Consider the following 84,284-nt stretch of genomic DNA (forward strand, 5'->3'; position numbering starts at 1 on the left):
GAAAGCAAATGGTGTTATCAATTTTATGGGAGGACTTGGCGGAATTTTAGCTTTCAGTGTAGGCTCTATTCTTTTTGGAGTGGAGGAATCCCTCCCATTTTTAGCGGTCTCAGCAATCTTCCTATTAGCGCTAGTAGTTGTCTTTAATAATATTAATGAAAATAGAGATGCTATTCCTTTTACCATTACAACTAATTCAAAGATAGATTATAAAGCAGAGTTAAATAAACCTACCATCTTTCTTCTAACCGCAATATTCTTTTGGTTTGTAGCAATTCAAGGGATGGAAGCGTTATTTACTTTATATGGTGTAAACGAGCTTAATTTATCCAAGAGCTCATCTGCCTTTTCACTTGCATTTTTTTCATTAAGTTTTGTACTGGCTGCTATACCAAGCGGTATTCTAGGTGCTAGGTTTGGTAAGAAAAAAGTAATCTTAACGGGAGTTATCGGTTTATTTTTTGTCTTCTTTTTATTAAATTGGGTGGAATCCCTTTTTACCCTGCGCTTACTACTATTAATTGGTGGAATGTTTTGGGCATGCATAAATATAAATTCATACCCTTTCATTGTCTCTCTCGGAAGTGAACATAACTTTGGTACTCGAACCGGATTATATTATTTAGTATCTTCATTAGCAGCTATAATTTCACCACCTTCTTTAGGCTTATTAATAGATATATTTGGATATGATGTACTATTTAATGCTACGGCAGTAAGTATGCTTTTTGCATTAGCTTGTATGTGGAAGGTTAAAACCCCTAGAACTAGTCCCGTGCGATTGTAAACTACCAATTGGACAGTCGGTTCTATTTATATATAATCTAATGTATATACTTACCATAAGAGAGTGGAGAAATGATAGTTGAAAAAGATAACGATCTTGCAAACTAGTGATATACATGGAAGCATTTTTCCGATTAATTATGTAAATAACGAACAAGCTAATATTGGCTTAGGGAAATTAGCTACGATAATAAAACAGGAGCGACAATTAAACGAGCAATTAATTTTGATCGATAATGGTGATTTAATTCAAGGAACTCCGCTAACATATTACTATATTCAATTTTTAAAGGATGAAAAAAATCCCATGATCAGCATTTTAAATGAACTGTCCTATGATGCTGCCGTTATTGGAAATCATGAGTTTAATTATGGGTTGGATATATTAAATCAGGCGGTTGAAGAATCCCAGTTTCCTTGGCTATCTGCTAATATCTTAGACACAAATACGGGGAAGCCTTATTTTGGCTGTCCTTATATCATCAAAGAAATTGAATCTGTAAAAATAGCTATTCTAGGTGTTACAACTCATTACATCCCAAATTGGGAAAACGAGCATAATATAACTGGTTTGGATTTTAAGGATTGTCTCCAAGAAACAAAAAAATGGGTTACATATATTAGTGAAAAAGAGCATCCTGACGTATTAATTGTTTCTTACCATGGAGGATTTGAACGAGATCTGGAGACTGGAGAACCAACAGAAAACTTAACGGGAGAAAATCAGGGATATGCCATATGTAAGGAAATTAGTGAAATAGACGTCCTCCTAACAGGGCATCAGCATCGCTCTTTAACTGGCAATTTAAATGGTGTAGTAACTGTTCAGCCGTCTAATAACGGGCAAATGATAAGTAAAGTTACTCTAACGCTAAATAATCAGAACGAGATTATAAATAAATCCTCTGAATTATTAGTAGTAGATAATGTTGAAGCAGATGAAGAGGTTTTAAAAAAGGCTTCTCGTTTTGAAGAAGAAACTCAACATTGGCTGGATCAACCAATCGGCAAAGTAGAAGGCGATATGTTAATCAAGGATCCATTTCTTATTAGAACAAGTGACAATCCTCTAATAGAATTTATTAATAAAGTACAAATGGAAACAGCTGGAGTAGAAATCTCTAATACTTCTCTTTTTAGCAATTCGTCTCCTGGCTTTGAACCAGATGTGACGATGCGCGACATCATTTCTAATTACAAGTATCCAAATACATTAAAGGTGCTTCGATTGTCCGGGCAAGATATAAAAGATGCATTAGAACAAAGCGCACGTTATTTTGTTTTGAATCGAGAAGGAATGCTTGAAGTAAATTCTAATTACATACAACCAAAACCACAGCATTATAATTATGATATGTGGGAAGGCATAGAGTATATTTTAGATATTCGTAACCCAGTTGGAAACAGAGTAACTACATTGAACTACAAAGGTGCTCCTTTAAACCTTCAGCATGAATATGATGTCGTGATGAATAATTATCGTGCTGGTGGCGGTGGAGACTATTTGATGTTTAAGGGCAAAGACATTGTGAAAGATATCCCGATAGACATGTCGGAAATCCTTGCTAACTATATACTGGAGCGAAAAACGATAAAGGCAACAGTTAACCGTAATTGGAAAGTTATCTGGTAGTAATACTAAAAAGCTGGTTCATCCATCAATTGCTTATCTGCTAGAAGGCTGTAAAAATAAGAGGCTGTTCGAATGCCTGCTACTTTCAATATGATGAGTAGGGATTAGATCTTGCAAGTTGAAAATCACCATACTTTGATGATTGTTATATGGTTTGAACATGGGTAGGAATTGTCATTTTACAATTTATAGTAGTAATCATTGGATTGCACATAAAAAATCGCCGTTTCTTTTTGTTGGTTTGGTCACTTACATTATAAGAAATTTGGCGGTTTTTTTGTATACTATCCCGTTTTATTATATTGTTGATTGAATGAAGTAATGGATTTTCGTTTCAGGCGGTGACTCCTGCGGGAAGATAGACAGTCCGAGACCCCGCACGTAGCGTTAGAGAGGAAGGAAGGCTAAGGCCGCCTCTTCAAATGGAAGGCAATCTAAGTTCGCCGCGTTCTGCGACAACGATTGCATGACCCACATCCCTGTGGGCCTCAACGCCTTCATGACCAACATCATGTTGGCCTGAGAAGGCTCGGCGCTCGCCCGCGGAAAGCATCCGTCTGGAACCGAAATCTATCGCACTTTTTAATAAAAGCTATGAAGAAAGAGGCTACCCTTAAAAGTCATTTTTTATGACTTTAAGGACAGCCCCTCTTATTTTTATTATGCTAGTTCTTCCAAAGAAGCATAGTATTTTTCTTCTTTTTCTTTATCGAAACGACCTTCCCATTTAGCCATAACGACTGTAGCCAATGCATTACCTACTACATTTACTACTGTGCGAGCCATATCTAGAAGACGGTCAATACCAGCGATAAACGCAAGTCCTTCTAGTGGGATTCCTACAGTTCCTAGAGTAGCCAATAGTACGACGAAGGAAACTCCTGGTACTCCAGCGATTCCTTTAGATGTTACCATTAATACTAAAACGAGTGTAATTTGTTGCATAATACTCAAATCAATTCCATACATCTGTGCAATAAAAATTGCCGCAATCGCTTGGTATAACGTGGAGCCGTCTAAGTTGAAAGAATATCCTGTTGGTATTACAAAGGAAACAATATCCTTTGGTGATCCAAACTTCTCCATTTTCTCCATTACTTTCGGCAAAACAGTTTCGGAGCTAGATGTAGAATAAGCTAAAAGCAATTCGTCTTTTAATACTTTAATTAGATGGAAGATATTGATACCAACTAACTTTGCAATACCACCTAGTACAACAACAATGAAGAATAGCATAGAAGCGTAAACTAGTATCATTAACTTTCCGAGTGGCAATAAAGATTCCAATCCAAATTTAGAAACAGTAACACCTATTAACGCAAATACACCAAATGGTGCAAATTTCATAATCAAATTAGTTACCCAGAACATAGCATCTGCAGTTCCTTGGAAAAAGGCAAGGACTGGTTTCCCTCTTTCCCCAATAGCAGCTACTCCTAAACCGAATAAGACTGAAAAGAATATAATGGCAAGCATATTACCATCTGCCATAGATTGAACGATATTACTTGGCACAGCATTTACAATTACATCAGCAAATCCATGACTTTGCACTTCTTCACTCGTTTGTACATATTGATCGATATTACCTTTTGATAGTGTGGACATATCAACACCAACACCAGGTTTAAAGATATTAGCTGCTAATAAACCTACAACTATTGCAATAGTCGTAACTATTTCAAAATATATTAATGTTTTTCCGCCAAGCTTCCCTAGTTGCTTAATATCACCTGTTCCAGCAACGCCTAGGATCAACGTAGAAACAATAATCGGTACAACAATCATTTTGATCATATTAATAAAAATAGTACCAATTGGTTGTAAATATTTTTCTACAGCAGGATTACCAAAAAAGATGGCTCCAACAACTATACCTAAAATTAATCCGACTAAAATTTGATATGCCAGAGTAAATTTAAACTTTTTCTTCATGAATCCGTCACCCCTTTTATATTGAAAACGCTTTCTCTCATTCGGAGTAGCTTTTAGAATATATTAAAGGTAACTTACAAAATCCGACGTAATCCGACAAAACATAATATATATTTATTGATTGTATTTATCCTTTGTTTCTAAATACAATACTTGAAGAAACTTTTTAATATTAACTTTTACTCTTGTTGCTACATCAGTTTCTTCATTCATATGTCTCATTTGATTTCTAATTTCTTGAAACTCAAAAAACCGAGGAGCATAATATTCAAAGTTGGGGTTCGTATAATCGATTAAACCCATAGAAGCTAAATTATTCATAGCAGATAGGATCGTTCTACGAATACGCTGCTCGATTGCTCTACTCTCCTTTTTTATATCTGCCGGATGTGTTTTGGAAGCAACAATTTCGTATAGGTCCTTCAATGGTGGTAATTGAACAGATAGTTCCTCTCGCTCCATTAAATATTCTATTATCGAAACAATATCATCACTTCCTGTTTCTCCAATTACCCCTATATCATTTAACATAGACAATACAATTTCTTTTACATTTTGCTGTCTCTTTATCGGTTTGCCTGGAGCAATATTTTCTAATGATTGTCGAATTGCTAGAAGTGAATCTTTTAGTTTAAATTGTTCTGCTGTCTTTTTTAAAATACTTTGTACTTCCACACGATTAATAGGCTTATGTATAAAAAATTCTACTCCTTTTTCATACGCTTCCCCTACCATTTCTTTGTTTACTATTTGGGAAATCATAATAAATTGACCCTGAAATCCTTCCTTTCTCAACTGTTCGATTGTTTCAATACCGTCCAACTCTGGCATTAATAAGTCTATTAGCACAACATCTGGATGCATGGATAGAATAGTTGAGAGGCTACTCGCTCCACTAACTGCCTCACCTATAACAATGCCAAGTTCATGATCAATTATTATATTTTTAAGCATAGTTCTACTAGCTTTATCATCATCTACAATAAAATAACGCAGTTTTATTCCACTCGCTTTCGTATGTTTTCCGTAGGGATATGAATTCGAAAAATGGTTCCAATTGGAGGTGATTCTATTTGAATGGTTCCATTCAACTGTTGAATAATTTCCCTTACATGAGACAGGCCAATACCTGTTGCAGCAACTCCCTGCTCATTATATTTTGTCGTATATCCAGGTTCGAAAATAATGGACTCGTCCTCTTTCAGAATACCCTTACCTGTATCTTTCATAACAAAACAAGTGAATTCAGATTCTTCAAACAGAGTAACCGTAATGTCACCCGAACCAACAATTGCTTCAACAGCATTGGCAGTCAGATTATTTAACACGGCCAATAGAGGAATTTGCTTATCTGTTTCAAAATCGACGGACATGGATAGTTGAAAAGAAATCTTTTTCTTTAATAGTTCACTGTATTTTTCATTTGCACTAATAACAAAGCCCATTACATCTGAAAGAAAGAGAGGTGTTTCTTTTTGTTGCTTCGTTATTTTAGTCAGCCCAGATAAAATCCTCTGAGAATCTTTTTTTACCTCATGAATTTCTTGTGCGATATGTAATGCCTGAATACTAAGTTCATGTAATTCTTTCTTTTTTAAACGCCTATATAAGTCATGGCTAGAGGCAGTTATTTGCTCTATATGATTTAAGGATTTTTGTAAATAAAGGGTTTCTGCATATAGTTCGGAACCTACACCAAGCATTTCTTGCATTTGTTTTTTTTGCTCCGAAACTGTAATAGAACTATATAATCCAACAACAAAATAACTACGAAATAAAGCTACTCCACATATTAAAGCAAAATCCTTGAAACTTAATAAGTCTTGGTGCAATAATCCATGTCTCAAAACATGCTCCGATACGTTTCCAATCACTTCTAACAAGGTTGCCCATGCTCCTAAAATAAGAGGAGAAGATTTATACTTTTCTATTTTGATCAAGTCTAATACCATCGCAAATACAAAGTAAAAGAAAAATGCAGGAAAGTTATTTTTCAAACTTACTACAACTTGAACGCCATCAAGCATCGATTCTTCCAACACACGAAAACACACTACTGTTATACCGGTAACCAAACCGGTTCGTAAATAGGACACTGGTGTCCAAATTAAAATAAGGAGAAAAAATGCAACACTCCCCAGTCCAAAACGAAATGCTTCTTCTTCAAAAGGCACTACCTTGACTTCACTTGCAAGGGTCGTCAGTATGGCCGTAAAAATTAATATAATTTTTTCGCTTCTATTAAGTTTACTTAAAAAGAGGTTGCTTTTAGAAAACATTTCATTCACCTATAACCTATATATTTTATCTTCTATTAAAGATACATCATTTTTCTCTCACAATAAAATCCAACGTAGCAAGCTTAATCTAATTGGTGAAGATTTGCCTTAAAAAAATACCTATAGCTTGTTTCATATCTACTTTGTAGAAACTTTCCTATACATCAACAGTTCACTAATATATATTAAAACAAGGTGATTATATGAAAACATATTTAAACAATTCAAAATTTGTTGCGGGAATAACCCTTAAGGATGAAAACAAACTTGAAAACAACAACATGGCACTTCATGTATGTGAAAATCCTAATAATATATTGGAAAATCGTAAGCTATTAGCCGCTTCCTTACATTGTGAGTTGGATGATTTTGTGTGTGCCAATCAAACACATAGCTCAAATTTCCATCGGGTTACACTTGATGATAAAGGACTTGGTTCTTATCAATCAGATACTGCCATTGCAGATACAGATGCATTATATACTTACGAGCCAAATTTGTTACTATGTAGCTTTACGGCCGATTGTGTGCCAGTGATTTTTTATAATGAAGTAAATGAACTTGTTGGAGTTGTCCATTCCGGTTGGCAAGGTACAGTCAAAGAAATTACTTTGAAACTTTTTAAGCATTTAAAACAAGCGGAACATTGTACAATGAGTGATTTCCAAGTCCAAATTGGTGCAGCATTGAGCCAGGATAAATTTGAAGTCGATAAAGATGTATATGTAAAATTTAAAGACCTTGGCTACGCGGATGATTTTATCTATTACAATAATCAAACGAACAAGTATCATATCGACAACCAGCTAACGGTGAAAAAGCAGTGTGAGCTCGCGGGTATTCCATCTGAGAACATTACTATTGATCCTACCTGTACATTTGTAAGCCCAGAAGGATTCTCCTATCGACAAGACAAAAAAAGTGGCAGACATTTGAGCTTTATAATGAGAAAAAAATAAGCACTTCACTTCGTAGTGATGTGCTTATTTTAATTATTTACGTAAAATATTCAAATTTAGCATTTGGGAAAAATTTCTCCATATAGCCATATAGATGTTCTTTTATATCTTCTTCTTCCTCTTTTTGATAGATGTATTTGCCTATTCCGTATTTCCCCCACTTGTATCTTCTCGAAGTTTCATCCAATTCCAGTTTAGTCATTGGATAGTTTTTTTCAATTACTTTTTTAGCTGGCATTGTAAATCGGTGTTGAATGAATTCAAACGTTATATCATCTCGTGCATCCATAGGTAATTCTGCATTTAGGCGTTCAAACATATGATAGTAGCCTTCCTCCCACCCTTCATGAAGGTAAATAGGAGCTACGATAAAGCCCAAAGGATAACCTGCTCTCTCTACTTTTCCAGCGGCTTCTATACGTTTCTCTAAAGGTGACGTACCTGGTTCAAAGTTTTTAATGACATAATCGGCATTTACACTAAATCGAAACCTTGTTTTTCCATTATGCTTGGCATCTAGCAAATGATCGACATGGTGAAATTTAGTCACAAATCTCAATCTACCTAATTCTGATTGACCAAAATGTTCAATGGCTCTTTTCAAAGAGTGTGTTAAGTGATCGATTCCTACAATATCGGAGGTACAGGATGCTTCAAATCTTGTGATTTCAGGCGCACGCTCATCTATATAACGATCCGCTGCTTCTAGAATCTCATCCACATTCACATATGTACGAATATATGGCTTACTTCCCATAGTAGTTTGCAAATAACAATAATGGCAATGCCCCATGCACCCTGTAGCAAAAGGTATAGCATATTCAGCAGAAGGCTTGGACGTATCAAACTTAAGTGTTTTTCGAATACCAACGACTAGGGTCGACTTTGCAATACGGTATCTTTGAAAATCATTGTCCCCAGGTAAATTTCGTACCTGGTTATGGGAAGTCGTATAACGAATTTCTGTCCCCAGCTTTTCAAATTTTTCTTTTAGTTCTTGGCCAAGTGGATATTCCAATGCATTCGGTTCAAAATATACTAGCTGTGGTGTAAATGGTTTTCTCATTTGTTATCTCCCTTTTAATGAAAATACTGACGATACGCTTGTTCAGCATCTGTTTCATTTGCATAAATGGCCATTTCAGTAGTTAAAGGGTAATATGTTTCATAAAGAAAAAGCGCTAATTCTTCCGGGTTTTCCGGGTTGTTTACAACAGCCGCTTCTTGTATATTCGCTACGTCCTGTATATGTGGATTTCGGTAAAATATATAGACAATATCACCAGCATTATAATCGTAATGCATATGTCATCACCTTCCTCGTATCTTTTTAATAGCTTGGCTAAAGAAGAGGAGATTATTTACTAATTGTTAATAAAAAAACATTAAGCTCGTCGAAAAAAAATGCCATCCTCATTCGGCGTGCCGCATATTGTAAAAAATATTGGTAGCAGCAAAGCCGTCGTTTTAATATCCGTCTATTCAGATACCGAGCTTAACGACATGTTCTAAATTTATCTATAAAAGCAATCTTGACTCATTCACAGTCATTATTGCTTTTTTTACTTCCTTTCTTTCTAATTCCCGTAAAGAATTAAAATCATAATACGCTCTTCCATTTCATATTCTTATATAATGTGAAATTTTAATGAAGGGAAGATACGAAATGGACGTATATGTTAGAGGCGGGGATTCAATTTGGTATTTTAGCCAATTATTTAAGATTCCCCTACAGCTTATTAACGATTCTAATAGAAACATTAACCCCCAAATACTTTCGATAGGTCAACTTATACAAATTCCGGGATACGTTGTTACCAACTATCAAATCAGGCCTGGAGACTCCATCTGGTCCATTGCCCAAAACCGAAACCTTCCACTCGATGCAATTCTGCTTGTTAATCCTGGACTTAGTACAAATCGTCTCCAAATCGGGCAGACCATAAGCGTTCCTCTTAGAGTTACTTGGAGACTTGTAAACGGTAAGCAAAATTATGACTACGATACAATGAGAAACGATATAAGACGATTACAGACTGTATACCCATTCCTGCAAGTTTCTTCTATTGGAAAGACTGTATTAGATCGGGAAATACCGGAGGTTCTAATAGGAAATGGGGATAAAAGAGTTCACTTCAACGGTTCATTTCATGCTAATGAATGGATTACTACTCCCATCACTATGACATTTTTAAATGATTATTTGCTATCCTTAACAAACCAAAAGACGATTCGAGGTATTGAAACATCCCCTTTATATACACAAACCACATTTTCCATCGTGCCGATGGTGAACCCGGATGGTGTAAACTTGGTCATAAATGGACCTCCTGCAAATGAGCCATGGAGTAGTAGAGTGATTGAATGGAATAATGGCAGTTCGGACTTTTCTGGATGGAAAGCAAATATACGTGGAGTAGATCTGAACGATCAATTTCCTGCTAAGTGGGATTTGGAAAGAGCACGCAATCCAAAAACTCCGGGACCACGCGATTATGGTGGGGAAAGTCCATTGTCCGAACCAGAGGCTATTGCAATGGCAGACCTAACAAGAAGAAGGGATTTTGCAAGAGTACTTGCTTTCCATACACAAGGGGAAGTTATTTATTGGGGATTTGAAGACCTCGAGCCTCCTGAAACGGAAGTTCTTGCTATGGAATTTAGTAGAGTCAGTGGTTATGAGCCTATACAAACAATTGAAAGCTATGCAGGTTATAAAGACTGGTTTATTCAGGATTGGCGAAGACCTGGTTTTACTATTGAGCTTGGAACAGGAACAAATCCGCTACCCCTTACTCAGTTTGACGAAATCTATGAAGAGTCATTGGGGATTTTTCTGTCAGCTTTATATTTATAATTACACACTCTAGTTTCATTAAACGGCTTTGTAAAAATACACTTTTTATTAATCATTACATATGATGCATTAATGAAATCGTTTAGGGGGAGTCTTTATAATTATTCATGTGGTAATCGCAGGCGAAACGCTTTGGCAAATTGCAAATCGTTATGCTGTAAATATGAATTCGATTGTTCGTGTAAATGGTTTACCAAATCCAAATCAATTAATCATTGGACAGTCGTTAGTTATTCCTGTTTCTGGTACAACTCATATCATTAAATATGGGGAAACATTATGGTCTATCGCACAACAATATGGAGTTACTATTCAATCGATTATTCAAGCAAACAATCTAACAAATCCAAACGCTCTATATCCAGGTGGAAAGCTAATTATTCCACCTATTATACACATAGTGCAGCCGGGAGAGACGTTAGGGCCAATTGCGAACCGTTACGGTACTACAATTCAAGCTATTATTATTGAAAACACAATAGAAAACCCGAATTTGATATATGCCGGAATGCGCTTAGTTATTCCCAGACCAAAGCCGACTATAGAAGTAAATGCCTATTCGTACCAATCAAACGAAGATGCTATCAATTCACTGAATGAAGTTGGTCCTCTCCTCACTTATTTTAGTCCCTTTGCTTATATGATTAAGGAAGATGGAACATTACAAATGATGAATGATCAGGCTATGGTCGATGCAGCAATTTCTAAAAATATAGTTCCCATGATGTCGATTACGAATTTCTCCTCAACAGAGGCTGGTTCCAATTTATCACATGTCATTTTGTCTAGTGCGGATTTACGAGAAAAGCTAATTACCAACGTACTACAAGTGATGGATGCTAAGGGCTATAAAGTATTGAATATCGATTTTGAAAATGTATTACCTGAAGATCGTGAGAATTATAACACTTTCCTACAATTGGCTGTTGATCGTCTCCATCCGAAAGGCTATTTAGTATCCACCGCTCTTGCACCAAAAACTAGTGCAACACAAGGTGGTTTATTATACGAAGCACACGATTATGAGGCACATGGGAGGATTGCAGATTTTGTGGTCTTGATGACATATGAATGGGGATATCGATTAGGACCTCCACAAGCCATCTCTCCTATTAACCAAATGAGAAGAGTTGTAGAATATGCCCTATCTGTCATGCCTGCTGAAAAAATATTTTTAGGCTTTCAAATTTATGCTCGGGATTGGCTTCTCCCCCACGTTCAAGGTCAAGAAGCAGAAACATTTAGTCCTCAAGAGGCTATAAGAAGAGCTATAAAATATGGCACAGTCATTCAATATGATACAACCGCACAGTCTCCGTTTTTCCGCTATGTAGATGAGCAAGGCCGTCGTCATGAAGTATGGTTTGAAGATGCACGAAGCGCTCAAGCCAAGTTTGACTTGGCCAAACAACATAATCTTCGCGGTATCAGTTACTGGGCTTTAGGTTATCCATATCCACAAAACTGGACATTATTATATGATAATTTTACGATTAAAAAGGGATTATCCTAAAAACGTCCATTAGCGATATAATTCGAAAAATAATATAGTGAAAATAGATGCCGAATTAAAAAGGAGCATCTATTTTTTTGCTTAAATAGTTTAAGTAATCCTAATTTATTTTTCTGAAATACGAATAAATTTTCTCTAATTTTTTCGCATGATTGCCCTTTGGACTTTCCATATTACCAAATTCGAAAAATTTCACTTTTTTGATTCCTACAAAATTAAATAATGCTCTTTTCATCAAAATCTTATGACTATTGTTTAAGAGAAATAACGGATAATTCGTAGGACCTTTCATAGTGGAAATACAAACTACAGACTTTCCTTTCAATAGCCCTTCTGGTAAAAGCCCTCCATTCTCCTTATAAGCAAAATTCGAAGCAAATAATTGATCTATATATCCCATAAGCATTGCTGGTGGCCTTCCCCACCAAATTGGATAGATAAAAACAATCTTATCCGCCCACAGCAATTGTTTCCTATATTTTTCAAAGTTTGGATCGCTATGCATATCGCGTCTTCGTTTTGACTCATTGAATTCGAGGATTGGATTAAATCCTTCCTCATATAAATCTAATATTTGTATTTCACTTATAACAGGACTTTCACTACTTCCTTTTAATACTTTTTGCAAAAATGAATAGCTTAAACTTCGATGATTTGGATGTGTGTAAATAATTAACATTTTCATTAAGCTCACCTCTTACTTATCATTTGATAAGTAAATAATAAACTCAATTAATTTAGTTGTCAAATGATAATTGTATTATGATAACATTTTTGCTATCTTTTTAATTAGAGGTGATAAATATGAACAAAAATAATCTTTTTCATAAATTTGTGGCGTTTACAACTTCAGTTCATCGCGTTACACACGAGTTAACAAAAAATGCAAAGTTAGATACAATCACACCCGTGCAATATAATATTCTCGAATATGTATATGTCAGTCAGCCTGTTACCCCAAGCGAAATTAGTGATTGTCAGTATATGTCAATGCCCAATACAAGTCGAGAGCTCAAAAAATTGAGTGAAAAAAATTTAATAAATAAATTTGGGGATATAGAGGATCGAAGAAAACAGTATATCCGACTCTCTAAAGAGGGCGAAACCATGATGAATTCAGCGTTTCAATTGATAGAGTCTGATTTTTTAAAAAGAATTAAAGATGCTTCTAAGGAAGATTTAGAGGAAATTGAAAAAGCCTTAGACATTCTTCACAAAAAAGTTTTTTATTAATATTTATATAAAAATAGTGCCAGGACATATTCTTATGTACCTGGCACGTAAACTAAATTCTACACGTTTTTTTATCACCAAACTTCTTTCAATGTATCTCTAAACAAATTATCTAATTTTAATGTAGGGTCCTCCACTTCAACTTTAATAGTTTTAATGTATGCTTCAAGACGTATCATTTCGCTGTCTAAAAATTCGTTAATTACTTTGATTTGTGGTTCTATATCTAATTCATCACCTATTATCTTTCTTTGTAAAAGATGTTCAATTTCATTTTTTAATTCACCAGCTGGAATCATACTTTGCAATAATTCATGAAAATCAATTGGGGGAACATTTTTGTATTCTTCAATCCACTTACAAGCTAATACAGGTCGAAGTACATAAAAATATTTTTTAATCTTTACTTCTGTTCCTTGTAAGTAATCTCGATAATTATTTTTTGCCATGTTTAAGTAGTGATGCAAACTAGCATTCGGATAGAACACTTCAGATTCTAACTTTCGCAACTTATCAATAAAGGAGTACTTTTGATAATAAATTATATTACTTCTCATCCATTCCAATAATGGGGGGTTACTTTTTCTAAAAAGACGCAATGCTTTTGTTATTTCCCAACCACTTATATCTAGTAAATCGTTAATTGGGACCTCTATTACGTCTCTCTTAGCACCAATTCCTTGTGGATCGATAGACAAATACCACTGTGGTTGATGAATATAAATAAAACGAACATCATAATCACTATCTTTGGAAGGAAAGCCCCAAGCTCTGCTACCGGATTCGACAGCATATAGAACCTTTACTTGAAACTTCTCTTCGATTTCTCTTAATTTATTTTGAATTATTTTATCCATTTATTCTCCACTCTCATATTTAGTATTAAGGTTAATGAACCCTTGTGTTGAACCAAGTACCGTTGCTAAATGAGTGACGATTTCCCAAATGGAATTTACCGTTTCATTTCTTTTCCATGATGTATGTTCAGCAGAAAGTCCATTTATTGAACTGTTTAGCGATACAAACTATTATTTTGATTATAACAGGCACTTAATTGACTTAATATAATATTTTTAGGATCCATTTTTCTGCTCTAATAAATACAAAATACCCTCCTAGGATTTATCAATAAACTTACTAATACCTTATAAATCAGCAGACCAATAAAAGCACATCAACTTTATAAAGTTGATGTGCTTTTATCTTTTTCTTTATAGACTTATTCTAGCATTTCTCTATATTCCTCAGAAGTTCTCACTTCTATTGTAAGGAAGTCACTTCCAAAGATTGCTTTTATTAAAAAAGGTGCTCCACTTGTATTTTGAAATCTGAAATCTAATGTACCATATGAAACAGTTGCATCTCTTCCTTTTGGGACGTATCCCACATCTAAAGAATGATGGTTTCTTTCCACATATGTTACCGACAATTGATCAACTACATTAAAAAGAGTGGAGGACGTCTGGCAAACTCCTCCCCCTATTCCCATTACAAGTTTCTTATTAATAATTTCAGGTGCTGGTTGGTATCCATTTGCTTTGTCTCTCGGTCCTGTCAACTCATTAAACGAGAAATAATCTCCACTTCCAACAATCACATCATTAATGGCTCTTGCTGAAATTTCAATATTTTTGTTCCTGTTTACATCCGAGGCATCAAAATAAGTTGTATAAGAAGCAATTAATACATCCTCTAAATGAGGAATATCTTTCACATCATAACTACTTTCTGTCACATACAAGGGGATATCGACATCCTCGCCTGTACTAGATGCTTCTATAATCCTATCTACCAATTCATCTTCTTTTAAAATAATTCTTGGGCTTCCTTTAATGACCTGACCGTTTTCATCAATTTTATCAAGAACCATTCTCTTGTCATAACCAGCTTCCGTTTCTGTACCTCTTGCCAACTCATAAGCTAATTTTTCAATTTCCTTTTTATAAGTTTCAAGATCATCTTCATAACCTAAATCTTTCGGTGAAACAGTTCTAATTATTCTTGAAGTATTCGGATCCATGATATTTACAACTAATGGCTTTGTTTCCTGTTCCTCTACTTCGTTATTATTGTTAGGCTCTTTTTGTTCTTCTTCCAGTTGTTGTTTCTGTTCAAGGTTATTTGTTTCTACTTCTTCGTTTACTGATTTATCTAGACAACCTGCCAGTCCTATTGAACATAAAATTATAAGCAACGCAATCCATCTATTCACATTATCGTACTCCTAGCTATAAGGTATTTCCCTTAGACATCTTATTCAAATAGGAACGATAATGTGTATAATCTGACCCCTATGTTTTTCACTAAATTGATACTTTTAAAAATATCAATCCTTTGCTAATGTTATCAGTAAATTAAAAACTGATTTTTATCAGTAAGGAAATAAAGGAAAAAGGAAACCTTGCGTAACTTTTTCCTGATACCTATAAAGAAAAGATAAGGAAGGTTTATTACTATGCAAAAAACAACAAGTTATTCAAACGCACGCACTTTCGATTTAATCGTAACATCCATGTTAATAGCACTCGTTTTCGTTGCAACCCTCTTGTTAAATATTAAACTACCGATCGCGGCAAATGGCGGGCTAGTGCATCTTGGAACAGCTATGCTCTTTATAGCATCTATCTTATTTGGCCCTAAAAAAGCAGCACTTGCCGGAGCTATTGGCATGGGGTTATTTGACTGGGTATCTGGTTGGACGTTGTGGGCACCATTCACGATTGTAGCACGTGGCTTGCAAGGTTATATAGTTGGAAAAATAGCGTGGTCGTTCGGTCGCGATGGAAACAGTATTGCTTTCAATCTACTAGCTACTATCGTTTCAATTCCAGTTATGCTAGGTGTTTATTACATCTGTGAAGCCGTTCTTTATGGTAGTTGGGTTATACCAGTGGCTTCAATTCCTGGAAACATCGTTCAAAATGTAGTGGGGATTATCATCGCCATTCCAGTTTGTGTTGTATTGAAAAGAATTCCACTTTTTAAATAGGTATTAAAAAGATTACAACAACTATGTAGTTTTTTTAACATCATTTTATATGCATGAAAAAGGGAGGATGCTTCGTAAAACAAGCATTCTCCCTCTTTTTTTTATTAATCTATTTTCATTCGATACCTTTGTTATTACATCCTAGAATTAACTATTGACTAGCTCCGTGTCACTAAGACGAAGCGTCTCAGCTGTTGAAGTATGAATTTCTTGAAGAAGCTCTGGGTTTTCCGCTAGTGACATACCGTATGAAGGAATCATTTCTTTTATTTTTTGTTCCCATTCTTTGATGTGTTGTGGGAAGCATTTATTAATGATTTCAAGCATTACGTGTACAGCAGTAGACGCACCCGGAGAAGCACCTAGCAACGCAGCTACCGAGCCATCAGCAGCAGTAACAACTTCCGTACCAAATTGAAGTGTTCCTTTACCACCAGCCTCCGTATCTTTGATCACTTGCACACGTTGACCCGCTACTACTACATCCCAATCTTCGCTCTTTGCGTTCGGAATAAACTCTCGTAATTCTTCCATGCGCTGTTCATTTGATAACATAACTTGCTGAATTAGGTATTTCGTCAACGACATCTCTTTTGCACCTGCTGCCAACATAGTAAAGACATTATTTGGTTTTACAGAACCGATTAAATCAAAATTTGACCCTGTTTTTAAGAACTTTGGTGAGAAGCCCGCAAACGGTCCAAACAGCAATGATTTTTTGTTGTCGATATATCTTGTATCAAGATGCGGAACAGACATTGGCGGAGCACCAACTTTAGCTTTTCCGTATACTTTTGCATGATGTTGTGCCACAACTTCTGGATTGTTACATACTAAGAATAGTCCGCTTACTGGGAATCCACCAATATGTTTTGATTCTGGAATACCAGTTTTTTGTAGTAAAGGCAGGCTTCCGCCTCCACCACCGATAAATACGAATTTCGCCGTATGATATTCAATCTTATTGCTATCTAAATCATGCACTTTTACTTCCCACAAGCCGTCACTAGTGCGTTTAATATCCTTGACTGTATGTTTGTAGTTTAACTCTACGTTATGGTTTGTTAAATGGTCAAACAACATATGTGTTAGTGCGCCAAAATTAACATCCGTTCCTGAGTCGATTTTTGTTGCCGCAATCTGCTCATTTGATGTACGACCTTCCATAATAAGGGGAATCCATTCTTTCAGCTTCTCTGGGTTATCGGAAAATTCCATTCCTTGAAACAGGGGATTGTTTGTTAGCGCTTCAAAACGTTTTTTCAAAAACGATACATTTTTCTCCCCTTCTACTAAACTCATATGAGGTATTGGCATGATAAAGTCCTGCGGATTACTGATTAATTTGCTTTTTACAAGAAAAGACCAGAACTGTCTTGAAAGCTGAAACTGTTCATTAATAGTAATAGCTTTGCTAATATCTACAGATCCGTCCGCTCTTTCGGCTGTATAGTTAAGCTCGCACAGTGCAGAATGCCCAGTTCCCGCATTATTCCATTCGTTAGAACTTTCTTCTCCAGCGTTTGCAAGTTTCTCAAACACTTTAATTTTCCATTCTGGTGCTAACTCCTTCAGTATTGATCCCAAAGTTGCACTCATGATTCCGGCACCAATTAAAATAACGTCTGTATTAGTTTGTTTGTTAGTCATTTTTACCATCCTTATACTATTAGATTTGCAGAAAGAATGTAAGCGTTCCCTACAACAAGCAAATGCGAGACTTCGGAACACACCATTTCTGTATCCATTTTAAACTTAACGTATTCTATTTAATCGTTCGACGAAAATTAAAATATTTACCACTATATAATATAAAATTAATTAAAAGCTAGTTAAACCTCTGATAGTATTTTATTAGTTATTGAATGAACTTTAAAATACTACGTATTCATTATATAACATTATGTCGTAAAATAGGTGTACATTTTGTCAGTTAATGCTTAAACAGAAAGCATTGAGAACATTTTAGTACTTGCGGCTCATAAAATATTTACAGGTTTTTGAAACATATTCCAAGTTCTTTCAAACTAATATTGTTCTTATCGGTCTCGCTTACAGTTTTATAAAAAAAAGTCCACTCTCAGTTGCATAAACAACTTGAATAGACCCTTTCTTTATAACTGTATTAGAATGCTGGAATTGCAGTTTCATCATAGTTTTCTTTTAAAAATTCGCGTACTTCTTCACTCGTCATTGCTTCTGCTAACTTTTTGATCGCCTCTGAATCAGCATTATCTTTGCGTGCTACTAGAGTAATCGCAAAGTCATTTTCTACACCTTCCGTTAGTAGTGCATCACTTTTTGGTGTCAAATTAAGTGGTGCAGCATAAGCAGGTGTCATGATTACTGCATCTGCGTCATCGTACATTCTCGCTAACATTAACAAATCGACTTCCTCAAACTTTATGTTTTTAGGGTTGTCCACAATATCAGCTTTCGTGTAGTATGGTCCTGTTTTATCTTGCAAAGTGATTACACCATGTTGAGCTAACAAAGCCAAAGAACGATCTATATTCGAAACGTCATTTGCAATGGCAATGACGGAATCTTCCGGAAGTTCGTCGATTGTTTTATATTCTTTAGAATATACGCCATAATTCGCAAAGTATATAGGTACAACTGGAACTAGTTCTGCATCATTGTTTCGATTGAATTCCTCCATATAAGGAACGTGTTGGAAGAAGTTCACATCCACTTCACCTGCCGCTAAAGCACTGTTAGGTTGAACATTATCACTTAGTACTACAATTTCAAGATTAATGGATTCCTCCGCTAGTTTTGGTTTAACAAGTTCGAGGATTTCCGTCATAGGTGGAATTAACGAAGCTACTTTCAATGTTACTTCTTCTTGAACCTTGTCTACATTTTCTTTATCTTTCGCCTCATTCTCTTGCCCACAACCAGCTAAAATTAACATTAGCATTGTAATTAGAAAAATTATTTTCTTCATTTTCTTCCTCCTGGTATTTATCTTTTATCAATCATTCTTGATACAGTTGTTCCGATAAATTGGATGAGCTGTACCAGTATGACCATAATGATAATCATATAAATCATTAACTCTGTTTTGAATTGTTGATATCCGTACCGAATAGCAAAATCTCCTATACCACCACCTCCGACAACCCCCATAATTGTCGAATATGAAATAAAACTAATAATCGATGTTGTTAAACCGAGAACAAGTCCCGAACGAGCTTCCACATAAAGAAATTTAAATATAATTTCCTTAACAGAAGCACCCATTGAAATAGCTGCTTCCATTACGCCTCTTGGTACGTCCAACAAAGATTGCTCTACTAACCGTGAATAATGTGCGATAGCTATTATTGACAACGGAACTGTTGCGGCCGCTGTGCCAATTGCTGTCCCAATAATTAGTCTTGTAAATGGGATTAAAAAAACTACTAACAACAAAAAAGGAAAAGAACGAGTAATGTTTACTAATAAATTTAAAGTCGAAAAAACAAACCGATTCTCAAGAACTTGTCCCTTCTTGCAAAGGTAAAGTAACGTCCCAACTGGGAGGCCAAATAAAACTGCAGCTAAAAGAGACATACCAACCATTACAAAGGTTTCTCCAATAGACACCCATATTTCAGCTTCATATTGAACTAATATATCAGGCATTGTCCATCTCACCATCCTTTGTTAATTGTTCTACAAAGTATCTTGGACTATTGTCTATAAGTTGAATCCTTTTTGGTTCGATTATTACTGTGTCGTATATTTCCCCTGCAGCCATTACAGTTACGCGATTACATATACTTTTAATCACTTCCATCTCATGACTGACAATGACAATTGTAACTCCGAGGTTTTTATTTATATTTTCTAATACCTCTAATATTTCAGCAGTTGTATTTGGATCAAGCGAAGAAGTCGGTTCATCACACAACAAAACTTGGGGTTTATTCGCTAATGCTCTTGCAATGGCAACGCGCTGCTTTTGTCCACCACTTAATTGTGCAGGATATTTGTCTATCAAATTCTCCAGACCAACAAATCGTAGACACTCCACTACTCGACTTTTGCGTTCGTTTCTTGGAAAGCTTGCCAACTCTAGAGGTACAGCTACATTCTCGTAAACCGTTTTATTCGCCACTAGATTAAAATGTTGAAAGATCATCCCGATTGATTTTCGTGCTTGTCGAAGTTCTTTGCTGCTCAAATTTGTTAACTTTTGACCATTCACTTCTACTTCACCTTCATCTGGGAGTTCCAACAAATTCATTAGCCGCATCAAGGTGGATTTACCAGCTCCACTAGCTCCAATAATTCCATGAATCTCCCCTTTATCTATCGTTAAGGACACAGATTTAATAGCCTGAAACCGTGAAAAGCTTTTACCGACGTTATGTAATTTAATCATAAAAAAACCCCTTTCTAGTAGGTGAAGGGTGGTCACAACGTTTTCAATTATAGCTTAAAATGTTTGGACTGTCATTTGGCACATACTTTCGTAAGCAAAGGCTGAAACCAAGTATACGATAGCTTCTGAGTGAAAATTTTGTAACCATGTACCAACCTTATTACTACAAATCATTATTCATCGAAATTTCTTTCGTCTCAAATTCCTCACTGTTTTTTCTGATAATTAGAACTTTACTTTATTATTTAAAATAAAGTATTATATATCTAAAAGATACATATCATTTAGATAGGATGGAATGGATGAAAAAATATAATCACACAACATATGCGATTCTTGGAATTTTAACAACAGAATGTAGGTCTGGATATGCAATTAAACAACTAATAGATCAAAGCTTAAATCATTTTTGGAAAATTAGTTACGGTCAGATTTATCCTACCTTAAAGTTAATTGTTGACGAAGGTTTGGCAACGGTCGATATTTCTGCTCAAGATGGGAAGCCGGACCGCAAAGAATACTCCCTCACTTCTAAAGGTATTGAAACGTTAAAAGTTTGGCTGGAACAACCAATTGAACAAATACCAATAGAGAGAAATGAAGTTTTACTTAAATTATTCTTTGGAAGAAATCAAAGTATAGAGCATTCAATATTACTTCTTAACGACTATAAGGAGAAATTAGAAATACGTTACCAAACATATGAAAACATTGAACAAGTTATTTCCACTCATAATACTGGAGATGATTTAAAGTATTGGTTATTTACATTGGATTATGGTAAACGAATAACAAAAGCTGCAATTGAATGGTGTATCGATACTCTCAAACAATTAGAAAACAAGGGGGAATTGAAATGAAGAAACAGATTTATACAGGGCGTTATACAACCGAAAACAGTGATCCGGTTGTCGTTTTTCTAATAGGAATGAGGATTAACAAACCATTTGCTCTGAACAAATGGCTACCTGTATTTAATGCAATGCCTGGGATGATTAGAGAGCTCTATACACACAAAGAAGACTTAGGTTTTTTATCTATGGAAAGCTATTTTGGACTAAAAACGACTGTTATGATTCAATATTGGCGTTCAACAGAGGACTTATTGAAATATGCTAAAAATGAAAAGCATTTGACTGCTTGGAAAAACTTTAATAAAAAAATCGGAAATAATGATGCTGTTGGAATCTATCACGAAACCTACGAAGTAAAACCAGGAAATTATGAATCCGTTTATGGAAATATGCCTATATACGGTTTAGCAAAGGCCATGGAGCATATCCAAATTAATGTAGATAGCAACTCCGCTCGGAAACGTTTGAAAAATCCCGAAAGTAGGGTAACTTCTTGAATTAATTAAAAGATTACAAGAGCAATTTAGAAATAAAATAAGATAAAGTAATAACTATCGATCTTTTAATCTTTCACCACTCTGATAACATCGCATCCAAATTTTGAGTTGTGTACTATTTCGTATATTTAGTTGTTTCATCACTTCATTCACTGGTACTCTGCTATTCGTATTTCCACTGCTCTTAATTTATTTTTGCTGGATAACTAGCTTTTGGATCCATAGAAAAACACCTCCAAGTTGGTTTTAGGTATTAATTACCCGTTTTTCAACTCAAGGTGTTTCTCAATCTATGGGGTCAGTTCATTTTAGTCAGCATATAAACATCTCGAAATACTTCAGCAATATAAGTGGAAATAAAATACTCCATTTTTTCTACTTTTTTGTTCCTCAATCAATTAAGGTCCCTTTAGTCGAAGAATAATAGTAAGGATACTTGTGCTTTAATTATAATTAGCTGCGCCTCACTTTTTGTCTTTGTTTCAAAATTCCCAAAATACTAATGACAATGACAACCCAAAGAACTGGATTTTGTAAATTAAGTCCTATTTGCGAAGTTCCACCTAAAATAGTAAATAATACAATTAAACCAACCAAATAAATAAATAATAATGTTTGGAAACGTAATATAGTTTTAGAATCTTTTTTTTGATTTTTGTTTCTTGTAAAGATACTAATTATCACTATTACTATTATTAAACTAATCAATAATCTTTTTGGAATATCGACTAAGTTAGTGTACATTGGAAAAAAATCATAAGTCAATAATACTGTTACAGAAAGAAGAAAAATTAGCATAAGTAATAAATTTAATTTTTTCAACTTATTCCCCCCTATGCTTATTTATACGTATTACACAAAAAATAGTTTCAATTTATTTTCCATATAAATTTAAACTAATTATAACCATACTACCTTAAATAACTTAATAAGTTAGTCTATGGAATATAGCAATTGCCCAAAAAAGAAGAAAGTAAAACGGTAGAATAAAAAACCACCTACAGCATTTCCTGTTGGTGGTATCTAATTTTTTCTAACATTATTATTTCATTAAATATGCATCTAATTGCGTTTGCACCTATATGCATATATCCGAGTAAAATTTATACTTCTTAAAATTAACTATTTGCTCTATAAACCACATAGTATGTTACTGTTCTAGGAGTCCTAAACTGAGAGTCTTCATAATGTACTATTGTATTATGATATTCATATAAACCTAGACTAGGATTCCAAGACTTTGATTGCCAAGAACCTACGTAAGTATCCTTAATTGCGCTAGACCATCCTAAAAACTTACTTGTAACATAATTCGTAAATGTAGATTTACTAAGAAATGCAGGAACCTTTGTTGTAACCCATGCAACTAATAGGTCTGCAGCTTCACGATATATTGCATTGTCATAACTGTCATAGTAAGGTCCCGCAGTAATTGTTCCAGGATACATGTCAACTGGTAATTGTACATATGGAGTAATTTCAGTTAAATCATTGCTTTTAGAAAGATTTTTTGATTTCTTAGATGATAGCTCTTTCACTTGGTCCAGTTTTTGAGTTACTTGACTATCTGTTAATTGAACGTTACTCGAAATTTCTATACCATTATGTAAATATGTATAGATTGTTTCTTCTTCAAATACTTCGGTTGTTTGCAGGTAACTACTAATAAAATCTTGTTGAATTGGTTGTTGTCCCACTGCACTTGCACTAGTTAAAGGGACGGACAAAATTAGAGCAGACGATAATAGTACGGTTAAACCTTTTTTCATTTTCATTTCAATTCCTCCTCAGCATTTATTAAACTCGGCTTGCACTAATAACTTTATTACAACATTTGTTCTGTGTTTTTTTATTTTAATATAGTGGAAATTTGTTCTTTTCTCATAAAATGGAAATAAAGGGCTATTGTTTTCAATACTGGACTAACACAAGTTAGTGCATGAAAGAGAGAAGGATAAATAATATAGAAAACCATAGTAAGATAACATTGGTCAGCCAGACATACTAAATGTAAACACAAAATTACAACTTTCATTGGATATCTAACTCTTACTCCATCAAAAAACAGTTTCATGCTAATACTATGGTACCTAACTTCAACGCAAGGTAGTTTAGCCCTATCTAAATGGAGAGAATTTTATTATCTAAGGTAACTTTTTAAATATTCTTTAAAATTTACAGCGAAATTTTTAGCATCTACTTCTTCCAGAATATGTATATTCTTTTGAGCTATTATTAAACCTGTTTCATAATCTGTTTTCATCTTTAGTATTCCCTCATAAAAATTCAACATTATTTTTTCTAAAATAAAATTTTCTTTTATTTCCGAATTTTTTAATACATTAATGTACAATTCTGCCTCTTTATACTTATTATTTTCTAAACATACTCTAATTGTGTTTAAGTAAATTCCGTACATATCTCTTCTATAACTTGTAATTTTTTTAAAGTAGATACTTTTGTTTACCAGTTCAGAAGAAAGTAAAATAACACTATCTATATCAAGGGTATGTAACGTATTTCCATATAATATTATTTCATATTCCCCCCAAATTTCTACTCCCCATAAATAATCTACTAATACATCGACATCTCTTTTTTTTAATTTATTTTGATTTAGATCAAAACAAATTGACTGAATCATTATACTGTTTAACTTATACGTTAATAATCCTGTTTTCTCAAACTTTAAATCTTCATTCTCACTTAGTTGGTTTAATAGTTTAATATTCCCTTGCAGATAAGCTGTATTTAAATGTTCCATAAGGATTGCTACTTCATTTTTTTTAAATCCATTATGGATAAATAAGAATTCATTAAAATTTACATTAATTCTATTAAGCAATTCTAATATTTTTGGTAAAGAAATTTCTGATTCATTTCGTTCAAACTTTGATAAAAATGAGACTGAGATTATCCCTTTTGATACAAATTCTAAGTTATACCCTTTGTGTAGCCTTAATTTTCTAAATGTACTCCCAAAGTTCATTATACCCCATCCTTTTTCTCATATATTACAAAAAAAACTAACACATTATATTTATATTATATAATTAATAATTGAGTTTATATACCATGGGAGGTAAATATATGAAAAAGAGAATATGCTTATACTTATGTGTAATTTATATTATCGGAACTGAAGCCTCATATTTAATCTTTGAATCTATGTCTATAGTAATTCAAAGTTGAAATGAGCAGATATTTAAAAAAGGCATGGAATAAATCATTTCCTTATGCCTTTTTTGTTTTAATTATTTTTTCCAATTATTTCAAAACTTTTTTTGATAATCTCTTGGATTTAAAACAAAGATGTACAATATTAAATCTGTTTAGTTTAATGGAGATAACATAATGTCGGCACAAAAGGACTTTTATATTTTAGCTTTACTTTAATTGATATACGTAGTAATAAAAAACTTTTCAATTCTTTTACTAACTGGTCAGGTTAGTTGAAGAAGGGATAATATCCATACAACTTGGAAAATACATTGAAACCATTCATATGGTGTTACGTATATAAACCTAAGATAAGGGGGAAGAAAATGAGGAAATTAAACTTATATTTAATACTACTTTGGCTTTTTACTTTGACTGTATTATTAGTTTATGACTTTTTTTCGACATTTAGTGATATAGTGAACATACCAAAATTTTTGCTGATAGTTTTACTACTTGTAATAGTAATAGTTAGCATCTTTACAAGTAACAAAAATAAAGAAGATGATAAGGTAACACTATATTACCAAACCTTTTTATTGATCTATTTGTTTGGTTTGATTATATTATTTACTATTTTAGGTGGAACTTCGCAAATAGGACTTAATTTAAATAATCCAATTCTCTGGATTTTAATAGCAATAAGTATTTTTGAGATATTTCAACAAAAGAAAAAAGTAAAAGGTAATGGGTAGCGAACTAAAATATAAGTAACAATTAATTTTTAAACGAATGAAAAGTCTACCTTATGAATCCATGATCTTCTGCCAATTTATCAGTAAGAACAAATCAACAATTCTCCCTCTTTCACTTTTTCCTATCTATATTTTTTACGAATAGCACAAAGTATTAGGTATGCATAGCATATATAGGTATACGTATAAAAGTGATGGAGGTTTGTGTATGGTAAATTTTCAAGCTTTTCGTGGTACCGTTACCATGATTAGTGATTTTATGATAGGGCTTAATGGAGAAGGGGAAGGTTGTTATACATTAATGGCAGTAGATAACGGAAATGGGTCTTTAGTAAATTTCGTGGTGTCACCGACTACTTATTTTGTCGACCAAGTAATGGTAGCTGTAGGAGATACCGTAACTGGATACTATGATGGAAATGCCCCTGTTCCTCTTATTTACCCACCGCAATATCGGGCCCTTATTGTAGTAAAAGATAATCCTAATCAAAATGTAAAAGTAGATTACTTTAATGAGCAATTCGAGAGTAGTGATGGGCAATTAAAATTAAATATTTCACCATATACTCAAATATTATTAACAAATGGGCAAGCTTTTACAAGAAGCCCTGCAAACCGAAATTTAATAGTTATCTATGGTCCTACCACAAGGAGTATTCCCGCACAAACTACCCCTTATAAAATAATCGTTTGGTGTTAGTTGTTATTTAAAGAACATCGTTAGTATCCTTAAACGCATAAACAAGGCAGTGCACACAAATGTTAGTGCACTGCCTTGTACATTCAAGAGCTTTATATTATAGAAGAATTCAACTAAAAATAATTCTCAGAAATTATCTTAGAGGAATTTTCACAATCGCAATAGTCTCTAAATCATCTGAATCAATTGAGATTTTTCCATTATATTTTTTCACTATTTCTTTCACTATAAATAAACCTTGCCCTCTGACTTTTCCCTTCTCTCCTTTTTTTGTTGAATACCCCCGTTTAAAAATATGTTCATTTTCGATAATCTTTGTTCCTGTATTTGTAATCATAAATACATAATGCGTCTCATCTGCTTCACCGAAAATCGTAATTTTACGTTCACTCTCAGGTAATTCTATCGTTGCCTCCATAGCATTATCTATTAAATTCGATAATATTTTGATTAAATCTGTTGTTTTAATTTTATTGAATGCATCATCCGAAATCGTAAAATCCATATCAATATTATAATTTTGTGCAGCCAGTTTCTTTGTTTGCAATAATATAGATAAACCAGGGTGATCAATATTATATTTTAGAGATTCGATAGCTTGAACTTCTTTAGAAAGTGATAATAGATATTGTTGCGCTTGGCCGTATTGACCTAATTGAAGAAGTCCGTGTAATACTTGAATATGATTGGTGAAATCGTGTTTTAAAGACGATACAGAGGTGATTAATGTTTTAATTTCTGCTTGGTATGTATCTTCTGTATCCCCTATCTCCTTCGTCACTTCTTTTTGATACCATCTTTGTAAAAATAAAAAAGATCCTACTACAATCAAAATAAATACACCATTAAAAATGAATAGAAAGAGATTATTTTCCAATACTTCTCTTTTTATGTCATTGATTGTATCGGCACTTAGATCGATACCTAAGTAGCCTATCACCTTTCCTGCTTCATCCTTTATCGGTACTCCAACAGAAAGATAAGAACCATAAATGGGGTCCTCAATTACACCGGTTACATATGTCTTTCCTTCATAGGCTCTTTTTACCTGCTTTTCGGGTACTGTGCAAGCTTCTCCAATTATAAAGCCCTCTTCTAATTCCTGAGGTACTCCAGCTATCATTGCTTTCGATACCTTTGGATTATCAATTTTCAATGTATACACATATAAAGCACCCAGTTTTTCTCTTGCATCATTTAAGTAGCTTCTCAATTCCCAATAATATTCGTTTCTTACGGGGTCCTTCAAAAATTGCTCATATGTTTCTATATCTAACGTTGACGCAATAGACTTTGCTGCTTCCAGACTTTGGCTTCCAATTGATTCTTCAACTGTCCTTTTCATCTTCACATAAGAGGTAAAGACATTTAAGCTTGTAAACAATAATAATAAGACCGTTGATAATATTAAAATTAGTTTTATTTTACGATTTTTCATGCAAACTGGTACTTCCTCATTTTTTTATTGATCTATATATAATCACGTAGATTATCATGAAATAAAATCAAAATCTATCTAACTTAGTAAATTTCAAAAATTAATCTTTTGTTATTTATTACCTTAACATAAAAAATTAATAAGAAGAGAGTTTTCCTATTAATAAATAGATTTCTTTATTTAAATTAAATTGTATTAAATGTAGTTTCTCATGTTGGACGTCTATATCATACATGAATTGATGTCCAATCCATTTCAGCACCTTATTTCCATAGAAAAGTTATAAAGCCGCGTTCCTTTTAAGAACTCGGCTTTATTAATGAAAACTTATCTATGACTATGGTGCGGTTCTACGTGACTAAAAAAAATGAGATTCTTTGGTTATTCAATTTAATGAGCGTTCCTATCTAATTCCAGACTTACTTTTCGAGTTATTTTTTCATACTGAAGAGTTGTCTGAAGCTACTCTCACCTGAGCGTATGAAAAGTAAAAAATAGTAAAGAGTTAGTCTAATGCTCATAAATGATTTTGGATAGTCACAGCCAATATTCTTCCTTATTTATGATGGCCTTTTCATTTCCGATAGAAATAGCTATATCCTTATAAGATACCGTATTAGCGTAAGATATTTTTGTTAAACCGTTCCATACTGTTTTTTGAAAGTCAGTCCCTTCAAATTGATATGGGAATGTAAATTCTTGGCGAATTCCCCTAAAATATTCGTCAAGTTGGTTGTAGCATTCTGTTAAAAGCGGAGGGGTTTCAGCTTGTAATGAATTCTCTTTTTTATCCTCTTCGGAAAACAGTATAGAATTGATAACTTCACGAGTACCAATTATTTCTATTTTTCCAATCGGTGATTCATAGTGTAATCTATATTTTTTCGTCATATAATGACCTCCAAAGATAAAAGGTAGCATATGCCTGCCATCCTTCCCTAGCGTCTTTAATTTTTATTAGTTTATATACAGCTCCGTCTTTTATTTGATGAAGCACTTCCTGATTAGATCTCCCAAAAAAATTAAACACTCATCAAAAATAAATTCATTTGGAGGAACAATTTTTATATAAGATTCGTGATCAGTCCAATTCATTTTGGAATCACCTTTCTATATTCGCTAGGTGAACAGTTGTTCAAACTTCGGAACACTTTATAAAAATTGGAAGGGCTTTGGAAGCCGACCTCATAGCAAATCTCAAGGTTCGACATTTTTGTACTTTTAAGAAGATAGGCTGCTTTATCGATGCGTATTTTTTCCAGATAAGTACGCGGAGTTTCGGAGGTTTCTTGTTTAAATAAGCGTTCTAGATAATAAGGGCTTAAACCGACTTGATCCGCTATATCTTTTAATACTATTTTTTGCTTATAATGATTGACTAGAAGCGTAATGATATTTTTAACAATCTCAATATGTGGTGATTGTTCAATTTCAGGCTGACATCTTTTGCAAGGGCGAAAACCTGCTTCTGCAACTGCATTGATCTCATAGTAAAATTCCACATTTACCTTTTTGGGCTTCCTAGATCTGCAAGAAGGACGGCAGTAAATTTTCGTTGTTTTTACCGCCGTAAAAAATAGACCATCATATTTACGATCACAAGCGATAATTTTCTCCCACATCTCTTCAAATGAAAGGTTGATTTTTATCACCATTTATTCCACTATCCTTTCTGCACTTATACTAGTTCTCATACAAATGTGAAGTATCCATATACGCTAGTAATTCATCCGCATTCTTTTCTAAATAAGCGTTTACTTTATCAGATAGGGCATTCCCAAAACTAAATCTCCTCACGCCTAATTCTTTAAGCTTATTACAATTTGTTAGTCCAGGTAAAGATAATACATTTAGTGGAGCATTTACATTCAAGGTGATTTCTTTGATCTCGTCATGCTCTTTCAAGCCAGGAATAAAAATCCCACTAACGCCACTCTCAACATATGCCTTCCCTCGTTCGATTGTTTCTATTAAAGGATTTTGCATTTGAAAATAAGTATCTGTTCTGGCGTTAATATAAAAATCTTTATAACCATTCTGGTCCAATGCTATCCTTATTTTCTCCAGAAGGTGACCGTGCGCTGAAACCTCTCTTAAGCCAATTGATTTTTTCAATGAATCTTCAATATTGATACCCACTACCCCCACATCTGCCGTCCTTAAAACATTATCAATAATCATGTTAGTGTCTTCGCTATACCCAGCCTCAACATCGGCAGAAACAGGAATTTTCACATTCTCTACTATGGTTTTGAGGATTCCTAAATGTCTATCAAAATCAATCAATTCTCCATCTGAAAATCCTAGTGAGTTTGCAATACCCCAACTGGTTGTACCTATGGCTTTGAATCCTGCTTTTTCAAGTGTTAAGGCTGAAAGTAAATCCCAAGTGTTGCCTAGAAATAATATATCATTTGAAAAATGCATCTCTTTGAATTCCTGAATCTTGTTCATTTTATTTCCTCCTAATGTTCGTTGAATTCATTTTAACAAGTAATCAATCTTCATTTCGTCCTCATTCTTGCTCTTATGGTCTGTCTTTTAAAACAAAAAAAGTGAAGCTATCTGCTTCACTTTTCTAAAGTCTATGCTCTCTATAAACTCATAATTAAATAAATTTATGTAACTATCTTATTTGTACCCTGTTGGTTTAATGGAAATTTATTATTAAGAAAAACCGCACATACTTATGGTAGGGTTAACTATTCTAAATGCGGTTTTATAAAATTAATCCAGTTATCAAGTAAATATTCTCATTAAAACTCCATAAAAAAAGCAGGGAATTCATTTGTGATTTCCCTACTTATTTGATGTTATTTCAACTGTTATTTATAATTTTGAATTTCTAAAGTAAACGCGCCAGCATTTTATATTGTAAATCCTTACATTAGGTCGCCGCTGCTGAGGAAGCAGCTGCTTGATCAGCCTTCACACAATCAATTGCGACAACGAACGCAATAATGATAGCCTCCATCTCCTCATTTAATATTTGAACCTTGTAGCTATCACCCCAAGTGAACCACTCCTTGTTCACTTTACCTATGACTACACCATGCTGTAAAACCTGAAAATTCATATCCCACCAGTTACCGTGTACCTCAATGTCTGCAGCATCAATCGTATAGCGTGCTTTAAAGAAAGAAAACTCCTTCTTAATCGTTAACACCTCTCGACCATTTACCTCAACAAAAAACTTCGGTAAAAAGCTGAACACCTTTTTCGTAATAAGGGCGACTTCATCTTTTGTTGTATTCATAATGGAGAAAGTCTTTGGGATCTGCATAAAACTGCCCTCCACGTAATAGACATCCTTCTCCTGCTGATCTTTTACCGTAAATTTGCCACTTAGACTGAATACCTTCTGCTTTATATAAAGTTGCTTCATACTACGCCTCCTTCGATATAGCATATTATTAAAGCACCGATCTCACCATAGTTATTAATAGTGATAAGAATGTTTTTTTGAATTTTGTTTAATAAAATTTGCTAAAGAGAAAAAAATATTAATTATATGTATTCAACGTATTATATCAAAATACCTTCTTAACGAAAAAGAATGCAAAATAAATAATTTTGCATACTTTGCTTATCTATTCATCATAAAAAAAACGCCTTTATTTACGATACGGTTCCCCGTGGATTTCCTAAGTGCGCTTTTTTAAAATGGTCTTTTGCTAACGCTGCATCCTTGTCGATTCTGGAAATCAATTATCCTCTACTTGACTAAGATAGGGTTTTTCAGGCAAACATATTCTTGGTATGATGTTAAGGTTGTGTATTTACTATGTCACATATTTACATTCATCTAAGAAAGAGGTATTTATGCACTCCACAAAATTATCCAAGCAACATTGGTTGCTTATCTTAACACTTTCTTTATTAACATTTGTTCTCGGGACAAGTGAATTTGTTATTGTCGGAATCTTAACAGATATTTCTTCCAGTCTTAATATGACTAATGTAAAAGCAGGCACACTCGTTTCTGCGTTTGCAATTACGTTTGCCATCGCTACACCACTAGTGATGTCAGCAACAAGTCATTTTCCAAAGCGAAGATGGATGTTGTTTTTGATAGGATCTTTCATCTTCCTAAATGCTTTGTGCGTAATTTCGACGAGCTATATAATGCTCCTTGCACTTCGGATTATGACAGCGATTGTAACAGGAGTTTTAATCTCTCTAGCCATGATTGTAGCAAGTGAAACCATGCCGATTAAAAAACGCGGACTTGCTATTTCATTCGTTTTCGGTGGTTTCACACTTGCAAATGTCATTGGAGTGCCAATTGGTATTGTGATCGCCGAAGAGTACGGCTGGAATGCCACTTTCATGTTAACCACTTTCCTAGGAGGATTGGCGTTTTTGGCATCCTTTTTTGTCTTACCTCATAGACTCAGCCAAGTACGCAGTTCGATACGTGATCAGTTTTCTTTATTGACCAAGCCACGTATATTGATGGCTTTTTTCATTCCTGCACTCGGATTTGGCGCAACTTATGCAGTCTTTACGTACCTTGTACCAATCTTGAAAGAAATGGGAGCACCAAATAATTCAATTAGTATAATCTTATTTTGTTATGGGTTTATTTCGATTTTCAGCAACATCCTCGCTGGTAAAATTGCTAGCAACAATGCAATCGGTCGCCTTCGGTTTGTTTTTCTCGTCCAAGCAGTTGTTCTGACAAGTTTATTTTGGACTACAAATCATTTTGTTTTAGGATTAATAAATATTGGATTAATGTCGTTAATGGCTATCCTCTTAACAACATCTACTCAGCTATATTTAATTGACCTCGCAGGAATTTATCAGCCAAAAGCAACAGGCCTCGCCGCCTCACTAATGCCAGTGGCAAGCAACGTAGGTATCGCTTTTGGTTCTGCATTAGGCGGAATTGTGTACCATCAAGGAAATTTAATGAATGTAACTTGGGTCGGTGGGATAGTTGCAGTCTGTGCAAGTCTGCTAACATTCTTTAGTCATCATTTAGACCAAAAACAAAAGACATCAGAATAGAAATGAGTAATTATACAAAAGTTAAATTTATTCTACATCGATCATTGCTACCGGTTTATATATTTCGGCAGATGGAGATGAATTTTCAGAAACAGTTGCCAGTTAAAGTGCTTACTTAGTTGCAACATATACTTTAGTAGAAAAACAGGCACATTCCATGAAGCGAATGTGCCTGTTTTAAAAACCTCACTTATTTATGGTACGGTTCTCCGTAACATGTATACTTGCGGTTTTTAATATATCCAAATTTTTTGAAAAAACCTCATTTACTTATGGTAAGGTGCTCCATATCACAAGTAAATGAGGGATTTTGGAAATTGAAAAATATAAACTTTTATTTAATTACTTTAACAGTTTTTTGTCCAACAACTAGTACTCCATTTACGTAACCTCTAAACACAAGCGTTACTTGCGATTGATTCCACGTGAAATGAGATCGTTCGAACTTAAACTGTCCAAGTTCTGCTTGATTATAATATCCATTATTGCTATTCAAGGCTTTTACACCATTAACAGTTGCAGTATTCAAGTCGAAGCCTTTTGTACTGAACCCTTCTGGCAGAATGACACGTACTGTGAATACCCCTTTATTTCCTTTAATTACTTCTGGCATTACCTCAAGCGTAGCTGAAATGTAAACGGTAAATTGTTTTGTAATAGTTACGCTATTTCCAGCAGCATCCGTAACTGTAACAGTTACGTTATACTTACCTGGCTCATCAAATTTTACAGATTCCCCATTTGCTACAACTGTTGTTTTTAAACTTGGTGAAGTAACAATCATCTCTTCCGAAACAACACCTGAAAGACTATCGTTCGCTGAATATGTTAATTGTAATGAATCACCCAGCTTGTACTCTTTGTTTACATCCATTGAAACGGCTGGTACTGTTTTATCGATTTTCACTTTAATAGTATTCGATTCCTCCACATTACCTGCTAAGTCAACAGAATAAAATTGAATTGTATGAATTCCTTCCTGTTGGACTTTGAAAGTATCTCCTTCCACATAGGCAAATCCATTAATTGAATAAAACGTTTTTTCTACGCCACTTTCAGCATCTTGTGCTTGCAATTTTACAACTACATCTTCGTTTGTCCACTCTGTCGGAGCTGTCGCAGTTGTAGTAGGTGCCGTTAAATCTGCTTTTATTTCAATCGTTTGTACTTCCTCTTTGTTTCCAGCAACATCCTCTGAATAATAACTAACTTTATAAGAAGATTTGCTTCCGTCTACTTTAATTGTTGTACCTTCCACATATGCTGCTCCATCAATTGAATAGAACGTTTTAGATACTCCACTTAATGCATCTGTTGCAAATAAGTTAATAGATGTATTTGCAGTAAACCACTCTGGAATTTCACTAGTTTTTGTAGTTGGCGCTTCTGTATCGATTTTCACAAATACAGTTTTTTCTGCTTCTTTGTTACCTACTTTATCTACAGAGTAGAAAGTAATTTTATTAATTCCTTGCTCTGACACCGTAAACGATGTTCCAGATTTAAACTCATCATCATTTACTGAATAATACGTATTTGCTACTCCTGTCTCGTCATCAGATGCAGATAATGTTACATCTACAGGACTTGCATTTGTCCAATTACTTGGTAAATCCGCTGTTGTAACAGGCGCTGTCGTATCCACAATCAATTTCGCTAACACGACGTTTGATGGTGTTGATTCACCAAATGAGTTACTGTATGCCGTTACATAATATTCATGATCTGCATACGTTAAATCTGAAACCGTGTAAGATAAATTATTAATTTTTTCGGCAATTAACACTGGTTCCCCATTCACAATTTCATATAAATTGTAACCATTTGCATACGTTACAAAGTCCCATAAAATTCGAGCACTTGTCGGACTTAGTAATTTAATGCTTGCTACTGGGGGCTCCATTACTGGATATACAATGTCCACTTCCAATTGGCTAGAAGGAGCTGATTCACCGAAACGATTACTAAATGCAACAATTTCATAATAATGCGTTGCTTCTGAAAGATTAAATAGTTGTGTAGTTAAGGCTGATCCTTTGTATACTAGCTGACGATTTGATCCCGTTACTTCATATACAAGATATTCGTTTGCCCAATTAACAGCTTTCCATGACAAAGTAACGTTGTTGCCGTTAAAAATCGTGTTAGTCATGACTGGAGCTTGTACTTCCGGCCAAATAATCTCGAAATCAATGTTAGTTCCTTCTGCCGATTCACCAAAACGCGGACTAACAGCATGAACTACAAACTCATATTGACCTTCTGCCATTTTAGGAAATGATGCAGAAGTAGTTGTTACTGTATTCTTTAATACTTTTTGTCCATCAACGATTTGATACACTTTATAGCTCGTTGCATACGTTGCAGCGTTCCATTTTAAAACGATATCATTCACATTCGTAGCTGTTTTCGTTAAATTACTAGGCGCTTGCATTTCTGGGAAAACTAAATTAATTGATACTTTGCTTCCTTCTGCTGATTCACCGTAACGAGAATTATACGAATGAATTTCAAACACATACTCGCCCTCTGGCTGATTCGCATACGTTACTGTTGTAGTATTTACTGTACTTTTTAATACTTTTTGTCCATCAATAATTTGATATACTTTATAGTTTGTCCCGAAAGGAACTGCTTCCCAAGTTAATTTAATGTCATTTCCATTTACGAAACTGTACGTAGCATTACTTGGCTTAGCCATTTGTACTTCACTCATATTAACAGATACTTCTTTACCTTCTGCTGACTCTCCAAAGCGAGGGCTTACAGAATGAACAACATAGACATGCTCCCCGTATGATACATTAGACAACGTAGTTGATAAATTTGTTACTGTATTTTTCAGTACTTTTTGTCCATCAATAATTTTATACACTTTATAGCTTGTTGCATATTGAACTGCTCCCCAAGTTAAAGAAACGTCATTTCCATTAACAATTTTAAATGTTAAAGAACTTGGTGCATCCATATTCGGGAACTGTAAAGGAACTGTAATTTCTGATGCAGTTGATGACTCACCAAACAATGACGAGAAAGATGTCACAACATATTTGTGATCGCCTTCTGATTGGTTCGTATAAGTCACAGCCGTTCCTGTTAACGTGCTCTTTAAAATTCTTTGACCATCGACAATTTCGTAAATTTTATAGCTCGATGCACCTGTAACAGCTGTCCACGTCAACTTAATGTCATTTCCATTAAGAATTGTATACGCTAAACTTGTTGGTGCAGGTAAATCTACGCCATTTAATGTTAAAGAAACTGTACTACCTTCTACTGATTCTCCAAAACGGTTACTTACAGAATGTACTTCATACGTGTATTCACCTGGTGCCATCTTTGTATAGCTAATAGTTGTTCCTGTAACAGTGTTTTTCAACACTTTTTGTCCATCAATAATTTGATACACGTTATAGCTTGTCGCGTTTTCTGCAGCATCCCAACTTAAAGTGAAATCAGTAGTATTTTTAATAACATACGTTAAGTTTGCCGGTGGACTCATTTGTGGGAACTTAATCTCGAAAGAAACTTTCGCATTTTCCGCTGATTCTCCGAAACGGCTAGAGAAAGCATGAATTTCATATTTGTAATCACCTACTGGTAAATACGTAAACGTTGCTTTTGTATTATTTACTGTACTTTTTAATACTTTTTGTCCATCAATAACTTGATACACTTTATAGCTTGTGGCATACGGTACAGCATCCCAGTTTAATGTAACATCATTAATGTTAGCTGCTGTATATGTCGGATTCGTTGGAGCTGCCATTACAACAGGCTCTACCTTTACAGAAATTAAACTTCCTTCTGCCGACTCACCAAAACGACTACTTACAGAGTAAATTTCATAAGCATAGTCTCCTGCTGAAGAGTTTGCATACGTAACAGCTGTTGTCGATACTGTGCTCTTTAATACTTTTTTTCCATCGATAATTTGATATATTTTATAGCTTGTCGCATTCGTAGCAGCGTCCCATTTTAAAACAATGTCGTTTCCATTCGCAATTGAATACGTAACATTGCTTGGCGGCATCATCGCAACTTCTCCGATGTTCACCTTTACTTGGCTTCCATCTGCCGATTCACCAAAACGGCTACTTACAGAATGCACTACATACTCATAATCTCCAGCAGGTAATTTTGTGTATGTAACACTCGTTCCTGTTACTGTACTTTTTAATACTTTTTGCCCATCAATAATTTGATAAATTTTATAGCTTGTCGCATTTGCAGCAGCGTTCCATTTTAACGTAACATCATTAAGATTTGCAATTGTGTACGTTAAGTTTGTTGGAGGAAGCATCGTTACCAATCCTACATTCACTGTTACTTGACTTCCTTCTGCCGATTCACCAAAACGACTATTTAGAGAATGAACTTCATATACGTATTCCCCACCAGGAGTATTCGTATATGTAACACTCGTTCCTGTTACAGTACTTTTTAATATTTTTTGCCCATCAACAATTTGATATACGTTATAACCTGTTGCGTGTAAAGAAGCAGTCCATTTCAGTGTTACGTCATTAACGTTTGCAATTGTATACGTCAAATTCGTTGGAGCTGCCATTTCTGGATGATGAATTGTTACGTCCACAGTATTAGAAATTGGCGACTCTCCATATTTAGAGTTAAATGAAGAAACTGCGTACGTGAAATTCCCTTCAGGAGCATTTGAAATCGTATACGTTTTACCTGTTACTGTAGTAACTAATGTTTGCTCTCCATTTGGTCCAATTTGGTACACTTTATATCCTTCTACATACTGAGAAGTCGTCCAGCTCAAGTTAATGTCGTTTGCATTTTGTAAAGTGTAAGAAAGTGTTGGAGCTGTCATCGTTGGATAAGCAACGTTCACCGTAATCGGTGCACAAGGACCAGATTCTCCGTTCGCACTTAACGTTGAAACGACATATGTATACGATCCTTCTGGTAGGTCATTAATCGTATAACTGTTCGTAGTAACTGTACCACGTGGTGTTAATTGACCTTCTGTAATTTCATATATTTTATAGCCTGTAGCATTAACTATCGCACTCCAAGTAAGCTTCACATCATCTGGTGTGATATGTTGGTACGCAAGGTTACTTGGCGGCAGAAGGTTGTTATCTGTTGCTCCCAAAACATTTTTCATTGGAAACAGGAAAACTTGCAAAACTAACACCAATGCTAGTAATGCTGAAATTTTACTTGATAAACTTTTACCCATGTTCTTTACCCTACCTTTCAGTAGTGAATAAGGAATAACGCGCATAAAAATAAGCCTCTTAACAAGGCTCATAATAAAAGGACTCTGAATCCTTGCGGTAACCGGCTGCCATCCACATAGCACTTAGTGTGGTCCAGGCCCTTGGCTTTGCGTCACACGATTTCTCGTGGTTTGCCTTTTTCACTTGATTATTTTATATGTTACAAGGCTATCATAATACCTTAGCTACATACGTGAAACTGCTTTTATACCTATCTATACTTAACTCTAGTATTAAATAGTCACACTTGCATATGTCTAAATTCCTATAAAGGTGGATCTGCGTTTTTTACAATTAAGTAGCATGTATAGGACTAAAGAATCATACCTTTAATTTCACTCATAGTTCCGGAGCATAAATGAACCATTTTCCCGACGTCAAAAGCTCATACAAAGAAAACGTCGGTAAGATTGCGACAAATATTTTAAAACGTGATTTCGTTGTGCCAAAACCAAACGAAAGATCGGTAACGGATGTGACGGAATTCCATTTATTTGGTGAGAAACTTTATCTATCACCTGTACTTGATTTGTTTACCGTAGAAATTATTGCGTATAACGTTGAAAAACGCCCTATTTATCCATTTGTTTCAAAGATGTTAGAACAATCCTTCACTCACTTATCCGAAGAAGGTGCCCCAGTACTTCACTCTGATCAAGGGTGGCACTATCAAATGAATAAAGACGCTCACGCATTAAAAGAACATGGCATTATACAAAGTACGTCTCGTAAAGGAAACTGCCTCGATAGCGCAGTAATTGAAAACTTCTTCGGTCTCTTAAAATCAGAATTGCTTTACTTACAAGAGTTTGAAAACATGGAACACTTAAAGCGAGAACTTGAACAATATATTGAATACTACAGTCATAAACAAATTAAGGAAAAATTAAAAGGATTAAGTCCGGTACAATACCGAACTCAATCCTTACAAATAAAGTGTCTAACTTTTTGGGTTCATTTCACCTATACTTTTTTAGGGTTTGTCTTTATTCTAATATCTAATTAACTTGGATATGGTTCACCCCACTAGTTCGGGGCTAAAACATCCTCTATTTATGATAAGGTTCACCGTAACGCATCTAAATGAGGTTTTTACCTTTTTTGTTAAAATGATTTTACTAGAAATTCAATAAAGAACAGTACTGATAAAAATGCTATTAACCTCTCAAAGTATTTACACTAATCAGAAGTATATATCTCCCCAATGTGTGCAAAATTGAGAGGCACTGCAATTGGCCAAGCTCAAAATTATTTGGCTTTTAACTGCATTGCTTAAGGGCAGAATAAACATACTCTCTCATGTAAACCTTCTAAGACTTCTTCTGGCAATTCCCTGACCTTGATATCCTCACCTAGGAAAAGCAGCCAATTTGTTATTTCGGTCAATTCTCCTGAATTATTAACATTGATAAAAGTCTTTAGAATGGCTGTGGTTTGGTAAGGATTTGTATAGGAAATTGAAACTTTTAAAGGATGGTATTTTTTGAACTGGGCAATTGCCTTTGGACCAAGTTCAAGGACAAGGTTGATTACTTCTTCCTGCTTACTTAGTTTTTCTAAAATATTTTTCTTACTTAATCTTTTTTTCGTAGGGTATGGTTCGACATTGGTGAGATTGTCGACGGGAAAAATCTCCCTATTCTCCTCCTTTAAGTCAAATCCTTCAATCAGCCAAAGGCTTTTTTCACGATAAAGGTGCAAGAGATAAATTGGATAAGTCTTTACTATCTTCTCTTCTTCGATAGTAATCAATAAATAGCGATCCAAAAGAAGGATTTGGATAAGTTTTTCTAAAATAGGATGGGGGAGGTCTGACAGATCAAGTAGGTCGGGATTATTAGGGTTAGTTCCTTCAAAAAGCAAGATTTGATTTAAAAGAACGAGGTCATCTTGCTGGTTTTCTGAAATGAGCCCTAGTAATTTTTCAGCTAAAGACTGACGGCTCTTTAGATAAGGGAGTTGTTGATTTCTTGTGGCCATAAAGGCAATAAAGAGAGCTTTAATCTCATTATCGGTGAAGCGGACAGTGGGCAGGACAGAATTGTTCATGACAAAATAGCCCCCATCCCTTCCAACTTCAGCAACAAGGGGCATCCCCATGGCTTCAATTTCTCTGATATCTCTAATAGCGGTTGAACGAGATATGTTAAATTCTTGCATGATCTCAGAAATTGTAAAGTGGGATCGGTTGTTGATATACCGCATGATGATATTAATCCGTTCAACTTTTTTCATCTGGACCTCCTAAACAGTATCATTTTTTGACACTATTAAAGACTATTATAAACTCATCAAGTGAAAAGACAAATCATTTGATAAATTTTAAAAAAGAGGAAGGTTTTAAAAATGGCAAATTATACTTTAGAAGAAAAAGACAGCTTTATCGTTTTGGGTTTGGGAACTGAGCTTACGAGCGATTACACAGACTATGCTGGCATAAACAAGGAAAAGTCAGACTTTTGGCAGTCAGTCAAACAAGATGGACGGCTTGACACGTTAAAAGCCCTAGCCACAAATGAATACATTTTCGTCGTTAACGAAGCCGTGAATAACAAGATGATGCATTATGCTGGTGTCATGACAGAGGGAACATTACCAGAAGCAACTAGAGTTATCCAATTTCCTAAGGGAGAATACCTCGTTGTTAAAGGGGAAGCGAATACAGATGAAGAGTTGAGTAACAAACTTACTGGCATTGCCTTTGGAGAAGCCTTGCCAGAAGCAAATAATGTTGCCTATGTTGGTGGCCCAAATACAGCTGTTGTGATGGGGCAGCGAAACGGCTTAGTATTTGGTGAAATGTGGATTCCTGTTGTTAGGAAATAAAGGGAGGTGTCTATTTAGGAGTTGATTATTCGGAAAATTTGTGACGTTTAATAACTTTTCACTTAAAACAATGATTAGGAGGGATCAAATGAGTAAGGTTATTGGTGCGGAAACAACCGCGAAGTTAGAAACCCAGCTCAATGGAAAATTGATTGCATATTGGTCAGTCACATTACTACTCGCAGGATCGATTACGTTAAGTGGTATCGGGCAACTGATGCAATTGGGGGGAAACATTGAGTTAGTGACGAATATTGGTTACCCATTATACATCACGAATATTCTTGGGACTTGGAAAATACTTGGAGTCATCGCTATCGTCGTGCCACGCTTTCCTAGACTTAAAGAATGGGCTCACGCTGGTCTCTTCTTTTTAATGACTGGTGCGGCTTTGTCTCATGCTTTTGCTAACGATTATGGTGAATACGGGTTTCATGTTATCCTTCCTCTTTCATACGCTGCACTCAATATCGCTTCATGGGCGCTACGTCCGAAGAGCCGCAAACTATAAAGAGGGTTGGACTTTTTGGTGAAATGTGGATTCCTGTTGTTAAAAAAAGATAAATGGAGGGTTGGGAAATGTCCTATATAGTTGATTTTAAAAATGTGTCTACGGTTGATTTAGAGTCTTCACCTGTAGTAGAAGCGCTTGCTGGTTTACGTGCGAACGAGGCCCGTTACTTTATGAACAAATATAAGCATGAATTTACGGTTGTACCTGCTAGCGAAAGTCAGGAGACCCTTGATTATGTGAACCGAATTTTGAAAGAAGAACGTGAAATTGAGTTTGCTGCCAAACCTTTAGAGACTTCACGTTTTCAAGTGGAAAATATCAAACTTGCCTACGTCTTTTATGAGGATGGTCTTGCGATCAACGTCATGTATACGGTTGATGACCCTAAGAAACGGGCCGTTGGTTTTAAGCTTTCTGAGGGGATGGAAGTACCAAAGGAATTAGAAGGAAAGTTTAAGTTTGCTCGGCAGAAGTCTAAACTTGCTGGAACAATTCGAGGCTCATTTTTTGTAATTAAAGGCGAATATTAAAGTCAACAAAAGTGCATATGGAGGATTCAACCATTTTTTGTAGTTATGTTCAATCAGGATTTTTTTCATTTTGATAAGAAAATCCTGATTGAACAAAAACAACCATTCATGTTACAAATGTTCATCTAGTCACTCAAAAATCAAAATAGCACTTCTCCCATCAAACTTTTTCAAAAAACCTCATTTACTTATGATACGGTTCTCCCTTAATAATCCTAAAAGCTCGATAAATCTGCTCCACCAACACTAGCTTCATTAATTGGTGCGGCAATGTCATCTTACCAAACGAAAGTTTTTCATCTGCTCTTTTCAATACTTCCTCATGTAGACCTAGAGATCCGCCAATAACAAAGGCAATTTTACTTTTTCCATATGTCATGAGTGATTCCAGGTCACTTGCAAGCTGCTCGGAGGATTTCATTTTACCGTCGATAGCAAGTGCAATGACGTATGTATCTGCTCCGATTTTCGCTAAAATACGTTCTCCTTCTTTTTTCTTTACAATTTCCATGTCGGCATCACTTAAGTTTTCTGGCGCTTTTTCATCGGGCACTTCCACTAAATCTATTTTTGCGTAACTGCTTAGTCTTTTGGTGTATTCGTCAATTCCTAATTTCAAATACTTTTCCTTTAATTTTCCGACCGAGATAATTTGTATATTCACAGGTTATCCACCTTTACATTTCATTTACAAACAAGTTATACACATTACTTATCCACATATCCACATTAGTTATCTACATATTGTGCTCTATTTTTCCTCAGCTACAATATATACTGCTGCGACATCACAGTATGTGCATTTTGTGGATAACTTTTCTTCATCCGCTAATTGTTCTAACATAGGGAAGGTTTTTTGTTCTGCTACAAACATATCTAAAGCTTGATTTATATGCGTTTCGCAACTGAATATTCTCAATTTTTCGCTTCCTTTCATTATCTTATTTTTCTCCAGGGTTATACACAAATCGTACATTCTTATCCACAGCCTATTTTAACAAACAAAAAGCGAGTAGGAAAGACAAGCTTTTCTCATCCTACTCGCTGTGTAAATCTTTTATTTACATTTGAAAGTTATCCACATGTTTATAATGCATCTGTTTCGACTAATTTCAATGTAAGCTCCACTACTTTTCCTTGGCGATATACTTTAACTTTTAAGTCTTCTCCAATTTCTTTTTCATTGTATAAATGTTTTCGTAAATCGATCGTATCTTCTACTTTCTTTCCATCCATTTCAACAATGACATCATACGTCTCCATTCCTGCTTTTTCTGCTGGCGAATTAGGAACTACTTCATCGACTACTACCCCAGTAGTTACTTCAGCAGGTAATTTCAATGTTTCTTTTTGATGGAATGCAGGTACATTGGTTAAGTCTAAAAGAGTAATACCCATAGAAGGACGATTTACTTTTCCGTTTTGCTCTAAATCTTCAATAATTGGTATTGCAGTGTTAACAGGAATTGCAAGTCCAATCCCTTCAATAGTTGATTCAGAAATCTTCATCGAGTTTATGCCTACAAGTTGACCTGCTAAATTGATTAAAGCTCCTCCACTGTTACCAGGGTTGATAGCAGCATCTGTTTGTAAAACCTCTGCTTGCCAATCTACCACTTGGTCGCCATTCAAATCAACTGGAATCGCACGATCTTTACCAGATACAACACCTGTTGTAACCGATCCATAAAAATCTAAACCAAGAGGGTTACCAATAGCAATAACTGTTTCTCCTTGTTTAAGTGTATCTGAGTTCCCAAATTCAATCACTGCATCTACTCCAGCGTCATCCATTTCAAGAACTGCTAAATCACTCCATATATCGCTTCCTACAAGTTTGGCATCCACTTTTGTTCCGTCCACTAATGTTACTTCTAGGGATTTTGCTCCTTCTACAACGTGATGATTTGTTATAACGTAAGCTTTTCCACCAGCTTTTTTATATATAACTCCAGAGCCTGTTCCAGCTTCTTGTGTAGATTGAGAATTACTCCAAAAATCAGTAACCGACTGAATATTAGTAATACCTACTACAGCACCCGAAGCCTTTTCAACCGCCCCTGTAACGTCTGTTGTCACATCAACAGAAAGCTGTTTGGTTTCCTGTGTTGTATTGTTTGATTTGATTTCATTATTTGATGGTAGGTTCGTTACAACAGAAGGTATTAAAAACCAAACGAGCAATGCACCAACCATAACACCTGCCAACGCACTAAAAAAATAACCAGCTAGACCTCTTTTCTTTTCCTTCTTTGGTTCTTCTGGTTTTTCTGGTTCATATGGATTGTATTCGTCCATTTTCATCTCCCTTTCTTCTAACATATATGCTTGTATTAGTAATTTACCCAACTTACATTAAAATAAGATGAAAATTCTTTTAAAGTTGAATAAAACTTAAATGAAAGAACAAAAAAAGCCCCAAAAGCATTAAATAGCTTTTGGAACTTATACTAGGACTAACTCAGTAGGCTTATTGGCATCGGTATCATGTAAATGTACATATTCACCCGCAACAATTCCACAAGATTGAAGCGTTTGTGCCACACTCATACGAGCAAGGTCCTTCATATTATTATCTTTGCTTAAATGGGATAAATAAATATTGGTATTTTTGAAATCCACTACTTCGCTCATAGCAACAGCAGCATCTTCATTTGAAACATGTCCAACATCACTTAAGATTCTTCGCTTAACCGACCAAGGATAGCGTCCCATCTGAAGCATGCTTACATCATGGTTGCTTTCAAAAACGAAAGAGTCTGCTCCTTTGATATGTCCCTTCATCCGATCACTTACATAGCCGGTATCTGTAATTAATACAAGCTTTCGATTATTTTCATGGAAAACGTAAAACATCGGATCTGCTGCATCATGTGAGACAGCAAAAGACTGAATATCAATTGTTCCAAAAGTTTTTACCGTTTCCATGTCAAATTGGAATCGTTGATCTACTGGTACATTTCCTATGAGAGAATCCATTGCAGACCATGTTTTTTCATTTGCATAAATAGGTACACCGTATTTTCTTGCAACCACACCTAATCCTTTAATATGATCACTGTGCTCATGTGTAATAAAAATACCAGAGAGCTTATTTATATCCCGATCTATTTCACTAAATAGTTGTTCCATCTTCTTCCCACTTAGCCCCACATCTACTAAAAAGGAGTGCTCTTCATTTTCCACATAAATTGCATTTCCACTACTACCACTTGCCAATACGCTAAATCTCATCGTTAAAACTCCTTACTTGCCATCTGCTTGTTCAGGATCTTTTTGAATTTCAACAATTCTTCCCTCGATGGCGTTTACAAAATAATCTTCCTTCGTTCCATCTGCAAGCTCAACTACAATATGCCAAGTTGGTAAAAATACTTGAGTTTCGGTTAGTTCTATTAATTGTGAATAACCTAGCTTAATATCCTTTACGACGGAGTCAGGTTTTAAGTGCCCATGATCATATAATACTTTAATCGCTAGCATAGAACCCATTAGGACCTTGTCTTCTTTATAATCCTTTAAATTATCCAATATTGTTTGTTCATATCGTACTAGCTCTTGCTGATCATTCCAATAAACAACTAAAGTCGCATTTTTATTGTAGTAAACAAATCGATTATTTACTTTTTGAAAGAAGGTTGCAGATTGGTTTTCTTCATCTGTTTTCCATAGCGCGTATGAGTCTCCATGTAAAACATTTTCATGAACTATCTTTTCAACTGTGTTTTCTTCAGTTATTGGAATAGCTTTATTAAACGTGCTCGTTAGTTTTGTACCATCTATAGCAAACGTCTGATTTGGCAACTTTTCTAATTCTTCTAAAATGAAATTATGCGTGTTTCCTGAAACGTAGGAAGCTTCTTTTATATCTATATCCATTTTTGAAACCGTAATATTATCTTGAAAAAGTCTATCCTCGATAGGTGCATCACTCGCTACTTCTAAATCCAATGCCTCATTGTATCTATTTAAATATAGGGAAAATAAAAATACATTTAGTATGGAAAATACGATAATGAATATAGTTTTTGTTTTATTCCAATCCATACTTGCCACCTCCCAGTAATTCTGGGGATACTCGATTCCATTGTCCATTTATTAAATAGTACCATGAAGGTTCTAGATTAAGTAATGGTTGTTCATCGTCCCGAGTCAAATTGTAACCAACTAAAATCTCATCCACTGAGGACATGTTTATATTAGAAATAGTAGAAATCAAATCATAAGTAGCTTGTCCAGATGATAATGGAACTTCTCTCGTTTTAATACGAGCAGACTCGTTCAATGTATAATATGGTCTATTATATCGATAGACACGATCTACTCCCCATAATTGAGTGATTTCTGTTGACGTGTCTTTACTAAAAACAGGTACTCCATACAAGTAAAGTTGATAACTAACTTGTGATGTAGCCGGATTGATGCGACTGAATCGATAATCGTCCGTCCACCCATTATGCTCATTAACAAAATTTACAGTAGATTGAATGAGATCTGCTGGGTTACCAGCTTTATCACTCTCAGAGGACGGATGGACATAGCCCAATTCTATTGACATAAACTTAACATTCATCAAGGCACTGTCATCAGAGAATTCCTTTCCACTTGTTCCTAATAGATTACTTCGAACAAGACTCGGATTGGAGAAAAGGGCATTTTTAAACCTTTCTGGTGCTATTTCTTCTAAAATATACGTAAAACCCATTATGTTTTCTGGATTATTAGAAGCATAAAGAGAAAGTTGACCCGGTCTTTCTATTTCGTTATATGGCGAAAGGTTGATTGATTGTTTATAAATATCTGCTGCAAATGATTCTCTATCGACTTTATCAACGTGCGCTTTATACACTTTTGGTTTTATTGTATTAATAAAATATAAATGGACTTCATCCTCTGAAGTATTATTCCAGTCTATTACTAAACGATTGAACGATGCGTTCGGTAAATTTCGATCATCAAAAGACAATATGTTACTAAATGTCTTAATCGGCACCTCTGCAGGATAAAAGAAGGTCAATCGATTTGGTGTCCGAATGAAGTCGTTAATTTGTTGAATACTAACTTTGTTCTTTAAAGGCTCTACCGTTTGTAATTCCCAGTTTTTCATTGAACTAAATACTTTGTCAAGAATAAGTGGAGATGTAGATCCTGTCAATTTTTCTTCATGACTATATAAAAGACGATATGGTTTAATTATATCTTCCATTTTCTTTTTATCCGCAATTGCAATATCAACGACAGGAGTTTCGTTTGCTTCGTATGATGGAGAAAAAGTCCATATAGTAAAGGTCAAAGTAAGACTTAATAGGATGAGTAATAGTAAAATAACTGATTTTACTTGTTCAATATACTTCAATCCCATTCACCTTCCTCATCCATTACAAGATCAAGTGTAAAAAAGACAGTCGTTCCATGCCCTTCTTCACTTTCTGCCCAAATTTTCCCTCCATGTGCTTCAATCATTTCCCGGGCAATTGCTAAACCTAGTCCAGTTCCACCCATCGATCGCGCTCTTGCACGGTCAACTCGGTAAAAACGATCGAAAATACGTTCAACATTATCAGAAGGTATACCCATACCATCATCCGATATCATTACTTTCAGTATTTGGTCCTTCACAGCTATTCCAAAACGAATATTACCACCATCTGGGGAGTATTTTAACGCATTGGAAATAATATTATCAATTACTTGTGTAAGTTTGTCGGTATCAATGTCAACATAATAATGTGTTTCGGGAAGCATTCGATGAAATGTTACATTTTGAGATTTTGATAATTCAAACCGATCTATAATACGATTAAAAAACTGGTTGAAATTCACAATATCTCGATTTAAATCATAATCTCTACTATCCATTTTGGACAATTGAAGTAAATCATTTACTAATCGAATCATTCGTTGTGTTTCAGTTTGAGTTACTTGTAGAAAGGAAGGGGCAATCTCTTCATCTTTCCATGCACCATCAGCCAATGCTTCCAAATAACTACTCATTGTTGTAAGGGGAGTGCGTAGCTCATGTGATACATTCGCTACAAATTCTCTACGCTCCATATCGATTTTCTCTTGTTCGGTATTATCATGAAGAACTGCTATTAATCCATTAACAAAACCGGTTTCTTTTTGTATAACTGAGAAGTTTACACGCAATATAAAAGGTCGTTCATACGTGCTAAAATCTAGAGTTATAGATTCCTTCGAATATATCAAATCTTCAAATGATTGTTCGGATGCGTCAATTCCTAACACAGAAATAATAGGACGGTTTAAAACCATTTCTCTCGGTATTCTTAATAGTCTAAGTGCTGGATCATTAATTAAAATAACTCTCCCTTTACGATCAGTTGCAATAACTCCATCCGTCATATTGGTAAGAACTGAAGCAAGCTTTCTTCTTTCGGCTTCTGTTGTTGACTGTGCTTCTTGTAATCGGTTTGTTAAATGGTTAAAGGCAATAGCAAGCTGACCAATTTCGTCATTGCCGTATACACGTACTTTTCTTGAAAAGTTTCCTTTTGCCATTGCCTGTGCTTGTCTTCGCATATCCGAAATAGGACGTGTAATCGTTTGTGCTATTAATATCCCAAGTACAATAGTGATTACTAGAGCAACTGCCGTTCCACCCGCTAGAATTTGATTAATCTCATTCATTTGACCAAATACATTTTCTATATTCGATTCTATATATAAAGATCCTATTACTTCTCCTTTATCAACAATAGGAATTGCTAGTCTCCAAATTCTTTTATTAGTTTCCTTATCAAGGGAAATTTTATCAAAATCTGTTTCAGCAGTAATAGAAGATCTAACTAAATCATCAAGTGATCTTTGTCCCACGATTGATTGATTGTTAATATCCGATGTTGCAAGAATTTGATATCTTGCATCTATCACTCGAACTTCTTTTATATCATTCGAATTAAGTCCATACAAAATAGAACGCAGACTTTGTTCTACAGAAGCGTCTTCATCATTTCTAATTTTTATAATTTCTTCTCTCGCACTGAATTCTAGAAGACTTATTCGATCCGAAATAGACTTTTGAAAGTTATCTCTTAACGTTTGCTCGAGTTCCTTTACAAAGTACAAACCGATAATTTGCATGGCTATAATGATCAATAAAACATAGATCAAGACAATTTTTACGTGAATTGATTTGAAATAACCAACCTTTTGCATTCACTCTACTCCTGTTCAGGATTTCGTAAGTAATAACCAACGCCTCTTCTAGTTACAATCCATGTCGGATGACTTGGATTATCTTCAATCTTTTCTCGTAGACGTCGAATGGTTACATCGACTGTACGTACGTCACCAAAATAATCATAACCCCAAACCGTTTGAAGCAAATGTTCACGAGTCATCACTTGGCCAATATGTTTGGCCAAATAATGTAATAACTCAAATTCTCTATGTGTTAATTCAATTGTTTCCTCTCTCTTTAACACTAAGTATGCATCTGGTTGGATAGTTAGTGGACCTATGGTAATATCATTTGTTATTACTTCAGTGTCTTCTTGAATTGTTTGATGTCTTCTCATATTTGCCTTTACTCGTGCAATAAGCTCACGCGTACTAAATGGTTTCGTGACATAGTCGTCTGCACCTAATTCTAAGCCAAGTACTTTATCAATCTCCGAATCTTTTGCAGTTAGCATAATGATCGGAAAATCATATCTTTTACGAATTTCTCTGCAAACTTCCATTCCATCTCTATTTGGAAGCATAATATCTAATAACATTAGATCGGGTTGAAATTCTTCTACCTTTTTTAATGCTTCGTCGCCATCATATGCACAAAATACTTGATAACCTTCTTTTTTTAAATTGAATTGAAGTATATCTGCAATTGGTTTTTCATCATCAACTACTAATATTTTCTTACTCATCGGTTGAACCCCTTTTCGTAATTTGTTCTATTTAAATGTTTTTATCTTTTACATTCATTCTCTTACTCTACCATGCTTTTGAACTAATCGCATTAATTTAAGAATACCATAAATCGAATAAGTCGATGATTGTCGAAATATTTCCTGGGAAATTTTTAAAAAACATGTACCTATGTATGTCAATTCTCAATTAAAAAAGAGATAGCCAATCTAGTGACTATCTCTTCCATACTATTATTTTAACACGGTCAATGGATTAATCGTAACTCCATTTTTTTCTACTTCAAAATGTAAGTGAGTTCCAGTTGAACGACCCGTACTTCCCATAACACCTAATTTAGAACCTTGGGGAACGACATCTCCAACACTAACACTTATAGAAGCTAGATGCGCGTATGTTGTTTTGTACCCGTTTTTATGATCGACAATTACTCTATTACCATATGTACCGTCCCATCCAGCAGCTACTACGACTCCATTGTCTGTTGCCTTAATGTTAAATCCACTTGGTCTTGCAATATCAATTCCTTCATGTTGACGACCCCAACGGTAACCCATTTTACTTGAAATATATCCACCTTCAGCTGGCCAAGCAAATTCCCCTGATCCACGAGAAGGAATTACTTTTGTTCCTTTTAAAGTGATCTGATCTTTTGGTTCCACCAGTATAGTTTCTTCAATAACAGATTGGCCTGCTTCCACACCATTTTCTTTACGCACAAGATAGGTTGCTTCTCTCTTACCATCCGAACCCTCTTGTTTTACTTTCGTATCACCTTTGTACATTTCTTCTGATTCTTCTACTTTTTTATTGTGGTTAATAACTTCAATCGCTTTTTTCTCATATAGTACATCTACATTAATAAGTGGTTTTAAGACTGTTACATTTACCTCTTGACCTATTTGTAATAAAGAAGATTCAGTCATATTTGGATTGATCTTTATTAGCTCAGCAGTTGTTAAGTTATGCTTACTAGCAATTGTGCCTAACACATCTCCTTCTGCTACTTTATACGTCTCTTGTTCTAGTGTTCCTTCGAGTAGAAGTTTAACAGCATCATCTGGTGATACAATCTTTTCAGGATTTACATCAACTGTTACGCCAGAAACTTCTTCTTTTAAAACTATTTCTTTAATACGTGTTTCATTTTCTTTTAATTCGGGTAAAGTTTCTGTAGAACTACTTCTTGCTTCCAGTTCGTTTAACTCGGCTTCTGTCACAAAATGTAATTTTAGTTTTCGAATGACTTCTTGATATGCTTCCAAGTCTTTGACGTAGACTGCCATCTCGTCATTGATCGATAATGCAAAAGCAGTTGCTTCTACTTCTATAAGTTCCTCTAACTTTTGAAGGGTAGCATCATCGTTTGTAGATGTAGTAAAAACTTGTTCAGGTATAACGGAAAGATTGGAACCAGCTATTAAAGAGAGGTTTTCGTACTTGGAGCTCGAACCCTTCACTTTTTCATCTAACATGGCTTGCATTTCTTTTTTATTAGATAGTGCTCCGACATATTTTCCATTAGAATATATATGGTATATTTCTTTTAATGTATTATTATTATTTTCACTTTCATTTGCAAAAGCCATATTAAAAGATACACTTGAAATAAGTAACATTGAAACTGCTGCTTTTTTCATTATATTTGATCTTCTGTTTGAAAGAACCTCAAGATAATTATCCTTCTGTTCTTCATTCTTTCTTTTCAAAAACATGATAAAGCCCCTTCCAAGTTCATAAAAAATTAATTTCCTTTTTTCAGGCTCTTTTAATTTAACATAATTGATTTAATCAAGTATCGAAATAGGACGCTTTGTAAAGAAACTGTATAATTAGCACCATTTTTTTGAATATAATTCCATTATATTCTATTTTACTATGATTCGATAAATATTTTAACAATTTATATCTAATCTTTTACCAAAAAATCAGTATTTTATACATAATCTCTCATAGTCTTCTGTTATATTTGTCATAATAGAAGATTAAAAATTGATTCGTTTGGTATATTTCGACAAAAAAACTGCCAAGAAGATAAAAATCTTCTTGGCAGTTTCTAAAATATGGGCGTTTTAGAATTTCTTGTTAACGCCAAACACTAGAAATAATATTTGTTTGTGTACGATCTGGTCCTACTGAGAAGATAGAGATTGGTACACCTGTCAGCTGTGAAATACGCTCTAAATAATGACGAGCCGTTTCAGGTAGTTCATCAAGTGTTTTACATTTTGTAATATCTTCGCTCCAACCTGGTAGCTCTTCATATACTGGCTCACACTCTGCAAGAATGCGAAGATTAGCTGGGTATTCTGTAATTAATTCACCTTTGTATTTGTATGCAGTACAAAGTTTTACAGTTTTTAAACCAGTTAATACATCAATCGAGTTAACAGTCAAATCTGTTAATCCACTAACGCGACGAGCATGTCTAATAACTACCGTATCAAACCAACCAATACGACGTGGTCTTCCTGTAGTTGTTCCATATTCTTTACCAACTTCACGAATTTGACTACCAACTTCATCAAATAATTCTGTCGGGAACGGGCCATCTCCTACACGAGAAGTGTACGCTTTACATACTCCAACAACATGTGAAATTTTTGTTGGACCTACACCAGCACCAATAGTTACCCCACCAGCCACTGGGTTAGAGGAGGTAACAAAAGGATATGTACCTTGGTCAATATCAAGCATAACACCTTGTGCGCCTTCAAATAATACACGACGGCCTTCATCTAAAGCGTCATTTAATACTTTTGAAGTATCTGTTACGTATTTTTCAATTTCTTGTCCATAGCCATAAAACTCTTCTAGAATTTCATCCACAGTGAACCCTTTTGTTTCATAAAACTTCTCGAACATTCTATTTTTTTCTTCTAAATTACGCTCTAATTTTTCTTTAAACACTTCGTAATCAAGTAAGTCTGCAATTCGAATACCAACACGTGCAGCTTTGTCCATATAAGCTGGACCAATCCCTTTACCAGTTGTCCCGATTTTATTTGCACCTCTACGTGCTTCTTCTACTTCATCTTGTTTCAAATGGTAGGGAAGAATTACGTGCGCACGATTAGAAATACGAAGGTTTTCTGTAGTGATTCCTCGATCATGTAAACCTTTAAGCTCTTTTACAAGTGCTCTTGGGTCCACTACCATCCCATTTCCGATAACTGAGATTTTATCCTTGTAAAAAATACCGGAAGGAATAAGGTGAAGTTTGTATGTTTCTCCACCAAAAATAATTGTATGGCCCGCATTATTACCGCCTTGGTAACGTGCGATTACTTCTGAATTCTCGGAAAGAAAGTCTGTTATCTTCCCTTTACCTTCGTCTCCCCATTGTGTACCTACTACTACTACTGATGGCATTGCCAACACCTCCGTCAGACATTTTATATGTCCTGATTCAAACAGTGTAATTGTACCAAGCTATGGTCTCATAGTCAACCGATATTAGGTAAAAACACGAACATATAAATGTAATAAAACATTTATCGTTCGTGTTCTTACCATTTCTTATGCTGGAGGAGCTTGATGCTGACTCCAATCAATGTTAACAAATTTGTTAAATTCCTTCACAAACGCTAGAGTAACTGTACCAGTTGGACCGTTACGTTGTTTTGCAATGATAATTTCAATCATGTTTTGATTTTCTGTTTCTTTATCGTAATAATCTTCACGATACAAGAATGAAACAATATCTGCATCTTGCTCAATCGATCCAGATTCACGTAAATCGGACATCATTGGTCTCTTGTCTTGTCGCTGCTCCACACCACGAGAGAGCTGCGATAATGCAATAACAGGTACTTGTAGCTCCCTAGCTAGTCCTTTTAATGAACGTGAAATTTCTGATACCTCTTGCTGTCTATTGGCTTGGCTGCCGCCACTACCTTGGATTAGCTGCAAGTAATCAATTAGAATCATTCCTAAACCAGATTCTTGTTTTAATCTACGGCATTTGGAGCGTATTTCATTTACACGAATACCAGGGGTATCATCAATATATATTCCTGCATTCGATAAACTACCCATTGCCATTGTTAGTTTTCGCCAATCTTCCGTCGTTAAAGAGCCTGTACGTAATACTTGGGCATCTATATTTCCCTCTGCACAAAGTATACGCATAACTAACTGTTCAGCACCCATCTCTAGGCTAAAAATAGCTACATTTTCATCGGTTTTAGTTGCCACATTTTGCGCAACATTCAATGCGAATGCAGTTTTCCCTACGGATGGACGAGCTGCTACGATAATTAAATCATTTCGTTGGAATCCAGCAGTTATTTTATCTAAATCTCGGAATCCTGTTGGAATACCTGTAACATCGCCTTTTCTCGAATGAAGTTTTTCGATGTTATCATATGTTTCCACCAAAACGTCTTTAATATGCTGAAAATCACCAGCATTTTTTCTGTTGGCAACTTCCATCATTTTTCGTTCAGCCTCAGATAATAGGGCCTCAACTTCGTCTTCTCTTGTAAATCCATCTTCTACAATCGTTGTAGCCACTCGTATTAAACGGCGTAGGATTGATTTTTCTTCTACAATTTTTGCGTAATGTCCGATGTTTGCTGCTGTAGGTACTGCATTTGCTATCTCACTTATGTAAGAAATACCACCAACATCTTCTAATTCTTTTTTGGAAGATAGTTCTTCCGTTACGGTAACAACATCAATTGCTTTCCCTTGATCGCTTAAACGAAGCATCGTTTGGAAAATTTTCTGATGGGCTACTCGGAAAAAGTCTTCCGGCATTACTATTTCCGCTGCTGTTATTAACGCTTGCGGTTCTAAAAATATTGCTCCAATGACAGACTGCTCAGCTTCTTGGTTATGTGGTGGCACACGGTCCAATAATGGATCGCTCATTGACCTCTCTCCTTACGCTTCTTCTGTTACATGTACTTTTAAAGTAGCCACTACTTCGTGATGTAGTTTAACTGGAACATTTGTATAACCTAATGCACGAATTGCATCATCAAGCTCCATTTTACGTTTATCTATTTTAATTCCATGTGATTTTTCTAATTGTGCTGCGATTTGTTTTGTTGTTACTGAACCAAACAAACGTCCATCGTTACCAGACTTTGCTTTCAATTCAACTGTTAATTGTTCTAAACGTTCTTTTAACTTTTTCGCTTCAGCTAGTTCCTCTGCTGCTTCTTTTTCTGATTTTTTCTTTTGGCCTTCTAATGCACTTATTGCTGCTGCATTTGCTTCAACAGCAAGTTTATTTTTTAATAAAAAATTATGTGCATATCCGTCTGCCACTTCTTTAACTTCACCTTTTTTACCTTTACCTTTTACATCTTTTAAAAATACTACTCTCATTCCCCTGTTCCTCCTTCTAATGTCTCTTCAATTGCTGTTTTTAGCATATTAATAGCTTCATCAATTGTCGCATTTTCTAGTTGGCACGCAGCATTGGTTAAATGACCACCACCGCTTAATCTTTCCATTATTAACTGTACATTTACGTCGCCTAGAGATCTTGCACTAATTCCAATAATTGAATCAGTTCTATAACCAACTACAAACGAAGCTGATATATTATTCATTGTTAATAGAATATCTGCAGTTTGTGCGAGTAATACTTGGCTATAGGAAGCATTTTCTGCGCCATGCGCAATAGCAATACCTGGCTTAAAAAATTCTACTGTTTGAACAATTTTAGAACGTTCAATATACGTATCTATATCTTCTTTTAACAACCTTTGTACTAAAACAGTATCTGCACCTTGTGTTCGAAGATAAGACGCTGCTTCAAAGGTTCTAGCACCTGTACGAAGCGTGAAACTCTTAGTATCTACAATTATTCCTGCAAGCATAGAGGTAGCTTCAAGCATTGTTATTTTTTCATTCTTCGGTTGGTATTCTATTAACTCTGTTACCAGTTCTGCCGTCGAGGATGCATATGGTTCCATATACACAAGTAAAGTATTGGAAATGAACTCCTCACCTCTTCGATGGTGATCAATGACAACTCTCTTTTCTGCTCTATTTAATAATTTTTCATCTATAACAAGACTAGGTTTATGTGTATCCACTACTACTAATAAAGTTTTATCGGTCATTCTATTAATAGCTTCTTCTGGACTAATAAAACGCTCAAAAAGCTCCGGTTTTCCTTTAATTTCATCCATTAATCGGAGAACACTTTTGTCTAATTCATTAAAATCGATTACTACATAACCTTCGACCTTATTCATTTGAGCCATTTTTCTAACCCCTACTGCTGCTCCAATGGCATCCATATCCGGCAACCTGTGGCCCATAACAAATACTTGATCACTATCCTGGATTAAATCACGAAGAGCATGTGAAATCACTCGCGCTCTTACACGCGTCCTTTTTTCTACGGGGTTTGTTTTTCCACCATAAAATTTTACTTTTCCATTTGGTTGTTTTATCGCTACTTGATCTCCTCCTCTTCCAAGTACTAGATCCAAGCTCGATTGTGATAGTTCTCCCAGTTCGACTAACGAAGTAGATCCCGCACCTACCCCTACACTTAACGTTAAGGAGAAGCCAAATTTAGAAGTAGTTTCTCGTATATCATCTAATATAGAGAATTTATTTTTTTCAAGCTCTACGAGAATTGATTCATTGAATACAGCTAGGAAGCGATCAGAGGAAATTCTTTTTACGTATATACCGTACTTAGCTCCCCAGTCATTTACACAAGAAGTAACAATACTATTTAACTGTCCTCTTGTTTGATCGTCCATACCTTGTGCGATTTCATCGTAATTATCGATGTAGAGAACAGCAATAACCGTTCTATCTCCGTAATACAACGATTCAATTTCTACTTGTTCCGTTATATCAAAGAAGTATAGTAATTTTTCTTCCGCCTTATAAAATACTTTATAATCATTGTTATCTAAGGAAATCGTAATCTCTTTCGAATCCTCTTGCTTAATAAGCTGTTGAAAGTCTTTTGATATAGACAGAAGCTCTTCACCAATAATCGTATCGAACGGAAGCTTTTGAGTCATATAGGGATTTGCCCATTCAATGATATATTGATCATTTATCAATAATATACCGATTGGCATTTCGAGCAATGCTTCTTCTCCGACTTTTTTCATTCGATAAGATAGGGTTTCGATATGTCTTTCCGTTTCTTCGTAAACCCTCTTTTCTAAAATCCATCCATATATAGATACTCCAATAACTAATAAAGCGAATAATAACCCAACGATTAAATTGTTAGACAGGAGTAAATAAGATGCAACCCCTCCGAGAAGCATAAACAAAATGAGTGGATATCGAATTGGTCGTTTTCTAAAAAAAGACGCCACCTGATCAGCTCCTTATTTTTTGTGCCTGCCTTGTAAATAACTTCTCAAATTAAATCCTAAGTCAAAAACACCTAGTATAATGGTAAACGTAAATAACGGTATGGCTAAAAATGTTCCAAGAATTGCCGTCCACCTTGGATAGCCTTGTAAATGAAAATAATAGTGAATCAATGAAACCCCTTGTAAAAACAATAGAGCTCGCAAAATAAACATAGCGTTGACCGTTGCCATATACCCAAATGATCCAATCTCATAAGAAATGATCAAAGTTAAAATGGATACGATTAAATAATACCATAACACCGCTTTAGGTAGTTTAAAATGCATAAACTTTGGAAACTTAGGTACTTTAATTTTCAGTTTCCTTAATAACGGTAAATTAATGGACAAATAGATAAACGCAGTGGCAAACATTGTTGCAATAAAATAAGACGGCATCATTGTTTGAACTAATTGTAAGCTCTGTGCCACCATTTCATCATAATTCTTTGGTAGCTGTCCAACAGAAGCCATTATATTTCCTACTTGTTCGTAGTATATTTCAATGCCTTCGAAAAATTGCTCCAGAATATTAATATTCAGAATCAAAATAGAAATTATGTATTGTACAGCTGTCATTAGTAATAAAAAAATCCCAGAAGTCATTAGAAGATACAGTTTTGACTTATGATTTCTAATAGAATCTCCGATGATCAACCCTAGTGGTGCAACAATTAATGCAAATATAAAACCGAAAATACCGCCAATAATAAAGGAGATAACTAAACCAATCAACGTTACATATACTGCATATTTTCTTTCAAATTTGGCGCTAAACCAAGCAATTGGTAAGGGCACAATAAATGAAGTGATAAATCCTAAAAACGGAATATACACGGACATTGCTAAAAGGATAGCAAATAGTGCAATCATCATTGCTCCATATGTTAAATAGCTTGTCTGATTTTTTTGCATGAGGGACCTTCCTTTGTTGTAATCATCTTTTCATTGTAACAGATTTCTTCTTACAACTAAATTTCTTTTGTTTAGGCTAGAAATAATAGGTAATTAAACAATAAAAAAAAGACCGGTTTCCCGGTCCTTACTATTTTTAAACTTATCTCTCTTCAGAAGTAAATGGTAGTAATGCCATTATACGAGATACTTTGATAGCTCTTGTTAACTTACGTTGGTACTTCGCGCTAGTTCCTGTCACACGACGTGGAAGAATTTTTCCACGTTCTGACACGAATTTTTTCAACAAATCTACATCTTTATAATCAATGTGTGTAATGTTGTTAGCTGTGAAGTAACAAACTTTACGGCGTCTTTTGCCTCCGCGACGTGGTGCCATAATAGGTTGCCTCCTTTTCGATTAAAGTAAAAGTGTATGAAGTCCTTTTAAAACGGTAGATCGTCATCCGATACTTCGATTGGCCCGCTACTGTTTGCAAATGGATCTTCGTCTACACGTGTATAATTTTGCTGATTCATTGGTTGGTTTTGCTGATATGTCGGATATGGATTTTGCTGTTGTCCACCACCAAACGATTGTCCGCCTTGGCTACGGTCTCCAGAACTACTATTACGTGGTTCTAAGAACTGTACGCTGTCTGCAACAACATCAGTAGTATAAACACGTTTACCATCTTGTCCTTCATAACTGCCTGTTTGAATACGCCCTTCAACACCTGCTAAACTTCCCTTTTTCAAGAAGTTAGCTGTGTTTTCCGCTTGCTTTCTCCAAACGACACAGTTGATAAAATCAGCTTCTCTTTCACCCTGTTGGTTGGAGAATGTTCGATTTACAGCTAGTGTAAATCTTGCCATTGCAACACCACTTGGTGTATAGCGAAGTTCCGGATCTTTTGTTAGTCTTCCAACTAAAACGACACGGTTAATCATCAGTGTTCAACCTCCCTCTCTCAGCTTTTGTTAGTCGATTTTATTATTTATCGTCGATACGAACAGCAATGTGACGGATAATGTCTTCATTGATGTTAGCTAAACGAGTGTATTCATCGATTGCTTGAGAATCAGCGTTTGCTTTAACGATTTGGTAGTAACCTTCACGTAAGTCATTGATTTCATAAGCTAAGCGGCGTTTGCCCCACTCTTTTGATTCGATGATTTCTGCACCATTTGAAGTTAAGATTTCGTTGAAACGCTCAACTAAAGCTTTCTTCGCATCTTCTTCAATTGTTGGTTGAATAATGTACATTAATTCGTACTTTCTCATCTATTTACACCTCCCTATGGTCTTTGGCCGACTGCTTACAGCCGACAAGGAGCAAGTAATGTTATTACTCACATCAATGAATTGTAACACAAATTATTTTTTATATCAAGATTCATTACCAATCTTTTCACATTTCCTGTATATTTATTTTTAACGTTAGTGAAAGGACGTAAAAAAGTCCTTAGTGTATTTAACTCGGAGGCGTTGATCATGGAAAATAAAGAGGATATCTTAACCATTATTGATATCGATTTAAAAAAAGTTGCTTGGTTTAGTCTGATAATAACTGTACTCTTATCGATTTTAGGATTAGTTATTTATAGTTGGTTACACGATGGCTTCAACATAAATTTTTCAATTGTAGATTTACTATTATTTTTTTTAGGTTATGTGTTGTTAATTGTTTTCCATGAATGTTTTCATTTAATTGGTTTCTGGTTTTTCGGGAAAGCCCCATGGAGCAGTATGGATTACGGTGTCAATCTTAAACTGGGTATTGCCTATGCAACAACCAATTTACCTATTGTAAATAGTGCAATGAAAAAAGCATTATTACTTCCTTTTTGGATGACAGGAGTCCTTCCCATGCTTCTCGGATACTGGGTAGAATCACCAGGATTAGTCTTATTAGGAGCATGGTTAGTTGCAGGTGCTGCCGGAGACTTTGCTATGTATAAAGAATTAATAAAATATCCAGCTCATCTGCTTATAAAAGATGATCCTGTAGCGCCGAAGTTATACGTATTAAACAGCAAAAAATCAGAGCAGTAAATAAGCTGACATCTAGATACCTTTTGTCATTTTATGTATTTACCAGGTCAATCATCAATCCCTAACTGTTCACGTTCAGTTTTGATTCCTTGTGATTATCTGTTTTATGTAGAGCCTTATTTTATATAATTATATAATTACTCAATATATTATTGATTGGAGCGAAGGCGGCGACTCCAGCGGGAAAAGCGGGACAGACGAGACCCTGGACTGAGCTTTGCGAAGGAAGCGGCTCGGCCCCGCCCGCGGAAAGCGTCCGCCGGGAGCGGAAATCACAATTCTATTTATCATAGTTTTTATTGAAAAAAAACAGGTCAGCATTTTAGCTGACCTGTTTTGTATTATACGTTAAAACGGAACAACATTACGTCTCCATCTTGTACAACATATTCTTTACCTTCTAAACGAACCTTACCTGCTTCTTTGGCTGATGCCATGGAGCCAGTTGCTACTAAATCATCGTAAGCAACTGTTTCTGCACGAATAAACCCTTTTTCAAAATCTGAATGGATAACTCCTGCACATTGAGGAGCCTTCATACCTTTGCGGAATGTCCAAGCACGTACTTCCTGTACACCTGCAGTAAAGTACGTAGCAAGGCCAAGAAGCGAATAGGATGCTTTGATTAATTGATCTAATCCAGATTCCTCAATACCTAACTCTTCTAGGAACATAGATTTTTCGTCGTCCTCTAGAGCAGCCATTTCTTCTTCAATTTTTGCACAAATAACGATAACTTGTGCTCCTTCTTCTGCTGCAAATTCACGCACTTTTTGTACATATTCATTTTCATCTGCTGCCATAATATCGTCTTCTGATACATTGGCAACGTATAATATTGGTTTTATCGTCAATAGATGAAGTCCCTTTACAACTCGAAGTTCCTCTTCTGTGAAGTCAACAGATCTACCTGGTTTTCCTTCTTCAAAAGCTTCTTTTAAACGTGTTAAAATTGGTTCTTCCACCATTGCATCTTTATCTTTTTGTTTCGCCATTTTAACAACTCGTGCCAAACGCTTATCAACACTTTCTAAGTCTGCTAAAATTAATTCCAAATTAATAACTTCAATATCCGCGATAGGGTCTACTTTTCCTGAAACATGCGTAATATTATCATCTTGGAAGCAACGAACTACTTGGCAAATGGCATCTACTTCTCTAATATGGGCTAAGAACTTGTTTCCAAGACCTTCCCCTTTACTTGCACCAGCTACAATTCCAGCGATATCTGTAAATTCAAATGCCGTTGGAACAGTTTTCTTTGGTACTACTAATTCAGTTAATTTATCTAAACGAGCATCAGGAACTTCCACAATCCCTACGTTTGGATCAATTGTAGCGAATGGATAGTTTGCAGCAAGTGCTCCTGCTTTTGTTATTGCATTAAATAGTGTAGATTTTCCTACGTTCGGTAATCCTACAATTCCTGCAGTTAATGCCATGTATGGTCACAACCCTTCTATTTTCTAAACCAACAAAAATTATATATAACCTGTTCATTATATTGATTTTAACGCTAAAAGTCTATCCTTACTCCGTATCAGCTTGCACTAATAGTTTTTTCATCTTTTTCTCAAATTCTTTTCGTGGAATCATTACACTATGCTGACAACCTTCACATTTTATACGAATATCTGCCCCCATACGAATGATTTTCCACGCATTCGTGCCACAAGGATGTTGTTTTTTCATTTCGACAATATCATTTAATTGAAATTTTTTACTATCCATTTTAACACCTACTCTTTTTTACTTTGGTATAAAACCATTTTTGGATAAGGAATTTCAATCCCCTTTTCATCGAGGTAATTCTTTATATCTCTACGGATATTTCTTGCAACTCCATGTTGTTGATTAGGTAGAGTTTCTGCAACAACTCTTAATATTACTTCGGTTGCTGCCACATTCTGCACTCCAAGTAAATCTGGAACCTTTACCAGCTCCTCATATTTACTAGGTAAATCTTGTAAAAATTCTCTAATCATATTTTCTACTGATTGAATATCCGATTCGTAAGAGATGCTAATATCTATTAAAGCTAATGAATTATAAATGGAGTAATTGATAACTTCTGAAATATTTCCATTTGGAATAATATGCAATTCTCCTGTATAACTTTTTACTTTCGTTGTTCTTAGACCAATTTCTAAAACTACCCCTGTAGATTGCCCAATCATCACTTGATCACCAACAGCAAACTGATCTTCAAATACTATAAAAAAACCTGTGATAACGTCTTTTACTAAACTCTGTGCACCAAACCCTACTGCTAGACCAAGAATACCTGCCCCCGCTAATAATCCTGCTACATTAATATTAAAGGTCGATAATACTGCTAAGATTGCCGTAAAATAAACGGCATAAGCTAATATATTTTGAAGCAACTTCAATAAAGTATTTTGTCTACGTTCAGAATATGCTAATGGACTTCTTTCTCTTACGGAAAACACTCTCTTAAGGAGCCTCTTCCCAACTCTCACCACAATAGCTGAAGCAATCAATATAAAGATTACTTTCAAAGCTATTAATCCAAGATTTATCCAAGTTTGTTCATTTAATATTAATTTTTTTAAATATGTGTATGATACTTCTGTGTTCATATTATTCTTTATGTCACCTTTCTGAATAAATAGTTTCTTATTTACATATACTGTTTTAAAAAAGAAAGTGAGTCTCTATATGAATTTTCAAGCAGCAGAGATAAAAGAATCATCTACTATCAATTATAAAGAAACAGGCGTTGTATGGAAACTAAGCAACTTTTTCTTAGATCAAATCCCTTTTGATCATCCAAACTTAGTTTTTTGTTGCATTGGAACTGATCGTTCAACAGGAGATGCACTCGGACCAATGACAGGCTCTTTCTTAACACAGCTTTCTTCTTTTCCTTTTCAGATTGTTGGAACACTCGACAATCCATTACACGCTTTAAATATTGAGGAAATAACACAAGAATTACTTGATTCCCCATCGAAACCTTTTATTATTGCCATTGATGCTTGTCTTGGTAATTCAGGGAACATCGGTCAAATAATTGTACATCCAGGTCCCTTATATCCAGGAAAAGCAGTCAAAAAAGAATTACCACCTATCGGTGAGATTTCCATTAAAGCAGTCGTAAATATTGGAGGCTTTATGGAATATAATGTACTACAAAGTACGCGTCTAAACATAACATTTGAAATGGGTAAAGTTATTTCTCGCGCACTTTTACTCGCATGGCATAGATATAATTTAAAAATTATAAATAAAAGTAACAGCAATCGCAACTATAACTAAACTAGGCAGTAAATTTGCTACTCTAATTTTTGTTAATCCAAGTAAATTTAATCCTATAGCTATAATCATTATCCCTCCAGTCGCTGTCATTTCTTGTATAAATAATTCAAGTGCAGCTTCTGGAATTAATTTTGTTATCTGAGTAGCGAATAATGCAATTGCACCTTGATATACTGCTACTGGAATGGCTGAGAGTAAGACACCGATCCCTAGAGTTGCAGAAAGTATAATAGATGTAAAACCATCTATTATTCCCTTACTAATTAACAATTCATGGTCATTTTGAAGTCCGCTATTTAATGCTCCAAGTACTCCCATTGCTCCGATGACAAATATTAATGTACCAGTAACAAATCCTTGTGCAATACTGCCTCCCTCGGCAGTTTTAGACCCAAATTTTTGTTCTATGTATTTGCCTAATTTATTTAACCATTTGTCTATGTCAATCCATTCTCCAATTACTCCACCGAATACTAAACAAATAATAATAAGTACAAAATTAGTACTCTCCAAACCCATCTGAATCCCTAAAACGACTACTGCTATCCCGATCGCATACATTACAGTCTGCTTCATATTTTCAGGAATATTTTTTAAAAACCTACCTATTATTGCACCCACTATTATTAATAGTGCATTAACAATAGTTCCTAGTAAAACCATATCTATTTCCTCATTCCTTCTTCTCGAATTGGAAGAGCTTAATGTCTATTAATAATGACTCTGTTATTTCTAATTAATGATATGAAGAATGATGCTGTAGGCACAATGCACATAGACTCTAAAGGGCTAAGTCGCCCCTTTAGGAAATCTGTACATTACAACAGAGAAGCTTCAAAAATATAAAATGCTAATCTATTAAAAGCACAACCTATTTCTAGATACTAGAAATAGGTTGAATTTAATCTTCTAATAGTTGTAATATTCTTTCTAAATCATCCTCTGAAAAAAATTCAATCTCTATCTTACCTTTGTTTTTGTTTTTAACAATAGAGACCGGAGTTCCGAATATTTCTCTTAATTCTGATTCTTTCTCAATAGTAAAGATATCCTTTTTTACAGTAGGTTTTGTTTCACGTGGAACATTCTCATTTAAGCGTTGTACAAGTGCTTCTAATTGTCTAACATTTAAATTTTCTTTTAATGTTTTTAACATGATTAAAGGAATATTCTTTTTCTTTTTTAATCCTAATAGCGCCTTACCGTGTCCCATGGATAGTTCACCATTTGTGATTGCATTTCTTACCTCTTCAGGAAGTGATAACAATCTAATGTGATTAGCGATATGAGGACGGCTTTTACCTAATCTAAAAGCAAGCTGTTCCTGCGTTAAATTTAGGTTTTCCATTAAGTTTTGATAAGCTTCTGCCTCTTCTATAGGTGTTAAATCTTCTCTTTGAAGATTTTCTAGAATGGCTATTTCCATCATTTGCTGATCATTTAATTCACGAATGACAGCAGGTATTTCATCTTGTCCAGCTAGTTCAGATGCACGAAATCTTCTTTCACCAACGACAATTTCATATTTTGAGCCTTTTTTACGTAAGATGATTGGCTGTAATACACCATGTTCTTTTATGGATTCAGAAAGATCTTTCATTGCTTCTTGATCAAAAATTTTTCTTGGTTGATATGGGTTAGGTTTAATTTTATCTAAACTAATTTTATCTACTTTTTCAGCTTTCAAATCTTCCTCTGGAAAAAATGCATTTAGTCCTTTACCCAATGCTTTAGCCATTACGAATCACTTCCTTCGCTAAATCTAAGTATACTTCTGCTCCACGAGACTTTGGATCATAAATTATTATCGGTTCTCCGTGACTTGGTGCTTCACTCAAACGAACATTTCTAGGTATGATTGTCTTATATACTTTCTCTTGGAAGTATTTTTTAACTTCTTCAATTACTTGAATACCTAAATTTGTTCGTGCATCAAACATAGTCAATAGAACTCCATCTATTTCTAAGTTTTTATTTAAGTGTTTCTGTACTAGTCTAATCGTACTTAAAAGTTGGCTTAACCCTTCTAATGCGTAAAACTCACATTGAACAGGAATAATAATAGCATCGGAGGCAGTTAGAGAATTAATCGTTAATAACCCTAATGATGGTGGACAATCAATGATGATATATTCATATTTGTCTTTTACCTCTTGTAGGGCTCTTTTTAATCTTACTTCCCTTGAAATAGTTGAAACGAGCTCTATTTCTGCACCTGCCAAAGATATAGTAGCGGGAACAATATGTAAATTTTCCACTTTTGTTTCCTGTATTGTCTCTAAAACGCTAACGTCATCTATTAATACATCATATATACACTGATTTACATCGCCTTTGTTTACCCCAACTCCACTAGAAGCATTTCCTTGTGGATCAATATCGACAAGTAATACCTTTTTTCCTAAATAAGCAAGGCAGGCACTTAAGTTTACGGATGTAGTAGTCTTTCCTACACCACCTTTTTGATTGGCTATTGCAATAATTCTTCCCACTCTTGCACCCTCTTCTTCTCGTTTTATATTACTCTATTTACATTCTATCAAATTTCAATGAAATTTGGGTGTTATTCTTGTTACAAAAAAAAAACTCTCACATTTAGTTGAGAGAGTTTAAGTAAAATATAAATATATTATGATTTCTTTTTAGGTATTTTTACTGTAATTTGATAAAATTCTTCGGTATCTTCTTCTTCTGTTTTAATACTAATACCACTTTTAGTTACCATAGACAATGAGTGTTTAATCGTATTCAATGCTATTCGAACATCTTTACTAATAGCCTTACGTTTAGGCTTAAGAGTTTTTTTAATATCCTTACTTGGTGGATTTAATATTTGCTCCACATGCTCTTCTAGTTGCTTTACATTCCAATGATTTTCTATAGAAGTATTCATTAACTCTATTTGCATTTCTTTTTCTTTAATTTGCATTAAAGCACGAGCATGCCTTTCAGAAAGATCTTTCCTCATAATTGCTTGTTGAACTTCCTCAGGTAATTTTAACAATCTTAGTTTATTTGCAACAGTTGATTGTCCTTTCCCTAAACGCTGTGCTAATGCCTCTTGGGTTATTTCATGCAACTTTAATAGCTTTTGATAAGCAACAGCTTCTTCTATTGCCGTTAACTCTTCACGTTGTAAGTTTTCTATTAATGCAATAGAAGCTGTTTCTTTGTCATTTAAATTACGAACTATTGCTGGTACCTCTGTCCATTGAAGCTTTGACATAGCTCTAAATCTACGTTCACCAGCAATAATTTCGTATTTATCGTCATCCATCTTTCTAATAACGATTGGTTGAATAACACCATGTGTATGAATAGTTCTAGCCAGCTCTTCAATTTTATCATCATCAAAAACTGTTCTAGGCTGGTATCTATTCGGCACAATCTTATCAATCGCAATATTAACTACTTCTTCAATATGACTTTGTGGTTGTTCCACAATTTCATCTTGTCCTTGCTTTTCGGAACTTCCAAAAAAACGAGAAAAAGGACTTTTCATCTAACAAGCACCACCTTTTCGAAACTCTATACGCTAAATATTCACTATATAAAACTACAATACTATAAATGTTTCACGTGGAACGTTCCTCAATCAAATACGCCCTGACGTATTTGGCATATATTTTGTAAGCAGCTTGATCAATGTACTTACTTACAAAATATATGGCATCCGCCGGAAGTTTTAACCTTTTGAAAAAAGATTAAATAATAGGTGTTTTGTTTGGAATACCAGGTTTTCGAGGGTATCTTTTCGGTGTGCTTTTTGTTTTAGAAAAGACATACAACGTTCTTTCACTGTCTTCAATCGGTAAAAGAAAGGAATACTCTGCGATTTTCTCTGCACCTAATACTTGAAGTGCCTTTTTAGCATCATTTAATTCGTCTAATGCACTCGCTGCTTTCATAGCTATAAATCTTCCATCTACCTTTACTAACGGGATGCATAGTTCTGCGAGAACCGATAATCTTGCAACTGCTCTAGCAGTAACAATATCATAATTTTCTCTATGTTCGGTTTTTTGACCAAATTCTTCTGCTCGTGCATGGACGAAATTTACGTTTGTTAAATTAAGTTCCTTGCTGAGATGAGTTAAAAACTGGATTCTTTTATTTAGTGAATCAACAATTGTAACTTTTAAATTTGGAAAACAAATCTTTAAAGGAATACTAGGAAACCCGGCTCCTGCTCCTACATCACAGACGGAGAAAGAGCCAGTAAAATCTTCATAAAAAGATGCACTAATAGAATCAAAAAAATGTTTTAAATATACAGATGGTTCATCTGTTATAGCGGTTAAATTCATTTTTTCATTCCATTCAACAAGTATTTCAAAATATTTTCTAAATTGTTGTACTTGCTCTGTCGTAAGTTCAATTCCTTTTTCGTGAAGGGCTTGAATAAATTGTTCCTCGTTCATGAAGTTCTCCTTATCAATTTAGACTATCCAGAAATTTTTGCAATTTTCCCCTGTTCAATATAAATAAGTAAAATTGAAATATCTGCTGGATTTACTCCTGAAATTCTAGATGCTTGTGCAATAGACAAAGGTCGTACTTGATTTAATTTTTGTTTAGCTTCTGTAGCCAATCCTGAAATTTCATCATAATCTATTTGATCAGGAATTTTTTTGTCTTCCATTTTTTTGAGCTTTTCTACTTGTTGAAGAGATTTTTCAATATATCCTTCATACTTTACTTGAATCTCTACTTGCTCTTTCTCTTCCTCCATCAATTCCATTTCAGGAGGAGCTAGTTGAGCCACTAAATCATAATGCATTTCTGTACGTTTTAATAAGTCTGCAGCACGAATACCATCTTTTAATTCGCTACCTTCAACACTACGGATTAATTGTTGAGTTTGTTCATTTGGTTTAATCATTAATGAACGCAGTCTATCTAATTCATTTTCAATACGTTGTTTTTTCTCCACAAATTTATCATAGCGTTCTTGCGGAATAAGACCTATTTCGTAACCAATTTCCGTTAAACGTAAATCTGCGTTATCATGTCGAAGTAATAAGCGATATTCAGCACGAGAAGTTAATAAACGATAAGGTTCATTTGTTCCTTTCGTAACTAAATCATCAATTAATACTCCAATATAGGCATCAGATCTACTTAATATTTTTTCTTCTTTTTTAAGAACTCTTAGAGCGGCGTTAATTCCGGCCATTAAACCTTGCCCTGCTGCTTCCTCATAACCAGATGTGCCATTGATTTGTCCTGCAGTATAAAGATTTTTAATTTTTTTCGTTTCAAGTGTTGGCCAAAGCTGTGTTGGAACCATTGCATCATATTCAATTGCGTAACCTGCACGCATCATTTCTGCTTTCTCTAGGCCTGGAACAGAAGCAATCAGGCGACGTTGTACATGCTCTGGTAAACTTGTTGAAAGTCCTTGTACATATACTTCTCGAGTATTTCTTCCTTCTGGCTCTAAAAATATTTGATGGCGTGGTTTATCACTAAAACGTACAATCTTATCTTCGATGGAAGGACAGTATCTTGGTCCTGTACCTTTTATCATACCTGAATACATAGGAGAAAGGTGTAAGTTTTCATTAATAATTTCATGCGTTTCAAGTGTTGTATATGTTAACCAACATGGTAATTGATCCATTATAAACTCAGTTGTCTCAAAGCTGAATGCTCTTGGAACATCATCTCCAGGTTGGATTTCAGTTTTATTATAATCAATTGTTTTACTATTTACACGAGGTGGAGTTCCTGTTTTAAATCGAACTAAATCAAAACCTAAATTACGAATGCTATCTGCTAATTTAATGGATGGCTGTTGATTATTTGGTCCGCTTGAATACTTTAGGTCTCCAATAATTATTTCCCCTCGTAAGAATGTACCTGTTGTAATAACTACTGTTTCTGCGTGGTAAATAGCTCCAACTTGAGTAACGAGCCCAATAATTTTATCATCTTCTACTAGCAATTCTTCTACAACTGCTTGATGGATTGTTAAGTTTTCTTGTTCCTCTAAGAGTCGTTTCATTTCATTTTGATACAGTACTTTATCCGCTTGAGCGCGAAGTGCACGTACAGCAGGACCTTTTCCTGTATTAAGCATTCTCATTTGAATATGCGTTTTATCTATTACTTTTCCCATGGCACCGCCTAATGCGTCAATTTCACGCACAACAATTCCTTTTGCTGGCCCTCCGATGGATGGATTACATGGCATAAATGCAATCATATCAAGATTAATTGTTAAAACAAGTGTTTTAGCACCCATTTTTGCGGATGCAAGTGCTGCTTCTACTCCAGCATGCCCTGCTCCTACAACAATCACATCGAACTTGCCTGCTTCAAAGTTTGGCATGTTCGTTACTTCCTCTCCTATTTTATTTTCCTAAACAAAATTGTGAAAATAACTGATCAATTAAGCTTTCTTCTACCGTATCCCCGGTAATTTCACCTAAAATTTCCCAAGTTCTCGTCACATCAATTTGAATTATATCTACTGGCACATCCGCATGTGCCGCATCAATGGCATCAGTTACAGTTGCTTTTGCTAAATGTAGTAAAGAAATATGACGTGCATTTGAAACATACGTTAAATCAGACGCTTCAATTGTACCTTCGAAGAATAAAGATGCAATTGCTTCTTCTAATTCATCGACTCCTTCTTCTTGTAGTAAAGAAGTAGTAACTACACGTTTGTCCCCTGCTAATCGTTGTACTTCATTAGAATCTATCGACGTAGGTAAGTCTGTTTTATTAATAATAACAATAAAATCCATACCCTGAACTGCTTCAAATAATTTACGGTCTTCTTCTGTTAGCTGCTCCGCATTGTTTAAAACTAGTAGTATAAGATCAGCCTCATTAAGTACTTGCCTAGACTTTTCTACTCCAATACGTTCAACTATATCTTCCGTTTCTCGAATACCCGCTGTATCTACTAATTTTAACGGAACTCCACGTACATTAACATACTCTTCTATTATATCTCGTGTAGTTCCTGCTATATCTGTCACAATTGCTTTATTTTCTTGAATTAAACTATTTAAAAGGGAAGATTTACCTACATTCGGTCTACCAATAATAGCCGTTGAAAGTCCTTCACGAAGAATTTTCCCTTGCGATGAAGTGACTAATAGTTTGTCTATTTCATCCCTTACCCATGTACATTTTTCAATCATTAGTGGCAGAGTCATTTCTTCCACATCATCGTATTCTGGATAATCTATGTTCACTTCTACTTGAGCTAATGTTTCGAGTAGTGCTTGCCTCAATGATTTAATAAGTCTAGATAATCGCCCATCCATTTGCCCTAACGCAACATTCATCGCTTTATCTGTTTTAGCTCTTATTAAATCCATGACAGCTTCGGCTTGTGACAAATCGATTCTCCCGTTTAAAAACGCTCGTTTTGTAAATTCACCAGGCTCAGCTAGTCTCGCACCATTAATCAAAACAAGCTGTAGGACACGATTCACTGATACAAGCCCACCGTGACAGTTAATTTCTACTACATCTTCTCTTGTAAATGTTTTGGGTCCCTTCATCAAAGACAACATTACTTCCTCTACTACCTCTTCTGTCTTTGGATCAACTAAATGCCCATAATGAATGGTATGGGATGCTTGAACAAGTAAATCTTTTCCGTTTGGTGAATAAAATACTTTGTTTGCTATCTGTATTGCATGGGGACCGCTAAGTCTCACTATTGCTATAGCCCCTTCTCCAAGTGGAGTAGAAATAGCAGCTATTGTATCGAATTCCACAAGTGTCCACCTCCTTTACATACTAACTTATCCACATGTGAATAAGTTAAAACGAACATGACTATCTAACATATAACAATAACACAAATCGTCAAAAATCAGAAGTATAGATGATTTTATTTAGTGATCAAAAGTTATCAACATGCAAAGAGAAAAGCGAAAGCACAATATCTTCCCAAACAAACAAATGGAGTTGCGGTAGGTTTGCGCCGAGCTTTTCGTCTAGGTAGTTAGCAATAAGAAAAACGGATTCTAGCTTTTCGTAAGCTAAAATCCGTTTATATTATTTTATTGGCTCGATTACTAAATATCGATTTGGATCTGTTCCAACTGAATAAGTTTCAATATCTACTCGAACAGATAATGCATTATGAATTATTTTTCTTTCAAAAGAAGTCATCGGTTCAAACTCTACTTTGTTACCTGTTCGAACTGCTTTATCTGCCATTCGTTCTGCAAGCTGTTCAAGTGATTCTTGTCGTTTTTCTCTGTAGTTTCCTACATCCAGCTTAATGATAATGAACGAATTAGAAAATTTATTTGCTACGAGCTGCGCCAAACTTTCAAGTGCATTTAATGTTTGTCCACGTTTACCAATAAGTAATGCAGCCTTTTTACTGTTTAATTGAAGGTAAACAAATTTTCCTTCTTTTGTTTGATTGATTTCTAAATCATCAATCTTCATTTCTTTTGCTATTTCATTAATATAGTTAATTGTTTCTTCAATTGCTAAGTGATTCGTACCTTCTAGATTGTCCACTTCATTTGAAGTACTTGGAGAAATCTCTGTTTCATCGTTTACTTCGAGTGTCTCCACTTCTGGTTCATGCACTTCTTCTACTTTTTCTTCATTTATTCGAACAGTTACTTGAACAACTGCAGGTTTTGCTCCAAATCCTAGAAAACCCTTTTTACCTTCATCTAATACTGTAATTGTTACTTCTTGTTTTGATACACCAAGTTTTTGTAATGCAACAGTTATAGCTTCTTCTTTTGTAGGTGCAGTTTGCGTAATCTGATTCATTTTTTTGCCCCTCCCGTTTTGACTGGCTCAGCCTTTGGTTTGTTCCAAGGTTTATAAATGAATAAATTTTGAATGATAGAAATAATATTACCGATTACCCAATACAATGTTAGTGCTGCTGGTAATACGATACCAAAACCAATAATCATAAATGGCATAATATACATCATTATTTTCATTTGAGGATTATCCATCGCTGGACCTGTACGTAAAACGATCAATTGCATAAGACCTGCAAGTACTGCTAAAACAATACTTGGATCTGCAAGTGCAAATCCTAAAAAACTACCTAAGTTAATTTCAGGGGTATTATTCATTCGACTAATTGCATGGTAAAAACCAATTAGAATCGGCATTTGAATAAATATTGGTAAACAACCTGCTGCTGGATTAACTCCTCTTTCTTTAAATAGAGCCATCATTTCTTGTTGATATTTTTGTTGTGTTACAGCATCTTTTGAACTGTACTTTTCTTTTAATTTTTGTAATTCTGGTTGAACTTCTTGCATATTTTTAGAGCTTTTTGTTTGCTTGATCATTAATGGTAGGATTGCTAAACGTATAATAATTGTTACCGCAATAATTCCTAAACCATATGTACCAAGTATTCCTTTGAAGTACGTAATTGCTGAAACTAATGGCCAAACGATATACTCATTCCAAAACCCTTCTGAACTTGAATAGATTGGCTCATTAAATTCCGAACAACCTGCTAGAAATACAGTTGTTACTAGCAGTAAAATTAATAATGATAATTTTTTTTTCAACCTTCTTCCCCCTAATACTTCTTATATATATATCCATTCATTCTATATTACCATTTAACAGAAAATCTTCACTAGTTTTTCTTCTTTATTACCTTAGCAATTTTTAATACATGTTCAAGACTTTTCTTTGTTTCATGAAAGTCTAATTTGGCCGCTGGATTTCTAGCGATAATAATATATTCCATATTTGTATTTACTTCATCTTTTAATTCTAAAAAGGTTTGTCTTATATACCTCTTAATACGATTACGAACTACTGCATTTCCAACTTTCTTACTAACAGATAGACCTACACGAAAAAAATCTTCTTCATGTTCTAAGCAATAAACAACAAATTGTCTATTTGCAAAGGACTTCCCTTTTTTAAATATTGTTTGAAAGTCTTTATTCTTTTTTACTCGTTGTTTCTTATTCATCGGTTCACCTGCTCCAACTCATCGTTATAAAAGAAAAAAAGACCACTGAAATGGTCAGTGGACTTATGCTGATAATACTTTTCTTCCTTTGGCACGGCGTGCTGCTAATACGCGGCGACCGTTTTTAGTACTCATACGTGCGCGGAAACCGTGGTTTTTAGCACGTTTACGGGTATTTGGTTGGAATGTACGTTTCATCTATATGACACCTCCTGAATGATCATCTTAAAAGTTCTACTTTAGACAGTCTACGATATTATATATAAGATGCACGGCTTTTGTCAATTGTTTTTTTGCTATCTCCCTCATTCATATTGAAACTTGGTTATCCACAGATTATAATTTCCTTTCACGAACCATTGTGCATAAAAAATACACGAAAAAAATTATCCACAAACCTTATGAACATGTTTTTAACATAATCATACCTTGTGGACAACTATAATTGTTAATAATCGAACTATTGTGGATAACTCTTAAATCTCTTGTAATCTCTTCATTTTTTTGGTACGATATTTGTGTTTTACTTTTCTAAACCAAAACTGCATCTTATTTTTATCCACAACTGTTAATAATGTGTGGATAAGTTTTTTGCACATACGTTTATAATATTTATCCACAGTCGGTGGATTTGTGTATATCTTATTCTTTTTTTATTTTATACATATTTATTAATCTTAAGAAAAGGAGATTAGATTATTGGAACATTTAGAAGAACTATGGGCTAAAGTTCTCTCTGAAGTAGAAAAAAAGACATCCAAACCTAGTTTTGAAACCTGGTTAAAGTCAACCAAGCTACTTTCATATAAAGGAGAAACAGTAACGATAGCTGCTCCTAATTCATTTGCAAGGGATTGGCTTGAAAATCATTATATTCATCTAATTGCCGGAATATTAACAGAGTTAACAGGAAATGAACTACTTATTTCATTTGTTGTTCCTAAAAATCAGGATTTTGACGACTTTGAAGTTCCTAAACCGAAAGTTCCTTCAAATAATGGAGACCAACCTGATTTTTCACCTGGTATGTTAAATTCAAAAAATACATTCGATACTTTTGTCATTGGATCTGGTAACCGTTTTGCACATGCTGCATCACTGGCTGTAGCAGAAGCACCGGCAAAAGCATATAATCCTCTATTTATATATGGAGGAGTAGGATTAGGTAAAACCCACTTAATGCATGCGATTGGTCATTATGTTCAAGAACACAATCCAAATGCAAAAGTGGTTTATTTATCTTCTGAAAAATTTACAAATGAATTTATTAACTCTATTCGGGATAACAAAACAATCGAATTCCGCAACAAATATCGTAATATCGATGTGCTTTTAATAGATGATATTCAATTCCTTGCAGGAAAAGAATCAACTCAAGAAGAATTTTTTCATACTTTTAATGCTTTACATGAAGAATCAAAACAAATTGTTATTTCAAGTGATCGACCTCCAAAGGAAATCCCAACACTTGAGGATCGTCTTCGTTCCCGATTTGAATGGGGTTTAATAACTGATATTGCACCACCAGACTTAGAAACAAGGATTGCTATTTTGCGTAAAAAAGCACGAGCAGATGGATTAGATATTTCGGATGATGTAATGGCTTATATTGCAAATCAAATTGATTCGAATATTCGAGAACTTGAAGGGGCTCTAATACGAGTAGTGGCTTATTCTTCTCTTATAAATAAAGATATTAATACGGAATTAGCAGCAGAGGCGCTTAAGAATATAATGCCAAACGCTCGTCCACGAATAATTACAATCTTAGATATACAAAAAGTCGTTGGAGAACATTTTCATATAAGGTTAGAAGATTTTAGTGCTAAAAAACGAACTAAATCTATTGCATTTCCTCGACAGGTTGCTATGTATCTCTCGAGAGAGCTTACAGATTTTTCTTTGCCTAAAATAGGAGAAGAATTCGGGGGACGTGATCACACGACTGTGATTCATGCTCACGAGAAAATTGCTCGTATGTTAAAAGATGATGCAAACTTACAAGATGACCTTAAACAAATAAAATCTATTTTAGGACGTTAAAACAATTTGTGGATAAGTTCCTAAAATGTTATCCTGTTTAAACACAACTTATGCACATGTGGATAAGTAGTCGTAAGTAGATAAAAATAGAGTTATCAACAAATCCACAGGCCCTATTACTATATCTATTATTCTTTTAAATAAATAATAATTATATAAGTGAGGTAACAAAATGAAATTCGATATAGCAAGAGATAGTTTGTTAGAAGGATTAAATAATGTAATGAAAGCAGTAAGTTCTAAAACAACAATTCCAATATTAACTGGGTTAAAATTAGAAGTTTTAGATAAAGGACTTTACATTACCGGAAGTGATTCAGATATCACCATACAGACATTTATTCCTGTAGAGAAAAACGGAGAACAAATTATACGAATTACAGAAACTGGTTCCATTGTTTTACAAGCAAGAGTCTTTAATGAAATTGTACGTAAACTTCCAACAAATGATGTAGAGATTGAAGTAACAAACCAATTTCAAACACATATACGATCAGGTAAATCTGAATTTAATTTAATTGGACTTGATGCATCTGAGTATCCATTACTTCCACAGATTGAAGAGAATCATCAATTTTTCATCCCATCTGATTTATTAAAATCAATTATTAAAGAGACAGTGTTTGCTGTATCAACTTCTGAAAGTCGCCCTGTACTTACTGGTGTTAACTGGGTAGTAAAAGATGGGGAACTTCATTGTGTAGCGACAGATAGTCACCGTCTTGCTAGAAGAAAAACAGCTGTCAAAGACTTACCTAACGAAGAATATACTGTGGTTATTCCAGGTAAAAGCCTAAATGAATTAAACAAAATCTTAGAAGAGACTTCTTCAGAAGTAGCAATCGTCATTACGCCACAACAAATTTTGTTTAAAACGGAAGATGTTTTGTTTTATTCTAGATTACTTGAAGGAAACTATCCGGATACTTCCAGATTAATACCTAGTGAATATAAAACGACGATTATCGTAAACGGTAAATCATTATTGCAAGCAATTGATCGTGCTTCTTTACTCGCTAGAGAAGAAAGAAACAATGTAGTTCGTTTTACAACGATTGGACAGGGTCTGGTTGAGGTATCATCCAATTCACCGGAAATCGGAAATGTAGAAGAACAAATTCAAGCGGAGTCAATTGAGGGAGAAGAATTAAAAATTTCCTTTAGTGCAAAATATATGATGGATGCATTAAAAGCAATTGATGGACAAGACATAAAAATTCTGTTTTCAGGAGCAATGAGACCTTTTGTATTGAAGTCGGTCCATGATGACTCCATCCTGCAACTTATATTACCAGTAAGAACATATTAATATTTTTGATAGTCACAAAGGTGGCTATCTTTTTTTTACTTATTTGCTGATTTAGAGTAAAATGAAGGGATAATGAAAATGAGAAGAGGTTGAATTACTTTTGGAAGAGATTCGTTTTGACTCAGAATTTATCACACTTGGTCAATTATTGAAAATGACGGATGCAATAGATTCGGGTGGAATGGCTAAGTGGTTTTTAAGCGAAAATATTGTTTATGTAAATGGTGAAGTGGATCAACGAAGAGGACGTAAACTTCGAAATAAAGATATAGTGAATATTCCAGGAGTAGGAAGATTCCAAATGGTTGGACCAGAGAACGGGGATTGATATGTACATTGAACGATTAGAATTAAAAGATTACCGTAATTATGATTCAATTCAATTGGATTTTTCCTCTAAAATTAATGTCTTTATCGGAGAAAATGCGCAAGGAAAAACAAATTTAATGGAATCTCTTTATGTTTTATCAATGGCTAAGTCTCATAGAACAGCTAATGATAAAGAATTGATACGCTGGGAAGCAGACTATGGTAAAATAAAAGGTGACATTCAAAAAAAATATGGTCGTTTACCTTTAGAATTATTATTATCAAAAAAAGGTAAAAAAGCTAAAGTTAACCACCTTGAGCAAACGAAGCTTAGTAATTACATTGGACAGTTGAATGTCGTTATGTTTGCTCCAGAAGATTTATACTTAGTAAAAGGTAGTCCACAAGTCAGAAGACGATTTCTTGACATGGAAATCGGACAAATTTCCCCTGTTTATTTACATGATTTACTTCAATTCCAAAAGATATTAAAACAACGCAATCATATTTTAAAACAGCATCAAGGGAAATCACTGTTAAACGATGTCATGTTTGATGTATATACAGAACAATATATAGATGCAGCTATAAAAGTTATTCAAAAAAGATATCAGTTCATGGAATTATTACAAAAATGGGCTGAACCAATTCATCTTGGTATTTCTAGAGGTCTTGAAAAGTTGACCGTTTCCTATCAAACATCTTCTGGTATACATGCAGAGTGGACTGAAAGTGAGATGAAAGAATTTCTAGAAAAGAAATTATTTGAAAGCCAAAAAAGAGAACTTGATAGAGGCATAACCCTTACTGGTCCTCATCGAGATGATCTTCAGTTTTTTGTTAATGACTACGATGTACAAACATATGGATCTCAAGGACAACAGCGTACAACTGCATTATCGTTGAAGCTTGCGGAAATTGAATTGATAAAACAGGAGGTAGGTGAAGCTCCTGTTTTATTGCTGGATGATGTTTTATCTGAATTGGATGATTATAGACAGTCACATTTGTTAAATACTATACAAGGCGACGTTCAAACATTTGTTACTACTACAAGTGTAGATGGTCTTACACATGAAACGATTCAACAAGCACAATTGTTTCATGTGGAACAAGGTGCAGTCGTAATAAAATAATAATCTAAATACTGAATATTAGTTTTTAGGATTTATAATATATTAATAATTTTTTATTCACCATTATTGAAGTAATGAAAGAGTGGGTGAGCAAGTTGGCTATGGAAGAAAAAGAATTAGAATCACATTATGATGCTGATCAGATACAAGTGTTAGAAGGACTAGAAGCTGTTAGAAAACGTCCGGGTATGTATATTGGTACAACTAGTTCAAAGGGACTTCACCATCTTGTATGGGAAATCGTTGATAACAGTATTGACGAAGCACTTGCAGGTTATTGTGATCATATTATTGTTACAATAGAAAAAGACAATTGGATTCGAGTAGAAGACAATGGACGAGGTATCCCTGTCGACACACAAGAAAAAATGGGTAAGCCTGCTGTTGAAGTTATCATGACTGTTCTCCATGCTGGTGGTAAATTTGGCGGTGGAGGCTATAAAGTATCCGGTGGACTACATGGTGTTGGTGCTTCTGTTGTAAATGCACTTTCCGAGTATACAGAAGTATATGTTAAGAGAGATGGAAAAATTCATCGTATTAAATTTGAACGTGGAGATGTCATTTCCCCATTAGAAGTTATCGGAGAATCCGAAGAAAATGGAACAACAACACGATTTAAAGCGGACGCTGAAATTTTTACCGAAACAACTGTGTATGAATTTGATATTTTGGCTCATCGTGTTCGAGAATTGGCTTATTTGAATCGTGGATTACAAATTACAATTGCGGATGAAAGAGAAGGCCAAGAAAAGTCCATTAAATATCATTATGAAGGCGGAATAAAATCATACGTAGAAGATTTAAATAAATCAAAAGAACCTATTACAGAAGAAGCAATATTTGTTGAGGGTGAAAAAGAAGGAATCTCTATTGAGATTGCTATGCAATATAATGCGGGATATTCATCTAATATTTTATCTTTTGCAAATAATATTAATACGTATGAAGGTGGAACACACGAGTCAGGATTCAAAACAGCCCTTACTCGTATCATCAATGACTATGCTAGAAAAAATGGTTTGTTAAAAGAGGCAGATACCAATTTATCAGGTGATGATGTTCGTGAAGGACTAACTGCGATAGTATCTGTTAAGCATCCAGATCCTCAATTTGAGGGACAAACTAAAACTAAGCTAGGAAACTCAGAAGTTAGTACTATTACGAACAGCTTATTTTCCGAAGGATTTGATCGATTTTTATTAGAAAATCCTCAGGTTGCTCGAAAAATAGTCGATAAAGGCTTGATGGCTGCAAGAGCTCGAGTTGCCGCAAAAAAAGCTCGTGAATTTACAAGAAGAAAATCAGCTTTAGAAGTTTCAAGTCTACCTGGGAAATTAGCGGATTGTTCATCTCGTGTTCCTGCAGAAAGTGAACTGTACATCGTAGAAGGTGACTCTGCCGGTGGATCAGCAAAATCAGGACGAGATCGTCACTTCCAAGCTATTTTGCCATTACGTGGGAAAATATTAAACGTGGAAAAAGCACGTTTAGATAGAATACTTGGAAATGCTGAAATTCGAGCGATGATTACTGCATTAGGTACTGGAATAGGCGGAGAATTCACTTTAGAAAAAGCCCGTTACCACAAAATTATTATTATGACCGATGCTGATGTCGATGGAGCTCATATTCGTACTTTATTACTTACTTTCTTCTTCCGTTTTATGAGACCTTTAATCGAGGCAGGTTATGTATATGCTGCACAGCCACCTTTATATCAAGTAAAACAAGGGAAGCATGTAGAATATTGCTATAACGACGAACAATTAAAAGAAATTTTAGATCGTTTACCTAAAACATCGAAACCTAATATTCAACGATATAAAGGTTTGGGTGAAATGGATGCAGACCAACTTTGGGAAACGACAATGGATCCAGATGTTCGTACATTGCTTCAAGTAAACTTAGATAATGCCATGGAAGCTGATGCTGTATTTGAACAATTAATGGGTGAGGACGTAGAACCAAGACGTCAATTTATAGAAGAAAATGCAGTATATGTGAAGAATTTAGATATTTAAGTAAGTGTGTGACTGGAGGTCTTGAGAATGTCGGAAATACCGAATAAAGGTGTTAAAGGGATCAATATTAGTCAAGAAATGAAAACTTCTTTCCTTGATTATGCAATGAGTGTAATTGTATCCCGTGCATTACCAGATGTTCGTGACGGCTTAAAACCCGTTCATCGTCGAATTTTATATGGTATGCAAGAATTGGGGAATACACCGGATAAGCCTCATAAAAAGTCTGCTCGTATAGTAGGAGACGTAATGGGGAAATACCATCCACATGGTGACTCCTCTATTTACGAAGCGATGGTACGTATGGCTCAAGATTTTAGTTATCGTTATATGTTAGTAGATGGCCATGGTAACTTTGGGTCTGTTGATGGAGACGGAGCAGCTGCCATGCGTTATACAGAATCTCGTATGTCTAAGATTGCACTAGAGTTGTTGCGAGATATCAATAAAAACACAATCGACTATAAAGATAACTATGATGGCCAAGAAAAAGAACCAGTAGTATTGCCTAGTAGATATCCAAACTTGCTTGTAAATGGTGCTTCTGGGATTGCAGTAGGGATGGCAACTAATATCCCTTCTCATAACTTAGGAGAAATAATTGATGGAGTTCTAGCATTATCTGAGAACCCTGCAATTACCATTGAAGAGCTAATGTCTATTATTCCAGGTCCTGACTTTCCAACTGGTGGTATCATTTTAGGGCGAAGTGGTATTCGTCGCGCTTATGAGACAGGTAGAGGATCAGTTTTAATTCGTGCTAAGGTTGAAATTGAACAAAAAGCGAGTGGTAAAGAAGTAATTATCGTTACAGAATTACCGTACCAAGTAAATAAAGCACGCTTAATCGAGAAAATCGCAGAGCTCGTTCGAGATAAAAAAATTGATGGCATTACCCATTTAGCAGATGAATCTGACCGTAATGGTATGCGAATTGTTATAGAAGTTCGAAAAGATGCTAACTCAAATGTATTATTAAATAATTTATATAAACAAACTGCTCTACAATCTAGTTTTGGTGTAAATATGCTAGCACTTGTAGATAACCAACCAAAAGTCTTAAACATAAAAGAAATGCTTTACTACTATCTTGAACACCAAAAAGTAGTTATTCGTCGCCGTACACAATTTGAGTTAAATAAAGCTGAAGATCGAGCACATATTTTAGAGGGTTTACGTATTGCGTTAGATCATATTGATGAAATCATTGCATTAATTCGAGCTTCTCAAACAGGAGAAGAAGCGAAAAATGGACTAATGGAGAAATTCAATTTATCTGAACGACAAGCTCAAGCAATCCTGGATATGCGTTTACAACGTTTGACTGGTTTGGAACGTGACAAAATTGAAGAAGAATATAATTCATTAGTTAAATTAATTGAAGAGTTGAAGTTTATATTAGCAAATGAATATAGAGTACTTGAAATTATTAGAGAAGAAATTACAGAAATAAAAGATCGTTATGCCGATAAACGTAGAACTGAAATTGTTGCAGGAGGAGCAGAAGTTTTAGAGGATGAAGACTTGATTCCAGTTGAAAATTCTGTTTTAACTTTAACAAATAAAGGGTATATTAAACGATTACCTGCAAATACGTACAAGAGTCAAAAACGTGGTGGCCGTGGAGTTCAAGGGATGGGTACGAACGAGGATGATTTTGTAGAGCATCTATTGTACACATCTACCCATGATACAATCTTATTTTTCACTAACAAAGGTAAAGTGTATCGTGCAAGAGGGTTTGAAGTTCCTGAATACGGAAGAACAGCGAAAGGATTACCGATTGTTAACTTGCTAGGTATCGAAAGAGATGAACAAGTTACAGCGATGATCCGAATGGCATCATTTGAAGAGGATAATTATTTCATCTTCACGACTAAACATGGTGTAACTAAGCGATCTCCTGTTTCTGGTTTTGCTCATATTCGAGCAAATGGATTGATTGCTATTTCCTTACGTGACGAAGATGAGCTGATTGCTGTACGTTTAACAGATGGAAACAAGCAGATTATTATCGGAACACGTCAAGGAAAATTAGTTCGATTCGAAGAAACAGATATTCGATCAATGGGAAGAACCGCTAGTGGTGTTAGAGGTGTTCGACTAAAAGATGACGACTATGTAGTAGGTATGGAAATTATTGAACCTGGTCAAGAAATTTTAGTTGTAACTGAAAATGGTTACGGAAAACGTACACCAGAATCCGAATACCGTTTACAAAGCCGTGGTGGAATGGGCGTTAAAACCTGTCAAATCACCGAAAAAAATGGCCCATTATGTGCAGTTAAGGCAGTAGATGGAACAGAAGACTTAATGCTAATTACTATAAATGGTATGCTCATTCGTATGGATGTTAATGATATTTCTGTAACAGGCAGAAGCACTCAAGGTGTCCGATTAATGAGATTAGCAGGAGATGAGTTAATAGCAACCGTAGCTAAAGTGAAAAAAGAAGATGATGAAGAAATAGGAGAAGAGGATTCTATAAATGAAGTGGAGACCGAGGATTCCATTAATGAAGTAGAAGAATCATCAATCGAAGAAAATGAGTAAATAAATTACCCCTAAGCAAACATATTTGCTTAGGGGTGTTTTTTTGCATATACAAAAATCGTGAAAATTTAGTATAATTAAGGAAATTAAAAGGACAAAAGGAGTGAATACATTGGATTATATATTAGAGAATCTAGAAGAACTAAGATTAGGCAGCACAATTGCGGAAGATATCTTAGTAAATACAAAGACTCCTATTATTCGAAAAGATACGAAAATATTGAGAGAGCATATACAAGTATTACGTGCTTTTAATATAAACAAAGTTCCAGTAACTATAGATAATATGTTCAATAGATCTGATGAAGAGATAATGAGACTAAACGATGAAAAAGCCAAGAAAACTATAATAGAAAATAATGCACCAGAAATTAAAACAAACTTTGCTCAATTATATAACGAAGCCGTTAGTAATTATCATAAGGAATTTTTAGCATGGGAATCTGGAATGAAGGTTGATGTAGCTAGGCTACGAAATATCATTATGCCTTTAGTAGAAAGAGCATCGGCTGATCGACAATCTCTTTTTTATTTAAATAACTATTCTACAAAAGAAAAATATATTGCTCATCATTCTATCGCTGTAGGGATACTTTCTGGTGCGATAGCAAAGAAGTTAAACTATTCTAATGGTGAAATTATTCAAATAGCAACTGCCGGTTTAATGGCTGATACAGGTATGGCAAAGGTAAATTCAAAAATTAGAGATAAAAAGTCTCACTTAACAGAAGCGGATTTTTCAGAGATTAAGAAGCATACAATTTATAGTTTTCAGATGATCAAAGACAGTCCATTACTTAAACCTGAGATGAAGCTTGCTATTTTTCAACATCACGAAAGATTAGATGGTAGCGGATATCCAAAGGGTGAAAAAATGGAAAATGTATCGATTTATTCACAAATAATTGCTGTTGCCGATGTTTTTCATGCAATGACTTCCGAAAGGATCTATCGAGCAAAAAGTTCTCCTTTTAAAGTATTAGAAATGATTAAAGAAGAAGAGTTTGGTAAGTATAATATTCAAGTTGTAAATGCTTTAATATCTCTTGTAGGTGCAGTACCTATTTCAACTCGAGTACTTTTATCGAATGGAGAAATAGGAGAAGTAGTTTTTTTACATAGAGATTCACCATTCCGACCGATGATTCGATTAACTGAAAATGGTGAGATAATTGATTTAAATGCAAAACGATCGTTTTATATTGAAGCACTTGTATAATAATATAGAGAGAACTCTTTCCTTACTTTTAATGATAATGAAAGAGTTTTATATTTTATTTAGATAAAGTATTGACATGTGTATCGTATCTTGGTATTATAGAGAAGTCGTCAAAACAAGACGGCAACATGAACATTGAAAACTGAACATGCAAAACGTTAAGACATATAGCTTGATAGACTA

77 protein-coding genes, 1 pseudogene and 1 riboswitch (1 of these 79 only partly in view) are annotated in these 84,284 nt (G+C 34.8%); of the genes and pseudogenes, 25 read left to right on the forward strand and 53 right to left on the reverse strand.

The window, feature by feature from the left end; translation table 11 throughout:
* Nucleotides 1–787, forward strand: the 3' portion of a protein-coding gene (locus P2Q73_RS13420) for an SLC45 family MFS transporter (RefSeq protein WP_275788047.1). The gene continues 389 nt to the left of window position 1, outside the view; only the last 787 of its 1,176 coding nucleotides appear in the window; its start codon lies beyond the left edge, outside the window; its stop codon occupies nucleotides 785–787.
* Between the two features lie 78 nt (nucleotides 788–865).
* Nucleotides 866–2,419 carry a bifunctional metallophosphatase/5'-nucleotidase gene (locus tag P2Q73_RS13425; RefSeq protein ID WP_275788050.1) on the forward strand — a complete coding sequence of 518 codons (1,554 nt, stop codon included), beginning with the start codon at nucleotides 866–868 and terminating at the stop codon, nucleotides 2,417–2,419.
* 660 nt (nucleotides 2,420–3,079) lie between these two features.
* On the opposite strand, the gene P2Q73_RS13430 is transcribed toward P2Q73_RS13425, so the two are convergent.
* The 3 genes from P2Q73_RS13430 to P2Q73_RS13440 form a co-directional block, all read right to left on the reverse strand.
* Nucleotides 3,080–4,354 (reverse strand): cation:dicarboxylate symporter family transporter, encoded by a 1,275-nt coding sequence (locus tag P2Q73_RS13430; RefSeq protein WP_056831363.1) that lies wholly within the window; start codon nucleotides 4,352–4,354, stop codon nucleotides 3,080–3,082.
* Nucleotides 4,355–4,468: 114 nt separating this feature from the next.
* Entirely contained in the window at nucleotides 4,469–5,350 is an 882-nt protein-coding gene (locus tag P2Q73_RS13435; RefSeq protein WP_275788185.1) for a response regulator, read from the reverse strand.
* 2 nt (nucleotides 5,351–5,352) lie between these two features.
* The gene (locus tag P2Q73_RS13440; protein ID WP_275788052.1) at nucleotides 5,353–6,633 is read right to left on the reverse strand and encodes a sensor histidine kinase; all 1,281 of its coding nucleotides are present in this window, start codon (nucleotides 6,631–6,633) and stop codon (nucleotides 5,353–5,355) included.
* Nucleotides 6,634–6,836: 203 nt separating this feature from the next.
* Here P2Q73_RS13440 and pgeF point away from each other — a divergent pair, with 203 nt between their 5' ends.
* On the forward strand, nucleotides 6,837–7,592 hold the full coding sequence (gene pgeF / locus P2Q73_RS13445) for a peptidoglycan editing factor PgeF (RefSeq protein ID WP_275788054.1): 756 nt from the start codon (nucleotides 6,837–6,839) through the stop codon (nucleotides 7,590–7,592).
* Nucleotides 7,593–7,629: 37 nt separating this feature from the next.
* Here the strand turns inward: pgeF and splB are convergent, their stop codons facing one another.
* Nucleotides 7,630–8,658 (reverse strand): spore photoproduct lyase, encoded by a 1,029-nt coding sequence (gene splB / locus P2Q73_RS13450; protein WP_275788056.1) that lies wholly within the window; start codon nucleotides 8,656–8,658, stop codon nucleotides 7,630–7,632.
* A 14-nt stretch (nucleotides 8,659–8,672) separates the two neighbouring features.
* Nucleotides 8,673–8,897 carry a transcriptional regulator SplA domain-containing protein gene (locus P2Q73_RS13455; RefSeq protein ID WP_053591186.1) on the reverse strand — a complete coding sequence of 75 codons (225 nt, stop codon included), beginning with the start codon at nucleotides 8,895–8,897 and terminating at the stop codon, nucleotides 8,673–8,675.
* Nucleotides 8,898–9,258: 361 nt separating this feature from the next.
* Between P2Q73_RS13455 and P2Q73_RS13460 the strand changes: the two genes are divergently transcribed.
* Nucleotides 9,259–10,449, forward strand: a complete 1,191-nt coding sequence (locus tag P2Q73_RS13460) for a M14 family metallopeptidase (RefSeq protein WP_275788060.1) — start codon at nucleotides 9,259–9,261, stop codon at nucleotides 10,447–10,449.
* A 97-nt stretch (nucleotides 10,450–10,546) separates the two neighbouring features.
* Entirely contained in the window at nucleotides 10,547–11,962 is a 1,416-nt protein-coding gene (locus P2Q73_RS13465; RefSeq protein WP_275788187.1) for a LysM peptidoglycan-binding domain-containing protein, read from the forward strand.
* 100 nt (nucleotides 11,963–12,062) lie between these two features.
* Here P2Q73_RS13465 and P2Q73_RS13470 read toward each other — a convergent pair whose 3' ends face one another.
* Nucleotides 12,063–12,647 (reverse strand): NAD(P)H-dependent oxidoreductase, encoded by a 585-nt coding sequence (locus tag P2Q73_RS13470; protein WP_275788063.1) that lies wholly within the window; start codon nucleotides 12,645–12,647, stop codon nucleotides 12,063–12,065.
* Nucleotides 12,648–12,766: 119 nt separating this feature from the next.
* Here P2Q73_RS13470 and P2Q73_RS13475 point away from each other — a divergent pair, with 119 nt between their 5' ends.
* Nucleotides 12,767–13,195, forward strand: coding sequence for a MarR family winged helix-turn-helix transcriptional regulator (locus P2Q73_RS13475; RefSeq protein ID WP_275788066.1), 429 nt, complete (start codon nucleotides 12,767–12,769; stop codon nucleotides 13,193–13,195).
* A gap of 74 nt (nucleotides 13,196–13,269) precedes the next feature.
* On the opposite strand, the gene P2Q73_RS13480 is transcribed toward P2Q73_RS13475, so the two are convergent.
* On the reverse strand, nucleotides 13,270–14,052 hold the full coding sequence (locus P2Q73_RS13480; protein ID WP_275788069.1) for a nucleotidyltransferase domain-containing protein: 783 nt from the start codon (nucleotides 14,050–14,052) through the stop codon (nucleotides 13,270–13,272).
* A gap of 362 nt (nucleotides 14,053–14,414) precedes the next feature.
* Entirely contained in the window at nucleotides 14,415–15,407 is a 993-nt protein-coding gene (locus tag P2Q73_RS13485) for a VanW family protein (protein ID WP_275788072.1), read from the reverse strand.
* Between the two features lie 243 nt (nucleotides 15,408–15,650).
* Between P2Q73_RS13485 and P2Q73_RS13490 the strand changes: the two genes are divergently transcribed.
* Nucleotides 15,651–16,184 (forward strand): ECF transporter S component, encoded by a 534-nt coding sequence (locus P2Q73_RS13490; protein WP_056831383.1) that lies wholly within the window; start codon nucleotides 15,651–15,653, stop codon nucleotides 16,182–16,184.
* 147 nt (nucleotides 16,185–16,331) lie between these two features.
* Here the strand turns inward: P2Q73_RS13490 and P2Q73_RS13495 are convergent, their stop codons facing one another.
* The 4 genes from P2Q73_RS13495 to P2Q73_RS13510 form a co-directional block, all read right to left on the reverse strand.
* On the reverse strand, nucleotides 16,332–17,849 hold the full coding sequence (locus P2Q73_RS13495) for a malate:quinone oxidoreductase (RefSeq protein WP_275788190.1): 1,518 nt from the start codon (nucleotides 17,847–17,849) through the stop codon (nucleotides 16,332–16,334).
* A 460-nt stretch (nucleotides 17,850–18,309) separates the two neighbouring features.
* Entirely contained in the window at nucleotides 18,310–19,134 is an 825-nt protein-coding gene (locus P2Q73_RS13500) for a MetQ/NlpA family ABC transporter substrate-binding protein (protein WP_275788076.1), read from the reverse strand.
* Between the two features lie 17 nt (nucleotides 19,135–19,151).
* Nucleotides 19,152–19,814, reverse strand: coding sequence for a methionine ABC transporter permease (locus P2Q73_RS13505; protein ID WP_275788078.1), 663 nt, complete (start codon nucleotides 19,812–19,814; stop codon nucleotides 19,152–19,154).
* A complete protein-coding gene (locus P2Q73_RS13510; protein ID WP_275788081.1) occupies nucleotides 19,807–20,556 on the reverse strand; it encodes a methionine ABC transporter ATP-binding protein in 750 nt (249 codons plus the stop codon). Before P2Q73_RS13510 ends, P2Q73_RS13505 begins: the two co-directional genes overlap by 8 nt.
* A 302-nt stretch (nucleotides 20,557–20,858) precedes the next feature.
* On the opposite strand from P2Q73_RS13510, the gene P2Q73_RS13515 reads away from it, so the two are divergent.
* A complete protein-coding gene (locus tag P2Q73_RS13515) occupies nucleotides 20,859–21,416 on the forward strand; it encodes a PadR family transcriptional regulator (protein ID WP_053591174.1) in 558 nt (185 codons plus the stop codon).
* Complete coding sequence (locus P2Q73_RS13520) at nucleotides 21,413–21,907, forward strand: DUF4188 domain-containing protein (protein ID WP_275788086.1); 495 nt, start codon at nucleotides 21,413–21,415, stop codon at nucleotides 21,905–21,907. Before P2Q73_RS13515 ends, P2Q73_RS13520 begins: the two co-directional genes overlap by 4 nt.
* Before the next feature lie 453 nt (nucleotides 21,908–22,360).
* Here P2Q73_RS13520 and P2Q73_RS13525 read toward each other — a convergent pair whose 3' ends face one another.
* The 3 genes from P2Q73_RS13525 to P2Q73_RS13535 all read right to left on the reverse strand — a co-directional run bounded on the left by P2Q73_RS13525 (nucleotide 22,361) and on the right by P2Q73_RS13535 (nucleotide 24,896).
* Entirely contained in the window at nucleotides 22,361–22,729 is a 369-nt protein-coding gene (locus tag P2Q73_RS13525; protein ID WP_275788088.1) for a hypothetical protein, read from the reverse strand.
* 296 nt (nucleotides 22,730–23,025) lie between these two features.
* Nucleotides 23,026–23,682, reverse strand: coding sequence for a hypothetical protein (locus P2Q73_RS13530; protein ID WP_275788092.1), 657 nt, complete (start codon nucleotides 23,680–23,682; stop codon nucleotides 23,026–23,028).
* Nucleotides 23,683–24,047: 365 nt separating this feature from the next.
* Complete coding sequence (locus P2Q73_RS13535; protein WP_275788095.1) at nucleotides 24,048–24,896, reverse strand: helix-turn-helix domain-containing protein; 849 nt, start codon at nucleotides 24,894–24,896, stop codon at nucleotides 24,048–24,050.
* Between the two features lie 556 nt (nucleotides 24,897–25,452).
* Between P2Q73_RS13535 and P2Q73_RS13540 the strand changes: the two genes are divergently transcribed.
* Nucleotides 25,453–25,821 (forward strand): hypothetical protein, encoded by a 369-nt coding sequence (locus tag P2Q73_RS13540; RefSeq protein ID WP_275788098.1) that lies wholly within the window; start codon nucleotides 25,453–25,455, stop codon nucleotides 25,819–25,821.
* Between the two features lie 208 nt (nucleotides 25,822–26,029).
* Nucleotides 26,030–26,521 carry a hypothetical protein gene (locus tag P2Q73_RS13545; protein WP_275788102.1) on the forward strand — a complete coding sequence of 164 codons (492 nt, stop codon included), beginning with the start codon at nucleotides 26,030–26,032 and terminating at the stop codon, nucleotides 26,519–26,521.
* Nucleotides 26,522–26,654: 133 nt separating this feature from the next.
* Here the strand turns inward: P2Q73_RS13545 and P2Q73_RS13550 are convergent, their stop codons facing one another.
* From P2Q73_RS13550 to P2Q73_RS13570, 5 genes are all read right to left on the reverse strand, one after another.
* Nucleotides 26,655–27,959, reverse strand: coding sequence for a GHKL domain-containing protein (locus tag P2Q73_RS13550; protein WP_275788104.1), 1,305 nt, complete (start codon nucleotides 27,957–27,959; stop codon nucleotides 26,655–26,657).
* 537 nt (nucleotides 27,960–28,496) lie between these two features.
* Nucleotides 28,497–28,850, reverse strand: a complete 354-nt coding sequence (locus P2Q73_RS13555; protein WP_275788106.1) for a methylated-DNA--[protein]-cysteine S-methyltransferase — start codon at nucleotides 28,848–28,850, stop codon at nucleotides 28,497–28,499.
* Nucleotides 28,851–29,050: 200 nt separating this feature from the next.
* A complete protein-coding gene (locus tag P2Q73_RS13560; protein ID WP_275788108.1) occupies nucleotides 29,051–29,614 on the reverse strand; it encodes a bifunctional transcriptional activator/DNA repair enzyme AdaA in 564 nt (187 codons plus the stop codon).
* 28 nt (nucleotides 29,615–29,642) lie between these two features.
* Nucleotides 29,643–30,413 (reverse strand): isocitrate lyase/PEP mutase family protein, encoded by a 771-nt coding sequence (locus P2Q73_RS13565; RefSeq protein WP_275788110.1) that lies wholly within the window; start codon nucleotides 30,411–30,413, stop codon nucleotides 29,643–29,645.
* A 433-nt stretch (nucleotides 30,414–30,846) separates the two neighbouring features.
* Complete coding sequence (locus P2Q73_RS13570; RefSeq protein WP_275788111.1) at nucleotides 30,847–31,344, reverse strand: LURP-one-related/scramblase family protein; 498 nt, start codon at nucleotides 31,342–31,344, stop codon at nucleotides 30,847–30,849.
* A 437-nt stretch (nucleotides 31,345–31,781) separates the two neighbouring features.
* Between P2Q73_RS13570 and P2Q73_RS13575 the strand changes: the two genes are divergently transcribed.
* Nucleotides 31,782–32,972 (forward strand): MFS transporter, encoded by a 1,191-nt coding sequence (locus P2Q73_RS13575; RefSeq protein ID WP_275788113.1) that lies wholly within the window; start codon nucleotides 31,782–31,784, stop codon nucleotides 32,970–32,972.
* A 334-nt stretch (nucleotides 32,973–33,306) separates the two neighbouring features.
* Here the strand turns inward: P2Q73_RS13575 and P2Q73_RS13580 are convergent, their stop codons facing one another.
* Nucleotides 33,307–38,181: an OmpL47-type beta-barrel domain-containing protein gene (locus P2Q73_RS13580; protein WP_275788115.1), complete on the reverse strand. Its 4,875-nt coding sequence runs from the start codon at nucleotides 38,179–38,181 to the stop codon at nucleotides 33,307–33,309.
* Nucleotides 38,182–38,274: 93 nt separating this feature from the next.
* Nucleotides 38,275–38,367: riboswitch (cyclic di-GMP riboswitch) on the reverse strand.
* Between the two features lie 239 nt (nucleotides 38,368–38,606).
* Between P2Q73_RS13580 and P2Q73_RS13585 the strand changes: the two are divergent.
* Nucleotides 38,607–39,152 (forward strand): annotated as a pseudogene (locus P2Q73_RS13585) (IS3 family transposase); the annotation flags it as partial.
* Between the two features lie 341 nt (nucleotides 39,153–39,493).
* Here P2Q73_RS13585 and P2Q73_RS13590 read toward each other — a convergent pair.
* Entirely contained in the window at nucleotides 39,494–40,456 is a 963-nt protein-coding gene (locus P2Q73_RS13590) for a helix-turn-helix transcriptional regulator (protein ID WP_275788117.1), read from the reverse strand.
* Nucleotides 40,457–40,567: 111 nt separating this feature from the next.
* Here P2Q73_RS13590 and P2Q73_RS13595 point away from each other — a divergent pair, with 111 nt between their 5' ends.
* The 3 genes from P2Q73_RS13595 (at nucleotide 40,568) to P2Q73_RS13605 (ending at nucleotide 42,091) form a co-directional block, all read left to right on the forward strand.
* A complete protein-coding gene (locus P2Q73_RS13595) occupies nucleotides 40,568–41,047 on the forward strand; it encodes a GyrI-like domain-containing protein (RefSeq protein WP_053591165.1) in 480 nt (159 codons plus the stop codon).
* Nucleotides 41,048–41,135: 88 nt separating this feature from the next.
* On the forward strand, nucleotides 41,136–41,558 hold the full coding sequence (locus tag P2Q73_RS13600; protein WP_275788119.1) for a DoxX family protein: 423 nt from the start codon (nucleotides 41,136–41,138) through the stop codon (nucleotides 41,556–41,558).
* A gap of 68 nt (nucleotides 41,559–41,626) precedes the next feature.
* Complete coding sequence (locus P2Q73_RS13605; protein ID WP_275788122.1) at nucleotides 41,627–42,091, forward strand: phage tail protein; 465 nt, start codon at nucleotides 41,627–41,629, stop codon at nucleotides 42,089–42,091.
* Between the two features lie 184 nt (nucleotides 42,092–42,275).
* Here P2Q73_RS13605 and rlmH read toward each other — a convergent pair whose 3' ends face one another.
* From rlmH to rpsF, 17 genes are all read right to left on the reverse strand, one after another.
* Nucleotides 42,276–42,755 carry a 23S rRNA (pseudouridine(1915)-N(3))-methyltransferase RlmH gene (rlmH, locus tag P2Q73_RS13610; RefSeq protein ID WP_275788124.1) on the reverse strand — a complete coding sequence of 160 codons (480 nt, stop codon included), beginning with the start codon at nucleotides 42,753–42,755 and terminating at the stop codon, nucleotides 42,276–42,278.
* Nucleotides 42,756–42,842: 87 nt separating this feature from the next.
* Nucleotides 42,843–43,010 (reverse strand): CxxH/CxxC protein, encoded by a 168-nt coding sequence (locus P2Q73_RS13615; protein ID WP_275788127.1) that lies wholly within the window; start codon nucleotides 43,008–43,010, stop codon nucleotides 42,843–42,845.
* Between the two features lie 167 nt (nucleotides 43,011–43,177).
* A complete protein-coding gene (locus tag P2Q73_RS13620) occupies nucleotides 43,178–44,389 on the reverse strand; it encodes a S1C family serine protease (protein ID WP_053591160.1) in 1,212 nt (403 codons plus the stop codon).
* A gap of 147 nt (nucleotides 44,390–44,536) precedes the next feature.
* Nucleotides 44,537–45,325: an MBL fold metallo-hydrolase gene (locus tag P2Q73_RS13625; RefSeq protein ID WP_275788132.1), complete on the reverse strand. Its 789-nt coding sequence runs from the start codon at nucleotides 45,323–45,325 to the stop codon at nucleotides 44,537–44,539.
* A gap of 12 nt (nucleotides 45,326–45,337) precedes the next feature.
* Nucleotides 45,338–46,138 carry a two-component system regulatory protein YycI gene (locus tag P2Q73_RS13630; protein ID WP_275788135.1) on the reverse strand — a complete coding sequence of 267 codons (801 nt, stop codon included), beginning with the start codon at nucleotides 46,136–46,138 and terminating at the stop codon, nucleotides 45,338–45,340.
* A complete protein-coding gene (locus P2Q73_RS13635; RefSeq protein WP_275788138.1) occupies nucleotides 46,125–47,453 on the reverse strand; it encodes a YycH family regulatory protein in 1,329 nt (442 codons plus the stop codon). Before P2Q73_RS13635 ends, P2Q73_RS13630 begins: the two co-directional genes overlap by 14 nt.
* Nucleotides 47,444–49,270, reverse strand: coding sequence for a cell wall metabolism sensor histidine kinase WalK (gene walK / locus P2Q73_RS13640; protein ID WP_275788141.1), 1,827 nt, complete (start codon nucleotides 49,268–49,270; stop codon nucleotides 47,444–47,446). Before walK ends, P2Q73_RS13635 begins: the two co-directional genes overlap by 10 nt.
* A gap of 5 nt (nucleotides 49,271–49,275) precedes the next feature.
* Nucleotides 49,276–49,980, reverse strand: a complete 705-nt coding sequence (gene yycF / locus P2Q73_RS13645) for a response regulator YycF (RefSeq protein WP_053591155.1) — start codon at nucleotides 49,978–49,980, stop codon at nucleotides 49,276–49,278.
* 234 nt (nucleotides 49,981–50,214) lie between these two features.
* Nucleotides 50,215–51,696, reverse strand: coding sequence for a LysM peptidoglycan-binding domain-containing M23 family metallopeptidase (locus P2Q73_RS13650; protein ID WP_275788143.1), 1,482 nt, complete (start codon nucleotides 51,694–51,696; stop codon nucleotides 50,215–50,217).
* 370 nt (nucleotides 51,697–52,066) lie between these two features.
* On the reverse strand, nucleotides 52,067–53,353 hold the full coding sequence (locus P2Q73_RS13655) for an adenylosuccinate synthase (protein ID WP_053591153.1): 1,287 nt from the start codon (nucleotides 53,351–53,353) through the stop codon (nucleotides 52,067–52,069).
* 147 nt (nucleotides 53,354–53,500) lie between these two features.
* Nucleotides 53,501–54,856: a replicative DNA helicase gene (gene dnaB, locus P2Q73_RS13660; protein ID WP_053591152.1), complete on the reverse strand. Its 1,356-nt coding sequence runs from the start codon at nucleotides 54,854–54,856 to the stop codon at nucleotides 53,501–53,503.
* Between the two features lie 12 nt (nucleotides 54,857–54,868).
* Nucleotides 54,869–55,318, reverse strand: coding sequence for a 50S ribosomal protein L9 (gene rplI, locus P2Q73_RS13665; RefSeq protein WP_053591151.1), 450 nt, complete (start codon nucleotides 55,316–55,318; stop codon nucleotides 54,869–54,871).
* Nucleotides 55,315–57,291, reverse strand: coding sequence for a DHH family phosphoesterase (locus P2Q73_RS13670; protein ID WP_275788148.1), 1,977 nt, complete (start codon nucleotides 57,289–57,291; stop codon nucleotides 55,315–55,317). The genes rplI and P2Q73_RS13670 overlap by 4 nt, the downstream gene beginning before the upstream one ends.
* Nucleotides 57,292–57,303: 12 nt before the next feature.
* Nucleotides 57,304–58,245, reverse strand: a complete 942-nt coding sequence (locus P2Q73_RS13675; RefSeq protein WP_056831416.1) for a YybS family protein — start codon at nucleotides 58,243–58,245, stop codon at nucleotides 57,304–57,306.
* 142 nt (nucleotides 58,246–58,387) lie between these two features.
* Nucleotides 58,388–58,627 (reverse strand): 30S ribosomal protein S18, encoded by a 240-nt coding sequence (gene rpsR / locus P2Q73_RS13680; RefSeq protein ID WP_197275661.1) that lies wholly within the window; start codon nucleotides 58,625–58,627, stop codon nucleotides 58,388–58,390.
* Between the two features lie 44 nt (nucleotides 58,628–58,671).
* The gene (ssb, locus tag P2Q73_RS13685; protein ID WP_053591148.1) at nucleotides 58,672–59,175 is read right to left on the reverse strand and encodes a single-stranded DNA-binding protein; all 504 of its coding nucleotides are present in this window, start codon (nucleotides 59,173–59,175) and stop codon (nucleotides 58,672–58,674) included.
* Nucleotides 59,176–59,218: 43 nt separating this feature from the next.
* Nucleotides 59,219–59,509 (reverse strand): 30S ribosomal protein S6, encoded by a 291-nt coding sequence (gene rpsF, locus P2Q73_RS13690; RefSeq protein ID WP_053591147.1) that lies wholly within the window; start codon nucleotides 59,507–59,509, stop codon nucleotides 59,219–59,221.
* A gap of 210 nt (nucleotides 59,510–59,719) precedes the next feature.
* Between rpsF and P2Q73_RS13695 the strand changes: the two genes are divergently transcribed.
* A complete protein-coding gene (locus tag P2Q73_RS13695; protein WP_275788153.1) occupies nucleotides 59,720–60,280 on the forward strand; it encodes a DUF3267 domain-containing protein in 561 nt (186 codons plus the stop codon).
* A gap of 341 nt (nucleotides 60,281–60,621) precedes the next feature.
* Here the strand turns inward: P2Q73_RS13695 and ychF are convergent, their stop codons facing one another.
* The 3 genes from ychF to P2Q73_RS13710 form a co-directional block, all read right to left on the reverse strand.
* Entirely contained in the window at nucleotides 60,622–61,722 is a 1,101-nt protein-coding gene (ychF, locus tag P2Q73_RS13700; protein ID WP_275788156.1) for a redox-regulated ATPase YchF, read from the reverse strand.
* Between the two features lie 88 nt (nucleotides 61,723–61,810).
* Nucleotides 61,811–62,011, reverse strand: coding sequence for a DUF951 domain-containing protein (locus tag P2Q73_RS13705; RefSeq protein WP_053591144.1), 201 nt, complete (start codon nucleotides 62,009–62,011; stop codon nucleotides 61,811–61,813).
* A gap of 8 nt (nucleotides 62,012–62,019) precedes the next feature.
* Nucleotides 62,020–62,880: a mechanosensitive ion channel family protein gene (locus P2Q73_RS13710; RefSeq protein WP_275788160.1), complete on the reverse strand. Its 861-nt coding sequence runs from the start codon at nucleotides 62,878–62,880 to the stop codon at nucleotides 62,020–62,022.
* A gap of 79 nt (nucleotides 62,881–62,959) precedes the next feature.
* On the opposite strand from P2Q73_RS13710, the gene yyaC reads away from it, so the two are divergent.
* Entirely contained in the window at nucleotides 62,960–63,559 is a 600-nt protein-coding gene (gene yyaC, locus P2Q73_RS13715) for a spore protease YyaC (protein ID WP_056831425.1), read from the forward strand.
* Here the strand turns inward: yyaC and P2Q73_RS13720 are convergent.
* From P2Q73_RS13720 to rpmH, 11 genes are all read right to left on the reverse strand, one after another.
* The gene (locus tag P2Q73_RS13720) at nucleotides 63,515–64,222 is read right to left on the reverse strand and encodes a DUF554 domain-containing protein (RefSeq protein WP_056831428.1); all 708 of its coding nucleotides are present in this window, start codon (nucleotides 64,220–64,222) and stop codon (nucleotides 63,515–63,517) included. The genes yyaC and P2Q73_RS13720 overlap by 45 nt on opposite strands.
* A gap of 238 nt (nucleotides 64,223–64,460) precedes the next feature.
* Nucleotides 64,461–65,297: a ParB/RepB/Spo0J family partition protein gene (locus tag P2Q73_RS13725; protein ID WP_056831430.1), complete on the reverse strand. Its 837-nt coding sequence runs from the start codon at nucleotides 65,295–65,297 to the stop codon at nucleotides 64,461–64,463.
* Nucleotides 65,290–66,051, reverse strand: a complete 762-nt coding sequence (locus tag P2Q73_RS13730; protein WP_053591139.1) for a ParA family protein — start codon at nucleotides 66,049–66,051, stop codon at nucleotides 65,290–65,292. Before P2Q73_RS13730 ends, P2Q73_RS13725 begins: the two co-directional genes overlap by 8 nt.
* A gap of 137 nt (nucleotides 66,052–66,188) precedes the next feature.
* Nucleotides 66,189–67,061 (reverse strand): nucleoid occlusion protein, encoded by an 873-nt coding sequence (gene noc, locus P2Q73_RS13735; RefSeq protein ID WP_056831432.1) that lies wholly within the window; start codon nucleotides 67,059–67,061, stop codon nucleotides 66,189–66,191.
* Between the two features lie 202 nt (nucleotides 67,062–67,263).
* Nucleotides 67,264–67,980 carry a 16S rRNA (guanine(527)-N(7))-methyltransferase RsmG gene (gene rsmG, locus P2Q73_RS13740; RefSeq protein WP_053591137.1) on the reverse strand — a complete coding sequence of 239 codons (717 nt, stop codon included), beginning with the start codon at nucleotides 67,978–67,980 and terminating at the stop codon, nucleotides 67,264–67,266.
* A 23-nt stretch (nucleotides 67,981–68,003) separates the two neighbouring features.
* The gene (gene mnmG, locus P2Q73_RS13745) at nucleotides 68,004–69,893 is read right to left on the reverse strand and encodes a tRNA uridine-5-carboxymethylaminomethyl(34) synthesis enzyme MnmG (protein WP_056831435.1); all 1,890 of its coding nucleotides are present in this window, start codon (nucleotides 69,891–69,893) and stop codon (nucleotides 68,004–68,006) included.
* Between the two features lie 22 nt (nucleotides 69,894–69,915).
* Nucleotides 69,916–71,301 carry a tRNA uridine-5-carboxymethylaminomethyl(34) synthesis GTPase MnmE gene (mnmE, locus tag P2Q73_RS13750; protein WP_053591135.1) on the reverse strand — a complete coding sequence of 462 codons (1,386 nt, stop codon included), beginning with the start codon at nucleotides 71,299–71,301 and terminating at the stop codon, nucleotides 69,916–69,918.
* Nucleotides 71,302–71,584: 283 nt separating this feature from the next.
* Nucleotides 71,585–72,325, reverse strand: a complete 741-nt coding sequence (jag, locus tag P2Q73_RS13755; protein WP_053591134.1) for an RNA-binding cell elongation regulator Jag/EloR — start codon at nucleotides 72,323–72,325, stop codon at nucleotides 71,585–71,587.
* Nucleotides 72,322–73,092: a membrane protein insertase YidC gene (gene yidC / locus P2Q73_RS13760; RefSeq protein ID WP_053591133.1), complete on the reverse strand. Its 771-nt coding sequence runs from the start codon at nucleotides 73,090–73,092 to the stop codon at nucleotides 72,322–72,324. Before yidC ends, jag begins: the two co-directional genes overlap by 4 nt.
* 71 nt (nucleotides 73,093–73,163) lie before the next feature.
* Entirely contained in the window at nucleotides 73,164–73,508 is a 345-nt protein-coding gene (gene rnpA / locus P2Q73_RS13765; protein ID WP_053591132.1) for a ribonuclease P protein component, read from the reverse strand.
* 63 nt (nucleotides 73,509–73,571) lie between these two features.
* Entirely contained in the window at nucleotides 73,572–73,706 is a 135-nt protein-coding gene (gene rpmH / locus P2Q73_RS13770) for a 50S ribosomal protein L34 (RefSeq protein ID WP_053591131.1), read from the reverse strand.
* Nucleotides 73,707–74,207: 501 nt separating this feature from the next.
* Here rpmH and dnaA point away from each other — a divergent pair.
* The 7 genes from dnaA to P2Q73_RS13805 all read left to right on the forward strand — a co-directional run bounded on the left by dnaA (nucleotide 74,208) and on the right by P2Q73_RS13805 (nucleotide 84,101).
* Nucleotides 74,208–75,551, forward strand: a complete 1,344-nt coding sequence (dnaA, locus tag P2Q73_RS13775; RefSeq protein ID WP_053591130.1) for a chromosomal replication initiator protein DnaA — start codon at nucleotides 74,208–74,210, stop codon at nucleotides 75,549–75,551.
* Between the two features lie 172 nt (nucleotides 75,552–75,723).
* Entirely contained in the window at nucleotides 75,724–76,860 is a 1,137-nt protein-coding gene (gene dnaN / locus P2Q73_RS13780) for a DNA polymerase III subunit beta (RefSeq protein ID WP_053591129.1), read from the forward strand.
* A gap of 100 nt (nucleotides 76,861–76,960) precedes the next feature.
* Complete coding sequence (yaaA, locus tag P2Q73_RS13785; protein ID WP_053591128.1) at nucleotides 76,961–77,188, forward strand: S4 domain-containing protein YaaA; 228 nt, start codon at nucleotides 76,961–76,963, stop codon at nucleotides 77,186–77,188.
* A 1-nt stretch (nucleotide 77,189) separates the two neighbouring features.
* Nucleotides 77,190–78,305, forward strand: coding sequence for a DNA replication/repair protein RecF (recF, locus tag P2Q73_RS13790; protein ID WP_053591127.1), 1,116 nt, complete (start codon nucleotides 77,190–77,192; stop codon nucleotides 78,303–78,305).
* A 101-nt stretch (nucleotides 78,306–78,406) separates the two neighbouring features.
* Nucleotides 78,407–80,329 carry a DNA topoisomerase (ATP-hydrolyzing) subunit B gene (gene gyrB / locus P2Q73_RS13795; RefSeq protein WP_053592251.1) on the forward strand — a complete coding sequence of 641 codons (1,923 nt, stop codon included), beginning with the start codon at nucleotides 78,407–78,409 and terminating at the stop codon, nucleotides 80,327–80,329.
* A 27-nt stretch (nucleotides 80,330–80,356) separates the two neighbouring features.
* Nucleotides 80,357–82,882 (forward strand): DNA gyrase subunit A, encoded by a 2,526-nt coding sequence (gene gyrA / locus P2Q73_RS13800; protein ID WP_053591126.1) that lies wholly within the window; start codon nucleotides 80,357–80,359, stop codon nucleotides 82,880–82,882.
* Nucleotides 82,883–82,994: 112 nt separating this feature from the next.
* On the forward strand, nucleotides 82,995–84,101 hold the full coding sequence (locus tag P2Q73_RS13805) for an HD-GYP domain-containing protein (RefSeq protein ID WP_275788180.1): 1,107 nt from the start codon (nucleotides 82,995–82,997) through the stop codon (nucleotides 84,099–84,101).
* Nucleotides 84,102–84,284: the final 183 nt, after the last annotated feature.

This window comes from Bacillus sp. Cr_A10, from assembly GCF_029222665.1.
GTDB lineage: Bacteria > Bacillota > Bacilli > Bacillales_A > Planococcaceae > Psychrobacillus.

What these genes read in the sequence shown, in the direction of transcription:
- P2Q73_RS13430 (WP_056831363.1), bottom strand. Translation starts at nt 4,354, where the DNA reads ATGAAGAAAAAGTTTAAATTTACTCTGGCATATCAAATTTTAGTCGGA.
- P2Q73_RS13440 (WP_275788052.1), bottom strand. Translation starts at nt 6,633, where the DNA reads ATGTTTTCTAAAAGCAACCTCTTTTTAAGTAAACTTAATAGAAGCGAA.
- pgeF (WP_275788054.1), top strand. Translation starts at nt 6,837, where the DNA reads ATGAAAACATATTTAAACAATTCAAAATTTGTTGCGGGAATAACCCTT.
- splB (WP_275788056.1), bottom strand. Translation starts at nt 8,658, where the DNA reads ATGAGAAAACCATTTACACCACAGCTAGTATATTTTGAACCGAATGCA.
- P2Q73_RS13455 (WP_053591186.1), bottom strand. Translation starts at nt 8,897, where the DNA reads ATGCATTACGATTATAATGCTGGTGATATTGTCTATATATTTTACCGA.
- P2Q73_RS13460 (WP_275788060.1), top strand. Translation starts at nt 9,259, where the DNA reads ATGGACGTATATGTTAGAGGCGGGGATTCAATTTGGTATTTTAGCCAA.
- P2Q73_RS13470 (WP_275788063.1), bottom strand. Translation starts at nt 12,647, where the DNA reads ATGAAAATGTTAATTATTTACACACATCCAAATCATCGAAGTTTAAGC.
- P2Q73_RS13475 (WP_275788066.1), top strand. Translation starts at nt 12,767, where the DNA reads ATGAACAAAAATAATCTTTTTCATAAATTTGTGGCGTTTACAACTTCA.
- P2Q73_RS13480 (WP_275788069.1), bottom strand. Translation starts at nt 14,052, where the DNA reads ATGGATAAAATAATTCAAAATAAATTAAGAGAAATCGAAGAGAAGTTT.
- P2Q73_RS13490 (WP_056831383.1), top strand. Translation starts at nt 15,651, where the DNA reads ATGCAAAAAACAACAAGTTATTCAAACGCACGCACTTTCGATTTAATC.
- P2Q73_RS13500 (WP_275788076.1), bottom strand. Translation starts at nt 19,134, where the DNA reads ATGAAGAAAATAATTTTTCTAATTACAATGCTAATGTTAATTTTAGCT.
- P2Q73_RS13505 (WP_275788078.1), bottom strand. Translation starts at nt 19,814, where the DNA reads ATGCCTGATATATTAGTTCAATATGAAGCTGAAATATGGGTGTCTATT.
- P2Q73_RS13510 (WP_275788081.1), bottom strand. Translation starts at nt 20,556, where the DNA reads ATGATTAAATTACATAACGTCGGTAAAAGCTTTTCACGGTTTCAGGCT.
- P2Q73_RS13515 (WP_053591174.1), top strand. Translation starts at nt 20,859, where the DNA reads ATGAAAAAATATAATCACACAACATATGCGATTCTTGGAATTTTAACA.
- P2Q73_RS13520 (WP_275788086.1), top strand. Translation starts at nt 21,413, where the DNA reads ATGAAGAAACAGATTTATACAGGGCGTTATACAACCGAAAACAGTGAT.
- P2Q73_RS13530 (WP_275788092.1), bottom strand. Translation starts at nt 23,682, where the DNA reads ATGAAAATGAAAAAAGGTTTAACCGTACTATTATCGTCTGCTCTAATT.
- P2Q73_RS13535 (WP_275788095.1), bottom strand. Translation starts at nt 24,896, where the DNA reads ATGAACTTTGGGAGTACATTTAGAAAATTAAGGCTACACAAAGGGTAT.
- P2Q73_RS13540 (WP_275788098.1), top strand. Translation starts at nt 25,453, where the DNA reads ATGAGGAAATTAAACTTATATTTAATACTACTTTGGCTTTTTACTTTG.
- P2Q73_RS13545 (WP_275788102.1), top strand. Translation starts at nt 26,030, where the DNA reads ATGGTAAATTTTCAAGCTTTTCGTGGTACCGTTACCATGATTAGTGAT.
- P2Q73_RS13550 (WP_275788104.1), bottom strand. Translation starts at nt 27,959, where the DNA reads ATGAAAAATCGTAAAATAAAACTAATTTTAATATTATCAACGGTCTTA.
- P2Q73_RS13555 (WP_275788106.1), bottom strand. Translation starts at nt 28,850, where the DNA reads ATGACGAAAAAATATAGATTACACTATGAATCACCGATTGGAAAAATA.
- P2Q73_RS13560 (WP_275788108.1), bottom strand. Translation starts at nt 29,614, where the DNA reads ATGGTGATAAAAATCAACCTTTCATTTGAAGAGATGTGGGAGAAAATT.
- P2Q73_RS13565 (WP_275788110.1), bottom strand. Translation starts at nt 30,413, where the DNA reads ATGAACAAGATTCAGGAATTCAAAGAGATGCATTTTTCAAATGATATA.
- P2Q73_RS13570 (WP_275788111.1), bottom strand. Translation starts at nt 31,344, where the DNA reads ATGAAGCAACTTTATATAAAGCAGAAGGTATTCAGTCTAAGTGGCAAA.
- P2Q73_RS13575 (WP_275788113.1), top strand. Translation starts at nt 31,782, where the DNA reads ATGCACTCCACAAAATTATCCAAGCAACATTGGTTGCTTATCTTAACA.
- P2Q73_RS13580 (WP_275788115.1), bottom strand. Translation starts at nt 38,181, where the DNA reads ATGGGTAAAAGTTTATCAAGTAAAATTTCAGCATTACTAGCATTGGTG.
- P2Q73_RS13590 (WP_275788117.1), bottom strand. Translation starts at nt 40,456, where the DNA reads ATGAAAAAAGTTGAACGGATTAATATCATCATGCGGTATATCAACAAC.
- P2Q73_RS13595 (WP_053591165.1), top strand. Translation starts at nt 40,568, where the DNA reads ATGGCAAATTATACTTTAGAAGAAAAAGACAGCTTTATCGTTTTGGGT.
- P2Q73_RS13600 (WP_275788119.1), top strand. Translation starts at nt 41,136, where the DNA reads ATGAGTAAGGTTATTGGTGCGGAAACAACCGCGAAGTTAGAAACCCAG.
- P2Q73_RS13605 (WP_275788122.1), top strand. Translation starts at nt 41,627, where the DNA reads ATGTCCTATATAGTTGATTTTAAAAATGTGTCTACGGTTGATTTAGAG.
- P2Q73_RS13620 (WP_053591160.1), bottom strand. Translation starts at nt 44,389, where the DNA reads ATGGACGAATACAATCCATATGAACCAGAAAAACCAGAAGAACCAAAG.
- P2Q73_RS13625 (WP_275788132.1), bottom strand. Translation starts at nt 45,325, where the DNA reads ATGAGATTTAGCGTATTGGCAAGTGGTAGTAGTGGAAATGCAATTTAT.
- P2Q73_RS13630 (WP_275788135.1), bottom strand. Translation starts at nt 46,138, where the DNA reads ATGGATTGGAATAAAACAAAAACTATATTCATTATCGTATTTTCCATA.
- P2Q73_RS13635 (WP_275788138.1), bottom strand. Translation starts at nt 47,453, where the DNA reads ATGGGATTGAAGTATATTGAACAAGTAAAATCAGTTATTTTACTATTA.
- walK (WP_275788141.1), bottom strand. Translation starts at nt 49,270, where the DNA reads ATGCAAAAGGTTGGTTATTTCAAATCAATTCACGTAAAAATTGTCTTG.
- yycF (WP_053591155.1), bottom strand. Translation starts at nt 49,980, where the DNA reads ATGAGTAAGAAAATATTAGTAGTTGATGATGAAAAACCAATTGCAGAT.
- P2Q73_RS13650 (WP_275788143.1), bottom strand. Translation starts at nt 51,696, where the DNA reads ATGTTTTTGAAAAGAAAGAATGAAGAACAGAAGGATAATTATCTTGAG.
- P2Q73_RS13655 (WP_053591153.1), bottom strand. Translation starts at nt 53,353, where the DNA reads ATGCCATCAGTAGTAGTAGTAGGTACACAATGGGGAGACGAAGGTAAA.
- dnaB (WP_053591152.1), bottom strand. Translation starts at nt 54,856, where the DNA reads ATGAGCGATCCATTATTGGACCGTGTGCCACCACATAACCAAGAAGCT.
- rplI (WP_053591151.1), bottom strand. Translation starts at nt 55,318, where the DNA reads ATGAGAGTAGTATTTTTAAAAGATGTAAAAGGTAAAGGTAAAAAAGGT.
- P2Q73_RS13675 (WP_056831416.1), bottom strand. Translation starts at nt 58,245, where the DNA reads ATGCAAAAAAATCAGACAAGCTATTTAACATATGGAGCAATGATGATT.
- ssb (WP_053591148.1), bottom strand. Translation starts at nt 59,175, where the DNA reads ATGATTAACCGTGTCGTTTTAGTTGGAAGACTAACAAAAGATCCGGAA.
- rpsF (WP_053591147.1), bottom strand. Translation starts at nt 59,509, where the DNA reads ATGAGAAAGTACGAATTAATGTACATTATTCAACCAACAATTGAAGAA.
- P2Q73_RS13695 (WP_275788153.1), top strand. Translation starts at nt 59,720, where the DNA reads ATGGAAAATAAAGAGGATATCTTAACCATTATTGATATCGATTTAAAA.
- ychF (WP_275788156.1), bottom strand. Translation starts at nt 61,722, where the DNA reads ATGGCATTAACTGCAGGAATTGTAGGATTACCGAACGTAGGAAAATCT.
- P2Q73_RS13705 (WP_053591144.1), bottom strand. Translation starts at nt 62,011, where the DNA reads ATGGATAGTAAAAAATTTCAATTAAATGATATTGTCGAAATGAAAAAA.
- P2Q73_RS13710 (WP_275788160.1), bottom strand. Translation starts at nt 62,880, where the DNA reads ATGAACACAGAAGTATCATACACATATTTAAAAAAATTAATATTAAAT.
- yyaC (WP_056831425.1), top strand. Translation starts at nt 62,960, where the DNA reads ATGAATTTTCAAGCAGCAGAGATAAAAGAATCATCTACTATCAATTAT.
- P2Q73_RS13720 (WP_056831428.1), bottom strand. Translation starts at nt 64,222, where the DNA reads ATGGTTTTACTAGGAACTATTGTTAATGCACTATTAATAATAGTGGGT.
- P2Q73_RS13725 (WP_056831430.1), bottom strand. Translation starts at nt 65,297, where the DNA reads ATGGCTAAAGCATTGGGTAAAGGACTAAATGCATTTTTTCCAGAGGAA.
- noc (WP_056831432.1), bottom strand. Translation starts at nt 67,061, where the DNA reads ATGAAAAGTCCTTTTTCTCGTTTTTTTGGAAGTTCCGAAAAGCAAGGA.
- rsmG (WP_053591137.1), bottom strand. Translation starts at nt 67,980, where the DNA reads ATGAACGAGGAACAATTTATTCAAGCCCTTCACGAAAAAGGAATTGAA.
- mnmG (WP_056831435.1), bottom strand. Translation starts at nt 69,893, where the DNA reads ATGCCAAACTTTGAAGCAGGCAAGTTCGATGTGATTGTTGTAGGAGCA.
- jag (WP_053591134.1), bottom strand. Translation starts at nt 72,325, where the DNA reads ATGAATCAGATTACGCAAACTGCACCTACAAAAGAAGAAGCTATAACT.
- rnpA (WP_053591132.1), bottom strand. Translation starts at nt 73,508, where the DNA reads ATGAATAAGAAACAACGAGTAAAAAAGAATAAAGACTTTCAAACAATA.
- rpmH (WP_053591131.1), bottom strand. Translation starts at nt 73,706, where the DNA reads ATGAAACGTACATTCCAACCAAATACCCGTAAACGTGCTAAAAACCAC.
- dnaN (WP_053591129.1), top strand. Translation starts at nt 75,724, where the DNA reads ATGAAATTCGATATAGCAAGAGATAGTTTGTTAGAAGGATTAAATAAT.
- recF (WP_053591127.1), top strand. Translation starts at nt 77,190, where the DNA reads ATGTACATTGAACGATTAGAATTAAAAGATTACCGTAATTATGATTCA.
- gyrB (WP_053592251.1), top strand. Translation starts at nt 78,407, where the DNA reads ATGGAAGAAAAAGAATTAGAATCACATTATGATGCTGATCAGATACAA.
- gyrA (WP_053591126.1), top strand. Translation starts at nt 80,357, where the DNA reads ATGTCGGAAATACCGAATAAAGGTGTTAAAGGGATCAATATTAGTCAA.